We start from the raw sequence: 112386 nt of genomic DNA on the forward strand, positions 1-112386 counted from the left end.
ACTCCACAGTTTCTCCCTTCTCTCCCCTGCAGAGATTGGACTGCTCGCGACGCGGAAAGGTTCCATTCGGGCTGCCCTCGATACAATGACCGCATGAATTCCCGGTCCTTGTACGGCGCGGCGCTAGGCTTCGCGTTGCTCAGTTTCGCTGTCATCTTGCTGCGCTACGACGCGGTGCCCGCAGAGATCCCCGTCCACATCGGCCCGGACGGCGAGGTCGACGGCTGGGTACCCAAATCTCTTCCAGCCGCGACATTCGGCGCGTGGTACTCGCTGCTGCTCGTCGCGCTGATCTACTTCGCGATCCCGCGTCCGGGCATCGCTTATCGACGAATCCCCGTCTCCCCCACCTCCGACGTCCCTTTCTCCGACACCGCCGCCGACAAGGCCGCTGCCCTGTTGCGCGTGTCGGACCGTTCGCTGGCCTGGATCGCCGTGGCGCTCGTCGTGCCGATGTGCCTGCTCCAGTTCACGTTCACGTTCCCGGGGTTGGCGTCGTACCGGACGGCATCGGGCGTGCTGATCGGCGTCAGCCTCTTCGCAGCGGTGATCTACACCTTCGTGCTGCTTTCCCGCTGGCCGAAGCAGATGGAGGAAATGCCCACCGACGACGATGAACGCACCCGCCAGAAGCACTTCGGTGCGGGGGCCGGGATGGGCTTCTACAACGAGCCCGACGACCCGATGGTCACGTGGGTTTCGCCGTTCAACCAGGGCAAGGTGGATCTGAACTGGGCCCATGCACCAGTGAAGCAGTACGCCCTCGTAGTTCTTGTGCTGCTCGTCGCGGTGTGCGTGGTTCCGTTCCTCGCTCTCTAAGCGCGGCCATCTGGAGGAAGTGACGATGAAGAAGTGGATCGCAGGCATCGGAGCAGTTGCGCTCGTGGGAGCTGGGGCGGCGGCAGCCGTCGTCGTGGGGAGCGACACGACGGTCGAGCGCGTCGTCGACGGCGACACCGTCGACGTGTCCACCTGGTCGGGAACTAAGCGGGTGAGGCTGCTCAATATCGACACTCCTGAACTCGGCCATTTCGGCGAGCCAGAAGAATGCCTCGCTCAGGAGGCCAAGGACCGACTCGAAGAGCTCCTGCCGGCGGGTACAAAAGTGACGCTCGAGTACGACGTGGACCGGCACGACCGGTACGGCCGCGAGCTCGCCGGTGTTTTCGTGGGAGACGACTTCGTCAACGAGCAGATCGTCAGCGAAGGATTCGCGCACGCGGTGGTCTTTGAACCGAACCGGAAATTTTACGACCGGATTCTCGCTGCCGAGGCAAGCCCGCGGTCGAATCAAACCGGGGTGTTCGGCGTCGGCCCCGAATGCCTGACCTCGGACCGGCGGGAGCAGTCCGACCTAGAAAGCACCCAGCGCGACATCAACGAGCTCGACCGCATGGATCTGGCGGACCCGACGGTAACCGCTGACGCCCGCCGTCTGGTGGACCGGATCCACCGCACAAGCGACGACATCCGCAGGCACGCAGACAGTACGGAAGACTCTTTCTACACCGCACAGCTGCGTGATTTTCTGGATGCATCGCGGTCCCGAGCAGACGAAGCGGAGCGCGAACTCGACGCGACCGACAAGCGCGAGCGAGAGCGCATCGAGGATCTGAAGAAGCAGGAGCAGGAGGCGCAGCAGCGCGAAGCCCGGCAGCGGGAAGAAGCGCGCCGCGAAGCGGAACACCAGCGCGCCGCCGAGCAACCGCCGGCCCCGGCGCCCGCCCCAGCCCCTGCACCGAGTGCACCGTCTGGCGGAGCGGACACCTACACCGGCTGCCGCGCCTACGGCGGGAATTATTCGCTGAATAACGTCGACAAGAACGGCAGGCGGTACGCAAAAATCGACTGCAACACCAAAGAACAGATCGGTTAGCTGACACAGCAAGATGTTCACGGGCATTCCGTGAGCGGGCACACCTTGAACCGCACGGCAATTTATCGGTCTATCGGTCGAGTCGAATTTATCGGTTTATCGGTTACGCTGACATACCAGGATCTGGTTCGCGACGATTTGCCGGTCGCCGTCACAATGGCTGGGCTCACTCACGGCATCAACACCTTGCTCGATCTTCCCGGGGCGACGTTCCTGCGGCGCGCCCGCCATTACGAGCTAGGGCCTCTCACGCTGGAAGATGCCCGCACGGCTCTGTCTGACACAGCTCGCGACGGAAGACGCCGAACGCACGGCTCAGTTCAGCAAGGGCTACCCCTACCTCGTTCAGTTGCTGGGGTTCCTATCTTGGGAAGCTGCCGACGCTCTCGGCACGGACCGCATCAATGCCCACTCGGTGTCGGACGCAATTTCGCGCGCCCTCGAACGGCTGGGGGTTCACATGCACCAGCCAGCTTTGCGGGAGGTACCCGCCCGACAGTTTGCGGGAGGTACCCGCCCGACAGATGGAATACCTTCCGGCAATGGCGGCTATCGAGGCCGACACCGGCTCGAGCGACGTCTCAACGGCTGCGCTCTCGGAGCACCTCGGCCGTCCCTCGACGGCGCTCTCCGATATTCGGGCCCGCCTCATCGAGCGCGATCTGATCACTCCCGCCGGATGGGGCCTCGTCGAATTTTCCCAGCCGTATCTCGGGCAATACTTACTGGATCGTGGACGGCCACAGCGAATAAATTAACACCCCACAGCACAGCGTCCTTTTCAGGATGGCCGCATGCACCCAGCCTCGTGAATAGCCTGGGAAGATATGAGCATTACTCGCGCACAGGAGATCCTCGCGGGCGCCGCGCACATCGAGGTCTTCACCGGGGCCGGCATGAGCGCGGACAGCGGCATCGCCACGTACCGCGACGCGCAGACAGGCCTGTGGGAGAACGTGGACCCGCAGGATATGGCCTCCACGGACGCGTGGCACGACGACCCGGACACGATGTTCGCGTGGTACTTGTGGCGCGCGCATCTCGCGGAGCAAGCAGAGCCGAACGCAGGCCACATCGCCATTGCGCGCTCGCCGAAGACGACGGTGACCACGCAAAATATCGACAATTTGCACGAGAGGGCGGGAAGCGAGGAGGTCGTGCACCTGCACGGTTCGCTGTTTGATTTCCGTTGTTCGCTTTGCGACGAACCGTACACCCGCCCCATCCCCTTCCCCGAGCAGCCGGTCGCAGAGATTACCCCGCCGGCCTGCCCGGAGTGCGGCGGCCCAGTGCGGCCGGGCGTGGTGTGGTTCGGCGAGGCATTGCCCGAGGACGAGTGGAAAGAGGCGGAGCGCCGGATGCACACGGCTGACGCGGTGGTCATCGTCGGCACCTCAGGGGTGGTCTACCCCGCCGCCGGTCTGCCGTTGTTGGCGCACGCCCGCGAGATCCCGATCATCGAGGTCACCCCCATGCGCACCGACCTGTCGCAGCTGGCCGAGGTCGTTATTGAGGACACTGCAGCGAATGCGCTGCCCAAGCTTCTGGGCTAATTAGTAGCGCGCAGCACCGTGAATGTCTTGTCGCGCGCGACCTGCTCCACCGCGCGAAAGCGGCGCTCCACCTCGCCGCGGTAGCGCAAGTGCGAGTTATGCACCAGGTAAAGGGAACCGCCGGGTGCGAGCAGGCGCACGGAGGCGTCCAGGAGGTGCTGCACGAGTGTGGCATCGACAGCCGTTCCGTCGTGGAACGGCGGGTTGAGCGCGATGGTGTCGAAGGAGGCGTCGGGAAGCTGCGAGCCAGCGTCGTCCCAGGTCGCGTCGATGCCGATGGCGCGGGCAGACAGCACGGCATCGGCATCGGAGTCAGTCGCCTGCGCACCAAGGCCGCGGGTGACGGAGCCATTGCCGCAGCCGAGATCGAGCAGGCGACCCGGCGCGTCCGGCAAGCAGGAGCGCAAAAGCTCGCCACCACGGTCAGGTTTCGCGCCGGAGAAGACACCACCGATGGCGACCACGCCGTCGCCACGCACGGGTGTGTACGACACTGCGCGGGGCCCGGAGGCGACCAGGCAGCGGAATTTGCCGCGGCCGCGCGACGCGGTGACATCCGTGAACGATTCGGCGAGCACCCCGTTCATTCCGCGCGAGAGATGCTTGTTGTTCGCGCCGAACACCACGCGCACATCGTCGAAGCCCGCACCTGCGATCGAGCGCGCGAGGTAATCCAGGCGGGCCAGGGACTTCGGCATCTCCCCGATCGCCACCGCCGAACCTGAAGAACCAGCCAGGAACTCGTCCAGCCGCAGGTCGCCGGCAATCCCGGCGCCAAGGGAGGCTGCTTGTTGGCTGCGCGCATAATCCGAATCCAGGAAGACCACTTGCCCACCCGCGTCCAGAGCCGTCCGGGTGAGATCCAGGGACGGGTCGTGGCAGATGAGGGTGGTTGCGGAGGCGTCGATAAGCGCTTCGTCGATGATGAGTTTATCCAGCGTGCGCAAGGCCTGCGACCTCCCCGATCACGTACACAGCGGGATTGGTGATGTTCTCCCGCGCCATCGTCTCGGCGAGCGACCCCAGCGTGGTGCGGACCTCGCGCTGGCGGGCGGTCTCGCCGTCCTGGATGACCGCGGCCGGCGTCGTGCCGGGCAGCACGCGCTGCAACGTCTCCGCGATCGCCGGCGCCTGGCGCACGCCCATGATGACGACGATGGTGCCGCCCACGCGCGCGAGCGCCTCCCAGTCGACCAGCGACCTCGGGTCATCCGGCGCGAGGTGCCCGGACACGACAGTGAAGGAATGAGTCATACCGCGTTGCGTCACCGGAATCCCGGCTGCCGCTGGAACGGACACCGCGCTGGTCACGCCCGGCACGACCTCGCATGCGATCCCAGCCGCCGCGCACGCGTGGAGTTCTTCGAAACCGCGGCCGAACACGTACGGGTCCCCGCCCTTGAGCCGCACGACGCGCTTGCCGGCTTGGGCATGCTCGACCATCAGCGCGTTGATGCGCTCCTGCGCCACCTGCTTCGCGTACGGCAGCTTCGCCACATCGACGATCTCTTTGCCGTCCGTTTCCAGGAACTGGTCCAGTTGATCCGTCGGCCCTAAGTGATCAGTCAGAATCACATCCGCCGCTTCCAGCGCGCGCAGCCCGCGCACCGTGATCAGATCCCACGCGCCGGGACCGCCGCCGACAAGAGTCACACTTCCGTTCATGGGCTCCAAGTCTAGGGTCGGGCACATCAGTAGTGGTAGCGGGCCTGCAGGATGATCAGGTCATCGCCGTCCACTAAGTAAATGAGACGGTGCTCCTGCGTGATCCGCCGCGACCAGGCCCCTTCCGCGCCATATTTGAGCGGCTCCGGTTTCCCGATCCCCTCGAACGGGTCACGCATCGTGTCCCGGATCAACTGGTTGATGCGCTTCAGCGTCTTCCGGTCTTCACGCTGCCAGTACTGGTAGTCCTCCCATGCGTGGGCGACCCACACCAGACGCATTAGTCCTCGATCGCGTGCTCTACGAACTCACCTGCTCGTGCAGCATCGTAAGCATCGAGCACGCGACGCGCATTCACGGGGGAACGGAAGATATGGGCGGTCTCCTCCCACGCAGCGTAATCATCAGCGGACATGAGGACCGCGTTGCCGGAGCGGGACGTGATTTCCACGGCTGACCGATCATTGTTGACACGCTCAATGAGCGGGAACAACGTCCGCCGTGCTTCGCTTGCGCTCAGTGCCATGACCCCTCCTTAGTTGTACGGCTTTACCGTACCACACCGCCGTGTTGTCTACCCTGGCCATATGTTCGCATTGGATCATTCTTTCGCCGAGGCGCTGCCGTCCATGTCGGTCGAAGCAAGCGGCGCCGACTTTCCCGACCCTCAGCTCGTCGTGCTCAACGAGGAGCTCGCCACATCGCTCGGCTTCGATATCAGCTGGCTGCGCAGCGACGACGGTCTCCGTTGGCTCACGGGAGCGCACGGCGGACACGCGACAGCGTACGCAGGGCACCAATTCGGCCAGTTCGTGCCATTGCTTGGCGACGGCCGCGCCCTCCTCCTCGGCGACCTTCCCTCCCCGTCCGGCCGAGTGGAGATCCAGCTCAAAGGCTCCGGCCCCACCCCGTTTTCCAAGCCGGGATCGGACGGCCGCGGCGCTCTCGGGCCGATGCTGCGCGAGTACCTAGTCAGCGAATTCATGCACGCCACCGGTGTTCCCACGACGCGGTCGTTGGCAGTGCTGACCAGCGGCGAGCAGGTCCTGCGCCAGCAGGGACCGGTGCCGGGCGGTGTGGTGGTGCGCGTGGCGCGGAGCCACCTCCGCGTAGGTTCGGTGCAGTATGCGGCAACGCAGTCCGCGGACCTTGTCGCCGCTGTGGTGGAGGCCGCCGGGTTCGCGTCCGCGGAGGAGCTGCTGCGCACCGTCATGGAGCGCCAGTTGGACCTCGTGGCGCAGTGGCTGAACCTCGGCTTCGTCCACGGTGTAATGAACACCGACAACACCGCCCTGTCCGGCGAGACGATTGACTACGGCCCGTGCGCCTTCACCGAACGATTCCGCACCGATGCGTGCTTCTCGTCCATCGATGCGCATTCTCGCTACGCCTTCGGCAACCAACCCGACATCATGGCGTGGAATCTGTCGCGCCTGGCCGAAGCACTGTTGCCGGTGAGCAGCCTGGAAGCTGTGCAGGAGATTCTCGGCGACATGGAGGCGGTGTGGCACCGCGTCTGGGCAGATCGCGTGCCCGACCCGTCTGCGCTGGGCCGCGCCGACGACATCACGACCTATAACCGCGAGCACCACGGCGGGCCGGTCTTCGTGCCGCGCAACCAAATGCTGGAATCCGCCATCACCGCCGCGGAGCGGAAAGGAGATCTCGCACAGTACCGCGAGCTGCTCGCTGCGGTGACCGACCCCTACAACGCAGAAGCGGGCCCGGCCTGGATGGCCGAGCCCGAAGGGGACCTCCCCTACGTGACGTTCTGCGGAACTTAGCGGTCCAGCTTAAGCACGCGCTGGGTGTTATCCCACTGCTCGTCGTACAGGTCGCGGTGGCGCTTGAGGGACTTGCCGTATGTCGGGATCATGTCGTACAGCTTCGGGCCCCATTCGATCATGCGCTCACCGAAGCAGCGCTCGAGCAGCTCCAGCATCGCGGCCGGGGCAATGGATGCGCCCGGGGACGCTCCGAGAATGCCCGCGATGGAGCCGTCCTGGTCGTTGACCAAAGCGGTGCCGAACTCGAGGGAGCCGAAGTGCGGCGGGGCAGCCGGCTTAATGATCTGGACACGCTGTCCCGCGATCACCGACTCCCAGTCCTTTCCGTCGGCGGACGGCATGTAGTCGCGCAGGTCGTCCACACGGCTGTCGAAGGACTTGAAGACCTCCTCGACGAGGTATTTGACCAGATCGAAGTTCGTGGCGGCCACACCCAGGTAGGACGGGATATTGTCCGGGCGGATCGACTTGAACAGGTCGAGGTAGGAGCCTTCCTTCAGGAACTTCGGCGTCCAGCCGCCGAACGGGCCGAAGAGGAGGGACTGCTTGCCGTCGACGACGCGCAGGTCTAGGTGCGGGACCGACATCGGCGGAGCACCGACCTTGGCCTTGCCGTAGACCTTCGCCTGGTGCTTTTCCACCAGCTCCGGGTTGGTGGTGCGCAGCCATGCGCCGGAGATCGGGAAGCCGGCGTAGCCGCGGACCTCCGGAACACCGGCGGAGCGCAGCAGGTCGAGCGCATAGCCTCCCGCACCAACGAAGACGAAGCGTGCGCGGGTGACCTTGGTGTCGCCGGTGTGCAGGTTCTTGACGGTGACGTGCCAGAACTTGCCCTTCTTCTTCAGGCTCTTCACCTCGTGGCCGTAGCGGATCTCGGTGCCGGCCTTCTGCGCGTGGTCGAAGAACTGGTTGGACAGGGCGCCGTAGTTGACGTCGGTGCCCTCATCGGTCCAGGAGATTGCCACGTGCTCGCGGTCGAAGTCGCGGTTCGCGGCCATCAGCGGGAGCTTCTCGGCGAACTCGTCACGGTCGGCGGTGAACTTCATGTCCGGGAACATGTAGTTGTCGGCCAGAGCCTCGTAGCGGCGGCGCAGGTAGTCGATCTGGTCGTCGCCCTGGGCGAAGGAGACGTGCGGGACCGGGTTGATGAACTCGGTCGGGTCCGTCAGCACACCCTCTTCGATCTGCTGGGACCAGAACTGGCGGGAGACCTGGAATTTCTCGTTGATGGTCTGCGCCTTGGACACGTCGATGCGGCCGTTCTTCTCCGGCGTGTAGTTCAGCTCGCACAGCGCGGAGTGGCCGGTACCGGCGTTGTTCCACGGGTAGGAGGACTCAAGCGCAGCTCCGTCGAGACGCTCGTAGACCAGCTGCGTCCAGTCCGGCTCGAGCTGACGGATCATGGCACCCAGGGTGGCGCTCATGATTCCGGCGCCGATCAGGAGGACGTCAACCTCGTCTCCGTTCCCCTTGCCTGCTGCTTGCTGCGAATGCGGTGTTGACACTTTCAATGACCTCTTCGATCCGATAATCGGGTAATGCTGATGAAGCTTACTCTAATCATTCCACGCTATTTCTCGTGGACGGTAAACACCCAATCAGTTATCCACACCCCCGAAAACCACACAGTTATCCGAACCGCAGACTGAATCGCTGTCCGCGGCCCACCCCCTTGAGGCACAGACCTAAGATGAGGGCCATGAATCACAACGCCCCGAAAATCGACTCTTTAGATTGGTCGGCCGACGAACTCGGCGACGGCTACAAGCGCGCGACACTCGACCTCGGCGCGGACCCGGAAGGAGAGGGCAATAACGTCGCGGTGCTCGTGAAAGCGGAGACAGCGGAGACAGCGGACGCTGACAAGCCCGCGCTGCTCTGGGTGCACGGCATGTCGGATTATTTCTTCCAGACACACGTCGCGGAGCATTTCACCGAACAGGGCTACCCGTTCTACGCGATCGACCTGCACAAGTGCGGCCGCGCCCACCGCAAAGGGCAGCGCTGGCACCACACCAACGACATGGCCACCTACTTCGACGAGCTCACCGAAGCCACGAAGCTCATCGCGGACAAGCACGGCGGTGTGGTTCCGCTGGCACACTCGACGGGCGGTCTCATCGTCCCGCTGTGGCTGAACCACCTTCGTCGCACCGACCGTGACACGCACGGCAAAGTCAAGGGCATGATCCTCAACAGCCCGTGGGTGGACATGCAGGTGCCGGGGTGGCAGCTGAAGGTGCTGCGACCCGTCGTCAAGCTTGCCGCGAAAATCGCGCCGAACCTGAAGTTGCCCATCTCCGGGGAGTCCACGTACGGCGAGTCCATTTATAAGGGTCTCCACGGCAGCTGGGATTTCGACACGGAGAAGAAGCGGCTCGGCGGCCACGACAAGTACGTGGGCTGGCTCAACGCCGTGCTCGAAGGACAGAGCACGCTCCACGACGACGCCACCGACGCCGCCGTGCCCACCCTCACCCTGTGCTCGACCCACTCGTATCTGGGCAAACCGTACTCGCCCGCCGCGGACAACGCCGACACCGTGCTCGACGTACGGCAAATCCAGCACTGGGCGCCGACGTTGACCACCGCCACGCAAGAGACCCGGCCGATTCCGGGCGCGCTTCACGACGTCTTCCTCTCCCAGCCCCACCCCCGCGAGCTCGCCTTCACCGCCGCGGATGCGTGGCTCGCCAAGCTCGACAACCAGGAGGATTAACCATGCATTTCGACTACATCATCATCGGCTCCGGCTCCGGAAACTCCTTCCCCACCCCGGAATTCGACGACGCGTCAATCGCCATCGTGGACGAAGCACCCCGCTTCGGCGGCACCTGTCTCAACTCCGGGTGCATCCCGACGAAAATGTACGTCGTCGCCGCGGACACCGCGCACGCCGCCGCGGATTCCGAACGCCTGGGCATCCGCACCTCATTCGAGGGCGCCGACTGGCCCGCCATCGTCGACCGCGTCTTCGCGCACCGCATCGACCTCATCTCCCGCGGCGGCGAGGAATACCGCCGCGGCTCCGAGTCTCCTAACGTCACGCTTTTCCGTGACCACGCTTCTTTCACCGGGCCCAAGACTCTGCGCACGACCCTCGACGGCGAGGATGTGGAGATCACCGGCGACACCATCATCATCGCCGCCGGCTCCCGGCCGTTCATTCCGGCGGTCATCGCTGAATCCGGTGTCCCCTACCTCACCAATGAGGACGTCATGCGCCTACCCGCGCAGCCCGAGTCCATCACGATTCTCGGCGGCGGCTTCGTCGCGATGGAATTCGCCCACGTCTTCGAGTCGTTGGGCACCCACGTGCGCATCGTGAACCGCTCCCCGCTCATGCGCCACCTCGACGCCGACGTCCACGACCGCTTCAACGCCCTTGTCGCACCACGCTACGAAACGCACATCGGGCGCACAGTTTCCAGCGCCAGCCACGACAACAACAGCGTCACGCTCACGCTTGACGACGGCACCTCCGTCACCTCGTCTGCCCTCCTCGTCGCCACCGGGCGTGTCCCCAACGGCGACCGGATGAACCTGGCCGCCGCTGGCGTGGACATGCACGACAACGGCCGCATCGTCGTCGACGATTACGGCCGCACCACTGCCGACGGTGTCTGGGCGCTCGGAGACGTCTCGTCTCCCCACATGCTCAAGCATGTCGCCAACGCTGAGCTGCGCGCCGTGCGGCACAACATCCTCAACCCGTCGGACATGGTGCCGATGCCTCACGAACACGTCCCCTCCGCCGTGTTCACCTACCCGCAGCTCGCGACGGTCGGCATGACCGAAGCCCAAGCCCGCGATGCCGGATTTGATGTGACCACCAAGATCCAGAATTACGGCGACGTCGCCTACGGCTGGGCCCTTGAGGACGAGGGCAGCGTAGTGAAACTCGTCGCCGATAAAAAGACTGCCCGGCTGCTCGGGGCCCATTACATGGGCCCGCAAGCATCCTCCCTGATCCAGCAGCTCATCACCGTCATGGCATTCGACCTAGATCTGCGCGACGTCGCCCGTCGCCAGTACTGGATCCACCCCGCGCTCGCCGAAGTCACCGAGAACGCCATCCTCGGCCTCGACCTTGAATTCCCTGAGACGTAGCCCCTAAAGGGGGGGCACTAAAAATCAATCTCAGAAATTTGTCCTGCAGTTTCTTGGTACTTCACACCGAAACAAACTGATACTGCGCAAATTAACCTGTGCAAAAGCGCACAGCACTCTGAGGTCCGCTATAGTGCCATCTGGTAAACGGGCGATGTTTCGCTGCATCTGATTCTCTATGCCCGTTGCCTCAGTCCTCAGAACCAAGTGAAAAGGATTCGTGATATGCGTACCTTCCGCAACGCAGCTCTCGCCGGTGCCACCGCACTGGCGTTGACCTTCGGTGGCACTGCCGTCGCAGGTGCCGAAGAAAACCAGCCCGTCACCGGACAGGAGACTCAAGGGGAATCCGGTAGCGAGCAGAACCTGGGCGGTGACAAACCGCGCAGCTCCTCCACCCGCGCTTTCGCGCTCATCGGTGGCGATCACAGCGACCGCGACACCTACATGGTCAACGGCCGTGACCTGTTCGGCCTCACCAAGGAGTGGGATAATGTCGGCACCCCGGCAAAGGTGCTCTACGGACTCACCGTCGCCCTCGGCTCTGTTGCAGCTTTCGGCCTGATTCTCGCACCGCTCGACAACTTCATCAAGTACGGCCCGTTCGCCCAGTAATTGCGAAACTAAGCCGGTAACCTTCAAACAGCAAAGTAAGGAAACATCATGCGCAAGTTCCGCAACGCAGCTCTCGCTGCAGTCACCGCCTCCGCCGTTGCTTTCGGCGGCACCGCCGTCGCTACCGCTGATACGCAGCCGGACGAGTCCCGTGGATACTTCACCTCCGGCTCGAGCCAGGACGGCGATACCCCCATCAAGGACCTGATCGGAGCGATCGGCAAGGGGCCCGGCCTTGGGGGCGTTGGCGACAAAACCGACGCTGACACAGAAGCCGACCTTCGTGACGCTTTTGGCGATGAGACCTACGACGAAAACCTGCCTCAGTGGATGCGCCTCTGGCGCGATAGCATCGACTGGTTCGCCCTCGGTACCATCGTCGCGGGCGTCGTCGGTGCTGCCAACTGGGCTCTCTACAACGGTTACCTGCCGCAGATCGACTGGAAGACCATGACCCTCAAGTAAGGGCACGGTTTTCAGCCGTTCGAGCTGCTAACTGCTACAAAAAGGCCGCCTTCGGACGGTCTTTTTCTTGCACGTTTGCTGCTACCTCCTCTCCTACCCCTGCGTTGTTTACTTCAGTAGACATACCCTTTCGCAGCGCATACGGCAGTGTCTAGGTTGAAAACCATGAACCAATTCACCGCCGTGCTCGGGTCGCTGAAGGCCCCGCTCGACGGTGAAGAAGTGGGAGACCATCCACACCGTATACCTGGCCCCCACAAAGTGGACCCGCCAGCAGAGGCACGCTGCGCACGCCGCGCGGGCGGCGGGATTCACGGCGGATCAGCTGTGGGTCATCGAGTCGCGCATTAAGCACATTGCGGACGAGCGCGAGAAATGGCGACTGCGCTTGCAGCTGCTCGGCGTGACAGGACGGTGCGAGACGCTGAAGCGCAAGGCGAAAGAGATCGTCCCCGCCAAGGAGAAGCCGACACCGCGGAAGACAATGGGCTTCGGCAAAACACGCGACGGCATGCGCCCGCTCAACGCGATGGGCGCCGAGGAGGACATGGCGGCGCTCGAGTTCGCGCTGCGGAAGAACATCGCGTCGGACGCGCCCGCGGGCCCGCAGATGTTCGAAGCTCTCATGGGCATGCTGGGCTTGCGGCCCGATAGCGTGCCGGCGACCGCGACGCCGTCCGCCACGCCGGCTGTGCCGCGTCCGCTCGTCGTGATCCCGGTGCCGGATTACATCGAGATCATCAAGGGCGGCGGCGACGAGACTCTCCTCGGTCTCACCGACGGCACGACGATCACGGGAGCGGACTACCTGGCCAAACACTACGGCAAGGACCTCGAGGTGGCTCTGTTCCACCCGCAGGAAGGTGCCGTCAACCTGTACCGCACGAGCCGTTTCGCGAACCAGAAACAGCGCGACCTCGCCCGAGCATGCTTGACGACGTGCCCCGTCCCCGACTGCCGCCATGCCTCCGACAACTGCGAAGTCCACCACATCACCGCGTGGTCGAGGGGCGGCCAGACGAATATGGCGAATCTGGCGCCATTGTGCAGGTACCACAACCGCACGAACGACGACGACCCGAAGCGTCGCAATCGCGGGAGCATCGTGAATATCAGGGGCAGACCGATGTGGAAGTCCCCGCGGGGATACTCGGTGACCAATGAGGTTCACCCGTTCGGCGCGATGAGTCTCCTGTTCGGGGACTAGCGCTCGGAATCCGGGATCGTGAGGATCTCGTTGCCGTCGTTGGTGATGACGATGGTGTGCTCGAACTGCGCGGTGTATTCGCCATCGCGGTTCTGGACGGTCCAGCCGTCGTCCCAGATGTCGTATTCGAGCCCGCCGAGGTTGATCATGGGCTCGATGGTGAGCGTCATGCCGGGCTCGAGGACGTCGGTGTAGGCGTCGGAATCGTAATGCAGGACGACGAGCCCGTTGTGGAAGGTCGTGCCCACGCCGTGTCCGGTGAAGTCGGTGACGACGTTGTAGCCGAAACGCTTCGCGTACGACTCGATCACGCGACCGATCACGTTGATCTGGCGGCCGGGCTTGGCCGCGCGAATGCCGCGCATGGTGGCTTCCTTGGTGCGCTCGACAAGCAGTCGGTGCTCCTCGGAAACATCCCCGGCGAGGAAAGTGGCGTTGGTGTCGCCGTGGACGCCGTTCTTGTAGGCCGTGACGTCGATATTGCAGATGTCTCCGTCTTTGATGACGGTGGTGTCGGGGATTCCGTGGCAGACGATCTCGTTGAGCGAGGTGCAGCAGGACTTCTCGAAGCCTCGGTACCCGAGGGTCGACGGGTAGGCGCCGTGGTCGAGCATGTATTCGTGGGCGATGCGGTCGATCTCGTCGGTGGTCACGCCGGGAGCGACAGCGGCGCCGGCAGCCTCAAGGGCATTCGCGGCGATCCGGGATGCCTCGCGCATCTTCTCGATCGTCTCCGCCGTCTGGATCACCGGCTCCCCGACGTTTTCCTGGACCTCGTCCTTCCACGCGTATTCGGGGCGCTCGATGCTATCGGGCACGGTGCGAATCGGGGTGGGCTTTCCGGGGGTCAGTTTTCCGCGAGTGTTCATGCGGACCATGCTAGTCCCCGGCTGTTGGCCGCATGATTCGGCTCCGTCCTACTGCTGCGGCTGCGGTTACGGCTTCGGCGCGCCCGCCTCGTCGATATTGCGCAGCATCGCGTCGGTGACGGAGACTGCGGCCTCGGATCCGCCGCCCATGACGATGAGCGTGGCGAAGGCGATGTCGTCGTCGCGGTAGCCGGTGAACCAGGAGTGGGAGCCGCCGTTGATCTCGGCCTCGCCGGTCTTGCCGCGGATATCGCCGCCGGCGGTCATGCCGGCCGCGGTGCCACCGGGGCTAGTGACGGCTTTCATCATGCCACGCAGCTGGTCGATTGCGGCAGGGTCGGGCGCGGAGATCTCCTCGCTGGGTTTCGTGTCGCGTCCGGAGATCAGGTACGGCATCGGGGTGGAGCCGTGGGCGGCGGTGGCAGACACCAGCGCCATGCCGAACGGGCTCGCCAGGTCCAGGCCCTGTCCGTAGCCGGCTTCGGTACGGTCGAGCGGCTCCTCGCCGTCGGGAATCGATCCGGTCAAAGAATCCAGCCCGGCGATCTCGTAGTCGACGCCCAGGCCGAATTGCTTTCCGACGCTCTTCAGCTCCCCCGGCGCCAGCTTCGTCGAGATGTCGGCGAACGTCGTGTTGCACGAACGCGCGAACGCTGTCTCCAACGGGACGCTGCCCATCCCGAAGCCCGCGTAGTTCGTCACCGTGCGCCCGTAGATGTCCATGGTTCCCGGACACGGCACGATGGAGTCGGACACAAGGCCTTGCTTTTCGACGCCCGCCAGCGCCGTCACGATCTTGAACGTCGACCCCGGCGGGTACTGCCCCATCATGGCGGTGTTGCCGTCTTCGTCGGCGGCCTTGGTCTGCGCGACGGCGAGGATCTCCCCGGTGGACGGCCGGATCGCCACGATCATAGCTTTCTGCCCGTTGATGGGCTCAAGGGCTTTTTCTGCGGCGGTCTGCACCTTGTGCGACAGGCTGACACTGATCGACGGAGACGGCGAGGCGTCGTGGCGCTCGATGTCCTCGAGCTCGTTGCTGTTCTCGTTGACGATCGCGATCTTCCAGCCGGCGTCGCCTTCAAGGTCGGTGCGGACTTCCTCGCCGATGCGCGCCATCATGTCTGGTGCGAAATGCGGGTCGTCGGCGACCATCGAGGCTTCCTCATTCAACCGCACACCCTGCAGGCCGCCGAGCGCACCCTCGACCGATTCGCGGGCTCCCTGGGGAATCATAGCGACGGAGAAGACGCCGGTGGCGTCGTCAAGCTGCTTCTCGAGCTCGTCCGCATCGCGCGTGGGCACAGCCGGATCCTGCTCGTGCGCCGTACCCAACGCCTGCGAAATCGCGGCGGACGTGTTCGCTGTCTCCCCCACCGCATTCGTGTCCACGAGCAGACGGTAGGCAACGCCCGGGCTCAGCAGCGCCACACCGTCCGACGACACCACGCTCGCCTGGTCCGCCGGCACCGTCCGCAGCTCCAGGTGCTGGTTCGCGCCCAGTCGCGGATGCAGGATGGACGGCTGCCAGCGCACCGTCCAATCCTCGTTCTGCTGCGTCAGGGTCATCGACGCGTCGTAGCGCACGTGGCGGTCGCGCGGCAGCGCCCAGTCCAGTGTGTAGTGCGCGGTGGCCAGGTTCTCCTGCTGGTCCACCGCATTCAGTGTCGCGGTGACCCCCTCCGCCTGCAGACCGCCGACGGAGGACGACAGGGAATCGGTAGCTTTGGAAGGGTCGTCGATAAGCGTGCCGATGTGCTCGTAGTCGAAGCGCGTCAACGCCTCCAAGAAGTCTTGCGCGACGGGCTCCGCGGGATTCGGCTTCGGCGTGCACGCGACCGCGCCCAACGCGATAGAAAGGACCGCAAGCAGCGCCGAAAGCCGAGTTTTCATGGGCGTAAAAATAGCAGCGCCGACATGCTTATCGACGCTGCCACTCGCAGAACGCGCTCGTTCTACTTTGTAACCTTGACCTCCGCGCGGGCACCCTCGATCTCCTCGAGGCCCTCTTCTTCCGCGATGCGCTCCGCATGCGCGATGAGTGTCTCCACGATCTTCGACTCCGGAACAGTCTCCACGACCTCGCCCTTGACGAAGATCTGGCCCTTACCGTTGCCCGACGCCACGCCGAGGTCCGCGTCTCGCGCCTCGCCCGGGCCGTTGACGACGCAGCCCATGACCGCGACGCGCAGCGGGTACTCCATGCCCTCGAGGCCGGCGGTGACCTCCTCGGCGAGCTTGTACACGTCCACCTGCGCGCGGCCGCACGACGGGCAGGAGACGATCTCCAGCTTGCGCGGGCGCAGATTAAGCGACTGGAGGATCTGGTCGCCGACCTTGATCTCCTCCACCGGGTCCGCGGACAGGGACACGCGGATCGTGTCGCCGATGCCCTCGGACAGCAGCGCGCCGAACGCGACCGACGACTTGATCGTGCCCATGAACTTCGGGCCCGCCTCCGTCACGCCGAGGTGCAGCGGGTAATCCGTCTTCTCCGCGAGCTGGCGGTACGCCTCGACCATGAGGACCGGGTCGGAGTGCTTCACCGAGATCGCGATGTCGCCGAAGCCGTGCTCCTCGAACAGGCCGGCCTCCCAGATCGCGGATTCGACGAGCGCTTCCGGGGTGGCCTTGCCGTACTTCTCCAGCAGGCGCTTATCCAGCGAGCCGCCGTTGACGCCGATACGGATCGGAATGCCGGCGTCGCCGGCGGCCTTCGCGACTTCCTTGACGCGGCCGTCGAACTCCTTGATGTTGCCGGGGTTGACGCGCACGGCGGCGCAGCCGGCGTCGATCGCCGCGAAGATGTATTTCGGCTGGAAGTGGATGTCCGCGATGACCGGGATCGGCGACTTCTGCGCGATCGCCGGAAGGGCCTCCGCGTCCACCGTCTTCGGGCACGCGACACGCACAATATCGCAGCCCGACGCCGTCAGCTGCGCGATCTGCTGCAGCGTGGCGTTGATGTCGTGCGTCTTCGTCGTGGTCATCGACTGCACGGAGATCGGGTGATCGGACCCCACCCCCACGTCACCGACGAAAAGCTGGCGGGTTGTGCGGCGCGGCGCGAGCGTCGGCGGCGGCCCTTCGGGAATGCCCAAACCGATAGGTTGATTCATGCCCCCAAGATTAACACCGCACGCAAGCGCTTATCGACGGCCACCGCCGTCGCCCCTACCCGAACAGCCGCACCGGGTTGGTCACATCGGCGATCATCACGAGCACACCGACCCCGAGCAGGAGCGCCGCCATGGAGTAGGTCAGCGGCATGAGTTTCTCGTAATTGACCGGTTCGCCGGGCGGCAGCCCGCGCAGGCGGCGGATGCGGTCGCGGACGGCCTCGTAGAGGACGACGGCGATGTGGCCGCCGTCGAGAGGCGGAAGCGGCACGAGGTTGAACAGCGCCAAGAAGAAATTCAGCGACGCGAGCAGCGAGAAGAAGACCGCCCACTGGTTCTGTTCCACGAGCTCGCCGCCGGCACGCGACGCTCCGACTACGCTGATCGGCCCTTCCACGTCGCGCTCCCCACCGAAGATCGCCGAGACCACGCCCGGGATCTTGCCCGGGAACGCGATGAGGCCCTTCACGCTCGCCGTGATCATCTCTCCCGACAACCGGCCCGCCGCCGGGCCGGCCTCGAGGGGACCGAAGCGCTTCATTGCGTCAGCCACCGGCGCATTGCCCATGCCGACCGCGCCCGCCGTGAACGGCTGCCCCTCGGCGTCGAGGCGCACGACCTCGTCGAGCTGGACAGGAATGTCGAGGCGGGTGCTGTCCTCTGCGTCCGCATCTGCTGCTCCCGCGTCGCCCTCTGCGCCAACGCCAGCGCTGCCCGCGCCGCCGCTGCGGCGCTCGATGCCGAGCACGATCGTCTCTCCGGGGCGCTCCATCACGTAGTCGCGCAGCTCCACAAAGGACGCAAGCTCTTCACCATCGACGGTCAGGATGCGGTCGCCGGTGCGGACGCCGGCGGCAGCGGCGGGGCCGTCGCCGGTGCAGTCGGCAAGCGAGGTCTCATCCACCTGGTCGGAGGTGCACGTCAGCTCGCCCACGGTCGGCGTGCGGTCGGCGTACGGATTCGGGATCCCGGACGACACAGCGAGCAGGTAGATCACCATGAAGCCGAGCAGAAGGTTCATCACGATGCCGCCGCTCATCACCGCCACTCGCTGCCACCACGGCTTGCGGTACATCGCCCGCGGTTCCTCTTCCGGCGTCAGCGGATCCATTGCGGTCATGCCCGCGATGTCGCAGAACCCGCCAAACGGAAGCGCCGCAATGCCATATTCGGTCTCTCCTCGCTTCACCGACGCCACGGTCGGCCCGAAGCCCAGGAAGAACCGCCGCACCCGCATCCCGAAGGCCTTGGCAGTGAGCATGTGGCCCGCCTCGTGCAGTGCGATCGACAGTGCGATGCACAGCGCGAACAGCACAATGCCGAAGACGAATGCGGGCATGGGTGGGGGCTTTCTGGGTTAGGAGGTGGCGTCGATAAGCAAATTGGCGTGGCGGCGCGCCCGCGTTTCCACCTCGACGATTTCGTCGAACGTCGACGGTACCACCGCGTAACCCGACGCTGAATCGAGCACATCGGCGACGATGTCGACGATCTGCGGGAAGTGAATCCGGCCCGCCAGGAATGCCGCCGCAGCCTCCTCGTTCGCCGCGTTGTACACCGCCGGGAACGTCCCGCGCGCCGCCGCGACCTCGCGCGCGAGGCGCACCGCGGAAAAGACCGACTCGTCGAGCGGCTCGAAGCGCCAGTCAGAAGCGTTGCGGAAATCCAGCGCCGGCTGCGCGCCCGCCACGCGCCCGGGCCACGCGAGCGCATGCGCGATCGGCATCTTCATCGACGGCGGCGAGGCCTGCGCGATCGTGGCGCCGTCGGTGAACGTCACCATCGAGTGCACGATCGACTGCGGGTGCACCACTACATCAATAATGTCCGGGGAAATGCCAAACAGTAGGGTCGCCTCGATGAGCTCGAGGCCCTTGTTCACCATCGTCGCGGAGTTGAGCGTGTTCATCTGCCCCATCGACCACGTCGGGTGCGCAGCGGCCTGTTCGGGCGTGACGTCCCACATTTGCTCGCGCGTCCAGCCGCGGAACGGCCCGCCGGAAGCGGTGAGCACGTACCGGTCGACATCGTCGGCGCGACCCGCACGCAGGCATTGCGCCATTGCGGAGTGCTCGGAATCGACGGGCACGATCTCGCCGCCTTTCGCGGTGACGAGGTCGCCGCCCGCAACCAACGATTCCTTGTTCGCGAGGGCGAGAACGGCGCCGCGATCCAGTGTGGCCAGCGTCGACGCCAGGCCCAGAGAGCCCACGAGCGCGTTGAGCACCACGTCCGCATCAATGTCGCGCACGAGCTCCTCCGCCGCGTGCTCACCCGCGCGCACAGGCTCGCCGAGAGCTTCCGCGACGACATCAGCGGCACTTCGCTTAGCGACGCCCACCTGATCCCCCTTCAGCCCCCACCTCTCCGCTTGAGCGATGACGGCCTGCGGGTCCGACCCTCCGGCGGCGATACCGACGACCTCGAACTGCCCGGGCGCCGCGTCGATCACCTCCAGCGCCTGCGTGCCGATCGACCCGGTGGACCCCAAAATGAGAACTTTTCGCACCGCTCTATTCTCACACACCGCGTGTGGTCTTCGTCCCGGCGCCGCCAGCACCTGAGTGCGGTGGCTGTAGCCCCGGGGTCAAACGAACGTTTGCCGGCAGCCGACTTTCGGGGGGATGAATCGCGGCGCGCGGAACGGGTGTGCCAATATAATGGGCAAGAACTGATTTCACGCAAGGAGTGTGCTGTGAGCGCTAAGGACGATGCACCCCAGGTGTACAACGGTGTTTCCGAGGCCGATGTCCCGTCGGCGAAGCTCGGTTGGAGCGAGCTGACGCCGAAGACCATTCAGATTGCCGGCTGGATTTCTGTGCTGTTCCTGCTTGGCTACAACTTCGGTAACCACCGCGGCCACGTCGAGACGATCTGGCTGCTGTCTATCGCAGCTTTGATCGCCATCGGCCTGATCCTGTTCGCGCTGCGTCCGGAGCTGTCCCAGGTGCGCACCCTGACCGCGCACAACAAGCCGGAAGGCCACGTCGAGCCGAACTGGACTTATGAGCAGCACACGCTGACCGGCCGCTACGCAGAGCTGTCCGACAGCCAACTGCGCGCCCTCAACATCGACCCGGCCACAGTGCACACCGCACGCGGCGCACACGAGCTGCAGGGCGCCCACGCTGCCCCGGCACACGCTGCGCAGACCCACGCCGACCACCTCTCTCACGGCGAGGACATCGCCGCACCGGAAATCCCGAACGTGCGGGAGACCCTTCGGGTGGAAGAGGATCGGCGCTAAAAGGCAACGTCGATAAGCGGAAAGCTCCGGGGACCAACTGGTCGCCCGGAGCTTTTGCTATGCGCCCGCTTGTTTCTCGTCGGCCGCGAGCTGGCCGCACGCCGCCGCGATCTCCTGGCCCTTCGTGTCGCGCACCGTGCAGGTGACACCCTGGGCGATGACGCGGCGGACGAACTCGTCCTGGCGCTCGCGCGGCGAGGCGTCCCACTTCGAGCCCGGCGTCGGATTGAGCGGGATCAGGTTGACGTGGACGAGGGGGCCGAGTGCGTCGTGAAGCTTGCGGCCCAGCATGTCCGCGCGGAAATCGTGGTCGTTGATGTCGCGGATGAGCGCGTACTCGATCGACACGCGGCGGCCCGTTTGGTCCGCGTAATAGCGCGCGGACGTGAGGACGTCCTCCACGCTGAAGCGGTTGTTCATGGGCACGAGGCTGTCGCGCAACTCGTCGTCCGGCGTGTGGAGGGACACCGCGAGGGTGACGTTGAGCCCCTCATCCGCGAGCTTGCGGATCGCGGGGGCGAGCCCGACCGTGGAGACCGTGACGTTGCGCTGCGAAATGCCGAAACCTTGCGGCGCTGGCGAAACGATTTGGCGCACTGCGGACACGACGCGCTTGTAGTTCGCCAGCGGCTCGCCCATGCCCATGAAGACGACGTTGGTCAGGCGGCCGCCTTCAGCCTCCATCATCGCGGCGGCCTCGCGGACCTGGTCGACGATCTCCGCCGTGGACAAGTTACGGTCCAGACCGCCCTGACCCGTGGCACAGAACGGGCACGCCATGCCGCAGCCGGCCTGCGACGAGATGCACAGGGTCGCGCGGCCCGGATAGCGCATTAGGACCGACTCGAGCAGGATGCCGTCGTGCAGGCGCCACAGTGTCTTGGTGGTGTCGCCCTCGTCGGTCTCGACGGTGCGCACCGGGGTGAGCAGGCGCGGGAAGAGCGCGTCCTTGACGGCTTGGCGTTGCGCGGCCGGCAAATCCGTCATCGTCGACGGGTCGGCCTCGAAGCGCCCGTAATAGTGGCGGGCGATCTGGTCGGCGCGGAACTTGGGCAGGCCGAGGTCGGCGAGGGCGTCGATACGCTCCTGCGCATTCAGGTCGGCGAAGTGCTTCGGCGGCATCCCGCGCTTCGGCGAGATCAACTGGATTGTGGGAACATCACTCATGGCGTGCCCCATTCTGGCACGTCGAAGCGCCGTTTTCTAATTCCTGTGTCCGCCGCGGCTACAGGACCACGACGTTCATCAGCAGCCAGGTGGCTGCGGCGGCGGGAAGAATGCCGTCGATGCGGTCCATCAGGCCGCCGTGGCCCGGCAACAACCCCGACATGTCTTTGAGGCCGAGCTCGCGCTTGAACTGGCTTTCCACGAGGTCGCCAAGCGTTGCGCACACGACGATGCCGAGGCCGAAGACGAGACCCGCCCACCACTCGCTGTCGAGCAGGTAGATGCCGCTGAGCACGCCCGCGACCGCGCCGAATGCCACCGATCCCGCGAAGCCCTCCCACGATTTCTTCGGGCTGACCGCCGGCGCCATCGGGTGGGAGCCGAACAGAACGCCGATGACGTACCCTCCCACGTCGGAGGCGACGACGCACAAAATGAACGTGACGATGAAATAGCTGCCCGTCACGTGCCCCGTCTCGAGACGCGAAATCATCGCGGCGAACGAGCCGAACAGGCCGATCCACACGAGAATGAAGATGCTCACCGCTGTATCGCGCAGATAGTTGCGCGGCGGGGTGTGGCGGCCGTGGAAGAACAGGCGCGCGAACATTATCGTCAGCGAGCTGATCGTGAACGTGGCCAGCAGCCCGGGGTAGCTGAATTGCCACGTCGAGATGATCATGCATAGCCCGAGCACGATCACGACGAAGCGGTAGACGCCGTAACCGTTCTCGCGCAGGCGGGTGAGCACCTCCCACATGCCCAGCGCGGCGGCGGCGCACACGACCGGGTACCACATGACGGGCCCGACGTAGGTAGCCACCAGTACGAGGGCGGCGAGTGCGACTCCCACGGCAATCGCGGCGGACAGGTTGCGGCCGGCGGAGTTCTTCGGACGCGGCAGCTGCACACGCCGAGAGTGCACCGCATCGAGCGGTTCGCGGGAGTCGGCCACGGTTTAGACCTCGAGGAGTTCGGCTTCTTTGCGGGAAACCAGCTCGTCAACCTGCTCGACGTACTTGGAGGTGGTCTTGTCCAGTTCCTTTTCGGCTGCGGTGACTTCGTCCTCGCCGGCATCGCCGTCCTTCTGGATCTTCTTCAGCGCGTCCATGCCGGAGCGGCGGACGTTGCGGATGGCGATCTTGCCGTCTTCACCCTTGGCCTTGGCCTGCTTGACTAGGTCGCGGCGGCGCTCCTCGGTGAGCTGCGGGATGGTGACACGGATGACGTTGCCGTCGTCAGTGGGGTTGACGCCGAGGTCGGAGTTGCGGATCGCGTTCTCGATCTCGCCCAGGGTGGACGGATCGAACGGCTTGATCAGCAGCATGCGCGGCTCAGGCACGGACACGGTGGCCATCTGGTTGATGGGGGTGGGAGCACCGTAGAAGTCGGCCATGACGCCGTTGAACATGGCGGGGTTGGCGCGTCCGGTTCGAATCGTGACCAGTTCGTTGCGGGTGTGCTCTACGGAGCTGGTCATGCGCTCCTCGGCGTCGAGAAGTACGTCGTCGATCATCTTGTCATCCTTTCGCTTTGTCTCCATCCAATCTAGCAGCGCGCCGCTTATCGACGAACGCCCCATTCCCCTTTCCCCCTACACTATGAACCACCATGCATCCCGCCTTTAGTTTTCTCCCTACTGAACCGCTGCCGCGCAACAGAGGCGGCCGATTGGGCGGGTGGGTGATTCCCGCGAAAGACACCGCTGACGTTGCCGGGTGGCCGACCTCGTGGGGCAACCCGAGCAGGCGCACGATCGCCGCCGAGACCAGCCCCTTCGTGGAGTGGATGCTGCGTGAAGGTGTTCAAATCAACGGCAAGACTGTCACGTCCGAGCTCGGCGCGACGATTTACGCGGAGCGCCCAGGTGTGCCGGTGTTGTCGTCGCCGGCGTACCCGGGGTGCACGCCAGGCGGGTCGTCGACAGGCGCTGCTGTGGTTGTGGCGGAGGGGCTGCACCGCGCCGCGCACGGCAGCGACGCGGGCGGTTCGCTGCGTGTGCCCGCCGCCGCGTGCGAGGTCGTGGGCTTCAAGCCGGCGGGCCGTCCGGTGTCGGGGTCGGTGGACGGTTTCATCACGGCGTCTGTTGCCGACCAGATCGAGCTGTGGGGTACTCGGCCGCGCGGTCTCGAGGGGCTCACCGTCGGTGTGCTCACGCAGCCGCTGTTCACGCCGAATGCGCGGGTGGCAGCCGATCGCGCCGCTGTCGTCGAGCAGGCCGCGGCGGCCGTGTCGGACGTGTGCGAGGTCCTGGAGATCGCTCCCTACCCCGCTGCGACCGAGACGTACAGGCATTTCTCGGCGCGCATCAAGCAGGCATTCGCCAAGGCGGATCCGAAAGACAGCGCGTACATCGCATGGCTTCGCGACGAGGGCCGCTCCGTCACCCCCTCCCAGCTCTCCACCGCGCGCCACCACATCGATGCCCTGCCGGAGGTGTTGCGTGCGGAATGGGGCGTCGACGCCGTGATCACCCCGATGATCGCCACCGATCCTCCCCCGCTGGGGTTCTTCCCGTCGCTGCCCCCCGCCGACAGCTTCGAGGCGCAGACCGAGTGGTCGCCGTGGGGGTCGTTGTTCAACTTGACCGGCGCCCCCGCGATCGCTGTGGGGCCGGTGCAGATCGGCGGGGTCTCCGCCGCGGCCGATGACGCGGCAGTGCTCGAGCTCGCCCGCCTGGTCGAGCCCGTCGTTGCGGGGTGGCGGGAAACTAGAGCACCCGGACGATGACAGCGCCCGCGAACACGAGCAGCAGCCCCAGTAGGCGAACCGGCTGAAGCACCGACCGTGGCGAACCGAAGAGCCCGAATCGTTCAATCGCCTGGCCCGCGATGATGGTTCCGGCCAAGATGCCGATCACCGTGGCGCCGGTGCCGATCAACGGGGACAGTGTCGCCGCGCCGATCACGAAGATCGCGCCGAACACTCCGCCAAGCCACATCCACCACGGCCCGCGCTCGATGCCGGAAAGCAGAGCCTTGCGCGAATTAGTGAAGCCGATGCTGAGCAGGAACAGCAGGATCACGCCCACGCCGAGATTCACAGACCCAGCCTGGATGGAACTGCCCAGCACCTCGCCCAGGTAGCCGTTCGCGGCGGTCTGGGATGCCGAGCACATGCCCATGAACACGCCGAATGCCCGCCACGCCCACGCGGAGGCGGGGGCTTCACCAGCATGAGTGGAACGCGGGGCGCGTCCCACCACGTGCACGAGAACAATGCCTGCCACGACGACGAGGGCGCCCATGACCCGCAGCAGCCCGACATCGGTCTGCACCGCCCCGAAGAGACCGAAATTGTCGATCACCAGTGCCATGATCACCTGCCCCAGAATCGGCAGAACGACGGTCTCGACGGCACCGATCTTCGGGAACAGGATCACGTTACCGGTGATGAAGATGACGCCCATCAGGCCGCCGATCCACACCCACCACGGTTCGCCGAAGGCCCGGGTCAGGTCAATTCCGGGACCCGTCGTCGCAGCCAGCACGAGCGCGAGGAGAACTGCGCAGCAAAAAGCCACGAAAAAAGAAATGAACGCCGCGGGAATCGGTGCGCCAATGCTCCTGCGCAGGCGGCTGTTCACAGCAGTCTGCGCGGGGATGACGGCTCCCACGGCCATAGCGGCAGCAGTCAGCATGGGGGAGAATCTACCCTGCTACTCGACGAGCGTGCCGATCTGCTCCCCCGCCACCGCACGCGCGATATTGCCCTCCTTGAGGAGGTTGAACACGAGGATCGGCATCTTATTGTCCATGCACAAGCTGAACGCGGTGGCGTCGGCGACCTTGAGCCCCTTTTCGATCGCCTCGCGAGGGCTGATCTCACTGTAGAGCTCCGCATCCGGGTTGGTGCGGGGATCGTCGGAGTACACGCCGTCGACAGCCTTAGCCATGAGCAGTACCTCGCACCCGATCTCCAGGGCACGCTGTGCGGCCGTGGTGTCGGTGGAGAAATACGGCATGCCCATGCCGGCACCGAAGATGACCACACGCCCCTTCTCCAGGTGGCGGGCGGCGCGCAGCGGCAGGTACGGCTCCGCGATCTGCGCCATGTTGATGGCGGTCTGGACACGGCAATCGATGCCCAGCTGCTGCAGAAAGTCCTGGAGAGCGAGGCAGTTCATCACGGTGCCGAGCATGCCCATGTAGTCGGAGCGCGCGCGGTCCATGCCGCGCTGCGACAGCTGGGCGCCGCGGAAGAAATTGCCGCCGCCGATCACAACGGCAACCTCGGTGCCCTGGCTCGCGACCTCGGCGATCTGCTTCGCCACGTTCTCCACCACGTCCGGGTCGATGCCGACATTGCCACCGCCAAACATCTCGCCACCCAGCTTCAACATGATGCGCTTGTACCCGCGGCGGGCCGAAGAATCCGTGCCGCCGCCGGAACCCCCGACGCTGCCCGCTGCGTTGTCTGCTCCGTTATCAGCCGCTGTACCAGCACTGCTCTCAGTCACCGAAAACTCCTTCACGTGGGGGGGCGAAAATCCACCAACCGATAATAGCGTCATCAGGGCAAGGCAAATAAAAAGGATCTCGGCCCCGCCGTCGATAAGCGGCGAAACCGAGATCCCTTGGAAAGCTGACGCTTACTGCTGGCCGACCTCGAAACGGATGAAGTCAGTGACCTCGATGCCGTTTTCCTCGGCGTACTGGCGGACAGTCTTCTTGGAATCCGCAAGCGACGGCTGCTCGAGCAGAGCGACGTCCTTGAAGAAGCCGCCCAGACGGCCCTCGACGATCTTCTCGATCGCAGCCTCCGGCTTGCCCTCGCCGCGGGTGATCTCCTCCTGGACCGCGCGCTCCTTCTCCACGACATCAGCCGGGATGGAGTCCTTGGAGAGGTAACGAGCCTTCATAGCGGCGATCTGCAGCGCGATCTGGTGCGCAGCCTCGGCGCCCTCGCCCGTGTACGCGACGAGCACGCCAACTGCCGGCGGGAGATCCGCGGCCTTCTGGTGCAGGTAAACCTCGACCTGGTCGCCCTCGATGGTGGCGGCGCGGCGCAACTCGAGCTTCTCGCCGATCTTCGCGGACAGAGCCTGCAGAGCCTCAGAAGCGGTCTGGCCCTTGACGTCGGCGTTAGCCAGCTCCTCGGGGGAGTTCGCTTTCACTGCGGCGGCGCCGGCAGCGATGTCGTCGGCAAGCTGCTTGAATTCGTCGTTCTTCGCGACGAAGTCCGTCTCGGAGTTGATCTCCACGATCGTGTTGCCCGACACTGCGACCAGGCCCTCCAGAGCGTTGCGCTCAGCGCGCTTGCCCACGTCCTTCGCACCTTTGATACGCAGGATCTCGACAGCCTTCTCGAAATCGCCGGCCGATTCCTCCAGGGCCTTCTTGCAGTCGAGCATGCCGGAACCGGTGGTCTCACGCAGCTTCTTCACGTCTGCAGCGGTGTAGTTCGCCATAGTTGGGCGACCCTCCTCATTGTGGGACTAAAAGTATGTGTAAAGGTCATCTGACAGCGTAGTGGACTTGCCGCTAAGCGGCATGCCCAGCTGACGTGTCGCACGCGAAACCCCCGCGCCTGAAGCGTCCTTGATGAAGTTAGGACACCTCAGGCGCGGGGGTCGGTGCTAGAAGTCAACGCCGTGTATGGCCCGGGGTTTAGACCGGGTCGACGTCGTTCTTGGCGGAGTCGACGTTGTCGACTGCCTCGGCGGCAGCCTTGTCGGCCGGAGCCTCTGCCTTCTCTGCGGACTCAGCTGCCGGGGTCTCCGGTGCGGAAGCCTTCTCTGCCGGAGCCTCAGCGGCCGGAGCCTCAGCGGCTGCCTGGGTGGCCTCAGCCGGCGCGTCGCCAGCGGCCTCGCGGGCCTTGGCCAGCTGGCGCTCCTCGCGCTGCTGCTTACCAGCAACGACAGCCTCGCCCACAATGTGGGTGAGCAGCTTGACGGAGCGGATCGCGTCGTCGTTGCCCGGGATCGGGTAGTCAACGAGGTCCGGGTCGCAGTTGGTGTCCAGGATCGCAACGACCGGGATGCGCAGCTTCTGAGCCTCGGAGACGGCGATGTGCTCCTTGTTGGTGTCGACGATCCACAGAGCGGACGGGGTCTTCGTCATGTCGGAGATGCCGCCCAGCACACGCTCGAGCTTGGTGCGCTCGCGGGTGAGCATGAGGACTTCCTTCTTGCCGCGGCCTGCATAGCCGTCCTCGGCCGCGTCCATGGCCTGCAGTTCCTTCATGCGGGCGAGACGCTTAGACACGGTCTGGAAGTTGGTCAGCATGCCGCCGAGCCAACGGTGGTTGACGTACGGCATGCCCACGCGGTCGGCCTCTTCCTGGACCGGCTCCTGGGCCTGCTTCTTGGTGCCGACGAACAGGATGGTGCCGCCGTGTGCGACGGTCTCCTTGACGAATTCGTATGCCTCGTCGATGTAGGTCAGCGTCTGCTGCAGGTCGATGATGTAGATGCCGTTACGGTCGGTGAAGATGAAGCGGCGCATCTTCGGGTTCCAACGACGCGTCTGGTGGCCGAAGTGCACACCGGCGTCGAGGAGTTCACGCATGGTTACGACTGCCATGGGAATGTCTCCTTGGGAGTTAAAATTGTTCGGTTTCGTGCAGTTTGTGCGGGTTTTGCCCGCACCCTAGCGACGAGCCACGTCCACGCCTTCCGCGCTGTGCGGGAGGACCGTTGCGGATCGCAGCACCCTGCCACGTCAGTGACCAGGCATTTTCGCCGCGCGTAGTCAGCGCGCCCATGTGGACACACTGCTGGGCACCAAGCTTACATCGTCGCTGGGTGCGCGCCAATTCGTGGCGCGACGCATTGTGCACAACTCGCGGTTATCCACAGGGCATTTCGCTTATCGACGCCCCGTGGTCCCCTCCCACCCCACAATGACCCCATGAACACTTCCCATTCCCCGGTTCGTTTCCATCCATTGCACTCTTTGATCGCGGTCCTGTCCGCTGTCGTTGTTCTCATTCTCACCGCCGGCGCTGTCCCCGCTTTCGCCTACGTCGACCCGACGACCGGTTCGTCGACCGCAACGAATGTGACCCGTCGCGCCGATATCCCGGAGAAGAATTGGTTGCCCGGCCACCGCGGCGTCGACCTGGCGGCGCGGACGGGACAGGACATTTCGTCGTCGGAGGACGGCGTGGTCGCCTACGTCGGTGTCATCGCGGGTGTGCCGGTGGTGTCGGTGGACCACCCGGACGGCATCCGCACGACCTACCAGCCGGTGCACGCCACGGTCAGCGTCGGCGACGAGGTCGCCGAGGGCCAGCCCATCGGCCGGATGGCGCCGCCGAACGGCGACCACGACGGGCTGCACTGGGGCGCGCGGACCGGCAAGGACGCCTACATCAATCCGCTCTCGCTTCTCGACGCTCCGCAGATCCGCCTCAAGCCCCTCCCCTAGCCGCGGCCCGGCCAGTGAGTGTGCTGCCGTGACTAACGTAGCGCTGTAAGCGTGACGCGATTCGTCACGCGCGCGGGTGTGCTTGGTCGTACACGCTTTTGAGCCGCTGCGCGGACACGTGCGTGTAGATCTGCGTCGTCTGCAGCGACGAATGCCCGAGCAACTCTTGGACGACGCGCAGATCGGCTCCCCCTTCGAGCATGTGCGTTGCCGCGCTGTGCCGCAGATCGTGGGGGCTCAATTCGCTGTCGCCGGTGCGCTGCGCGGCGCGCTCGACGACGCGTCGGACCTGGCGCTGGTCGATGCGCCCGCCGCGCGAGCCGAGGAACAGCGCCCCCGAGTCAGCGGTGCTAGCGGAGGCCTCGGAGACCGCGGAGGAGGAGGCAGCGTCCGAGGATGAAGCCGTGGAAGAACGGGAGGCGAGGAGCTCGGGGCGGCGGGAGAGCCAGGCGTCGAGGGACGCCGCTGCGGATTCCCCGAACGGTACGACGCGCTGCTTGTTGCCTTTGCCGGTGACGAGGGCGAGGCGTCGAGAAGCGTCGATGTCGGCGACGTCGAGGCCGGTGAGTTCGGCGACGCGCATGCCCGTGGCGTAGAGGAGCTCGAGCATGGCGCGGTCGCGGGCAGCCTCCGGGGAGGCGGCGTCGGCGTTGATCTCGGCTTCGACGAGCTGCCCGGCGCGCGCTGGGGTGACCACGTCGGGCAGGTGCCTGTTCACCTGCGGCGTGGCCAGGCGGGCGGCGACGTCGGAGTCGAGGTAGCCGCGTTCGTAGGCCCAGGTGGAAAAGGCGCGGGCTGAGGCGGTGCGGCGGGCCATGGTGGAGCGGGCGAGGCCGGAGCGGAGGGAGTCGGCAAGCCAAGCCCGGAGTGTGGGGAGGGTGAAATCCGCGAAGGTCGCGCAGAACGGCACGAGCGTGCGTAAATCGCTGCGGTAGCTCTTCACAGTCGCGGGCGAGCGGCCTTTGACGAGCAGTGCGTGGTCGGCGAAGTCGTCGATCGCCGCTTCGAGCTGGGTGATCTGCTCTGCCACTGCCGCCTGCCTTGGTTGGGTGTCCGCGGGCGTGAAAAACTGCCGCGAAATGGTGTCTTCGCGGCAGTATAGTTCGGCCGGTTTGCGCGGCGTGTCTACACGCGGCGCCAGTGCTGGCCTTCGCGCGCGACGAGGCCTTTCCCGGAGAGGTCCATGAGCAGGTGAACGGTCAACCCGACGGTGAACCCGCAGGCGGCGGCGACGTCGGAAGCTTCGAGGCCGCCGGTGTCGGTGAGCGGCAAGGAGTCGTAGACGCGGAGCTCGTTGCGGGAGAGCTGCTGGACGGCGTCGGCGGCGAAGTCGATCTCGTACTGGCCGTCGACATCTGAGGCACCAACGGGGCTGAGCTGCTCGTGCGCGTCGTCGGCGCTGAGCACCATGTTGGCGCGTCCGTCGCGGATGGCCAGGTTCGTGCCCAGCGACCCGGGCCCGAGGATCGGCCCCGGCACCGCCATGCCGACACGGTTGAACACCTCGACCCATTTCAGCGTGTTCAGCGCACCGGAGCGGAACGCGGCTTCCACGACGACGGTCCCCTGCGTCAGCGCGGCGACGAGGCGGTTTCGCGTGAGAAAACGGTGCCGGTCGGGAGTGACACCGGGCGGATATTCGGTGACCACCGCCCCACCTTCAGCCGCGATGCGCTTGAACATAGCCTCGTTGCGCCGCGGGTAGACCTGCCCGGCGCCGCACGCGGCCACCACGACAGTCGCGCCCCCGGCGTCCAGAGCTGCGGTGTGTGCGACTGTGTCGATGCCGAGCGCCCCGCCGGAGACGATGGTGTGCTGGTGGCGCACGAGGCCGGAGCACAGGTCGGCGGTCGCGTGGTGCCCGTACGACGAGGCGGCGCGGGTGCCCACGATCCCGACGGCGCTGGCGAACAATTGCGCGAGATTCGCGTTGCCGCGCACCCACAGGGCATGCGGCGGGTGCGCGTCGGGAGGTAGATTTTCACTGTTTTTTGTCGCCCGCACCACCGCCGCCCCGAACGACCCCTCGATCGCCTCCCGCGGCCACTCCGGGGATTCGGGGGTGATCAGCCGGTAGCCTTCGCGCTCCGCGGCGGCGAGGTCTTCGGCAGGCTGGTCCCAACTGCGGCGGGATTCAGTGGCGGGTCCTAATTCGCCAAGCCAACTGGCGCGGGTGCGGATGCCGTGAGCGAGTTCGTCGGCGTCGCGCCCGGCGGCGAGCATCGCCTGGATGTGCCGGTTCGGCCCTTCGACGACGCGGTTCAGGTACGCCCATGATTCGAGCGAGCTCATGCCGCCACCCCCGCCTCAACCGTGGCGCGCAGGTCGAGGGCGTCCATGACCTCAGCGAGACGCGGCTTATCGACGCCCCCGACATCCGCCACCGTCCACGCCAACCTCAAGATCCTGTCGACACCGCGCTGGGTGATGATCCCGTCGCCCAGGGCCTTGCTGATCACGCCCATCCCTTCCTCGTCGGCGGGGAAATCCCGCCGCAGGACAGCACCGGGCACGCGCGCGTTCGTCGTGGCGGACACCCCGGCTTTGGCCCAGCGCCGCTTCGCGCGGTCGCGGGCGGCGAGCACACGCTGGGCGATTGCCGCGGAGGATTCAGCGGGCGCGGAGGGGGTGGAGGTGACAAGGGCGCCGGCGGAGGTCGTCGATAAGCTGATGTCGATGCGGTCGCGCAACGGCCCCGAGAGATTGCGCAGGTACCTGGCCCGCTCGCCCGAGGAGCACGTGCATTTCGCGGCGTTGTCGACCCCGCAACGGCAGGGGTTGGCGGCCATGACGAGCTGGAAATCCGCCGGATAGACCACCTCCCGGCGGGCACGGGTGAGCCGCACCTGACCTTTTTCGAGCGGGACGCGCAAAGAGTCGAGCGTGTGGGCGTCGATCTCGCTGACCTCGTCGAGGAAGAGCACCCCGTGATGGGCGTGGCTGACAGCGCCGGGCCGCGGGATGCCGGACCCGCCGCCGATGAGCGCCGCGCGGCCGAGCGACGGATGAGGCGCGACGAACGGTGCATGGACGATGACCTCCCCGAGCGAATTCCCGGAGATCGAGTGGATCGCCGTCGCCTCCACGACCTGCTGCGGTGTGAGCTCCGGCAGGATCGACGGGAGGCGCTCCGCCAGCATGGATTTGCCGGAGCCGGGCGCACCGATCATGAGCACGTGGTGCGCCCCGGCGGCCGCGATCTCCATGGCGCGGCGCTCCCGGTCCTGGCCGACGACGTCGCGGAAATCCGGCACGTGAACCGGCTGCACGGTGTGGCTGACGGTCTCCAGCCCCGGCAGGTCACGCTCCCCGACCGCCCACAACCACGCCTCGGTGAGGTCGCGGGCGATCTTCACCGCCGGGTGCCCGACCAGCGCGGCTTCGGCGGCGTTCTCGGCGGGAATGATCACATGGTCGACATCGTGGAGGGCTTCGAGAATGACCTGGAGGATCCCGTCGACGCGGCGCAGCTGCCCGCCGAGGCCAAGCTCGCCGACGATGAGGCTGCGCCCCAGCCGGCGCTCGGCGCGCGGATCCATGCTCGCCAGCACAGCCAGCGCGATCGGCAGGTCGAATTGAGATCCGGCCTTCGGCAGGTTCGCCGGCGACAGCGACACCATGATCTTGGTGCGCGGCCACGGCAGCGTCGAATTCGCCACGGCGGTGCGGATCCGGTCGCGGGACTCGCCGACGGCTTTGTCGCCCAAGCCCACGATGTGCATTCCCGGTAACCCGGGCCCGACATTCGCCTCGACGGTGACGCGGTGCGCGCCGATGCCTTCGACGGTCGCGGAGAACGTGCTAGCAAGCGCCATCGTCGACCCCCTGGTACATGCGGCAGGAGACGTTGACTCCGTCGAAGATGACCTCCACGACATCGAAACGCACGTCCGAGTAAGCCCCGTTATCCGCGCCGCCGTTTTTCTCCCGTTCGCACAACCATTGCACGGCTGCAGCGCGGATCCGGCGCAGCTTCGCCGGTGTGACGGCCTCAGCGGCGCCGAAGCTCGTGCTGCGCCGCGTTTTCACCTCGGCGAACACGATTGCGCCGCCCGGCGACCGGGCGATCACGTCTATTTCGCCGTCGCGGGCGCGGTAGCGCAGCTGCACTATCTCGTAGCCCATTTCCTCATACCAGGCGGCGGCGCTGGACTCGCCGCATACCCCCAACATGTACTGGTCACGGTTGTCTTGCTTTACAGGCATGAAAAATTCCCCTCTGTTCAACTAAGTGGTTGCACTTAGTTAGACGAGGGGAACGGGCGGAAGGATCCGTCGAAAAGCGAAAAATTACTCGGGGATGACCATGTCCGGCTTGTCCAACTCCTCGATGTTGACGTCCTTGTACGTGATCACCCGCACGTAGCGCACGAAACGCACGGCGCGGTACATGTCCCACACCCACGCGTCCGACATGCGGACCTCGTAGTAGACGTCCTTGCCCTCGGTGTGCGGGATGAGCTCGACGGCGTTGGCGAGGTAGAAGCGGCGGTCCGTCTCCACGACATACGAGAATTGGCTGACCACGTCGCGGTATTCGCGGTAGAGGGACAGCTCGACCTCGGCCTCGTAATTGTCCAGGTCTTCAGCGCTCATCGTGGGTGCTCCTCATGTACTTCTCGTGGGCGGCAGCGACGTTGGCATAAGTGTAGCGATGCTCGGCACTCGCGCCGTGACGGCGCACCGCGTCCAGGTGGGCGCGCGTCGAATAGCCTTTGTGCTTATCGACGCCGTACCCCGGGTACTCCTCCCCCATTTCCGTCACCAGCCGGTCGCGGCTCACTTTGGCCAGCACGCTGGCGGCGGCGATACAGCGGGCGGTGTAATCCCCACCAATCACCGGGAGCTGGGGTGCGGTGAGGCCTGGGATATAGAAGGCGTCGATAAGCACGTAGCCCGGCGCGATGTCGAGCGCGGCAACCGCGCGGCGCGCACCGTCGAGGTTGGCGTTCTGGATGCCGCGCCGGTCGATCTCCGCGGCAGGAATGTGGATCACCGAGTATGCGAGCGCCGTATCGACGACTACCGCGTAGAGCTCCTCCCGCCGTTTCGGGGTGAGCTTCTTGGAATCGGTGAGCCCCTCGAGCACCGCGATCGGCTGCGGCGGAAGGACGCACGCCGCGATCGTGATGGGGCCGAAGCACGCGCCGCGGCCCGCTTCGTCGATGCCCGCGACAGGCCCGAGACCTGCTTTATCCAGCGCGACCTCGTAGGTGCGCAGCTGTTTGAGCCTGCGCATAGGGTGCGTCTACTGCTGCTGCGGCTGGATCTCGCGGTCCTTCACCGGACCGATGCGGGTCAGCGGCAAGATGATGAAGGAGACCTTGCCGCGGATATTGTCCTCCGGGATGGTTCCCTGGAACTCGTCGCCGGAGTGGTAGCGCGAATCCGCGGAATTGGTGCGGTTGTCGCCCATGACGAAGACGTTGTCCTCGGGCACCGTGATCGGGCCGAAGAATTTGCCGCCGCACTCCGCGGAGCCGTCCTCGCCGACGACCGGGTTGGCCGGCGGGTCGAGAATGTAGGACTGGTCGATCGGTTCACCGTCCACCATCACTGCCGGGTCGCCGGCCTGACACGACACCGTCTGGCCGCCGGCGGCGACGACTCGCTTGACCAGGTCGTTCTCGTCCGGCGCCACCAGGCCCACGTACGAGCCGAGCTGCTGCAGGCCCGCCACAAACGCGTTGTCGGAGCGGTTGGACACGTAATCGGTGTTCCACGACGGCGTGCCCTCGAAGACCACCACGTCGCCCGGCTCCGGGTCGGAGAAGTAGTAGCTGACCTTCTGCACGAAAATGCGGTCGCCGTTGCAGCCCTCGCATCCGTGCAGCGTCGGCTCCATCGATGCCGACGGGATCAGGTACACGCGGCCCACGAACGTCTGCAGCACGAAGATCAGCGCCAGCGTGAGCAGGACGACCACCGGGATCTCGATGTACCACGGTGTGGTGCTCTCCTGGTCGTCGCGAGTGCGGCGCGCTTGGCGGGGTCGGGGTCGGGGCTGCCTGTATTCAGTCACGGCAAAACACTTTATCAGCGAGAAAACGAAACGCCCCCTCCCGTTCGCCGTAAGTGCGGCGGGAACGGGAGGGGGCGCGGGGCGTCGATTAGCGACGCTCCTTGATGCGGGCTGCCTTACCGCGCAGATCGCGCATGTAGTACAGCTTCGCGCGACGGACGCGGCCGCGGCGTAGGACCTCGATGTGGTCGATGTTCGGGGAGTGGACTGGGAAGGTGCGCTCCACGCCGATGCCAAAGGAGATCTTGCGGACGGTGAAGGTCTCGCGGATGCCGGAGCCCTGGCGGCGGACAACGAAGCCCTCGAAGAGCTGGGTACGGGTGACGTTGCCCTCGATGACCTTGACGTGGACGCCAAGGGTGTCGCCGGGGCGGAAGTCCGGGATGTCGTCGCGCAGCTGACCTGCGTCGACCTTGTCGATAATGCCGTTGGACATGGCAGAATTCCTTTTCAGATTTGGACAGAGGACCCTAGCGGCGCGAGGCGCTCGACTGGTTCGTGTCGGCTACATGACCCAAACATTCTTGCATAAGGGCCGGTAGCTTCCAAAATCCCGCTTATCGACGCTCCACCGTCGACCCGTACCAGTATTCGACCCCCGGAAGAGCGTTCACCACAGCCTGCGTTGCCTGCTGCGGTGTCAGTGTCGTCCGGCCCGAGACGACGACGCGGTAGACGGGGTCGAGCAGCGGCCCGTCCTCAGCCGCGAGGAACTGGTTGACCACCACGTTGTCAGGCTGGCAGCTGGTGTCCATGACCTCGACGTCGATGCGCTCGGCCGGGTAGCCCGCGCGGCGCAGCTTCTTGGCCACCTTGTTCTGGTTCTTCTCCCACGCGGTCGCGCTCATGATCGCGCCGATGTCTGTGGACACCTCGCGCGCGTCGAGAGTGAACAGGTCCTCTTTGTCGAGCGTGCCGTCCTGACGCGCCTTCTCGATCAGGTCGGGGCGCACGCGCTGGGTGCGCTCGAGCGACCGGTCGCGCCGCCAGCGCGCGATCTTGCCGTGGTCGCCCGAGTAAAGAACCTCGGGCGCATCGATACCGCGCCACTGCCGCGGCTTGGTGTAAGACGGCCCCTCGAGCAGACCGTCGGAGAAGCTGTCCTCCTCGTGACTCTCCGTGTTTCCCAGCACGCCGGGAATGAGACGCGTGACAGCCTCGGCGATGACGAGCACCGCCACCTCCCCGCCGATGAGCACATAATCGCCGATAGAGACCTCCCGCACCCGGTATTTCTTTTCCGCGTCCTTGAAGACCCGCTGGTCGATCCCCTCGTAGCGGCCGCACGCGAAGACGATGTGCTCCTCCCGCGACCACGCCTGCGCGTCGGCCTGGGTGAATGGTTTTCCGGCCGGCGTCGGGACGAGCAGCAGCGGCTTGTCCGCGTCTGTGTCTGCGTTGTCACCCGCGGCGTACGGGCGGGGCGCGACTTCCGCGACATCGTCGTGCCGCAGTTTGTCGTTCCGGTGGGCGGCGGCTGAGTCGAGCTCGGTCCCGGCGCGGCCGGAGGCGACATCGTCGAGCGCGTTGCCCCACACCTCGGGCAGCATGACCATGCCCGGTCCCCCGCCGAGCGGCGGCGCGTCGACCGACTTGTGGGTGCCCGTAGCCCAGTCGCGCAGGTCGTGCACGCCGACGGAGAGGATGCCCTGCTCGATCGCCTTGCCCAGCAGGGCGTGGCGCAGAGGATCGAGGTAGTCGGGGAAGATCGTGACGACGTCCAGCCTCATGGCACTCACAGCTCCAGCAGCCCCTCCGGCGGGGTGGCCACCAGATAGCCCTCGCCCAGGTCGATCTCCGGCACGATATCCATGACGAACGGGATGAGGACTTCCTTGCCGTTGTAATCCACCTCGAGCAGCTTCCGGTTGGGCATGGTGGTGACGCCCGTGACGTCGCCGATATGGGAGCCGCCGACAAGCACGCGCAAGCCGATGAGCTCGTGGTCGTAGTACTCGTCCGAATCCTCGTCGCGCTCGAGCGGCTCCGCGAAGAACTGCGTGCCGCGCAGCGAATCCGCGGCCGTGCGGTCCGCGACCTCCTCGAATGTGACCAGCAAGCGCTTCTGGTGCGGGCGCACCGACGCGACGGTCAGGTCCTGCTCCTTGCCCGCCTGGCGGCCGTGCAGCACCTCGCCTGCGGCGAAGAAAACATCTTCATCGTCCGCGAGCGGCTCCACGACGACCTCGCCGCGCACCCCATGGGACTTCACAACCCTGCCGATCCGGATTTCCATGCAGCTCAGGCTACCAGCGCCGACTGCCGCTACGCTCGAGGCCATGAGCATGAGGACACATCCGACCACGAGCGACGGCGTCCTGGCGCGGCACACCGCGACCTATGTCTCAAAAGAATATGCCAGCTGCGTCGTCGATAGTCGCCTACCGCATGCGCTGCTGTGGAAAGGCACCGCGTACGTGGACATCCACGCCTCGTACTCCGATCGGGCGTTCGTCGTCGTCCGCAGCGTCGACGGCGACACGACCACCGTGAAGCCGATCAGCGGCAGCACCGGATCGAGGGAAGAAATGCACGAGCTTCTCGACGCCGCCGTCGCCGGTGCCCAACGCGAAAACTACCCATTTCCGCCATGAGTTTTCCTGTTGGCATTGAAAAGCAAAATGCCCGCACACCGTGTGGTGTACGGGCACGAGTGCGGGGAGCTTAGTTCTCCTCGGACTCCTCAGCCTTCTCTTCCTCGGCCGGGGCATCTTCAGCCTCAGCAGCCTCGGCTTCTTCCTGAGTCTTGGCCTCGGCCTCTGCCTCTTCCTTGGCCTTCTTGCGCTTCTCGGTGATGGCCTCGGCGGTCGGGCCGTTGGAAGCCTCCTCGAGGGCCTGGTTGAACAGGTCGAGCTTGGACGGCTTCTCCTCGGCGACCTTGAGGGTGCCCTCGGCGCCTTCCTCGCCCTTGTGCTTCTGCCAGTCGCCGGTCACCTTGAGCAGAGCGGCGACGGGCTCGGTCGGCTGCGCGCCGACGCCGAGCCAGTACTGTGCGCGCTCGGAATCGATCTGGATGAGCGACGGCTCTTCCTTCGGGTGGTAGATGCCGATGTTCTCGATGACGCGGCCATCGCGGCGGGTGCGGGCATCAGCGACGACAACGCGGTACTGGGCGTTGCGGATCTTGCCCACGCGCTGCAGCTTGATCTTTACAGCCATGTTGAAAGTCCTTTACTTGGTCACTGGGCAGTTCGGACACCCGCCGCTTTCGACGGGCCGGTTCAACCCTTGAGTTTCACCTGCGTGTGACTACGGCCGGGCGGTGGGGCTTCCCGTTTTTAGGAAGTGTGCCGGATCCGGCGCTAACGCAGCTTTCGTTTCGGCACGCACTGAGCGCGCGTCAACCCGCAATACACTACCCCCGGGCGCACCGCCACACCAAAACGACGTGGGGGTTACCGGATTTCCGGGTTTCCGGCGGTAAGGTCTTCCCAGGAACACCCAGAAAGAAATTGAGACAACCAGCTTCGATGGCGAAACAATGTCTCCTCCTCTTCCACAACACCACGGATTTTTGACGCAATGACGACAACGGTTACCGCTCAGCAGCCCACGGATTCGAAACCGGCACCGAAAAAGCAGGCGTACCGGAAAGATCTCGACGGATTGCGCGGCATCGCGATCGGTTTGGTGGTGCTGTTCCACGTGTTCGTGGGGCGCGTCTCGGGCGGCGTCGACGTGTTCTTGCTGCTGTCGGGCTATTTCTTCATGGGCTCGCAGCTGCGGTACGCGATGCGTCCGAATCCTTCGCTGAATCCGTGGTGGCCGTTCTGGCGCACGGCGCGGCGACTGCTGCCGGCGCTGGCGGTGGTGCTCGCTGCGATCTACGCGGGGATTAGGTGGCTGACGCCGGAGATCATGAGCCAGGACCTGGCGAAACAGTTCACCGCGTCGGTGCTGTATTTCCAGAACTACGAGCTGGCCTCGCAGAACCTGGATTACGCGGCGGCGGGCGCGGAGACCTCTCCCCTGCAGCACCTGTGGTCGATGAGCGTCCAGGGGCAGTTCTATGTCTTCGCGATCACGACGGGCGTCATCGTGGCATTCCTCGCCTCCCGCGTCGGGGTGAGCAACACGAAGCTGCGCCGCGGCATCATCGCACTGTTGGCGGTGCTGGCGGTGGCATCCTTCGCGTACGCGTCGCGCCACGGTCTGGTGGGCACACCGAAGAATTACTACGAATTCCCCTCGCGCCTGTGGGAGCTGGCGTTCGGCGCGCTGCTGGCCATGCTGCCGGTGACGAACATAATCCCGGAAAAGCTCCGCGGCGCGGCTGCCGCGCTAGGTGTGGCGGCCATCGCGGTGACCGGCGCGATCATCACGACCTCGCTGGCATTCCCGGGCCCGGCGGCGCTCATTCCGCTCCTGGGCGCGGCTCTCGTCGTCATGGCAGGACCCGACCAGCCGGTCGCGCGTGTGCTGTCTTCCGGCCCGATTCTCTGGCTGGGCAAAGTCGCATACTCGCTATACCTGTGGCACTGGCCGCTGCTGATTCTCTTCACTGTGAAGTCGGGCCGCCCGACGCCTACGGTGGCGCTCGGTGTGCTGGTCATCGCCCTGTCGCTCTGCCTGGCGCACCTGACCTACACGCTTGTGGAGGATCCTCTGCGCCAGCACGGCAAGCGTCCTAAGGCGGGCGACACCCCGGTGCGTACCGCACGAGCAAGCTTGGCGACGACCGAGGGCCGCGGCCGCGCCGTCGGCGGCGCCCTGATCGGCGCGATCCTGCTCGGGGTCTTGTCGATTCAGCCGCTGCACGCGCGCCAGGTGGACAACGCCGATTTCAACCTCACGTCCGAAAAATACCCGGGCGCAATGGCCAATTTCGGCGAGAAGGTGCCGGAGGCGCAACCGCAGCCGGACCCGAATCTGATCGCGGATATCTTCCCTCCGACAGCCGACGACAACTGCATCATCTTCATGGACCAGCCAGCCGACATGCTTCCGGGCCCGCACTGCGTGTGGGGCGATCCCGAAGCGGAGACCACCGTCGTGCTGTTCGGCGGCTCCCACTCCGAGCCGTGGCTGATCCCACTCGACGAACTGGGCAAGGAGCACGGTTTCAAAGTGATGCCGATGGTGCGCCAGTCGTGCCCGCTGATCCTCGACGACCTCGACACCGTCAGCCCCGAATGCGCGGAATGGTCGCGCCTGGCGTTCAACACGATCATCGAGATGAAGCCGGACCTTACCATTTCCACTGCCACGCGCCCTGAGGGCCGCGCCGGCGAAGGCAGCCCCGGCCCAGACATCGTGCCCAGCTCATACGCCACAGTATGGGAAGAGCTGCAGGCCAACGACATTCCGTTCCTCGGCATGCGCGACAACCCGTGGGTGTTCAGCCGCGAAGGCGCGCACATGGACCCGAACGAATGCCTGATCGCCGGCAACGACTTTGAGGCCTGCTCGACGCTGCGCGACACCGTCTACGGCGGCGCCGACCCGTCTGCCGAGTACCTCTTCCCGGAGAACAAGCAGTGGGGCCTGGACACCTCCGACTGGTTCTGCGACGACGAGCTGTGCCCGCCGATCATCGGCAACGTATACGTCTACCGCGACCAGAACCACGTCTCCAACGCCTACGCCGCCACCACTGCCCCACTGCTGTGGGCGAAGCTCCAGGAGGTCTTCGCCGCGCTCGGCACCCCGGTCAAAGGACTCGAGCAGGCGTCTGCACTCGACCCGGAGCAAGGCTCCCTGACGGGGCAGCAGGAAGAAGGGGTGGACACGGGAGACGTCGGCAAACCGAGCGTTGAGGCGAACCCCGACCTGCTGCCGGAGCTCGGCGACCAATAAAAAATCCTCCCGCATTTTGAACTGCTCCCCATTAGTCGGTAATTGATTTCTCAGTCCAACTAATGGGGAGCAGTTCATTTCGCGGAAGGATGTGGCTGAAGCCTATTTGCCCTTGCCCATGCGCTTCATGGCCTCGCCGAAGTCGAGGTTGTTCAGATCGATGCCGTCCATGCCCGGCGGAAGCTGCTCCTGCATCTTCTTCAACTGGGCTGGATCGAGATGATCCATCCCCGGCATTCCGGGCATTCCGCCCATTCCCGGCATGCCCGGCATCTTCGGGCCTCCGCCACCCCGCTTCTTCGCGGGCTTGCGCTTGCCGTTCTTGCCCTTGCGACCCTTCGGTTTCTTCTTCGTCGCGGAACGGCCGCCCATTCCCGGCATGCCCGGCATTCCGCCCATGCCGAACTGGCTGGCCATCTTGCCCATCATCTTCTTCGCCTCGAAGAATCGCTCGACAAGCTGGTTGACCTCGGCGACCGTGACGCCCGAACCGTTCGCGATGCGTTTGCGGCGCGACGCGTTGAGGATCTTCGGGTCTTCGCGCTCGGCCGGCGTCATACCGCGGATGATGGCCTGGATGCGGTCGAGCTGCTTCTCGTCGACCATGTCAGCCATCTCGTTCATCTGTTTGCCGCCCGGCATCATCTTCAGCAGGTTGCCGATCGGGCCCATACGGCGGATCATCAGCAGCTGGTCGAGGAAGTCCTCGAGCGTGAGCTCGCCAGAGCCCAGCTTCATGGCGGCTTGCTCCGCCTTCTGCTGGTCCATCGTCGCTTCGGCCTGCTCGATGAGGGAGAGCAGATCGCCCATGCCGAGGATTCGGCTGGACATGCGGTCCGGGTGGAAGATGTCGAAGTCCTCGAGCTTCTCGCCCGTGGACGCGTACAGGATCGGCTTGCCGGTGACCTCGCGGATCGACAAGGCGGCACCGCCGCGGGCGTCACCGTCGAGCTTGGTCAGAACAACACCGGTGAAGTCGACGCCGTCGGCGAAGGCCTGCGCGGTCGCGACAGCGTCCTGGCCGATCATGGCGTCGATGACAAAGAGAACCTCGTCCGGGTTGACGGCGTCGCGGATATTGCGCGCCTGCGTCATCAGGGTCTCGTCGATGCCGAGACGGCCGGCGGTATCGATGATGACCACGTCCGCGTGCGTGCGGCGGGCTTCCTCGATCGACGCCGTGGCCACTTCAACCGGGTCACCGTGGGACGTGCCCATCTCATGTTCGCTCGAGTCCAGGGAGGTGCCCGGATCCGGCGCGAAGGTAGGTACGCCAGCCCGCTTACCGACGATCTCCAGCTGCTGAACCGCCCCCGGTCGCTGCAAATCGCAGGCCACCAGCATCGGGGCGTGCCCCTGCTTGGTCAGGTGCATGGCGAGCTTGCCCGCCAGTGTGGTCTTACCTGCACCCTGCAGACCGGCGAGCATGACCACGGTCGGCGGGTTCTTCGCCAGGTTGAGGCGGCGGGTCTCGCCGCCGAGGATATTGGTCAGCTCCTCATCGACGATTTTGATGACCTGCTGCGCCGGGTTCAGCGCCTCAGAAACATCTGCCCCTAGCGCGCGCTCTTTGACGCGCTTGATGAATGCGCGGACAACAGGCAGGGAGACATCGGCCTCGAGCAGGGCGATGCGGATCTCACGGGCGGTGGCGTTGATGTCCTCTTCCGTGAGTTTGCCCTTGCCGCGCAGACCTTTGAGCGCTGTTTGCAAGCGGTCGGACAATGACTCGAACACGAGTGGCACGCTCCTTGGAGAACGGTAGAGGGTTTAAGACAGAAACTTCCCTATACCCTAGCGCGCCGGGCTGCGGCGTCGATAAGCGAAGGCCACTTAAAGCGCGCTAATCGACGATCGCTGCCTCATCCGTCTCGCCCGTGCGGACGCGAATCACGCGCTCAACGGGAGCAACCCAGATTTTCCCGTCGCCGACCTCTCCGGTGCACGCGGCTCCCAGAATCGCCTCTACAGCCGCGTCAACTTGCTCGTCTGTGACGACAATTTCGAGCTTGATCTTGGCCACGTACGGGGAAGAGTACTGCGCACCGCGGTAGAACTCGACCCCAGCGCGCTGGCGTCCGCGGCCTTGCGCTTCGGTGACTGTGATTCCTTGAACGCCGGTCGCCTCGAGTGCGACGACGATATCTTCAAGGGTGAACGGCTTGATGACTGCCGTAATGAGCTTCATCGTTCAATCTCCTTCTCGTGAGTGGCTACCTCTTTCTTTTGAGTTGTACCCGCTTTACGGGAATGCGGTTCGTGGTGCTCCCGGGACTCGTTCAAACCGAGATCCGCAGCCGGTTTGTTGCTCGCGGGGAGGCCTCCCGGGCGCATGCCGGGGCCGCCGAAGTCGTAGCCCGTTTCGCGGTGCATCGAGTAGTCGATTCCCTCGAATTCCTGCTGGCGGGTAATGCGCCACCCGATAGTGTGCTTAATCGCGAGCGCGATCAGTAACGTGATGACGCCGCTAAGCAGCATGGCCACCAAAGCAATCAGGGTCTGCACGACGAGAAGCTTCCACCCGTCGGCTCCACCGCCGGTGAAAATTCCGCTCTGGTCGGCGAAGAACGCCACACCCACCGTGCCCCAAATACCTGCCACCAGGTGGACGCCCACTACGTCGAGGGAGTCGTCGTAATTGAAGGTGTATTTCAATCCCACACCGAAGCACGCGAAGATGCCGCCGATGAAGCCGAGCACGAGAGAAGAAACAGGGCTGATGTCGCCCGCCGCGGGTGTGATGGCCACCAAACCGGCCACAAGACCTGAGGAAGCACCGAGCGAGGTCGCATAACCGTCACGGAGGCGCTCAACCGCCAACCAGCCGAGCATCGCCGCGGCTGCCGCGGCAACTGTGTTCAGCCACGCCAGCCCTGCAAGACCGTCAGCGGCGAAGGCCGACCCGCCGTTGAAGCCGGCCCATCCGAACCACAGCAGGGCGGCGCCGATCATGACCAGCGGTAAATTGTGCGGACGGGAGTTGGATTGCGGGAATCCCTGACGACGCCCGATAACCAGTGCCAGCACGAACGCTGCTGTACCCGCAGAAATGTGCACCACGGTGCCTCCCGCGAAATCAATGGGCACAATCGCTGCTTCACCGTTCTCGTGCCCAAAAAGCAGAGCGGAAAGCGATTTCTCGCCCTCGCCGAGGATTCCTCCGCCCCACACCATGTGGGCAAGCGGGAAGTACACTAGCGTCACCCACGCGACGACGAATGCGATCCAGGCACCGATCTTCACGCGGCTCGCAATCGCTCCCGAAATGATCGCCGCCGAAATCACGGCAAATGTCAGCTGGAAAACGATGTCGACAACATTCGCGTAGCCGTTAGCGCCTTCGATATACGCTCCATTCGCATCGACGATCGAATTGCGCAGACCGAAGAACTCGAACGGGTTGGCAAAGAGTCCGGCAACGGACTGGCTGCCGTAGGACTCCGACCACCCCCAGAGCACGTACACCACCGGCACGACTCCGAGCGCGGTGAAGGACATCATCATCATGTTGAGAACACTTCGGCGTGAAGACATTCCCCCGTAGAAAAGCGAAAGCGCCGGTGTCATGAGCAACACCAGCGCCGCTGACACAAGCATCCAGCTTGTGCTACCTGCCATAGTGGCTGTCTGTTCGGGCATCACCTTCATCACCTCACAGGGTCTCTTGTGGTTTTCCGTTTTGGTCGTAGCGACCGAAATAACCGTAAACCTGCAGACTCTGCGTAAATCCCCCAAAAAGCAAAAATGCGACATAGGTCACGCCTAAGCCGCATTTTACATTCATTTGGTTGGACCTATGAACTAGTCATAGAACCGCAACCGCATTTAGCCGAGCAACGCGTCGACAAAGCCCTCCACCTCGAACGGCGCGAGATCGTCCGCGCCCTCGCCGAGGCCGACGAGTTTGACCGGCACGCCGAGTTCTTCCTGGACCTGGAAGACAATGCCGCCCTTGGCGGTGCCGTCCAGCTTGGTGAGAACGACACCGGTGATCTCGACGACGTCCTTGAACACGCGCGCCTGGGTCAGGCCGTTCTGGCCGACGGTTGCGTCGAGCACCAGCAGCACCTCGTCGACCTGGGACTTCTTCTCGACGACGCGCTTGACCTTGCCCAGCTGGTCCATCAGGCCGGTGGAGGTGTGCAGGCGACCGGCGGTGTCCACGAGCACGACATCGGCCTGCTGCTCCACACCTGTCTTGACGGCGTCGAAGGCGACGGACGCCGGGTCCGCGCCCTCCTTGCCGCGGACGGTGGACGCGCCGACGCGGCGACCCCACGTCTCCAACTGGTCAGCCGCGGCCGCACGGAAGGTGTCCGCCGCGCCGAGCACCACGCTGTGCCCCATGGAGATGAGCACGCGCGCCAGCTTGCCGGTCGTGGTGGTCTTGCCGGTGCCGTTGACACCAACGACGAGGATGACCGCCGGCTTGCCGTTATTCGGCATCGCCTTGATGGAGCGGTCCAACTCCGGCTTGCCCGCCTCGATGAGGGTCTCGCGCAGCATCGCACGCGCTTCTTCCTCGGTGGACACGCCGCGCTCGGCGATCTTCTCGCGCAGGGATTCGGTGACCTTCATAGTCAGCTCCGCGCCGAGGTCCGCCATGATCAGCGTGTCCTCGATCTCCTCCCAGGCGTCCTCGTCGAGGTCGCCCGCGGAGAGAATGCCAAGCAGTCCCTGACCGATCGCGTTCTGCGAGCGCGACAAACGCCCGCGCAGCTTGCCGATGCGGCCCGTCGCCGGCTCGATGTCGTCCAGCTGCTCGTCCGGCACCGGCTCGGTCTCGATGACGCTGGCCTCGGTCTCTTCCGCTGCCGGCTGCTCGGCTGCGGCGGCAGCGCCCGCTGCGCCTGCAGCTGCTCCTTCGCTCCTCTCGGGCGCCGGCGTTTGCTCGCGTGCTTCCTCGGCGGCCTCGGCAGTCGACCGCGCGGCTTCAGCCGCTTCTTGTGCTTCTGCCTCTGCCTCAGCAGGGGTGGCATCGGAGGGCTCTTCAAGCTCGACCGGGTGATCGGCACCGGCAATGTCGCCCGGCTTGTCTTCAGGTTCAGCCGGGGTTTCCGGCTCAACCGCCGCTGCAGGCTTCTTCTGATCAACCTGTGCTTCCGGGGCGGGGTCCTTCGCCGGCTCGACCTCAGCCGGATCGGGCTCGATCACTTTGGTCTCGGTCTCGCCGAGCTCGACGGGATCGACCTCGTCTTCGACGGTCGGTGCCGGAGCGACCTGCTCAGTCTCGGCGGCATCAGCGGTCTCGGTGTTCTTAGCAGAAGCAGGCTTTGCGGACGAAGCGGCTGCGGCTCCGGCAGCACCGGCCGCGGCACCAGCGTCCGCGACCTTAGGGGAGGTGGAGGGGGTGTCGCGCTTCAACGGCTCGTCGACACGCACCGGCTCTTTCTCGGCCGTCGGTGCGCCGGCGGGCGCGAAGTTGAAGCCGCCCTTTGCCTGGTAGTTGCCGGATTTCTCCTGCTGGGTGAGTTCTTTTTGCTGCTCCGGCTCCTTCTTTTCAAAGGAGACGGTCTTGGACTTCTTCCGGTTGTTGCCGACGACAATGACGATGCCCAGGATGATGAGCAGCACCACGACGACGGCGATAACGACCCACAGAACAGTTGAATTCATCATGTCCCCCATAGTGCCACCAGATGGCGCGTCGGGGTGCGGCTAGTCGGCAGTCTCGCGCGGGGCAGGGTTCATGCGCTGGGAAATGACGCGGGTGACCCCGTCGCCGCGCATGGTCACGCCGTAGAGCACATTCGCTACATCCATCGTTGGTTTTTGGTGGGTGATCACGATGAGCTGCGAGTCTTCGCGGAGTTCTTCAAGGAGGGCGATGAGGCGGCGGAGGTTGACGTCGTCAAGCGCAGCTTCGACCTCGTCGAGGACGTAGAACGGGCTGGGGCGCGCGCGGAAGATGGCCACGAGCATGGCCAGCGCGGTGAGCGATTTCTCGCCGCCGGAGAGCAGCGACAGCCGCTTGACTTTCTTGCCCGGCGGGCGCGCCTCGATCTCGATGCCAGTCGTGAGCATGTCCGACGGGTCGGTGAGCAAAAGGCGCGCTTCGCCGCCCGGGAACAAGGTGTCGAACACGCGGGGGAATTCGCGTTCGACGTCGTGCCACGCGTCGGTGAAAAGCTGCAAGATTTGCTTATCGACGTCATCGATCACCCCCGCCAGGTCCTTCCTCGCCTGGACCACGTCGGCGAGTTGGGTGGACAGGAAGCTGTATCGCTCCTCGAGCGCCTTGTACTCCTCGAGCGCGAGCGGGTTGACCTTGCCGAGCGCGGCGAGATCTTTCTCCGCTTTCTTCAGGCGCTTCTTTTCTTCTGCCTCGTCGAAGTCCTCGGCGGGCGAGTAGTCGGCGAGCAGGTCGTCGATGGCGATGCCGAGCTGTTCGACGATCTTTGTTTCCGCTTCGTCGATGCGCACCTGCGCCTGCTCGCGGGCGATGTCCGCGGCGTGCGAGGTGTCGCCGAGCCGGGCGAGCTGCTTCCGCAGCGCGCTGACCGTCTCGCGGGCGTGCGATTGCCGCGCGGCGAGCTGCTTCACGTCGGCGGAAAGCGTGTCGCGGCGCTGCGTGGCGTGCTCGAGCGAGCCTGCGATTTTCGCGGCGAGGTCGCGCGCGTGCTCCGCAACGGCCTGTGCGAGCTCGGCCTGCGCTCGCTTGCGCGCCATCGCCACATCGTGCCGCGCTTTCGCCTGCCTCTCGTGCTCCGCTTGTCTGCGGAGCGCCGCTCCCCTCCCCGCCACGTTGTCCACCGCCTGCTGGGTGGAACGGGCGGCGAGAGTCGCTTCCATTTCCTCCGACCGGGCTGTCGTGAGCGCCGCGTTCGCTTCGTCGCGCGCAGTCGCATCGGCTTCCTCGTCGGAGTCGGGGCGTTCGACGCGGGAAAGGCGGTCGCGGGTCTCGGCGAGTGATTTCTCGCGCCCGCTGAGCCGAATGTCCGCCTCGTTGGCCTGCTTCGCGGAGCTGGCATGCTGCTTCTGGGCCTGCTCCGCCTGTTTGACTAGGCGCTGGTGGTCGCGCTTCCACGATTCGGCCTGCGCGTCGTGCTCTTTGAGCGCAGCCTTCGCCGACGCGGCGGCCACGCGCGCTTCCTCCGCGGCGATCTTGGCACCTTCGAAGGTGCCGGACAGCTCGTCGAGTTCCGCCTGGGCCTCGTCGAGTTCTGCCGTGGCGGCCTCGATCTGGGCGGCTACCTCCACGCTGGAGGCGCCGCCGGAACCGGCGGCGAGCCAGCCTTCGCCGACGGCAACACCGTCGGGGGTCACTGCACGCAGTCGAGGGTCGTCGGCGATTGCCCGGCGCGCGGCGGCCACATCGTCGGCGAGAACCACATCGACGAGAATGCGGGTGATGGGACCGACGACATCGTCGTCGAGGCTGACGTGGTCGAGCAGCCAGGTAGTTCCAGCGGGTGGTGTGCCATCGAGGCGCCAAGACTGGCCGCCTGCGCCGGTGTCGACGACGACGGCGCGGGAGGCGTTGCCGAGCTCGTCGGCGATCGCGCTGTCGTCGACGTCGCCGGCGAGTGCTTCCGCGTGGGCCCCGAGTGCCGCTGCGAGGGCTTTTTCCACGCCTTTATCCGGCTTCATACGGTCGGCGACAGGCGCGAATTTCTCGCCCAAGACATCTGCGGCCTCCGCGACAGGGGCGGTCTCGCTGAGCGTCGCGATACGGGCCGAGAGCGAATACACCGCCTTCTCCCTCGCCTTTTGCTCCGCACGGAGCTGCTCCAAGCGCTGCTCGGCGGCGTCGGTTTCTGCGGCGGCGCGGACATGGGCATTCTCGAGGGGCTCGCGGCCCCTGGCGATCTCGGCGACTTTCTCGGCGGCTGCTTGCGCTTCCGCCTCGGCTTCCTGCGCGCGTGCCCGGGTCTCGTCTGCGGCGGCGGCAAGACGCGCGATCTCCTGCTTCGCGGACTCCACTGCGGCGACTTGGCTCTCTTCCTGGGCGAGCAAGCGCACGACGCCTTCGCGGCGGTCGGCGATCGCGCGGACCTGGGCCATGTGCTCGGCCTCGGCTGCGCGAGCTTTTTCTGCGAGCTCACCGACCCGCTCCGCGATCTGTTTGCGGCGGGCTTCCGCCTTTTCGTATTCGGCCAACGCGTCGGCGTGCTGCTGTTCGGCGCGCTCCGCCCGCGCGATCAGATCGTCGGGGTCCTGCCCGCGGTATTCGGTCGTGTCACCGACATGCGAGGCACGCTCGGTGGCGATGCGCAGCGTCGCCGAGGTCCGCTCCGCCAACGACGACAACCCGAACCAGAGCTGCTGCGCCCGCTCCGAATTCGCGGCCGCCGCCGAGTGCATCTCCTCGACCTCGGACAGGTGCGATTCCGCCTCGGTCAGCTGCTCGGTGACAGTCTCGACCTGCTGGGCGTGGAGGTGGGCGGCACGGGAGGCGTCGTCAAGCGATGCTCTGAGCGCGACCACCTTGTGGCCCGCAAGGCGCAGACGCGCGTCGCGGACATCCGCTTGGACGGTCGCGGCGCGCTGCGCGGCCTCGGCCTGACGTGCGAGCGGCTTGAGCTGCTTGCCCAGCTCGTCGGTGAGGTCCGTGAGGCGGTCCAGGTTCGCCTGCATGCCCGTGAGCTTGCGCTGCGCTTTCTCGCGGCGGCGACGGTGCTTGAGCACACCCGCGGCCTCTTCGATGAACGCGCGGCGATCCTCTGGACGCGACTCGAGGATCTCGTTGAGCTTGCCCTGGCCGACGATGATGTGCATCTCGCGACCGATGCCCGAGTCGCTGAGCAGCTCCTGGATGTCCATGAGGCGCGCCTTGGAGCCGTTGATCTCGTATTCGCTGGCGCCGTCGCGGAACATACGGCGCGTAATGGCCACGGACGAGTACTCGATCGGCAGCCTGCCGTCCGTGTTGTCGAAGGTCAGCGTCACTTCCGCGCGGCCCAACTGCTTGCGATCGCCTGCGCCAGCGAAGATGACGTCCTCCATCTTCCCGCCGCGCAAATTCTTCGCGCCCTGCTCCCCCATCACCCAAGCGAGCGCGTCGACCACATTCGACTTGCCCGAGCCATTCGGCCCGACGACCGCGCAAATGCCCTGCTCGAATTTCATCGTCGTCGCAGACGCAAAGGACTTGAATCCTTTGAGCGTCAGCGATGTCAGGTGCATTGTGCTGATCTTACCGAACGGTGTGCGGGCGTTTTCTCCTTCAAGCCCACGGAGCGTGTCCGGGTCGTTTTGTAGGCTCACGTCACAATGGCAGGGAAGAGCTGAAGGGTGGGGATGCGCACGTGCCGAGAAATCAGATTCGTTGGTACGCGCCCGGGGGCGAGACCGAGCCGGTGAGCAAGAAGGAATTCCGCTCGCTCACCAAAGAAGGCCAAGGTGCGTTAGCCGCCAGGATCAAGCAGCTGGCGCAGGCGAGAATCGGGCTTTCCGATCTGCGTCATCTACGGGGAGAGCTCTACGAAATCCGGGCCCAGGTGGGAAACAACCACTTCAGGGTGATCGTCATCCAGGACTCCCCTGTCCACTTCATCATTTTGTCCTGCTTTTACAAGAACCAGCAGAAGACGCCGAAGCAGGAGCTGGCCAAAGCAGAGCAGCGCTTGAAACGGTGGCGCTCCGGGAATTGATCTATCGGTTCAAGCCGATTACTGTGGCGGACATCGGTTCTAGCCGATATTAAAGGAGGCGCTATGCGTATCGACGACTACCGTGAGTCCAATTCCCAAGAATTCGACTTCGACGAACTTGTTGACGACCCCGAAATTCGTGCTGCCATGGACGACGCCGAGGAACGGCTCGCCATCACCGAAGCGCTTCGTGCGAGCCGCACGCAGTCGGGCCTTTCCCAGAAGTATGTCGCGGCTGAAATGCGGACGACCCAGTCGGCCGTGTCCGATTTCGAGCGCGGCGAGACCGACCCCCAGCTTTCGACCATTCAGCGCTACGCACGCGCGACCGGCGCGAAAGTCCGCATCCTCATCGACCGCCCGGGCAATGTGACCAGCATGGTCCCCCCGTATGCTTCAGTGTCCAAGAAAGTCTCTGCGCCGGACGCCAGCGGGCAGCGACCGCAATTGAAACTTCTGCCTTCCTACCGGAATATCCGGGTGAGCTAAACCATGGCCAAAGAAATCGATCACGCAGCCCTCCGCGTTCGAGCGGGAGCGATCGCGGGCACTAGCAATCTCTTTGATGTCCGCCTGGCTCAGTCGAATGTGGGCCTCAACCGGGTGCCGGCGCCTACAGCTCAGCTCAATGTGGACGTCGAGATGTCGCCGTCCGCGAGCATATCGCTCGACGATGACGAAGCCGGCCTGTTGCTCGTGAACGTGGAATTCCACGTCCGCATAGCTGACACCGGCGAGAACGCGGAGCCGGTCGCGGAGGTGGAGTGCGCGTTCGTGGCGGCATTCGAGTCCCATCCCGACAGCGAGCCGAGCGGAGACGAGCTCGAGGCATTCGCTGAGACGACAGGTCTTTTCGCGGTGTACCCCTACGCGCGCGAGTACATCTCAGATGTCACGCGACGCATGGGTTTGCCTGCTCTCGTGCTCGACCTGCTCAAGCGGTAGGCGTTAGCGCTCTTCGAATCCGGCAGCACCCCTCGGCTCGCTGTACTGCGGCACGACCGCGCGCACCTCACCCGGGCGCTTGGCGGTCGACGGCTGCTCTTCAAGAAGGGCGAGGAGCTTATCGACGTCCACTTGCTCCCCTTCCGCCACCACTTCCACGCGTCCGTCGCTCAGGTTCTTTGCGTAGCCGGCCAAACCGAGTTCGAGGGCGCGACTGCGCGTCCACCAGCGGAAGCCGACCCCTTGAACGTGGCCGGTGACGAAAGCTGTCATGCGTGTGGTGCTCATGCGCACCACACTAGCTTCCCTTCTGTTGTGCGTGCGCGCGTTAGATCCGCGTCAAGCCACCCTCGTCGGTGTCCTCGGCGGCGCCGTCGCGGCGCGCTTCGTCCACGGTGACGCGGTCCTCGGCGCTGCGCCGGGTGACCGGGTCGGAGCCGTCCCAGAACTCGACGTTCTTCAGCTCAGGCAGCATGTCGCGGTGGAAGACAGGGTCGATGCCCTGGGCGCGTTGCTCGCTGTAGTTCTTGAGCAGCTTGAAGGCGATGCCGCCGAGCGGCACGATCGCGATCAGGTTAATGATGACCATGGTGGCGGCCATCGTGTCGCCGAGCGCCCACACCAACGGCAGAGAGCCGAACGCGCCGAAGATGACGAAGCCGATCACGCCGAGCCGGAAGACGGTGAGAACGGACTTCTTGTCGGTCAGGTACTCGATATTAGCCTGCGCGAGGTAGTAGTTGCCGATCACGGAGGAGAACGCCAGGAAGAACAGGACGAATGTGATGAAGTGAGCACCCCACGCGCCGACCGAGTCAGACAGGGAGGACTGCGTTAATGCGGCACTCTGAACCTCTTCACCGTAGATCGGTGCCGGCCCGAGCAGGACGATGAAGGCCGTGATAGAGCAAACGAAGAGGGTGTCGAAGTAGACGCCCAGGGTCTGCACCAGGCCCTGCTTGACCGGGTGGGATACCGTCGCGGTGGCGGCGGCGTTCGGGGCGGAACCTTGGCCGGCCTCGTTGGAGAACAGGCCGCGACGCATACCGTTCATGAATGCGGCGCCAACAGCCGCACCGGCGATTTCCTTCAAGCCTAGCGCGTGCTCGACGATGAGGGAGAACATTCCGGGGATCTCGCGGTAGTTCACAACGAGCACGATGAGCCCGACAATGATGTACGCCAGTGCCATGAACGGGACGACCACCTGGGTCACATTGGCGATACGGGTGACGCCGCCGAAGATGATCAAGGCAGCGACGACGGCGACGACGCCGGCGACGACTGCCTTCATGGTGTTCGAGTCGGTGCCCAGAGAGCCGCCGACGGCTTCGACGATGGAGTTGGTCTGGATGGCGTTGTAGATGAAGCCGTAGGTGATCGAGATGGCCACGGCGAAGATGACTGCCAGCGGCTTCCACTTCTCGCCGAGACCGCGCGTGATGTAGTACGCCGGGCCGCCGTGGTAGTTGCCTTCGGTGTCCTTGGTCTTCCAGAGCTGCGCGAGTGTGGACTCAACGAATGCGGTCGCGCCGCCGACCAGGGCGATGATCCACATCCAGAAGACGGCTCCCGGGCCGCCCAAGGTGATGGCCAGCGCTACGCCCGCAATATTGCCGGTGCCCACGCGCGAGGCAGCAGAGATCGTGAATGCTTTGAAGGCGGAGATGCCGCCGTATTCTCCGTCGAGGTCGCGTCCGTCGCGGTCTTTGCCTTTCGGGCTTTCCGCGACAGCTTTGAACATCTCGGGCACCATGCGGATTTGAACGAAAATGGTGCGCAGACCGAAGTACACTCCCGCTCCCAACAGCAGGAACGGGATGACTTTCCACAGGTTGTCGTTGACGGAGTCCGTCACGAGCGACTCGAGTTTTTCCATGCCGGAAATTCTATATGCCAGTGGGGCTGGCCACCGGTTTTTAGTGGTGCTTTTAAGGGTGTGTCAGCGCGTCTGGCACACCGGGCAGTAATAGCTCGACCGGCCGTTGACCACCGTACGCACGATCGGACTGCCACACCGTGCGCACGGCTTTCCCGCTTGCCCGTAGGCGTTCAACGAGCGGGAGAAGTAGCCGCTTGCGCCGTTGACGTTGACGTAGAGGGAGTCGAAGCTTGTGCCGCCTGCCTCGAGCGCGCGTGCCATGACGGCGCGGGATTCCTCGAGCAGTGCCACGGCATCGCGCTGCCGTAGAGCTTTGCCCTTGCGGGTGGGTTTCACACGCGCGGCCCACATCGCCTCGTCGGCATAGATAGAGCCGATGCCGCTGACCACGGATTGGTCAAGCAGGACAGTCTTGGCCGCGACCTTCTTCGTGCGGATCTTTCTCGCAGTGGCCACCGGATCGAACTCGGGCTCGAACGGATCCGGCGCGATGTGCGGGATGGTGGCGGGCACGGACCGGAACCCGCTCGCCGCCGCTTCGCTGTCCGGACCGGTGAGCGGAACATACTGCCAGGAGCCGAAGGTGCGCTGGTCGATAAAGGAGAGTTCCTGAATGCCAGCAGGCCCGTGCAATTCCGCCCGGATGCGCAGATGAGGGCTGTCGACCAGCCCAGGTGCGCCGACGAGCATCTGGCCGGACATGCGGAGGTGGACAAGAAGCGCGGCACCGTCGGAAAGCGTGAGCCAGAGAAATTTGCCGCGTCGGTCTGTGCCAGTAATGGTCAATCCGGGCAGAACCGCGGCGAGGTCGACATCGTTGCCGCGAACGGCGCGCGGGTGCAGCGCCTCGACGACGCCGAATGTCGACCCGACCACGTGCGCGTCGAGTCCGCGGCGCACCACTTCCACTTCAGGGAGCTCAGGCACGTCAGACCACCCTATCCTTTACGCAACGCGATGGTTTCCGGGTGGTCTTTGAGATAGAAGAAGGCTTCGCGGGCGGCGTTCTGCTCCGCGGTCTTCTTGTTGTGGCCGCGGCCGGTGCCGCGGGAGGTGCCGTCGATAAGCGCCTGCGCGGTGAAGACTTGCTCGTGCTCCGGGCCCGCGGCGGTGGCGGTGTAGACGGGCGGGTTGCCGCCGAGTTCCGCGACGCGCTCCTGGAGCTCGGTCTTCCAGTCCTGGATCCAATGGGCGTTGTCGATCTTGTCGCCGAAAAGGCGCAGGATGACATCCCGCGTGGGGTTGAAGCCGTGCTGGCGGTAGATAGCGCCGAGCACCGCCTCGGTGGTGTCCGCGAGAATCGAGTCCTTGTCGCGGCCGCCTGTGGTCTCCTCGCCTTTGCCGAGCAGGATGTGCGCGCCGAGGCCGATCTCGCGCGCGACCTCGGCGAGCCCGTAGCGCGACACGATGCGGGCTCGCATCGGGGACAAGTCCGACTCGGGCCGGGACGGGAATTTCTCGAACAGCGCGTTCGCGATGGTCAGCCCCAGCACGGCATCACCCACGAACTCGAGTCGCTCGTTATTCGGCAGAGTGCCGTGCTCGTTCGCGAACGAGCGGTGCGTGAGCGCGAGACGCAGCTCATCCGCGTCGATCTCGACGCCGAGCTCGTCCAGCAGCGGCGTGTGGTCGACGGCCGCGAAGGCTTCAGCCAAGGCCTGGTCGCCAGGAATCTTGTTCTTTTTCGCGCGTGGCACGTGACCCCCAGCTACTTCTTAGAGCCGCTGTCCTCGTCGGACAGGAATTTCTCCAGGCCCGCCCAGCGCGGGTCGACGAGATCGTTCTTCTCGCCGGACACCCCGTCGGGGGTGGGCACGTCGGAGTCCTCCGGGCACGCCGGCTCGCAGACCGGGTTGAACGGGAGATTCAGGCCGGCTTCGTCGATGAACGCCTGCTCGAGGTTCACTGTGTCGTCGATAATGCGCGGCACGTCGTCGCCCGAACCGTCGTCCTCTTCGCCGGCGTCATCGCCGGTGATGAAGTCGTCGGAGCCCGAAAAGACCTGGGAGACGGAGATCTCCTCCGTCGGGGTGAGCTCACGGAGGCAGCGGACGCACTGGCCTTTGAGCTGGGCGGTCGCCGTGGCGTCGACAAGCACGCCTCCACCGAGCGGCGTGACGGTCGCTTCGACGGTGACCTCTTGGCCTTCGGGGATGGCGATCATTTCCGGGCCGATGCGCGAGGGCGACGGGCCGGTCAAGGTGGTGGTCACCGGAAGTCCGTCGCCACGCAGAGCTTCCGACACATCCACAACAAACGGATTAGTAGCCATAACGCACACCACAATACATTGCGGCGACTCCGCTAGGCGCAGGGAGAGTTAGCGGGCGTAGCCGCCTCGTTCGGCACGGTCACCGCGCACCTCGCGCTCGTAGCGGCCGGACGCGCCGGCCCCCTGGCGCAGGGCCGAACGGTCGGAGGTGACGGTGCGCAGCACGCCGCTCAGCGTCTCCTCGAATTCGGCGAGCTTGCCGTCGACATAGTCGTCGCATTCGCCGCGCAGACGGCTGGACTCCGCGTGGGCGGATTCGACGATGCGGTGCGCCTCTTCGTCGGCGCGGCGGGTGACCTCGGCTTCGGAGACAAGACGTTGCTGCTCTTCCAGACCTTCAGCGACGGAACGGTCGTAGGATTCGTTACCGTCCGCGACAAGACGCTCCGCTTCTCGGCGAGCGCGCTCCACCGTCTGCTCCGCCTCATCGCGAGCGCGGGTGACGGTGTTGTTGGCGTCTTCCTCAGCGTTGGCGACCATGAGGGTCGAACGCTGCTGAGCATCGCTCAGCATAGCCTCGGATTCATTGTGCGCGTCGGAGACAAGGCGTTGGGCCTCCCCTTCCGCGTCGCCGATAATCGCGTCCGCGCGGTCCTCGGCACCGCGCAGGATCTCGTCCTGCTTATCCAGAACATCCTGCGCATCGTCGATCTCGACGGGGAAGGCGTTGCGGATGTCGTCGAGAAGCGCGAGCACTTCGTTGCGGGGAACCATGCAATTCGACGTCATCGGAACGCCGTAGGCCTGTTCAACGGTATTGACCAGTTCATCGAGAGCTTCAAATACGCGGTACATGGGCCCAAGCGTACTGGCGAAACGACGAACGCCCCGGCAAGCCGGGGCGCGTGTCCTGCAATAGGTCGGCTGAAAGCCTGCCTGGGTGAACCGGCCTAGATGACGCCCTGGGCGAGCATCGCGTCGGCGACCTTCTTGAAGCCGGCGATATTGGCGCCGATCACGTAGTCGCCTTCGTGGCCGTACTCGGCGGCAGTGGCCGAGGTGTTGCGGAAGATATTCTCCATAATCTGCTTCAAGCGCGTGTCGGTGTACTCGAAATTCCACGAGTCGCGTGACGCGTTCTGCTGCATCTCCAGCGCGGAGGTGGCCACGCCGCCGGCGTTGGCAGCCTTGCCCGGCAGGAAGTGGATCTTGTTGGCGCGGAAGATCTCGATGGCCTCGGCGGTCGACGGCATATTCGCGCCCTCAGCGACGTACCTGACGCCGTTGTCCACCAGCGTCTTGGCGTGCTCGCCGTCCAGTTCGTTCTGGGTCGCGCATGGGAGGGCGACATCAGCTTCAAGGTCCCAGATGGAGCCATCGGCATGGAACGTCGCGTCCTCGATCTGATCGGCGTACTCGCTGACACGTCCGCGGCGAACCTCCTTGATCTCCTTGAGTAGTTCCACGTCGACGCCGTTCGGGGTTTCCACCCAACCGGAAGAATCGGAAAAACCGACGACGGTGGCGCCGAGCTCTTGGGCCTTGGAGATCGCGTAAATTGCCACGTTGCCGGAACCCGAGACGATCACCTTGGCGCCGCTCATGGATTCGCCGTTGTGCTCCATCATCTGGTTGGCGATGTAAACGGTGCCGAAGCCGGTGGCCTCGGTGCGCACCAGTGAGCCGCCCCACGTGAGGCCCTTACCGGTGAGGACACCCGATTCGTGCTCGTTGGTCAGGCGGCGGTACTGACCGAACAGGTATCCGATCTCGCGGCCGCCAACACCGATGTCGCCGGCTGGGACGTCGCGGTACTCGCCGATGTGGCGGTGCAGCTCAGTCATGAACGACTGACAGAAACGCATGACCTCGGCATCTGACTTCCCCTTCGGGTCGAAGTCCGAGCCGCCCTTGCCGCCGCCGATGGGCAGGCCGGTCAGCGAATTCTTGAAGATCTGCTCGAAACCGAGGAACTTGATGATGCCCAGGTTCACGCTCGGGTGGAAGCGCAGGCCGCCCTTGTACGGGCCGAGCGCGGAGTTGAACTGGACGCGGAAGCCGCGGTTGACGCGAACTTCGCCGTTGTCCGCGACCCAGGGGACGCGGAAAATGATCTGGCGCTCCGGCTCGCAGAGACGCTCGATCAGTCCGTAGTCGTTGTAATAGGGATCCTTCTGCAGGACGATCTTGAGCGAGTCAAGAACCTCCGCCACTGCCTGATGGAATTCCGGCTCCCCCGCGTTGCGCTTCAGGAGCTTATTGTAATAACCCGAGATCTGGTCTTCGTTCGACGTCACCATCGATCCTTTCTTCCGACTGCTCGATAATTAAAAAACTATAGTCCGGGTCACAGTGATTGATCTTGGCTCTTGGCCGAATTGATAACGTCTGGGATGTCGAACGCAATGCACAAACACCTCATGCCCCGCCGCGCCCGGGCTGGAATCTAAAGGAGCACTTTCAAAATGACGAATCCGTATCCTCAGCCCGAGAGTTCCTCCGTCGACGACGAGAGGGCGGGCTTACCAGCGAATTTTGTGGCCGACGCAAAAACAGCCCGCGTCGTCGTCGCGCCGGACTCGTTCAAAGGATCGGCGAGCGCGCAGGATGCGGCGGCGTGGATCGCGGAGGGCATTCAGTCCGTAATTATCGACTGTGACATTGCACACATCCCCATGGCAGATGGGGGCGAGGGAACAGCCGAGCTCTTCAGTGGCGAGACCGTCACTCTCCCCACGACCGACGCCGCCGGGCGCCTGACGGAGGCGAGCTACGTCTACAACGCGTCCGAAGAAACGGCCTATATAGATGTCGCCGCGGCGGCCGGTCTACCCGCGGTGAAGGACAACCCGGTGCCGCTCACCGGCGACACGTACGGCACCGGCGTTCTCATCGCCGACGCACAGACCCGGGGCGCCCGCCGCATCGTGCTGTGCCTGGGAGGCTCCGCAACAATCGACGGCGGCACCGGCATACTCGTCGCGCTCGGCGCTAACCCGCTCAACGCCGACGGCCACCCGCTCCGCCACGGCGGCGGCGCCTTGGGCGAGCTCGACCATTTCGACACCGCGAAGGTGAATATCCCGGCCGCGTCGGTGGAGTGGGTCCTACTCGCGGACTCGGAATTCCCCGCCACCGGCCCGCAGGGCGCGGCACATATCTTCGGCCCGCAGAAGGGAGCGAGCCCCGAGGAGGTCGAGAAGGTCGACGCGGCGCTGGCACACCTGTGCGAGGTCACCGGAGTGGATCCTGACCAGGCGGGCTACGGTGCCGCCGGCGGCCTGCCCATCGGCATCACGTGGTTGTCCGAACTCATGCACGGCACGACCGAGCACGTTCACGTCGTCTCCGGCGCCCGCACCGTCGCGGCAGCCCAGGGCCTGAAGGAGAGAATCGCCGAGGCGAATTTCGTCGTCACCGGCGAAGGGAAATACGACGAGCAGTCCGCCGCCGGAAAGGTCGCCTCCGTGGTGACGGAGCTGGCCCAGGAAAGCGGCGCCACCGTAGCGATCCTCGCCGGGGCATTCGAGGCGGACGTTCCAGAAGGCGCGCTCGCGGTCAATATCGGTGAGCAGGCCGACCACGACGACGTCCGCGCACAGCTCGTGCGAGCCGGGGCGGAGGCGGCAGTGGCCTACCTCAACACTTCGACGGCCCAGGGATAAACGGCTGGCAGCTCGAAGTCCAGCTGCCGCTCCAGCGCCACCGGGTCCTTCGGCAGGTCCGCTTTCGGGGTGAGCACGCGCGAAAGCCCCATCGCGAGCTGGTTCACCGAGCTCGCCCCCTCCGCAGTGATGAGGTAGCGCTGGACGGCAGCGTCGCCCGGTTCTTCGCCGCGTTCTTCCTCGTAGGCGCGGCGCAGCTGCGCCAGCAAGTCCTCGTGCACATCCGGCTCCGTCTCGCGCGTGACGGAACCGGATGTGAGGCGATCGTGGCGCACAAGGATCTCCACGGCGCTCGCGAACGCGTCTTCCACCTGCTTTCCTGCTGCCTCGTCGGGAACAAGCACGTCAAACTGAATCGTCGGCATGCAGACAGACTAGCGAATAGCCTTGAAAGGCATGACGCACCCGACATTTCCCATGTCATCCCCTGCATCGGCTCCCCTCGCGGCGGCACGCCAGCCACTGAGCACGATGGCGGACGGCACCATCAAGCAGCTCAACCCGTTCTCCGGCACGCAGGTGTGGACAGTTCCGGGGCGCGGAAACAGGCCGTTGCAAATACCGAAGAAAGAGGCACACGCACTCGCAGAGCACGAGTTCACGGACAGCTGCAATTTCTGCGTCGACAAGCAATTGCACACCCCGCCCGAGAAATCGCGGATGGTCTCCCGCGACGGCGGGTGGGTAATCCACCGCGACCTGCTCCCCGGCGAGCTGAGCGGCACTCAGCCCGAGTTCCGGCGCGTACCCAACCTTTTTGAAATCGTCTCCTACGATTATTGGGCGCAGAATTACGGCTTCAGCATGGATGAATCGCGCCACAACCACATGGAGCGTTACCTCTCCGACGACGAAGGGCGCCGGCACGTTCTCGACATCGTGCGCACGCGCCTCAAAGCGTCCGGGCACGACGGCAATGTCAGTGAAGACGAGCTGCTCGCGCACGTGCCCGCGTATCTCGGCGGCGGCCACGACGTGATCATCGCGCGCCGCCACTACGTCGACGGCGCGGCGGACTCCACGCAGCTCGCGTCCTCCGGCACCTTGACGCTCGACGAGCACTACGGCTTCATCGCGTTCACCATCGATTCTTTGCACGACCTGTACGTGCGCAACCGCTACGCGCCGTACGTCTCCGTGTTCCAGAACTGGCTGGCGCCCGCGGGCGCGTCGTTCGAGCACCTGCACAAACAGCTCGTTGCTATCGACGAACGCGGTGTGCAGGCCGACCTCGAGATCGCCAAGCTCCGGCAAAACCCGAACATGTACAACGAGTGGGGCGTCAATTACGCCAGCTACCACAACCTCATCATCGCGGAGAACGAGCACGCGATCATGTGCGCCGGCATCGGCCACCGCTACCCCACCATCAGCGTGTACTCGAAGTCCCCGACGCCCGAGCCGTGGCGGCAGACGGAAGAAGAGATCCGCGGGATGTCGGACCTGCTCCACGCCGCGCACGCGGGCACCGGCCCCGAGGTGCCGTGCAACGAAGAATGGCACCACAAGCCCATCGACCTGGACGTTCCTATGCCGTGGCACATCAACATCAAATGGCGCGTGTCCACGTTGGCCGGGTTCGAGGGCGGCACGAAGGTCTACGTCAACACTGTTTCGCCCTATGGTATCCGCGACCGCATGGTCTCCAGCCTGTACAAGCTGCGCGACGCGGGGAAGATCGCCGGCGACATCCGCATCGCCGCCGAATGCGCCCCGGCGCGCAACACCCTGCTCTACAACCCCGCACTGCACCAGCAGCGATAAACGAGCCGGTGAGCGACGAAAAACAGTCCGGCCTACACTAGACATTTGCACGGCCAAACAGACTGGCCGCGAACAACGCCGAACAAACTGAACAAGGAGGCCCCGAGCTACATGCCCGCCCATGCCGATCCGGCCACGATCAAAGAGATTCTGCAGAACTACACCGTGGATCCCGCATGGCAGCGCACGCTGTACCAGTACCTGCACGCGCACCCCGAGTTGTCCATGCAGGAGAAGAACACGCACGCACGCATCCTCAAAGAGCTCGAGCGTTTCGACTGCCAGGTCATCGCGCCGATCGGCGGTTACGGCATCGTCGCGGTCTTCCACAACGGGGAGGCGACGCACGGTTCGGCGGGTCCGACCGTGCTCTTCCGCGCGGACTTCGACGGCCTCCCGGTCACGGAGACCACCGGCGCGCCGTACGCGTCGACGGACACAGCAACCCGTGACGACGGCACCATGACCGGCCTCATGCACGCCTGCGGCCACGACATGCACGTGACTGCCCTGCTCGGTTTGTGCGACATCATGGACAACAACAGGGAGCACTGGGCGGGCACCTTCGTTGCCCTGTTCCAGCCCGGCGAGGAGATCGGCCGCGGCGCGACCGCGATGATCACTGACCGGCTCACCGACCGCATTCCCCGGCCGGATATCTGCTTGGGCCAGCACGTCATGCCGGGCCGCGCGGGCCAGGTGCAGACGAAGCCGGGCCCACAATTCGCCGCCTGCGATTCGATCCGCATCCGCATCCCGGGCCGCGGCGCCCACGGCTCGATGCCGCACGCCGCGGTCGACCCGACCTACACCGCGGCTCACATCATCCTGCGCCTGCAGGGCATCGTCGGCCGCGAGGTCGCGCCGAAGGATTTCGCGGTGGTCTCCGTCGGCCAGGTCAACGCCGGCACGACGAACAACATCATCCCGGACCACGCTGAGCTGGTGGTCAACTGCCGCTTCTACGACGACGCGGTGAAGCACAAGGTATACGAGGCGATCCAGCGCGTGGTCATCGCCGAGTGCGAAGCCTCCGGAATCAAGGAAGAACCCTACTTCGAGTATTTCGCCCACGGCGAGCTGTTAGACAACGACCGCGGCGCATTCATGACGGTCCGCTCCACCTTCGACGAAGTCTTCGGCCCCGACTCGGTGGATTCGGAGCCGTCGACTGTTTCGGAGGACTTCCCCAATATTCCGCTCACGTTCGGTGTGCCATATATTTTCTGGCTCATCGGCTCCACCCCGCGCACCGTGTGGGACAAGGCCGTGGCGGAAAACCGCGTGATCACCGACGTCCCGGTAAACCACATGCCGACTTTCCTGCCCGAGTACGAGCCCACGGTATACGCAGCCACCAACGCCGCCGCGGCGGCTGTGCTGACGTACCTCGCGCACCCGCTCGAGCGCCAGCCCTGACCCGCGGAATCCCGGCACACGCACCGCGTGCGCTCGCCGTCCAGTCCTCCCCCGGTACAGTGGCGGTCGTTAGCGATCCGCTGCACGACACTGCACGGATCTGAATGATCTGACGACCTGAGGTATTCAACGAATGAATTTGCCAGCTCATCCTCCTGCATTCATCGACACAGTCGGCGGCCACGTCCGGTCGGTCTCCGGCACCACTCCCGGCGCCTCGACCCGCAAGAAGTTCTGGACCGGCCTGTCCCTGGCCACAATGGAGCAGCTCGCCGACAACTGGGACGCCACCCTCAAGGCGTACAAGGCGACCCGCCAGCAGGCGTATTTCTCCGCCGAGTTTCTCATGGGCCGCGCGTTGCTGAATAACCTGACCAACCTGGGTCTTGTCGACGACGCAGTTAAAGCAGCCGAAGAAAACGGCCACGATCTACTCGATGCGCTCGAGGCCGAGCACGACGCTGCCCTCGGCAACGGCGGCCTCGGCCGCCTGGCAGCGTGCTTCCTCGATTCAGCTGTCACGCAGGATTACCCGGTGACGGGCTACGGCATCCTCTACCGCTACGGCCTGTTCCGCCAGGAAATCGCTGACGGGTTCCAGAAGGAGCACCCGGATGCGTGGAAGGAGAGCTTCTACCCGTTCATCGTCCGCCGCGGCACGCAGCAGCGCATCGTGAAATTCGACGACATGAACGTCCGGGCGATCCCCTACGACATGCCGATCACGGGCTACGGGACCGACAACGTGGGTACGCTGCGCCTGTGGAATGCGTCCCCGATGCAGGAATTCGACTACGACGCGTTCAATTCCCAGCGTTTCTCCGACGCGATCCTGGAGCGCGAGGCCGTCCACGACCTCACGCGCGTGCTGTACCCGAACGACACCACCTACGAGGGCAAAGTGCTGCGTGTCCGCCAGCAGTACTTCTTCGTGTCGGCGTCGCTGCAGGAGATGGTGGACAACTACATCGCGCACCACGGCGAAGACCTGCGCGGCTTCGCCGAGTACAACTCGGTTCAGCTCAACGACACCCACCCGGTGCTGGGCATTCCGGAGCTCATGCGCCTGCTTCTCGACGATCACGGAATGACCTGGGAAGATGCCTGGGACGTCACCACAACGACCTTCGCCTACACCAATCACACGGTGCTGGAAGAAGCACTGGAGACCTGGGACGTGTCCATCTTCCAGAAACTCTTCGGCCGCATCTGGGAGATCGTCGTGGAGATCGACCGCCGCTACCGCGAAGACATGGCGTCCCGCGGCATCGGGCCGGAGGACGCGCACCACTACTCGCCGGTGCACGACGGCAAGGTCCACATGGCGTGGATCGCCTGCTACGCCTCGTACTCGATCAACGGTGTCGCCGCGATCCACACCGACATCCTCAAGCGCGACACGCTGAACTACTGGCACGAGCTGTACCCGGAGCGCTTCAACAACAAGACCAATGGTGTCACCCCGCGCCGCTGGCTGCGCATGTGCAATCCGCGCCTGTCCGAGCTGCTCGACCGACTCGTCGGCTCCGATGAGTGGGTCACCGACATGGACAAGCTCAAGGAGCTGCGCCGCTACGCCGAGGACGACTCGGTGATGAAGGAGCTCCGCGAGATCAAGGTGGCGAATAAGAAGGACTTCGCCGACTGGGTACGTGTCCATGAGGGTGTCGAACTCGATCCGGAGTCGGTCTACGACACGCAGATCAAACGCCTCCACGAGTACAAGCGTCAGCTGCTCAACGCGCTCTACATTCTCGACCTTTACTTCCGGATCAAGGACGGCGAGCAGGACATCCCGAAGCGCACGTTCATCTTCGGCGCGAAGGCGGCTCCGGGCTACGACCGCGCCAAGGCGATCATCAAACTGATCAACGCCATCGGCGACCTGGTCAACAACGACCCCGAGACATCCAAGCTCCTGCGCGTAGTGTTCATCGAGAACTACAACGTCTCGCCCGCCGAGCAAATCATTCCCGCGACGGACATCTCCGAGCAGATCTCCATGGCGGGCAAGGAAGCCTCGGGCACGTCGAATATGAAGTTCATGATGAACGGCGCGCTCACCCTGGGCACGATGGACGGCGCCAACGTGGAGATCGTCGATTCCGTCGGCGAAGAGAACGCGTACATCTTCGGCGCACGGGAGGAAGAGCTTCCGGAGCTGAAGAAGAGCTACGACCCGAACGAGGTCTACGAGAATAGCCCGGCGATCAAGCGGGTGCTCGACGCGCTTATCGACGGCACGCTCGACGACAACCACACCGGCATCTTCTCCGACCTGCGCGATTCCCTGCTTATCGACGGCGGCTGGAATACCCCGGACCCCTACTACGTCTTGGGCGATTTCGACTCCTACAAGGAGGCCCGCGACCGCATGGCGGCCGAGTACTTTGCTGATCCGCTGCACTGGGCGCGAATGTGCTGGATCAATATCTGCGAGTCCGGGCGTTTCTCCTCCGACCGCACGATCCGCGACTACGCGAACGAGGTCTGGAAGATCGAGCCGACGCCGATTCACCCTGAGCGCTCCAACACCGAGGTGAACTAGCCAATGCACTCGTCGCCCGACCAGCACCTTGAGCGGGCCATCGAGCTGGCCACAGAGTCGGCCTCGACCGACGGCGGCCCGTTTGGGGCGGTCGTGGTGACGGAGAACGGCACCGTGTACGAGGGGCACAACACGGTGGTGGCCTCGCATGATCCGAGCGCGCACGCGGAGGTCAACGCGATCCGCGCAGCGTGCGCAGGTGAAGCAACGCATGATCTCGCCGGCGCGGTGCTCTACGCGTCCACCCAGCCGTGTCCGATGTGCGCTGCCGCGATCTATTGGGCGGGCATCGCGCGCGTGGAATACGCCGCCACTGCGCAGCAGGCCGCCGCGGCCGGGTTCTCTGATGTGGATATCGCCGAGTATTTGAAGGGCACGCTCGACAGTCCTGTACCCTTCACGCACCAGGGGCATTCGCTAAGCGACACGCCGTTTACCGCATTTGAGAACAACCCCAACGCCGTTGAGTATTAACCGCCCCAAGATCCTCCTCGTTGACAACAACGATTCCTACACGTTCAACCTCGCCCACCTGATTGCGAAGGTATCGGGCACGGAGCCGCTTGTTATTCCCGCGAGCGAGGTTGAATCGTGCAACCTCCCGGCGCGCGCATTTACTCCGGTGAGTTCACCCACGTCGTGATCTCCCCCGGCTCGGGCACCCCGGAGAACGATTCCGATTTCGCCGGTTCCCGCCGCGTCGTCGAAGCCGCCACCAACATCCCTCTGCTCGGCGTGTGCCTGGGGCACCAAGGCCTCGCCGCGCTCGCTGGCAGCCGCGTCACCCGCGCGCCCGAGCCGCGCCACGGCTTTGTCAGCCAAATCACGCGCTCTGGCGAAGGTATCTTCACGGGCCTGCCCCAAGGTTTCAACGCGGTACTGTGTTCGCCGCAAGCCAGATGGCGTTGCCGGTGTTGCCGGGAATGATCGGGTTATCAAAGATGATGTGAAGAGGGCGCACAAGGCCTAAGTCTAGTGTTGGGTGCGTGACTGCAATCAAACTGGACGGCAAGCGCTACCGCGAGGAGATTTTCGCAGACCTCAAAGCCCGGGTGAAAGCCTTGGGTGAAAACTACGGTGTCACACCTGGGTTAGCAACGGTCCTGGTGGGCGATGACCCGGCTAGCCAGAACTACGTGCGCATGAAGCACAAAGACTGCGAAGAGCTTGGGGTGGCATCAATCCAAAAACAGCTGTCGGCTGATGCGTCACAAGATGAGCTGGAGTCACTAATCGAAGAGCTCAACGCCGACCCGGCTGTGACCGGCTACATTGTCCAACTTCCGCTGCCGAAGCACTTAAACGAAAACCGCGTGCTGGAGTTAGTCAACCCGGGAAAGACGCCGATGGGTTACACGCCGTCAACCTGGGAAAACTAGTGCTGGGTGCGCCCGCGCCGCTGCCGTGCACCCCCAACGGCACGATCCACTTACTTGAGCGCTTCGGCGTCGATCTGGACGGTGCGATCGTGTGCGTCGTGGGCCGTGGGGTCACCGTAGGTCGACCGATTTCACTCATGTTGACCTCACGTGATGTCAATGCGGCAACGGTGCTGTGCCCCACCGGCACCCGCGATCTGGCCGCGGAGACCTGCCGGGCAGACGTCGTCATCGCAGTTGCTGGCAAACCCCGCATGATCACCGCCGACACGATCAAAGAAGGCGCGGCACTCGTTGACGTCGGAGTCTCGCGCGTTGCCGGAAAACGGTCGGTGACCTGCATCCCGACGTGTGGGACAAAGCAGGCTGGGTTTCTCCCAACCCGGGCGGAGTGGGGCCGATGACGCGAACGTTTTTAATCCGCAACATTGTGGAAACAGCTGAGCGCGGGGCCGGCAAGATTGACTAAACACCCACCCGGCGACATTTTCGGCTCGGCCACGCTGGATAACCCCCACGACATCGGTAATTGCCCATCGCCCCCGCCTCGGGGCGTGCAGTTGGCGATGGTGGCGGTGTTCGGCGTCGGGTTTGTCGCTTCTGCGCTGCTCGCCGCCTCTGAGCATTGGCGGCGAGCGACCTTCACGCTCGGCGCCGCGATGGTATGGCTGGGTGTTGTCCGCCTGAGCTGCGATTCAAAGCAGATCGGCGTGTTGGCGGTTCGCTCGCGTCGCTTCGACACCATGTTCTGTGCTGGGCTTGGGGCGGCGATGATGTGGCTGGCTTACTCGGTTGACGCACTCGGCTCATAGAGCCCGTGTGAGCATCCCAGCCACCAGCATTGTCTTTCTCCTCGTTGTCCAACTTCAGATCCTTGCACCCCGCATATCGCTTAGGTGCGCGAAAACAATACACGCCCCGTCGCAGTTTCTTGCTTCGCCAGTTCAGCGGGGGTTCCGTCGGCGATGATTGTTCCGCCCTCAGCGCCCGCACCCGGCCCCATCTCGATGACGCGGTCAGCCTGCGCGATGACCGACAGGTCGTGCTCGACCACGATAACGGTCTGCCCGGCGTCGACGAGCCCGTTCAGCTCTGTCACCAATAGCTCGATGTCCGCTGGGTGCAGGCCAGTGGTCGGCTCGTCGAGAATGTAGACAGTGTGGCCGCGGCGCGAATTGCGGGAACGCTGCAGCTCGGTGGCTAACTTGATGCGCTGAGCCTCGCCGCCGGAGAGCTCTGGGGCGCCCTGTCCGAGCGTCAGGTAGCCCAAGCCGACCGCCTGGAGTGTCTCCACTGCGCGAAGGATCTTCGGCTCGCCGGCGAACACGTCCGCGGCCTCATCGACGGTGAGGCCGAGCACGTCGGCGATCGTGCGGCCCTCCCAGGTGATCTCGAGGGTCTCGTCGTTGTAACGTGCGCCGTGGCAATCCGGGCACGTCGTGTACGAGCCGGGCAGGAACACCAGCTCGACTTCGATCTTGCCGGCGCCACCGCATGTCGGACATTGCCCCTGCTTCACGTTGTAGGAGAAACGCGAGACCGTCCATTTCCGTTTCTTCGCCTCGGGTGTGGAAGCAAAGAGCTTGCGCACGCCGTCGAAAAGCCCGGTGTAGGTAGCCAGCGTCGAGCGCTGCGTGCGGCCGATCGGCTTCTGCGTGATCTGCACGAGGCGGCTCACGGACTCGACGCCGGCGCGCTTATCGACGCTCCACTCCCCCGCCTCCTGCTCCTGTTCCTCGTCGTCATCGGCCACACTCGACGCCCCCTCGTGCAGAACACCTGCGAGCACTGTGCTGACGAGCGTGGACTTGCCGGAACCGGAGGCTCCCGCCACCGCGGTGAACTGGCCCAAGCCGAAGTCCACATCTAGCCCATCGATAGACCGGGCATGGACTCCCTTAAGGGACAATGTTCCGACGGCATGACGCGGGTCGTCGTTAAGCGAAAGAGTGCGGTTGTTGAGTGTCCTCGCTGTGGGCGTGTCCGCGTCGTAGCCCGCGGTAGGACCGGAGTAGACCACCTCGCCGCCCTGCTCGCCCGCGTGCGGGCCGACGTCGACGAGCCAGTCAGTCTGGGCGACGAGCTCCATGTCGTGCTCGACGAGCAGCACAGAATTGCCGGCGTCGATGAAGCGGCGGCAAATTTCGAGGACGGCGCCCCGCTCGGACGGGTGGAGTCCCGCGGACGGCTCATCGAGCACGTACGCCACCCCGAAGAGACCGGAGCGCAGCTGGGCCGCAAGGCGGATGCGCTGCAGCTCGCCCGCGGACAGCGTCGGCGCTGGCCGGTCCAGGCTCAGGTGCGCGAGACCGAGATCGAGCGCGGATTGCAACGCGGGCAGGATCTGCTTGAGCAGCAGGTCCTCGGCGGAATTCTCCTCCGGCGTCTGCTCGGCGAGCACCGCATGAACCCGGTCAAGGGGCAGGGTGCCGAGCTCGTCGATAGGCATGCCCGCATACGTGACCTTGAGTGCCTCCGGGTTGAGGCGGCGGCCGTGGCACGTCTCGCACGTGCGCGACTCCATGTATGACAAGACGCGCTTGCGCAGCGTGTCCGACTGGGTCTCCGCAAGCGTGTTGGTCAGGTAGTTCGCCACCGAGCGCCACGTGCCCTTGTAGTTGCGCTGGATCTGGTCCTCGCCGCGCAGCGGCTTGACCGTGACCACCGGGCGCTCGTCGGTGAACAGGATCCAGTCACGGTCTTTCTGGGGAAGTTCCTGCCAGGGGCTGTCCAGATCAAAGCCCAGCGTGGCCAAAATGTCGTGGAAATTCTTGCCCGCCCACGCACCGGGCCACGCCTTGATCGCGCCGTTCTCGATGGACAACGTCGGGTCGGGCACCATCGATTCTTCCGTCGGCTCGTGCACCGTCCCGGTGCCCTGGCACGTCGGGCACATGCCCTCGGGCGTGTTCGGGGAGAAGGAATCGGAGTACAGGCCCTTCGGGTTGTCGCCGGAACGCGAGTACAGCAGGCGGATGCTGTTCGACAGCGCGGAGACGGTGCCCACGGTCGAGCGTGCGCCGCCGCCGGAGGTGGACTGTTGCAACGCCACTGTCGGGGGAAGGCCGTTGATCTCGCTGACCTGCGGGTCCACGGCTGAGCCGATGAGGCGGCGCGCGAACGGCGCCACCGATTCAAGGTAGCGCCGTTGGCCCTCGCCGTGGATCGTGCCGAAGGCGAGGGAAGATTTGCCGGAACCGGACACTCCCGTCACAGCAACGAGAGTGCCGCGGGGAATGTCCACGTCGACATTCCTCAGGTTGTGCAGATGGGCATCCCTGACGTTGATTCCGTGTGCGGCAATATCAGCAGTTTCAGGCATGCCCACCAGCCTAACGAGGGCTGGCAGTTAACGCGGCCGGCGTGTGTCTTCGCCCAGCTGGTGGACGTGAATCATGTTGGTCGTGCCTGCGACTCCCGGCGGTGTGCCAGCGACGACGACCATCATGTCGCCTTCTTTGTACTTGTCGATCGACAGAAGCGCCTGGTCCACCACCCGCATCATCTCGTCGGTGTCGTCGACCTTCTGGCAGAGGAAGGTCTCCGCGCCCCACGTCAGGGCCAGCTGCGAGCGAACCTCCTGGTTCGGTGTGAACACCAGCAGCGGCAGGTGCGAGTGCAGGCGGGCGAGACGGCGCGCAGTCTCACCGGAGCTGGTGAATGCGACCAGTGCGCGGGAGTTGAGGCGCTCGGCGATGTCGCGCGCAGAGTACGAGATCACGCCGCGCTTCGTGCGCGGAATGTGGTTGAGCGGCGGGACGGAGCCCATCGACTCAGCGACACGCACGACGCGGTCCATGGTGCGCACGACATTGTGCGGGTCAACACCGACCGAGGTCTCGCCGGAGAGCATGACGGCATCGGTGCCGTCGAGCACGGCGTTGGCCACGTCGGACGCCTCCGCACGCGTCGGCCGGGAATTATCGATCATCGAATCGAGCATCTGCGTTGCGACGATCACCGGCTTGGCGTTCTCGCGCGCAATCTGGATCACGCGCTTTTGCACCAGCGGGACCTGCTCGAGCGCGATCTCCACGCCCAGGTCGCCGCGGGCTACCATCACGGCGTCGAAAGCGAGCACGATGGACTCGAGGGCGTCAACCGCCTCCGGCTTCTCCAGCTTCGCAATGACGGGAACGCGGCGGCCCTCCTCGTCCATGATCTCGTGGACCAGGTCCACATCGGACGGGGAACGCACGAAGGACAGCGCGATGAAGTCCACACCGAGGTTCAGCGCGAAACGGAGGTCTGCTTTGTCTTTCTCGCTCAGAGCCGGAACGGAGATGTCCATGCCCGGCAGGGAGACGCCCTTGTTGTTGGAGACGGGGCCACCCTCGGTGACCTCGCACACCACATCGTTGCCGTCGACTTCCTTGCAGACGAGGGCCACTTTGCCGTCGTCCACGAGCAGGCGGTCGCCCGGCTTCGCGTCTTCCGCGAGATTCTTGTACGTGGTGGACACGCGGTCGTGCGTGCCCTCCACATCGTCGACCGTGATGCGGACCGTCTCGCCGGTCTCCCAGTAGGTCTTGCCATCGCCCTCGAAGCGGCCCAGGCGGATCTTCGGGCCCTGGAGGTCAGCGAGTATGCCGACCGCGTGACCGGTCTCGTCGGTAGCTTCGCGCACCCACTTGTAGTTCTGCTCGTGGTCCGGGTAGTCGCCGTGCGAGAAATTCAGGCGGGCGACATCCATGCCGTCTCGCACAAGCCCGACGATCGCGTCCTTGCTCGCTACTGCAGGTCCGAGAGTGCAAACAATCTTGGTGCGTCTATCCACAGCTTCCTTCTTCTGATCTGTGCGGCCAGCTCAAGTTTTCAACTGGCCGGATAAGGATTGGATACGCGTCCCACGCTACCGAAACGCTACTGCTTTCGCTGTGGCGCTTCCTTGCTCTTGACCGTTGCAGTCTCGGTTTGTTCACTGTGATGGACTGGTTCATCCACTCCCTCACTAGATGCGGCCGATTCTTCGGTCTCCGGCTCGCGCGGATCGACTTCCGCCGGAGTCTCGCGTCCGCGGCGCATGAGGAAGAACACGATCGTGGAGACGATGAAGATGACGGACGAGACGACGAAGTTCACACGGAGACCGAAGATCGTGTTGGCGGCGTCGTCACGCATCGTCTCCATGAAAATGCGGCCCAGGGTGTATGCGGCGATGTAGAGCACGAAGACGCGGCCGTGGCCGAGGCGGAAGCGGCGTTCCGCCCAGAGCAAGAAGGCGAAGGCCGCGACATTCCAGATCATCTCGTACAGGAATGTCGGGTGAACGCTGGTCACGATTTCGCCGGTGGAGCGGCCCGTCAACGGTGCGAAATTGCCGTTCTCGTCGACACGGTAGAAGATGTCCAGCGCCCACGGCACGTCCGTCGGCCGGCCGTAGAGCTCCTGGTTGAAATAGTTGCCGAGGCGCCCGATCGCCTGGGCGAGAATGATCGTCGGGCCGACCGCATCGGCGAACGGCGGAAGTGGCACTTTCCGGTACCGGAACAGCGCCCACACCGCGAGCGTGCCCAGGGCGACCGCGCCCATGATGCCCAGCCCCCCGGCAGAGAAATTGAAGACCTGCCACGGATCCTTACCAGGGCCGAAATAGCTGTCGTAGTCCGTGATCACGTGGTACAAGCGGCCGCCGATGATGCCGGCGGGAATAGCCACGATCGCCGCGTCCCACACCATGTCGGTGTCTCCGCCGCGCGCTTTGTAACGGCGCAGCGTGAGTGTTAACGCGACGATGATGCCGGTGATGATGCACAGCGCGTAGGCGCGAATCGGGATCGGACCGAGGTGCCACACGCCCTGCGGGGGCGACGGGAAATTAGCTAGAGTCTCTGTAACCACGCAAACCAGTTTGCCTGATTACGGCCGCGATGGCGACAGCCCGCGCGGGCTTAGCGCGACGGACAAGCCGGGTGCTGGCCGGCGGCGACGAGACGGCGGGTGGCGGCGGTGACATTGGCGCTGGTCATCACTGCCTCACCCGCGAGCACCGCATCGGCGCCGGTGGATGCCGCGGAGATGAGGTCCCGGGCGTTGCGCACGCCGCCGAGGCTGATCCGCAGGACGCTTTCCGGAAGGCCGGGCTCGATCTCGCCGAAGGCTTCGCGGTTCAAATCGTTTGTGTCAAAGGTCCAGGAATTCACACCGATGACCGATGCCCCGGCGCGCAGTGCGCGGTCGGCTTCTTCCACGGTGCGGACTTCCGCCATGGCCACCATGCCGAGCGACTCGACGCGGTCCAGCAGACTCTCCAGCCGGGCCTGCTCCAAAAGGCCCACCTGCAGAGGCACCATGTCGGCGCCGTAGCAGCGGGCTTCGTGGATCTGGTACGGGTCGACGATCACGTCGCGGCACACCATGGGAAGACTGGTGGCGTTGCGGGCCTCGTCCATGTCGTTGAGGGAGCCGTCGAAACGCAGGCGCTCCGTTTGGCACGCAATGAGTGCGGCACCCCCGGCCTCGATCTCGGCGGCCAGGTGCGCCATCGAGTCGATCACACCGGTCGGGCCAAAGACGGGCGAGGTGCGTTTGATCTCCACGATCACGCCGCAACCCGGCCCCAAAAGCGCGGCACGAACATCGCGTGTCTCGGGCATGCTGCGCGAACGGGCCTTGATCTCCTTGAACGGGATCTGTGCTTCGCGCTCGCCAACATCAGCCAGCACCCCGGCGACAACTGGGTTGAGAGTCGCGTCGGTGACCAGCTGCTGCTTGCCCTGCACCGCGGTCATGCCTATGAGGGTATCCGCTTCTGCGGAGTCCACGAAATCAACGAGCGGCAGGGACGGAGATTGAGCGCAGAGTCACTCTCGGTTCGTGGGGGTGGTGCCCGAAGATGTGTCGGTGGGGTCCATGTCTGCGTCGATCGCGTCCCACAGAACACGGCCCGAATCAGGCTCGGCTTCAAGGTCGTGCTCGATCTTCTCGCGGCGTTGGGAGGCTTTCTCGTATTTGTTCACCGTCACCGCGTCGCGCCCTGGGCGCGCGGCGAGCATGAGACCTCCGGCGGCCGCGACGAGTGCGGCGAGCACAGCGGCGGCGGGGCCGAGCGCGGCGACGTCGATATTCGAGATAGCAGCCCATTCCGGAATGGCGGTCTCGCCTACGGTGCTGCCGATCGTGGTCTCTTCCCCACCCAGAGTCAGCAAGGCTTTCGCCCGTTCGGGATCCGGCGAGCCGGTCAGCAGGCCGAGCGGCGGGACCGTCACGGCGAGTGCCGCGGCCGCCCCGACACCGCCAACCAAGCGGCGGCCCCAACGGCGCAAAGCTAAACCTGCCACAGCCGCGGCGAGCAGCAACAATACCACGGCGGTGACCTCTGTCGACCACGTTGCGCCGTTGACCTCGACGGCGCCGTTGCCGGTGCGGTCGTCGTCGTAGTGCACCGTCATCCACGTCACGCGCGAGGCCAACCACAGCGTCAACGCACCCAGGCCCATGAGCAATGCGCCTATCCGCGCGAAGCGCTTCTCCTTGGCCGCATCGCCCGTCGCGACGGTGTTCTTCACGTGCGTGCCTTTCGTGTCCGTGTTTCTCGCGTCCGTTTCGCTCACCGCTCCCCCTCCTCCGGTGCGAGCAACACGTCGCTGTCGAAGCACGTGCGGTCGCCGGTGTGGCAGGCGCCGCCGCGCTGTTCGACGATCATGAGCACGGTGTCGCCGTCACAGTCGAGCCGCACCTCGGTTACGTGCTGCGTGTTTCCGCTGGTCAGCCCTTTAACCCAGTACTCCTGCCGGGAGCGGGAGTAATAGGTGCCCTGTCGGGTCGCCAGGGTGTAGGCGAGCGCACGGTCATCCATCCACGCCATCATGAGGACTTCACCTGTTCCCGCAGCCTGGACGATGGCGGGCACGAGCCCGGCGTCGGTGAAGCGCACTCGGTCACGGATGCCTGTGGGCAGTTCCGCCTCTTCCGGGCGCAGTTGATTCTGGGGACTTTCCACCACTAGAGACGCACCTCGCAGCCGGCATCGTCAAGCGCCTTCTTGACCTCGCCGATGCTCACCTCGCGGAAGTGGAAAATGGACGCAGCCAGCACGGCATCTGCGCCAGCCTTGACCGCGGGCGGGAAGTGCTCGGCTTTTCCCGCTCCGCCGGAAGCGATGACGGGAATGGAGACGGCACCGCGCACGCGCTCGATCAGTTCGATGTCGAAACCTTCCTTGGTGCCGTCGCCGTCCATGGAATTGAGCAGGATCTCCCCCACTCCGAGTTTTTCACCGGTTTTCGCCCATTCAACCGCGTCGATCTCAGCCGAGCGGGTGCCGCCGTGGGTGGTCACTTCAAAGCCTGACGGCTGCGGGGTACCGCCTTCCGGAACGCGGCGCGCATCGACGGACAGCACGATGCACTGCGCGCCGAAGACTTGGGACAGCTCGCCCAGAAGCTCCGGGCGGGTGATCGCCGCGGTGTTGACCGAGACCTTGTCGGCGCCCGCGCGCAACAGTTCGCGCACGTCGTCCTCGGTGCGGACTCCTCCGCCCACGGTGAGCGGAATGAAGACCTGATCGGCGGTGCGGCGGACCACCTCAAGCATCGTTCCGCGCCCCTGCTTGGAAGCGGTCACGTCGAGAAAGGTCAGCTCATCTGCGCCTTGCTCACCGTAGAGCTTCGCTAGCTCCACCGGGTCGCCGGCATCGCGCAGGTTCTCGAAGTTCACGCCTTTGACAACCCTGCCGTTGTCCACGTCCAGGCACGGGATGACCCTTGTTGCCACTGACATGCGCACCATCACTTTCTTCCGGCATCGCGCTGAATGGACTTCATGGTACGCAGCACCTCTTCGTGCACGTCCGGGGCCCCGGCGATCACGCCGAGGGAGCCGAGCTTCCATGGCTCGCCGTCGATGTCGGTGACCACGGCACCCGCGCACCGCGCGAGCAAGACTCCCGACGCGTTGTCCCACGGGAACGGCGAGAAGCTCACGGCCGCCTCGTAGATGCCTTGCGCGACAAAGGCCAAGTCCAACCCGACCGAGCCACTGATACGCGGGCGCATATTGGAGTATTCGAGCGCCTTGATCAACTTCAGGCGGCTATCCGGCGGCACTCGGCTCGTGTCGTCGGTGCCCACTGTGCCGACTCCGACTTGGTTGCTGGCCGGAGCGGTGTCGTCGATACGCGGAAGTGCAGAACCGTTGAGCGTCACGCTTGATCCCTCCACTGCCGTAAGACGCATGTTCAGTAAGGGAAGGTCCGTCACGGACACAACTGGTTGATCGTCGACCACCAGAGAAATGAGTACAGCGCAGTTGGGATTTCCGGAGGAGAAATTGGCGGTGCCGTCGATGGGGTCGACGACCCACAAGGCGTCATCATGTGTGTGTCCGCCCTTTTCTTCGCCGAGGACCGGAATGCCCGTGGATTCGGTGAGGTGCTTCCGTAAGGTGGTCTCGATCTGCAGGTCCACTTCGGTGGCGAAGTCGTTGCACCCCTTGTACAGCGCGGGAGCTGCTCCGAGTCCTTCAACGAACTGCCAGCGCGCGACATCTGCGGCTTCCTCGGCAACACCGAGGAACCTGTTCAACTCGTCTGCCTGCATGGCTGAGCTACTCATTTCCTGGAGCGGCCGCAATTTCCAGCGCCTCGCGCAGCGTGAAACGCTTCTCGTAGAGCGCCTTGCCGACGATCACGCTGTCGATCCCCTCGTCGGTGTAACGGGCGATCTCTGCGATATCTTTCAGCGTGGACACGCCGCCCGACGCAGTGACCGCGGCGTCTGTGGCCGCGGAGACCTCGCGCAAAAGGTCCAAGTTCGGACCGGCGAGCGTGCCGTCTTTGCTCACGTCGGTGACCACGAAGCGCGCGCACCCCGCGGAATCGAAGAATTCGAGCACCTCCCACAGGTCGCCGCCGTCGGACGTCCAGCCGCGGCCCTTCGTGCGCCACTCACCGTTTTCCTCGCGCACGGCGATGTCGACGGCGATTTTCTCACCGTGCTTCGCGATCGCTTCAGCCGCCCAGTCCGGGTTCTCCAGCGCCGCGGTGCCGATATTGATGCGCTTTGCGCCTGTGGCCAGCGCACGCTCAAGCGTCACGTCGTCGCGGATCCCGCCGGTCAGCTCCACGTTGATGGACAGCTTGCTCGTGATCTCGGCCATCAGCTCGTGGTTCGAGCCACGCCCGAACGCCGCATCCAGGTCGACGAAGTGCAACCAGTCCGCGCCTTCTTCTTGCCACTGCAGCGCCGCGTCCAGCGGGGCGCCGTAATTCTTCTCCGTACCGGCTTCCCCCTGGTCAAGGCGGACAGCCTGGCCGTCGACGACGTCTACTGCGGGCAGAACGGTGAAACTCATATCCGCAGTCTAATGGAGATGGCCGACCCAATTCCGCAACAACGTCAAACCAGCCTCCCCGGACTTCTCCGGGTGGAATTGTGTGGCCCACAGCGGCCCGTTTTCCACCGCCGCGACGAACCGCGAATTGCCGTGCTCCGACCAGGAGACCTTTGGCGCGGCAATGAAGTCGTCCTCAGCCATCTCCCAGTTCTGCACGCCGTAAGAGTGCACGAAGTAGAACCGCGTGCCCACGTCGAGGCCCGCGAACATCTCAGAGCCGCCGGCCACGTCGACGGTATTCCAGCCCATATGCGGCAAGACGGGGGCATCGAGCTTATCGACGACGCCCGGCCACTCCCCGCACCCTTCTGCCTCGATGCCGTGCTCGAGTCCTCGCTCGAACATGACCTGCAGCCCCACGCAGATGCCCAGCACCGGCCGGCCGCCGGCAAGACGCTGGCCGATCAGACGCGGCCCCGCGACATCCTTCAAACCCCGCATGCACGCGTCGAATGCGCCGACACCCGGCACCACCAGTCCGTCAGCTTCTACCGCGATCATGGGGTCGCGCGTGACCACCACGTCCGCCCCGACGTGCTCCAGCGCGCGCTGCGCCGAGCGGAGATTGCCTGCACCGTAATCCAGAAGCGCCACCACGTTGCTCATGAGTGGGAAGTTTAGCTGTCTACCTCACCCTTCCGGTACACCGCTTCCAGCCGTCGAGCAATCTCCTCAGTGTCGAACTCACCGGTGGAACCTGCTATCACCAGATCAAACCAATCGTCATCAGAGATACGGCGGTCATCGCGACCATGAACCCTGAGCATGATCGAGCCCAGCAGGACTCCCACTCTCTTGTTTCCGTCGAGGAACGGATGATTCGATTCAATACTGTGCACAAGCGCCGCAGCCTTCGACCATTCATCCGGGTAGAGCTCTTCACCGCAGAAGGTCGCCCACGGCCGCTCTAATGCCGATGCGAGCAGGCCCATATCTCCGACGGCAAACCCGTGTTCTTCGAGAGCGGGAAGAACCGTCTCGAGCGTGAATCTGCGCCGTTGCTGAGACTTCGCCTCTACTAAGCGTCCTTCAATCGCTGCATCAGACCTGCCCGCTCGCTGAGCAACTCACTTATATCCCGGGAGTTGGCGAGACGCGCCTGCTCTGTCTCCCACTCTCTGCGAATCAGCATTGAAATGACCCGTTGCTTAGACAGCCCCGAAGAAGCGGCGAGGTCGCTCAATTGATGATCTTCCTCGGGGGTCAAGCGGAGATTCAAAGCCATGACAGAACGGTACCATTTAGGTACCGCTAGGACCTACCGGTCGAGACGGCGTTTGCCGATGATCCAGTCCGCTGTGGTCATGACGATCCCAGCGACGACGACGGCACCGGAGGCGGCGAATGCGCCGGCAGCGCCGAGCCCGGCGATCATGCCGCCGAACATGAACGATCCGATGCCCTGGCCGCCGTCGAAGCCGACATTCCACACGGCCGACGCGTGGCTGACCTTGGACTGCGGCAGGCGGTAGAACATGCTCAGCAGGGACTCGTTCTGAACAGCGCCGAAGCCCGCGCCAAAGAAAATGGCGGAGACGAACAGCCACACCGGGTGGGCACTGGAGGCAAGGCTGGCCGCGAAGCCGAACATGCCCACAGCGGCGGCGATCTGGAACGGGATCATGAGCGTGCCGGGCTCTCCCCGGCGGTCGGCGACGACACCGGTGAAGATGCGCGCGGACATCACAGCGAGGTTGATCACCGCGAGGATCGCGCCGCCGAGCGTCGTGCCGGAGGTGATGCCGGTGTCGCGGGCGGCATCGGGCAGGAAGTTGGCGATGAGGCTGTACGCCATCGCTGCGATCGCCAGGGCCAGGGTGGGCACGAGCACGAGCTTCCACGTCGGGGCGGACATCGCCCCGCTCGCGACCGGGTCCGGCTGTGCGCCCTTGAGCGGCGGAATGCCGGCGCAGGCCAGGCCACCGACGGCCGCGATCGCCAGCGCGATGATCCACACCGGCGAGTAGCCGAAGTGCTCGCTGACGAACAGACCCAGCGGCAGGGCGATCATCTGCGCCGAGCCGCTCGATGCGCCGAACACGCCGGAGGCTTTACCCAAGAACTTGCGGGGCACGAGCTCCGCAATGATGGCCGCTTCCGCCACGGTCATCGCCCCGAAGCCGACGCCGCGCACAACACTCACCGCGAGCACCACCGCAGGATCCATGCTCCAGATGAACGCCAGCGCCGGCACGCCCAGCAGCACCGCGGATACCGCGATCGCCGAGCGGTAGGTGAATGTGCGCAGCAACCGCGGCATGAAGACCTGGGTGAGCACGGTCGCCGCCATGAACACGCCTGTCGACGCGCCCGCCAGAGCATGGGAGCCGCCCGCGTCCAACACGGCCACCGGAACGACCGGCAGCAACAGCGCCCATGAACCGAACGCCGCGGCGACAGCCACCAACGTCGGAATGAAGCCTTGCGCCTCCCAGACTGAATTCATGTTCGCATCAGTCTGCGCGGCAGCTGTCCCCGCGTCCTGCGTGGAACCCACGGTGAAAACCTCCCACAACTCACATCGACTACAGGCAAATAAAAATCAGGCCCTTGCCCGGCCGCGCAGGAAAACGCGGCTGGGAACAGCCCGAAAGATCAGTGTTGAACTGGGAACAACCAGCTCAACTACGGCGACGACGCGTCGTCGATAAGCGTGCTTTTAAAGCGCGCCCTTGGTAGAGGGTACGCCCTCAACGCGCGGATCGCGCTCGTAGGCCTGGCGCAGAGCGCGCGCGACAGCCTTGTATTCGGCTTCCGTGATGTGGTGCGGGTCGCGCCCGTACTGGACATTGACGTGCAGCGTGATGCGCGCGTTGTACGCAAGCGTCTCGAAGAAGTGGCGGTTGATCACCGTGGCATAGTGCCCGCCGATGATCTGCCAATCCATGCTTTCCGGCTCGCCGTTCATGACGAAGTACGGGCGGTTGGAGATGTCCACGGTGGCATCCACGAGGGTCTCGTCCATCGGCAGCGACATGGAGCCGAAGCGGCGGATGCCCTTCTTGTCCCCCACCGCATCGATGAGCGCCCAGCCGAGCGTGATCGCCGTGTCCTCGACCGTGTGGTGCGCGTCGATGTGGGTGTCGCCTGTCGCCGCGATCTTCAGGTCGAAGCTGCCGTGCGTGCCGAATGCGGTGAGCATGTGGTCGAAGAAAGGCAGGCCCGTGTCCACGTCGACTGTGCCTGTGCCGTCGAGGTTGATCTCCACCGAGATATCCGACTCGCTGGTCGTGCGCGTTGCTGTCCCAATCCGGTCAGTCATTTTTCTTAATCTCCTTCGCTGCAGCCAAAAACGCGTCGTTTTCTTCATCCAACCCGATTGTCACACGCAAATGACCAGGAACGCCGACATCGCGGATGAGCACCCCACGGTCGAGAAATTCCTGCCACGCGGCGTGGGCATCGTCGAAATCGCCGAAGAAGAGGAAATTCGATTCGCTTTCCACGACGGTGTACCCCAGCTGAAGCAGCGCAGCCTGGACACGCTCACGCTCGGAGGCGAGCTTATCGACGTTCGCCAGCGTCTCCCCCGCATGCCGCAGCGCCACCCGCGCCGCAGCCTGGGACAGAACAGAGAGGTGGTACGGCAGGCGGACGAGCATGACTGCCTCGATGAACGCTCTAGCCGCCACGAAATAACCGAGCCGGCCGCCGGCGAAGTCGAATGCCTTCGACATGGTGCGGGAAACCACCAGCTTCGCCGGGTACTTCTCCAGCAGCGTGACCGCCGACGGCGACGGGGAGAATTCCGCGTACGCCTCGTCCACGACCACAATGCCGGGCGCGGCCTGGATGATCCGCTCGATGTCGGCGAGCTCCGTCACATCGCCCGTGGGGTTATTGGGCGTGGTGACGAAGACGACATCAGGCTTCTTCTCCTCAATCTCGTGGACGGCCACGTCCACGTCGATCCGGAAGTCCTCCCCGCGCGGGATGCCGATGAACTCCGTCTGCGTGCCTGACGACAGAATCGGGTGCATGGAATAGCTGGGCACAAATCCCATCGCCGTGCGGCCTGGACCGCCGAAAGCTTGGAGGAGCTGTTGGAGAACCTCGTTGGATCCGTTCGCCGCCCACACCTGGTCGCGCGTGACGTCGACTCCGGTCTGCTTCGACACGTACGCAGCGAGGTCGTCGCGCAGCTCGACGGCATCGCGCTCCGGGTAGCGGTTCAGCCCGGACGAGACCCGCCGGACCTCGTCGACGAGGTCCGCGATGAGGTCGTCCGACGGCGGGTACGGGTTCTCATTCGTGTTCAGCGCCACAGGCACGGACAACTGCGGCGCGCCGTAGGGCGACTTTCCGCGCAGCTCGTCGCGCAGCGGCAGGTCGGACAGGGACGGCTGGTTCTGCTGGTTCTGCTCAGTCATGAAGTCTCTCGGTTTTCCCCTCTAGTTCTCCGTGCGCGCCTTGATCGCTTCGCCGTGGGCGGGCAGCTGCTCGTCGGTGGCCAGGGTGATGATGTGCGGACCGACCTCGGTAAGCGCGTCCTCGTTGTACTCGATGATGTTCACCGGACGCAGGAATGTGTGGGTGGACAGTCCCGGCGTGAAACGTGCCGTGCCGGAGGTAGGCAGCACGTGGTTGGAGCCGGCAATGTAGTCGCCCAGCGGCACCGGGGAGAACGGGCCGACGAAGATCGCACCAGCGTGTGTGATTTTCCGCGCAACCTCTGCGGCGTTGCGGGTGTGGATCTCCAGGTGCTCCGCCGCGTACGCGTCGGCGACAGCAATGCCCGCGGCCAAGTCGTCGACCAGGATGATGCCCGACTGCTGGCCGCCCAGCGCGGTCGCGGCGCGGTCGGCGTTGAGCGTCGCCGCTGCACGGGTGTCAATTTCCTCGTCCACCGCCTGCGCCAGCTGCTCCGAATCGGTGATGAGGACCGAAGCCGCGTTCTCGTCGTGCTCCGCCTGGGAGATCAAATCCACTGCCACAAGCGCCGGATCCGCGGAGTCGTCGGCGAGAACGGCGATCTCGCTGGGGCCGGCCTCCGCGTCGATGCCGACGACGCCGTTGACCACGCGCTTCGCCGCCGCCACGAACACATTGCCCGGGCCTGTGACCATGTCCACCGGCTCAAGGCCCTCCCCGTCGTCGCCGTAAGCCATGAGCGCCACGGCCTGCGCACCGCCCACAGCCCAGACCTCATCGACACCGAGCATCGAGCACGCGGCCAGAATCGTCGGGTGCGGCCATCCGCCGTGCTCCGCCTGCGGCGGACTGCACACCACGAGGGATTCCGCACCGGCTTCCTGCGCCGGGATGGCGTTCATGAGCACCGACGACGGGTAGACCGCCTTGCCGCCGGGCACGTACAGGCCGACGCGTTCCACCGGCAGGAAAACCTCGGTGACCGTGGCACCGTCAGCTACTTCGGTGGTGTGCTCGCCCGGCTTCTGGGCTGCGTGAACTGCGCGGATGCGGGCAATCGCTTCTTCGAGCGCCGCGCGGAGCTCCGAGTCGAGGTCCGCGGCGCAGCGCGCAATGACGTCGTCCGGCACACGCACGGCAACGGGGCGGACCGAGTCGAATTCCTCGCCGTAATCGAGGGCTGAACCTGCCCCGCCGTGCTTCACATCCTCGATGATCGGGGCGACGGTGGGAACCACCGACGCGACATCCGTGCCACCCCGGGGAAGAATCCGGCGCAGTTCGGATGTCGAAGGGGTGCGGCCGCGAAGATCAGTCACTGTGAGCATGGCGCTCATCATATTCGGCACTCTCCGGCTCCGGGCCACTTCCCGCCGAAGCAACCATGCCGACCCAGTACGACAATGCCGCCACGAACGGTCCCGCCAGCCAGGCGGGCCCCGGATGCAGGACCGGCACGAACGTCACTGTTTGGCCGTCTGTCAGCTCATGGGGATCGGGCACACCGTGGTACAGCTCCGCCGACCAAGTGCCGAGAATATATAAGGTCCACGCGGAAAATGCCGCCACGACGACCGCGACGACCATTCGCCCCACACCCGCGCGCTTGCCGCCGGTAGCGAAGGCCGTCAGCCCGATCAGCAAGCCGAGCAGACCGGTGAGGGCGGTGAAACCGACAAAAGAAACGAACTCGATGTTGTCGGCGTTGAGCGCCGGATCGATCCGCGCGCCACCGTCTTCAACTGTGGCTGTGTACCCCGGTCGAGTCAGGCCCCACAAACCGCCGGCGACAGCGGCGGTACCGACTCCGAGCGCAACAATCCCCGCGCCCCAGCCCACCGGCCGGGAAATACGCGGGGAACGGCTTAGTTGCACACCTTCCACTGGTTGCCTTCACGCTGGAAGCGCTGGACACCAGACTCGGTCTGGCCGTCGGAGTTGACTGTCACTGTGGCGGAGGCAGATTCGCCGTTCACACGGGCGTCACTAAGCTGCGCAGTAGTCTTCGGGACCGGTGGCAACGGACGCCCCGCAGCCTTCGCTGCGTCGACCGCCTGCTGCATCTCGCGCTCAGTCTGCTCGAGGGAGGTGCCGCGGCTCGCAAGCTCCTGGTTGGTCTGGTCGACGACCTTCTTGCAGGAGTTGTCCATGATGACGCGGGACCAGGAAACGAGATCCTTCGGGTTGTAGATCTTGTTCATGGTGTCGGTCATGCCCTTGATGTCAGCCTCGCTGGCCGCCTGGCCACCCTCGACCGGTTGCACCTCGACGGTCGGCAGCGTGCCATCCTCAAACGGGTTGACCACCTCGGCCGCGCCCTCATTCGGCACGCCCTGCGCCTGCGGGTCGTCCTCCGGGTTCGGCTTGTCCTCCGGCTTAGACTCCGCGTCCTTCTTTTCCTTGTCCTTGTCGTCCTTGTTTTCCTGATCTTCCGCCTGCTTGTCGGCTTGCGGATCGACGGTGACGACATTGGTTTCGGTGGCCATTCCCCCGGCGACATTTTCGTCCTCGTTGGACCCGCAGGCAGCCAGAGCCAAAGGTGCGATCAGGATAGCTGCCGCGACCGTCTTCTTCGGAGCGATGGTCAACGTCATAAAAGAAGTCTCCTCAAACTGTTCCGTTACCCGAAGCCCGCTTCGAAGAACCACAGTGGGGGCTTACCGATGTCCACGGCATTTAGCCACCGCGTCAAGTGACGCGGGAACATCTTCGATAACGCCTTTTGCTTAATGTTGCTTTCAGTGCACAACAGATCATAGCAACGGCCGTGTCGACGCTCTTAACCGCGGGACGTTGAAGATGCCATGAACTAGCTGTGAGAATGGCCAGGGAGCTGCGTGTACGCTGCATGTCATGCAGTTGTCCCGCCCGGTGATCGCGCGAGCGGCCCTGGATATTTTGAATTCCTACGGTCTCGCAGACGTGTCCATGCGCCGCGTCGCCGGTTCCCTGGGGGTTGCTCCGGGTGCGCTGTACTGGCACATCGACAGCAAGCAGGCGCTGATTGCGGCGATGGCTGACGAGATCATCGCCCCCGTGCTCGCCTCCACCCACCCCGGACCGAAGGAGTTCTGCTCGGCGCTGCGCGACGCCCTTCTATCGCACACCGACGGCGCCGACGTGGTCTCCACCGCTGCGTCCCAAGCGGACTCCCCCGTTTTTCCCGCATTGCTGAACGGAATCAGAGCTGCCTTCCCGCATGACCCACCTGAATCCGCGGCGGCCGGCCTGCTCTACCTCACTCTCGGCGCGGCGAACCTGCACCAGGCCGGCACACGCCTGCGGGAAATCACAGCTGGTGACGGCCCAGTTCCTTACGGTTCAGCGGAGCACGTCGACGCCGCTGTGGACCTGCTTCTCGCTGGCCTCGACGCCGACCAGAGCTAGGCGGCTCGTGGTTCGGGTTATCTATTACCATCGGGTCTCATGACAAATCCGAGTGCGAACGAGCAGACTATCCAGGTGTGGCCTGGATCCGCATACCCTTTGGGATCCACATACGACGGTGCCGGCACCAACTTCGCCATCTTCTCTAATGTCGCGGAGAAGGTGGAGCTCTGCCTGATCGACCGCGAAGAGAACGAGGTGCGTGTCAACCTCGAAGAGGTGGACAACCATGTCTGGCACGCCTACTTGCCGGGAATTCTTCCGGGGCAGCGCTACGGATACCGCGTTCACGGCCCGTGGGATCCGGAGAACGGCAAGCGCTGCGATCCGTCCAAACTCTTGGTCGACCCCTACGCGCGCGCATTCGACGGCGAATTCGACGGCCACTCGTCCCTGTTCTCCTACGACATTTATGCCGAGGATCCGGGCACCGGCCGCAACGAGGAGGATTCGCTCGGCCACACGATGAAGTCCGTGGTGATCAACCCGTTCTTCGACTGGGGCGACGACCGGGCCCCGCGCATCCCGGAGAACGACACGATCATCTACGAGATGCATGTCAAAGGCATGACGCAGCTGCACCCGGATGTGCCGGAGGAGCTCCGCGGCACCTACGCCGGACTCGCGCACCCGAGGGTCATTTCCTACCTGCAGGACCTGGGCGTCACCTCGGTCGAGCTGCTGCCAGTCCACCAGTTCCTCCAGGACGACCGCCTGCGTGATCTGGGCCTGCGCAATTACTGGGGATACAACACCTTCGGCTTCTTCGCCCCGCACCAGGACTATGCGGCGAGCAAGAAGCCGGGCGATGCCGTCGCCGAGTTCAAGGGCATGGTCCGCACCTACCACGAGGCGGGCATGGAAGTCATCCTCGATGTCGTCTACAACCATACCGCCGAGGGCAACCATATGGGCCCCACGATCGCGTTCCGCGGCATCGACAACGAGGCGTACTACCGGCTGGTGGACGACAACAAATTCCACTACATGGATTACACTGGCACCGGTAACTCGCTTAATGTGCGCGACCCGCACTCCCTGCAGCTGATCATGGACTCGCTTCGCTACTGGGTCTCCGAGATGCGCGTGGACGGCTTCCGCTTCGACCTCGCCTCCACCCTCGCACGCGAATTCTCCGACGTGGACCGGCTGGCCACCTTCTTCGACTTGGTGCAGCAGGATCCGGTGGTCTCGCAGGTCAAGCTCATCGCCGAGCCGTGGGATGTCGGCGAGAACGGCTACCAGGTGGGCAATTTCCCGCCGCTGTGGAGCGAGTGGAACGGCAAGTACCGCGACACAGTGCGCGATTTCTGGCGCGGCGAGCCCGCCACGCTCGGCGAATTCGCGTCCCGCTTGACTGGTTCCTCCGACCTGTATAACCACAACGGCCGCCGCCCCACCGCCTCGATCAACTTCATCACCGCGCACGACGGCTTCACGCTCAACGACCTGGTCAGTTACAACGAGAAGCACAACGAAGCGAACCAGGAGGACGGCCGTGACGGTGAGAGCCACAACCGCTCCTGGAACTGCGGTGTCGAAGGCCCGACCGACGACCCGGAGGTTCTCAGTCTGCGCGCGCAGCAGCGCCGCAATTTCCTGACCACTCTCCTGCTCTCGCTGGGCACCCCGATGATCGCTCACGGCGACGAATTCGCGCGCACCCAGGGCGGCAACAACAACGTCTACTGCCAGGACAACGAGACATCCTGGATGAACTGGGACCGCCTTGAAGAGGGCGATGACCTGCACGACTTCACCAAGCGCCTCATCGCCATCCGCAAGAACCACCCGGTCTTCCGCCGCCGCCGCTTCCTGGCCGGTGGGCCGCTGGGAACCGATGCGCAGGACCGCGACATCGCCTGGCTCGTGCCGGACGGCAAAATGATGACGCAGGACGACTGGGACTTTGCTTTCGGCAAGGCGCTGCAGGCCTACATCAACGGCACGCAGATCACCGAGCCGGACGCCCGGGGCCAGCACGTCACCGACGATTCTTTCCTGCTGATGTTCAACGCCTACCACGAGGACATCGAGTTCACGCTGCCGTCGAAGAACCTCGGCGCGAAGTGGGAGGTGCTCATCGACACCACCGAGCCTCTCGGCCACCCCGCTGAGACCGAAGAGATCGAGGCTGGCGGCACCAAGAACGTCCCCGCCCGCTCCACTGTCGTGCTCCGCCAGATCGAACCGCCAGTCTTCGATGACGTCAACGGCGATGAAGAAATTACCGAAGCCACAGACCACGAGGAGGAACAGGGCGCAGATGATTAACGCTCACGGCGCCCGGATTCTGGTCACCGACACCGCGCTGGAGATTCACCCGGATCCGCTGGAGGCCGCGCTGCGTGGTTCAGCGGAAGCGGTGGTGCTCCCGCTGGCGGAGGTGTCGTCGATAAGCGTGCTCCCCGGCGATGACTGGGACGCCGCATGTGCCGTCGTCGCTCACGGCAACAACGAGACCGTCATCCGTTTCGCCCCGGGCGACGACAAGGGCCCGGAGAAACTGCGCACCATCGTCGAGGCTGCGCGTTCGGGCAAGAAAATCAGCACCGACAGCATTCCGGGCTTCAACTTCGTGGCCTTCGATGTGGAGACCGCGAACCAGAATTGGGGCTCGATCTGCCAGATGGGTCTGGTGCGGGTCGTCGACGGCGAGATCGTCGAGCGCGCGTCGTGGCTGTGCCGTCCGCCGGAAGGCATCGACGAATTCGACGAGTTCAACGTCGATTGCCACGGCATCACGGCGGACGCGGTGGCGGATGAGCCTGCCGTCGGCGAGCTGTTCGAGCGCTTCGCGGGTTTCGTCGGAGACCTCCCTGTCGTCGCGCACAACGCGTATTTTGATGCCTCCGCCCTGCGGTACGCCGCGCTCGCCTCGGGCCAGAAGGTCCCGCACATCGCATTCGCGTGCACGCTGGCTGCTGCCCGCGCCGCGGACCTGGGTGTGGCCAACCACCGCCTGCCCACCCTCGCGGATCATTTCGGTATCGCCCTGGACAACCACCACGACGCCGCGGCGGACGCGGAAGCCTGCGCGGGCGTCATGCTCGGTTTGGCCCGGCGCGAGGAGCACTCCGGCACGGTGGCCGAATATGTCCACTCCACCGGTTTTGCCCTTGGTTCTGTCGGTGATGCTCGTGTGACCCCGGTGCTCAAGGATCTCTCCGGGGCGCAGACTGCGTTGCAAGCGGAATCCGGCACACAGGGCACCTCTGACGCGGAAGAATCCGGGAAATCGAACCGTGGACCGGCGCCCTGGCAGTCGGTCGCCACCCCGGACACGATCCCGGAGCCCGCCGTCGACGCGGACCCGGACTCGCCGCTGTACGAGCAGAATGTCACGCTCACAGGCGAATTCGAGCCTTTCGACAAGGGCCAACTGTGGGACGGCATCGCCGCCCGCGGCGGCCAGGTGGGCAAGAACGTGACCAAGAAGACGACGATTCTTGTCGTCGGCGAATGGGCGTCGGTGACTTCGAAGGAGAAGCGCGCCCGCGAGCTGGAGGAAAAGGGCCAGGACATCGAGATCTGGCCGGCGGAGAAGCTGCTGGACGTCCTCGGGTTGAACGAGCAGCCGCCTTTCTAGAAAACTTTCCGGCTCCGAGGGAACCGGAGACGGGGTCAGCGCAGTCTAAGTAGGCATGAAGACCGCGCTGAATCCCGCTCCTGCTCCCACCGTCATCTCCGGCACCGTCTCCCCTGCCGCGCCCGCCCATGTTCCGGCGTCCACGGCAGTCTCCTTTTCTCACCTGCCCGTACCGGCAGTTCCCCTGCATGCCCTGCCCGCGCCGCGGATGCACGCGGTCAAGTCGAAGGGCTGGGCGTGCCCGGGCTCGTCGTCCAAGCCTGCGTATATCTCTCTGTCCCGGGACCACGTGGCTTTGTTGAAAGCGCCGGACGGGCGGTTACTCACCCCCATCGACCTTGGCCGGATGGAGCTGAGCACCAGGCAGGCATGGGACGCGGCCGCCGACACTTTGCTGCGTACCCAGTCCGACAAGATTGAATTCACAGTCCGCAACGCGTCCTTCGCTCTCGGCGATGACGCGCCGCGGGGGCTTGAAGTGCACGGCGGCGAGCATCCCCCGGCGGCGTGGTTGGCGCACCCACGCACCTTCCAGGTGCTCCACTCACACTTCACGGAGGTGCTCTCACCGGCGGCACCGCTCCTTTTTGCCACCCGCGACCACAAAGAGCTGTTTGTGTTCGACGCGGAGCCCGCCGAAATAAAGGCATGCGCGCCCGCAGCGACCGTCTTCGCATATTCCTTCGGGTTCCCGGTCTGCCACCGCAATCGCAGAGCCAGTGAGAGAGCACCGGTTTCTCACTAGTGTGTTGGGGTGTACCGCAGTGTCGCGACGATAAGGAGATTCCGCAGATGTTCCGCCCCATCACTTCGACGTACCGGCTGCAGCTGCGCGGCAAGGATGCGGACCCGGCGGGGCGGAGTTTCACCTTCGCCGACGCCGCCGCACTCGTGCCGTACTTGAAGGAATTGGGGGTCTCGCACCTCTATCTCTCGCCCATCTTCACGTCCTACCCGGAGTCGAACCACAACTACGACGTGACAGACCCGACCGAGGTCAACCCGGAGCTCGGAGGGATGGAGGGGCTGCGCCATCTGGCTGCTAAAGCGCACGAGGCCGGACTTGGCCTGATTGTGGACATCGTGCCCAACCACCTCGGTGTGGAGGCACCGCAGCTGAACGCGTGGTGGTGGGACGTGCTCAAAAACGGGCAGGATTCTGAATTCGAGGCCTATTTCGACATCGACTGGCACGAAGACAACGGCGCGGGCGGCAAGCTCGGGTTGCCGGTGCTGGGCCAGCCGGGCGACGAGGACAAGTTCGAGCTGGTGTACCTCGATGAGATCGACGAGCCGGTGCTCGCGTACTTCGACAACTACTTCCCGCTCGCCCCGGGCTCATTCGGCAGCCTCGACGACGATCCGCGCGAGGTCTACGACAAGCAGAGCTACCGCCTGATGTTCTGGCGCGACGGGGTCATCTCCTACCGCCGCTTCTTCTCCGTCAACGGCCTCGCGGGCATCCGCCAGGAAGACCCGCTCATTTTCGAGCACACTCACCGCACACTCCGCCAGATCATCGCCGAGGAGCTTATCGACGGTGTCCGCGTCGACCACCCCGACGGCCTCGCCGACCCGTTCACCTACCTGAACCGGCTGCGGGACCTGATCGGCGAGGACCGGTGGCTGGTCGCCGAGAAGATCCTCGGGGTCACCGAGCCGCTCGACCCGCGCTTGGCTGTCGACGGCACCACCGGCTACGACGCGCTCCGCGAACTCGACGGTGTCTTCGTCGCCCGCGACGCCGAGGACTCGTTGAGCATGCTGTCCCTCCAACATTCCGGCTCCACGTGGGACGAAGCGGCCATTGCCGCGGCCGAGCAGCAGCTCAAGCGCGAAGTCGCCGAATCGGAGCTCGCCGCTGAGGTCCGCCGTCTGACCCGCGCCATCCGCCGGGACAATTTTTCCACCGCGGGCGCCGATGTCACCGATGAGGATTTGGAGCGCACCGTCATCGACCTTGTCGCAGCGATGCCGGTCTACCGCGCGGACTATATTTCGTTGTCCCGCCAGACCTCGACGATCGTGGCAGACATGGTGCGCCGCTTCCCCTCGCGCCGCGCCGCGCTCGACCTGATCTCCGCGGCATTTCTCGCCAACGGCGAAGCCAAGACCCGATTCGCCCAGGTCTGCGGCGCAGTCATGGCCAAAGGCGTAGAAGACACGCTGTTCTACCGCGCCTGCCGTCTCGTCGCGCTCCAGGAAGTCGGCGGCGCACCGGGCCGCTTCGGCGTCTCGGCCGCTGAATTCCACCTGCTCCAGCAGGAGCGGGCCATGCTGTGGCCCCACGCGATGACGACGCTGAGCACCCACGACACGAAGCGCAGCGAGGACACCCGCGCCCGCATCATCGAGATCACCGAACGGCATAAAGATTTCGCGGAACTGGCCCACCAGATAAGTGCGCTGGTCCCCGCCCCCGACGACGCGACCGCGCATTTCCTGCTCCAGAACATCATTGGCGTCTGGCCGACGGACGGCAGCACTGACCCCGTCCGCGATCGTCTCCAGGATTACGCCCTCAAGGCCGTGCGCGAAGCGGGCGTGCACACGACGTGGTTCGACAACGACGCGCACTTCGAACGGTCCATCGCGGATTGGGTCGACGCGCTTATCGACGGCCCCGCCGCGCCCATGATCGACGCCTTCGTCTCTGAGATTCACCGCGGCGCCGTGCAGGTCTCGCTCGGCCGGAAGATGCTGCAGCTCATCGGCCCCGGTATCCCGGACACCTACCAGGGTCAAGAATTCTGGGACCTGTCTCTGGTGGACCCGGATAACCGCCGCTTCATTGACTACGTCAACCGGGAACAGACATTGCAGCAGTTCAAGGAGTCCGCGCTGTCCGGCCGCCTCCACGACGAGCTGCTCCAGGCCCGCGATGATGCCCGCGAAAACGGCGAGCCCGGTCTCTACCCGCACCTGGCGGCAATGGTCGACCGCGCGAAACAGGCCGTCGTCCACGAGGGTGCGTACCTGCGCCGGCAGCACCCGGATATTTTCCTCGCTAGCGACTACCAGGCCGTGTTCGGAGTCGGCGAATCCGCCAGCCACCTGGTCGGCATGGCGCGGGGCTCCTCCGGGCTCGACGTCGTCGCGTTGGCCACCCGCCGCCCGCTCCAGCTGGAGGACCGCGGCGGCTGGGGCGGCACCACCGTCACCCTGCCCGACGGCGAGTGGACCGACCTCATCACCGGAAACACCTTCACCGGCACGGTCCTGGTCCGCGATGTTCTCGACGTCCTGCCGACCGCGCTGCTCGTCGCCGCCCACGCCAACGTGTAAGGGGCGTCAGCGCCTGCCCATCAGCCGGTCGAGCTCGCGGCGCTCCTTCTTCGTCGGGCGGCCGGCACCGCGGTCGCGCTTGGGCATGGAGTAGAAGTACTCCTTCGGCGGTGGCGGCGGGGAATGGTCGATATAGCACTGACGGGCCACTGGGGCGCCAACGCGTTTGCGCAGGGTCTGCACGACTTCGTACTCGATGTCGCGGTAGTCCTTCCACGCTTTGACGCGATCGCCGGGAACCACCTGGGTGGACGGCTTCACTGCGTTGCCGTTGAGTTTCACGTGCCCGGCGCGCACGGCGTTGGCTGCCTCAGAACGCGTCTTGTACATGCGGACGGCCCACACCCACACGTCGATGCGAACGGGTGTGCCGTCCGGTTCAGCGCCCGCCATCAGTACGTGTCTTGGTGGTTGATGATCTTCTGCACCTTGCTGTAGTTGTACAGCCCGCCGCCCACGGCGACGACCATGCCGAGGGCGAACCAGAACCAGAAGGAGGAGAAGATCAGGCCGAGCGCCACGCCGCCGAGCACGCCGCCGCCGACGCAGGCCACTCCATTGCGGGAGTAGCGGCGCACGGCCTGTTTGCGGGCTTCGATCGGGTTGTTCGGGCGCGGCTGAAGAGTCATGGGCACAAGTTTAGCGGTCGCATTCCACCCACATTGTTCCCGCCTCGCGGGCGGTGGCGGTTCCCTGCGTCACGGCGGCGAGCAGATCGTCGAATTCGCCGCGGCTGCCGGGGGCGATAGCGAAGGTGTACTGGGCCTGCGCGGCGTAGGCGACGTCGACGACGTCGACGCCGTGGGTGCGCAGTTCGGCTTCGATCCGTCCGGCGTCGGTGTGCGGGAGGTTCACACTGATGAGTTCGCGCAGGGATTTCTCGGCGCGCGGCACGGCTTCCAAGGCCTGGGAGACGGATTCGGAATAGGCGTGCACGAGCCCGCCCGCACCGAGCTTCACGCCGCCGAAATAGCGGATCACCACGGCCACGGCAGATTCGAGGCCGGAGCCGCGTAGCGCGTCGAGCATCGGTTTGCCGGCCGTTCCGGCGGGCTCGCCGTCGTCGCTGGAGCGCTCGATCGGCACCGCCCCGTCGACGTGCACGATGAATGCGGAGCAGTGGTGCCGGGCGTCGGGATATTCGTGCCGCGCCCTCGCGATGACCTCGCGCGCTTCGTCCTCGGTCTCGGCACGCGCGATCCAGGTGATGAAGCGGGAACGCTTGATTTCGATCTCGCTCACCGTCGGCTCGCCCGAAACAGGCAGTGAATATGTTGTCTCCATTGCGGGACCATTTTACTTAGGGTGGAACACATGAAGTTCGATGTGTGGGCCCCGTACGCGCACGACGTGAAACTCGTCGTCGACGATGAAGAGCACCAGATGCGCAGGGACGACAAGCGCCGAGGATGGTGGCTGAGCGACATCGAGAAGACTCCGGGTCAGCGTTACGGCTTTTCGCTTTACGACGGCGAATCCTGGACTGCTCCCCTCCCCGATCCCCGCTCCGCCCGCCAACCCGACGGAGTTCACGGCCTGTCGCAGGTGACCGACCCCGAATTCGAGTGGTCGGACCAGGACTGGACCCGTTACGAGCTCAAAGGACAGGTCATCTACGAGCTCCACGTGGGCACGTTCAGTGAGGAGGGGACGTTTGACGGAGTCGTCGATAAGCTCGATTACCTTGCGGACCTGGGCGTGACCACGATCGAGCTGATGCCCGTCCAGCCGTTCGCCGGCGAGCGCAACTGGGGCTACGACGGCGTGGACTGGTTCGCCGTGCAGGAAAGCTACGGCGGCCCCGAAGGCCTGAAGCGCCTGGTCGACGCCGCGCACAACAAGGGCATCGGCGTGTTTTTGGATGTGGTGTACAACCACTTCGGCCCCGACGGCAATTACAACGGGCAGTTCGGTCCGTACACCACTGCTGGCGCGACGGGCTGGGGCGATGTGGTGAACCTCTCCGGCGCCGATTCGGACGAGGTCCGCGCCTACGTGCTCGATGCCGTGCGGCGCTGGCTCACCGAATTCCACATCGACGGCCTGCGCCTCGACGCGGTGCAGACCTACGACGACCGCGGCGCGTACTCGATCATGGAGCAGATCAACAGGGTCGCCGACGAAGTCGAGGCGGAACAGGGCCCGAATCCGATCATCATCGCCGAGAGCGACATGAACGATCCGCGCATCATCTCCGACTATTCGGTCGGCGGGTACGGGCTCGACGCGCAATGGCTTGACGACGTCCACCATGCCCTCCACACCGTTATCACCGCCGAGAACAACGCGTACTACGAAGACTTCGGCACGGTGGAGATCCTCGCGGACACGCTGCGCCACGGCTACCGGTTCCGCAACGACTATTCCCGTTACCGCGGCCGCACCCACGGCCGCGCGCTGGATCTCGCGGCGATCCCCCCGTGGAAGCTGATCACCTACACCACCACCCACGACCAGGTGGGCAACCGTGCGGAGGGCGACCGCCCGTCGCAGAACCTCACGCCGACCCAGCACGTGCTCAAGGCCGCGGTGATCTTCTTCAGCCCGTTCACACCGATGATCTTCCAGGGCGAGGAATCCTTCGCGCAGACGCCGTTCCCGTTCTTCGTCTCCCACACCGACGAAGAGCTCATGCGCCTCACCCGCGAAGGCCGCGCCCACGAATTCGCCCGCTACGGCTGGAACTTCGACGAGGTCCCCGACCCAGCCGACCCGGCCACCTTCGAATCGGCGAAACTGGACTGGAACCACGGCGAGGATGCCACGGCGGTGCACGAGGCCTACAAGACGCTACTGAAACTACGCAGCGACCTGAACCTCGCTCGCGAAGATCTCCGCGATCTGCAGGTCGAGCACTCCGATAATTGGATGACCATGGGCTACGACGATGTCGTGCTCGCGGCGAACCTCTCCGATGAACCGGCCACCGTCCCCGTGGGCGGGGAGCTCGTTTATTCCTTCAGCTCCCCCACCGTCACGGCAACGGAGACCCAGCTGGAGCCGTGGGGCTTCGCGGTGATCAAGCGGTAGGCACCAGGACGCTACCGGACGTCAGCCGGTAGCTAGCTGTCCTAGCCCGTGACGATGAAATCGTATTCCGGCGTGCCCGGCATCAGGCGGCGGCAGTCGAAGGACGCCTCCTCCATGCGCTCGAGCAACGGGTCGAGGTCGGATGCCCGAGCGAGCTCGATGCCGACGAGCGCGGCGCCGGTCTCGCGGTTGTTCTTTTTCAGGTACTCGAACAACGCGATATCGTCGTCCGGACCCAGCACGTCGTTGAGAAAGCGGCGCAGCTGCCCCGGCTCCTGGGCGAAGTTGACGAGGAAGTAGTGCTTCAAGCCGCGGTGCACCAGCGATCGCTCCATGATCTCGGCGTAGCGCAGCACATCGTTGTTGCCGCCGGAGATCACGCACACGACTGTGCTGCCGGGAGCCAGGCTGACATCAGCGAGTGCCGCAACCGACAACGCGCCGGCGGGCTCCGCGATGATGCCCTCGTTCTGATACAGCGCGAGCATGCTGGTGCACACTGCTCCTTCGTCGACGGACACGACGTGGAGACGCCCGAGGTTCTCCTCGATGATGTGGTAGTTCACGTCACCGATCCGCTTTACAGCGGCGCCATCGACGAACGGGTCGACGGTCTCGAGTGTCACCGGTTCGCCGGCGTCGAGGGCTGCCTGCAGCGAACGTCCACCTGCCGGTTCCGCCCCGACCACCGCGGTGCGCGGGGACATGTCCGCCAGATACGAGGTGATGCCGGCGAGCAGTCCGCCGCCGCCTACCGGGACGACGATGGAGTCCAGCGACTTGCCCAACCCGGACAGCTGGGAGACCACCTCGGCGCCCACTGTGCCCTGGCCAATCACGGTGTTGCGCGCGTTGAAGGGCTCGACGATGGTGGCGCCGCGGGCCTCAGCGTCGTTACGCGCTGCTTCTGCGGCCTCGTCGAATGTGTCACCGACAAGCACGAGCTCCACATTGTCCCCGCCGTGGACCTTGATGCGGTCGCGCTTCTGCTTCGGCGTGCGCTTCGGCACGAAGATCTTGCCGTCGATGCCCATGGAACGGCAGGCGTACGCGACGCCCTGCGCGTGGTTGCCTGCCGACGCCGCGACGACTCCGGCCGCTTTTTCTTCCTCGGTCAGGTTGCTGATGTTGTAGTACGCGCCGCGAATTTTGTACGAGCGCACGTCCTGCAAGTCCTCGCGCTTGAGGTACACCTCCACCCCGTAGTCCTGCGACAGGCGCGGGCAGTACTGCAACGGTGTCGGCGCGATTATGCTCGAAATACTCGCCTGTGCCCCTTGAATGTCTGCTGCGTGCACGGGTGAAAAATCAGGCGAATGTGTCATACCGAGCAATCATAGACCCACCGCGGACACCGCAAGCGCATGCGAACCGAAAAATTCCGAGCGCTGCACGCGCGCTCCACCACCGCAAGCCACAGCATTTCGAACAGGTCTCCCACCCAAGAACTTGCAAACAAAAACTACAATTCCGCTAAAAACATAAAACGTGATTCCGGAAATGTAAGAAAGAGGAATTTGCAGAACATAAATTAGGACCATCTTACCTGCGCTTTTATCTACGCAGGATGGCCTCATAGAGCTCCCCCCGCGAAAACCCTTGCATTAGTTGATGTGAAGCGTATGATTTTTTGAGGTTCCTGCCAGAATCACCCAACCTTACATTCAAGAAGGAGTCCTTCGTGAAGAAGCGCAACACATTCCTCGCCGCAATGCTTTCCGCCGCAATGGCATTCAGCGCCGCCCCGGCCGCCGTCGCCGAGACCGCCAAAGACGAGTCCGCGACCATCGCTGACGCCGACAACACGAACAACGAGCCCGACACCGGCACAGACGCCACCGATACTGAGGACGGCGAGGAGGAAGACTCGGAGGGCCTCGAACCGACCAAAGACATTTGGGATAAGGGCGGCGCTTCTTCCGATCCTGCTCCTAACGGCCCGTTCAAGAGCGACGGACTGAACCGACTTTCCGCTTACTTGAACAGCAACCACTTCGAGACGGTCTCCGCGATCGTTGAGGTCATCGCTGGCGTGATCACCGTGGGCTCCCAGCTGGCCGCAATTATCATCACTGTTTCCCCGACTGCCAAGGCTCAGTTCGAAGCATTCATGAAGCAGTTCTCCTAAAGTTTCCTGTTTCGACGGAATCCATATATACGATTCGGCTCCTGTCTCTCCGCGCTCCTTTTATTTGAGAGTTGCGTAGAGAGGCAGGAGCCGTCGTGTTTGAGGAGCCTATTCTGAGTTTCTAGCCCAGCACGCCTGCGCCCATCGCGGCTTTCAAATCGCCCATCAGGCTGCCGGAACGCTCCACCCGCAAGTGGTCGCCGAGCACCATCAACTGAGAGTGCTCCCCGTTGACGAGGTTCAGGTACACATCGGAATCACCCGGGTTATTCGTCAGCACCTGCTTGAGCTTGCGGATATTGTCCATCGTGCACTGGTCGGTGCGCATCGTCAGGCGTAGCGGCAGCCCCGCACCGTTGCCGGGACCGAGTTCCGGGACCTTAACGTCGTCGCCAAACAGGCTCATACGTTCGTCACGGATGGACACATGAGCCTTGACCAGGATGATGTTGTCCTCCACGATCTGCGGTGCGACGAGCGCGTAGACCTTGTTGAACAGCAGCACCTCGACCTGGGCGCCGTGGTGGTCCTCCAGCGTGACAATCGCCCAGGGCGAGCCGTCCTTCTTGGAGTAGCGGCGGTCGACGCTGGAGATGATTCCGCCGATGGTGACCTGGTCGCCGTGGCGCATCTCCCCGCCGAGAATCGTCGGCAGCGACGTGTCCGTCTGCGCCTCGAGGGCTTCTTCGAAACCATCGAGCGGGTGGCCCGAGACGTAGAGGCCGAGCATCTCCCGCTCGAGAGCGAGCTTGTGCTTTTTCTCCCACTCCTCGTCCGGGATCTCAATGGTGAAGGCGTTAGCGGCGCTGTCGTCGCCGTCATCGCTGCCGCCGAATGAGGAGAACAGGTCGAACTGCCCCTTATCGGCCGCCTTCTTCGTGGTCAGAACAGAATCCACCGCGCCGTCAGACACCAGGAGCAGTCCCTTGCGCGGGTGGCCGAGCGAGTCGAAGGCGCCGCCCTTGATCAGGGACTCCGTGATGCGCTTATTGCACGGCAGAAGGTCGATCTTGTCCAGGTAGTCGGAGAAGCTCGTGAATGCACCCTTCGTGCGGCGAGTCTCCATGATGGACTCCACGACTTCCACACCCACATTGCGGATCGCGGCCAGACCGTAGCGGATGTCCTTGTCAACAGCGAGGAAGTTCTCCTCGGACTCGTTGATGTCCGGCGGCAAAACCGAGATGCCCAAGTGGCGGCAGTCGGCCAGGTAGATCGCGGACTTGTCCTTCTTGTCGCCGACAGAAGTCAGCAGCGCAGCCATGTACTCCGAGGCGTAGTTCGCCTTCAAATACGCGGTCCAGTACGAGACCAGCGCATAACCGGCAGCGTGCGACTTGTTGAACGCGTAGGACGCAAACGGCTCGATCGTGCCCCACAGCGCGTCGACTGCGGACTTGGTGTAGCCGTTGTCGAACATGCCTTGCGAGAACTTCTCGTACTGCTGCGCAAGCACCTCCGGCTTCTTCTTGCCCATCGCCTTACGGAAGCCGTCTGCCTCGCCAGCCGTGTAGTTCGCCACCTTCTGAGAGATCCTCATGATCTGCTCCTGGTAGACGATGAGGCCGTAGGTCTCGTCGAGAATCTCCCGCAGCGGCTCTTCCAGCTCCGGGTGGATCGGGGTGATCGGCTTGCGGCCGTTCTTGCGGTCCGCGTAATCCCAGTGGGCATTCACGCCCATCGGGCCCGGTCGGTAGAGCGCGAGAGAGGCGACAATATCGTTGAAGCCCGTCGGCTTCATGCGCTTGAGCAGCTCCTGCATGCCGCCGGAGTCGAGCTGGAACACTCCCAGGGTGTCGCCGCGGGACAACAGCTCGTAAACGTTCGGGTCGTCGGTGTCCAAACTCTCGAGGTCGAGGGTCTCGCCGCGGTTCTTCTGGATATTCTCAATCGCGTCACCGATAACGGTGAGGTTGCGCAGACCGAGGAAGTCCATCTTCAACAGGCCAATGGCCTCGCAGGCCGGGTAGTCCCAGCCTGTAATGAGCGCACCATCGGCGGGACGCTTCCACATCGGGATGTGGTCCATGAGCGGCACCGATGCCATGATCACCGCGCAGGCGTGGACACCGGCCTGGCGGACAACGCCCTCCAGGCCGCGGGCAGTCTCGTAGATCTTGGCCACGTCGGGGTCGGTCTCGATCATGGAGCGGACCTCGGCGGCCTCCGAGTAGCGCTCGTGCTCCGAGTCAGTGATGCCGGACAGTGGGATGTCCTTCGCCATGATCGCGGGCGGCAGCGCGGCATTGATGCGGTCGGCCATCTGGAAGCCCGGCTGGCCGAAATTCACCTTCGCGGCGTCCTTGATGGCCTGTTTCGTCTTCACCGTGCCGAACGTGATCACCTGGGCGATCTTGTCCTCGCCCCAGTTCTCCGCGGCGTAGGTGAGCATCTCGCCGCGGCGGCGGTCGTCAAAGTCGATATCGATATCGGGTGCGGACGGACGCTCCGGGTTCAAGAACCTCTCGAAGAGAAGGCCGTGCTCGATCGGGTCGATATTCGTGATCGTCAACGCGTAGGCGACCAAGGCACCTGCGGCGGAACCACGGCCCGGACCGACGCGGATACCCACCGAACGGGCGTGCTTGATCAGCTCGGCGACGATGAGGAAGTAGGACGGGTAGCCCTTCATGTCGATGACGCTGATCTCGTAATCGGCGCGCTTCAAGTACTCCTCCGGGACTTCCTTGCCCTCGAAGCGCTCCTCCAGGCCGCGGTGGACCTCCTTACGCAGCCACGTCGTCGGGGTCTCCCCCTCCGGCACGGTCGCGACCGGCATGCGGTCGTGCGGGTGCTCTTCCCACAACTCGCCGTAGTCACCGACTCGCTCCGCGATCCACAAGGTGTTATCGCAACCGTCGGGAACCATGTCGTCCCACGTTGCGCGCATTTTCTCGGCGGATTTGATGTAAAAGTCCGTGCCGTCGAATTTGAAGCGGTCCGGGTCCAGCAGCGTCTTGCCAGTCTGGACGCAGAGCATTGCCTCGTGCGCGGGTGCCTGGGACTCGAGGACGTAGTGGCAGTCGTTGGTGACCAGCGGCGGCAGATCCAGAGCCTGGCCGATGCGCAGCAGGTCTTCACGGACCCGGCGCTCGATGTGCAGACCGTGGTCCATCAGCTCCAGGAAGTAATTGTCCTTGCCGTAGATGTCCTGCCACATCGCGGCGGCCTCGAGCGCCTCGTCGTACTGGCCGAGGCGCAGGCGGGTCTGCACGTCTCCGGACGGGCAGCCGGTGGTGGCAATGATGCCGTCGGCGTGCTCGGCGACGAGCTCCGCGTCCATGCGCGGCCATTTGCCAAGCTGCCCCTCGTAAGACGCCAGGGACGACAGCTTGAACAGGTTGTGCAGACCCGTGGCATTCTCCGCCAGCATCGTCTGGTGCAGGTAGGCACCGGAGGCGGAGACGTCATCGCTTTTCTGGTCGGGCGTGCCCCACAGAACACGCTTCTTGTTGAAGCGGGACTCGGGCGCCATGTATGCCTCGATGCCGATGATCGGCTTCACGCCGGCATCGACCATGCGGCGATAGAAGGCGTTCGAGCCGAACATGTTGCCGTGGTCGGTCATGCCCACTGCAGGCATGCCCTGACGCACGACTTCTTCCGCCAAGAGGTCCACCTTGGCCATGCCGTCGAGCATGGAGAACTCGGTGTGGTTGTGCAGGTGGACGAACGAGGAGTTTTTGGCCATGCGGACAGTTTACTCGTAGCGCAAAGCGTCGATCGGCTGCATCTTAGCGGCCCTGTTTGCCGGGTATGCGCCGAAGAAAACACCGATCGCCATGGAGAAGAGCAGCGACGCAAGCACAGCGCTGACCGGCGGCCACGCCATCGGCCCGTACTCGCCGCCGCCGGCCATGCCGATGAATCCACTGGCGACCGAACCTATGATGCCGCCCAAGATCACGCCGATGATGCCGCCGAGCAGACAGACCATCACTGCCTCGACGATGAACTGGGTGCGGATATCGCGGCGGGTCGCACCGAGCGCCTTTCGCACACCGATCTCGCGGGTGCGCTCGGTGACTGTGATGAGCATGACGTTCATGACGCCGATGCCGCCCACCAAGAGGGAGATGCCGGCGATCGAGGCGATCACGGCACTGATGGCGCTGAAGATCTGGGTGAAGGACGCGAGCTCCGCCTGCATGTCGATGACTTCGGCCTGGGCCGTCTCGCTCTTGGAGTACCACCGGTCGACGTACTTCTGCAGTTCGTCACGGAATTCCGCCGGATCTTCATCACCTTTGGCCTGTACGTTGAACAAATCGGTGTTCGTGATCGGCTCCGCGATACGGTCAATGGAGCTCAGCGGCACGAAGGCTTGGCCAGCAGCGGACTCCTGGCCGAAGTTGCTGGCGTCTTGCTCCTCCGCCTCGGCGACACCAACAATGGTGTACACACTGGTCGATTCCGCGCTCAGATCGATACGCTGCCCGAGGGCAGCGGCACCGTCGCCGCCGAAGAAAGCGTCGACAAGCTCCTGCGAGACGACCGCGACCGGGCGCTGGCTGTCGATGTCCCGCTGCTCGATCGCGCGACCGTAAGCGATCTGCACGTTGCGCACTTCCATTGACTCGCCAAGAACTGGGTTCACCTGGACCGAGGCATCCTGATCCTCGAATTTGGCATCGCCGCCGAAGCTGTTCTGGATGTCCACGCCAACGATGCGGTCGCCGAAGTGTTCACTGAGTTCGTCCAGCTGCTCGAGCGTGACTTTGTCCGCTTCGTCGGTGACAGGCGGGTTGAAGCCTCCCGGTTCTTCTTCCCCGTCCCCGGATTTCTCGGGTTTCTCGGTGATGAACACCGCTTGTTGCGATGCGCCAATGTCCTCGAGGCCACTAGTCACGCTGTTTTGGAGGCCGCGTCCGAGGGTCATGATGATCACCACGGCCATGATGCCGATGATGATGCCCAGCAGGGTGAGGATCGAACGCATCTTGTTCGTCCGCAGACTGCCGAGCGCAAGGTTGACTGATTCCCGGAATTCCATGGTTTAGACCGCACCTCCCGAACGCACATCGACGACACGGCCATCCTTCATTTCCACGATCCGGCCGGTTTCTTGCGCCAGATCCGGGTTGTGGGTGATGAAGACGATCGCCTTACCGTATTCCTGGTTGAGCTGGTGGAACAGGTCCATGACCATGCGTCCGGTCTCGGAGTCGAGAGCGCCTGTCGGTTCGTCGGCAAGCAGCAAATCCGGGTCGTTGGCGAGGCTGCGCGCGATAGCCACGCGCTGCTTCTGGCCGCCGGAAAGCTCGTTCGGCGCGTGTGTGAGACGGTCGCCCATGCCGACGAGCTCGAGCAATTCCGCGGCGCGCTCTTCGCGCTCGCGCTTGCCGACGCCCGCGTACATCATCGGCATCGCGACATTTTGCAGCGCATTGATGCGGCCGACGAGATTGAAATTCTGGAAAATGAAGCCGATATTCTCCGAGCGGTACGAGGCGAGCTCGTTGTCGACTTTCTGGAAGACGTCCTCGCCGTTGAAGGCGTACCCACCGTGCGTCGGCTTATCCAGCATGCCGATCAAATTCATCAGGGTGGACTTGCCGCAACCGGACGGGCCGACGATGGAGACGAACTCGCCGTGGCTGGTTTCGAAGTCGATGCCATGCAGGACGGTCAGCTCGGTGTCTTTGCCTTGGTTATAGGTCTTGACGATCCCGCGCATGAAGATCAGCTTGTCGGGGTCGATTTTGACCATGGCCGGCTGTTCGCCGCCATTGATGGCAGTGCTCACAGGGCTACTCTCCCCCTACTTGTCCGACTTGTCGGATTTCTCAGCGCCGTCGGACTTGTCGGACTCGCTGTCCTTGTCGCCCTTGCCGGACGGATCGAAGTTCTCGTCGGTGATGCTGACGGTCTCGCCCACGCGGTCGCGGAAGTCCTCCGGCCACGCAATGACGACATCGCCTTCCTTGAGGTCGCCGCTGGTGACCGCGATGTCGGTGTCGTTCTTCACCCCCGTCTTCACGGTGCGCTCTTCGATCGTGCCCTCGGCGGCGTCCTGGTTGGCGCGGTTGAGGACGAGGACCTTGTTCTCGTCGTAAACGGCGTCGCGCGGGATGGACAGGTGGTCGCGGTCTTCCTCGGTGACGATCTCCACGCGTGCGGAGCCGCCGAGGCGCAGGCCCTTAGTGTCACCGGTGACCTCGATCTCCACCGGGAAACTGATGCCGGTGTCCTTTTTGCTGTCCTGGCTTCCACCATCGCCGCCGGATCCCTGCATGGCGCGGGCCGCTGCGGCTGCTCCGCCGTCCTCGCCGCCGTCCGCCATCGGCGCGACGCGACGGACCTTGCCTTCGAACTCGCGGTCGCCGGTGACCGGGGTGGTGAACGTGACGCGGTTGCCTTCCTTCACGTCCGCGATATCGGACTCGCGCACGGAGGTCTTGATCAGGTAGCGGGAGTTATCGGCGACGGTCATGAGCGCGCCGCCGGACGGGGAGCCTTCCTCCGCCTCAATCTTGGCCACGACACCATTGATCGGCGAGGTGACCTCGCGGTCCTGCACCTGGTGCTCGAGCATGCTGGTGTCAGCGCCCGTGCCGCCGGGCATTCCCCCACCCTGCGCCATCGCTTCCTGCTCGGCGAGCGCCTGCTGCTGGGCCATGGCTTCCTCTTCGGACATGCCGCCCGGCATTCCGGCGCCGCCTCCGCCGCCCATCTGAGCCTGCTGCTGGAACGCAGCCTGCGCTTCCTGCGCGCCCTGGGCACGTCCCTGCTCGTGGGCGTCAGTCAGGGCCCTATCGATCTGTTCGCGGGACGGGCCCTTCTGCTCCGGGGCCGGCGCTGGCTTGGGTGCCGGCGCCTGTCCGGGCAGGACCTGCTTAATGCAGTCGTCGATGGTCTTGCGTGCGTCGTCGACCATCCGCTTCACGTTGGCCGATGCCGCAGTCATCTGGACTGGCTCTTCGCCACCCTGGCCCTGGCTCATCAGCTGCTCGTTCGCCTGACGCTGAGCGTCGAGCTCCTGCTCTATCGAGGAGGTGTCCATGGTGACGAGGAGCTGGCCCTGCTTCACCTTGTCGCCGACACCGACGTGGATCTTCTCCACCGGCACCTGCAAGGTGGTGGAGATTCCGGCCTGGCGGATCGGGCTGATGGATCCGTCGACGATGATGCTGTTGACCACTTCTTCCTTGGCCACGACATCGTATTCGCCCGCACCGATGGAGCTGCTGTCTTCGTTGCCGCCACCGTTGCCGCCCAGGCCGCACGCCGCTGCGAAGAACAGGGACGATGCGATTGCGAGCGATGCCCCGGTTTTACGGAAAGCTGACACGTTTCATCTCCTCGTTGAAGGACCGTAAATTGACCTTCAATGACCCTACACGTTCGGAAGGGGTCGCCGGAAGACGATTAAGGAGTCTGAGGATTCACTGGGCGCACTCCGAATGCGCCCCACACGGCATCGGGCGGAAGCGCCTCCACCGCTGCGATCCGTTCGTTAGCCGACAGCGCACGCAGCGCGTCTCCGGTATCCCGCACGACAGCGCCGGCGACATCGCCGTCCACCGCGATCCGGAAGATTTCGGTTCGGTCCCGTCCCTTTTTGGGCTCTCCAATTGGTTGAAGCGGAGCATCGGGCGGGATCACGGCGTCGACTCTGCCCACGGGCTCGAGCACCGCGGACGCCTCCTCCGGCGTGGTCTCGCCGGCGAAGGTGACGAGGGCGAAAGCCGGGGCATCGCCCGGCGCGTCGTCCAGCGACGCCTCGACGCGTTCGACGTACTCGGCGAAGGTCTCGCCGTTGTCTTGTCCCAGCTGGTCGCCGACAGGCACGGGTTCGAAGCGCGTCCGGGCGCCGAGCAAGGAGATCAACGCGACGAGCAGGCCGACAGCCACTGCCCCGACAACGAGACTGGCGCCCGCCGCGATTTCACGGCGATTCATGAGCGCAGCTTATCGACGGCCCGCTGAAGGTCCTCCGGGTAGGGCGAGGTGACCTCCATCCACTTGCCGGTGCCCGGGTGGGTGAAGCCTAAACCCGTGGCGTGCAGCCACTGGCGTGTCAGTCCCAGGCGCTTGGTCAGGTTCGGGTCGGAGCCGTACATGGGGTCGCCGACGCACGGGTGGCCGACAGAAGACATGTGCACGCGAATCTGGTGGGTGCGGCCGGTTTCCAGGTGGACTTCAAGCAGGCTCGCCTCACGGAAGGCCTCGACAACCTCGTAGTGTGTCACCGACGGGCGGCCGTCTGAGGTCACGGCGAATTTCCACCCCGAGGACGGGTGCCGGCCGATCGGCGCGTCGATAGTGCCCACGATCGGGTCCGGCAGGCCCTGCACCACCGCGTTATACGTCTTTTCCACGGTGCGTTCCTTGAAGGCACGCTTGAGCACCGAATACCCGGGGATCGAATTAGCCACGACCATGACACCGGACGTGCCAACGTCGAGACGCTGCACAATGCCCTTGCGCTCGGGCGGCCCGGCGTCGGGAAGCTGGTAGCCCATGGCCACCAGTCCCCCGACAACGGTCGGGCCTTCCCAACCCAGCGTCGGGTGGGCGGCCACCCCGACCGGCTTGTCCACGACGATGACGTCTTCGTCGTCGTAGAGAATCTCCAGGCCCTCCACCGGCTCGTCTTTCGGCATGGGCACTTCCTTCGGTTCGGGCAGGGTCACCTCGAGAGTCTGCCCGGGGGTGAGGCGGGTGGATTTGGGGGTCACGGTGCCGTCGATAAGCACTTCGAGCTCCGCCGCTACCGAGCGGGGCACACCGAAGACCTTGGCCACGGCGGCGTCGACGCGCATGCCGTCGAGCCCCTCCGGAACCGTGATTGACCTGTATCCGGTGGTCATGATGCGTCCTTCTCGGACGGAGCTGCGCTTTCCGCACTATCCGCGGCGTCGGAGTCCGCTTCCCCAGCGTCCGTCTCGTCCTTAGCGAACAAGAGCGAGACGATGAACACCGCCACCCCGATGTTGATGAACGTGTCGGCGAGGTTGAACACGGCGAAATTGCCGATGGCGATGTAGTCGACGACGTGGCCGAACCAGAACCCCGGCGGGCGGAACAGGCGGTCGATGAGGTTGCCTAGCGCGCCGCCCGCGATGAGCGCGATGCCGAGCACCTCCCAGCGGTTGTGGAGGCGGGGGCCGAACACGAGCGCGCCCACAACGAAGGCGAGCTGAATGGTGGTGATCAGCCAGGTGAGGTCCTGCCCCATGGAGAAAGCCGCGCCGGAATTGAACAGGAGCAGCCAGTTGAACCAGTCGCCGATGACCGCCACGGGCTCGCCGGGGGTGAGTGTGGTCACCATGATCTGTTTGACCACTTGGTCCACGAGTCCCACTGCGACCATGATTGCCGCGATCAGCGTCAGGCGCCGGCGGCGGACGGTGCCGTTAGAGCCGGTGGGATTGTGCGAAGTCGTGGTGCTCATCGTCGCCTTACTGTAGTCGGTTCCGCGTGCGGTAGGTTCAATGTGTGAGCTTTAGGTATCTGCAAGCAATCGTCGTCGCGGGTGCGCTCGCCGCCACCGCGGCGCTTTCCGCGTGCTCGTCGCAGGACGCCGACCCGTTCGAAGAGATCCCCGCTTTCGATGTCGACCCAGCCCGCGTCACGCTCATCGACGCCGGCGAAGGCGAAAAGCAGGTGCTCTCCTACGCCGCCGAGGGCGCGGAGCAGACCACGGGCATCGAAGTAGCCAGCGGTATCTACCAGGGCCGCGTCGCCACCGACAAGGTCGACCCCGACGCACCGGAGCCGAGCTACACGGACGCGCAAGCTCTGCAGCTCGAGGTCACCAGTAACGGGGAGACCACGGACGTGACAGCCGAGGGCTTCCGCATGCGCTGGTCCGCCGACCCCACGGGGCTCATCACCGATGTGAAACTGCTGCCCGCAGACGACAGCAGCGACGAGGACCGCGAGCGGCTCGAGCGGGCAATGCTCCAGCTCCTATCCACCATGCCGGTCTTTCCCCGCGAGGAGGTCGGCGAAGGCGCATCGTGGACCGCGCAGGCGCGCACGACCGGGCAGACGTCCATGCAGCGCACGACCACCTACACGGTCACGAAGATCGATGGTTCGACGGTCACGCTCGACCTCGACATCGACGAGGAGCCCGGCCGCAATGAGCCGAGCGGCGGACCGGCAGAAGACGAACAAGCGGACGGCGCCGACATGCAGGAGCTCAACGAGGAAAGCACGACCACCACGTCCCAGGCGGAGATCACGGTCGACCTGACCGCACCGATCCCCGTCGCCGGACAGAACGCCGCAACGACGCGCGTGGTCTACTCCGGCCCGAACCCCGAGTTCAAGGTGGTCCAGGACATCACCACCGCGACACGTTACGGAAAATAGACGACTATGCCTGCCCCGCTTCATATCGGACTCGACGGAATCTCATTTTCGTACTCGGACGGCCACCGCGTGCTCACGGACATCTCCTTCGCAGTCCCGTCGGGCTCGGTCACGGGACTCATTGGCGAGAACGGCGCGGGCAAATCGACACTGCTCGGTGTCATTTCCGGCGACCTTATCCCCACAGCCGGCACGCTGGTCACCCCGCCAGTCACGGGGTTCATCGCCCAGGAGACCTCGCTGCCCTTCACCGAGCCAGCGAGCACGCTTATCGACGCCGCCGTGGATGAGCTCCGCGGCGTGGAGCGCGCCATTGCGGATCTCTCCGGTCGAATGGCGGAAAACCCCGAGAACACGCGCTTGGCAGATGACTTCGATCTCGCGCTGGCGCGCGCTGAGAATTCCGGTGTCTGGGAGCTCGACGCCCGCATTGCGACAGTCCTCGCCGGCCTGGGCCTTGCCAATGTCGATCTGGCTACCCCGTTGGGTGAGATGTCCGGCGGCCAGCGCCGCCGCTTCGCGCTAGCGACTCTCCTACTGCGCCCGGTGGACGCGATGGTGCTGGACGAGCCGACAAACCACCTCGACGACGAGGCCGTGGACTTTCTCGTGGGCGAACTCGAGTCTTTCAACGGCCCGGTGCTGGCCGCGTCCCACGACCGCTATTTCCTCGACGCTGTCTGCGATGCCCTCGTCGACCTCGATCCGGGACTTGGTGCGGAAGGCGGGATGGGTGAAGAGACCCGCCAGGGCGCGCGCTTCAGCGGATCCTTCAGCGATTATTTGAAGGCCCGCGAGCAGCGCCGCCAGCGCTGGGCCACCGACTACGCCGCCCAGGAGCACGAGCGCGAACGGCTGGAAAAGGCCGCGGAGCAGTCCGCCGACGACATTTTCCACTCGCAGGAGAACAAGACGGAGACTCGAGCCGCGGCGAAGTTTTACGCGGACCGCGCAGCGAAGACCGTGGGCAACCGCCGCCGCGCCGCAGAGAACCGGCTCGAGGAACTGGAGCGCTACCAAATACCCGCTCCCCCGAAGCCGCTGCGCTTCACCGGCATCCCGGAACACACGGCAACCTCCCTCGGCGTACCGGCGGTCGTGGCTAAAGAGCTCGCGGTCCCCGACCGCCTCGCGCCTCTCGACCTCAAAGTCCAGCCCGGCGAGCAACTGCTGGTGGAGGGCCCAAACGGTTCCGGCAAGTCGACTCTGCTGAAGATTCTCGACGGTGCGCTCACCGATTTCACCGGCGAGCTGGTCATGCCGGAGGAAATGACCGTCGCCCGCCTTGAGCAAGACGATTCGTGGACGGATCTCTCCGTCACCGGCGCCGATATCGTCCCGGAAATCGTGGAGATGGGACTGATGACCCCGGAGCAGGCGGAAATGCCGCTCGAGGATCTCTCGCTGGGACAGCGCCGCCGCGTCTCCCTGGGCAAAATCCTATCCTCGCCGCCGGATCTGTTGCTTCTCGACGAGCCCACCAACCACCTCTCCCTCGCACTCGCCGAGGAGCTCGAGGCCGCCCTGGTGGACTTTCCCGGCACCGTGATCATCACCAGCCACGACCGGTGGATCCGCCGCCGCTGGCGCCAGCGCAAGGCCCAGAAAGACGGACGCGCCACACTGCTCACCCTGTCCACGCTGTGGACCGAGGAGGTATGGCGCGAAGAAGACTGAGCAATGCTCAGTAACTTCGTGTTCTCTACAGTGCCGGAGCCGGCGCGCCGCCCTGTGCGGGAGCCTGCGCGTCACCTGCGCCCTGGTCTGCGCCCTCGGGGCCGGGGCCGCCCATGGCCGGAGCCTGTGCGCCGTCAGCGTCCTGCTGCGGGCCCTCCGGTGCGGGGCCGCCCTGTGCCGGGGCCTGGCCGTCCTGGCCTACCTGCGCGTTGCACATTTCCGGAACCTGGTCCGGGGTCACCGTGTTGGTGATCAAGGTGCACGCCCAGGACTGGGACAGCTTCCAGGTGCCCTCCTCGAAGATAAAGGAGACGTTCTCAGCCACGGACGGGCCCTGGTCCGGCTGAGTGAAGTTCACAGCGGCCAGAACCTCGTTCGGGGTGTAGCCCGGCAGGATCGGCTCAACGACCTGGAAGTCGGCGCCGGACTCCTGCTTGGCCTGGGTCATCACGTCGAAGAGCTCGCGGGCGTTCTCGCCGCCCTGGACCGTCTTCACGCGTTCTTCCATCGGCAGATCCGCGTTGGTGGCGCGGGCCAGGACCTCGTTGAGCTGCTCAGCCGTCGGCTTCTCGGCGGCCGGAGCGGCCTGCCCGGAGGCGGTGTTGGTCTCAGTGGAGGTGTTGGTCTCAGTGGAGGTGTCCGTCTCAGAGCCGCTGTCGTCGTTCGAGCACGCCGCGAGCGTGACTGCGGCGCCGAACGCAGCCGCAATGGCGGCGAGTTTCCGTGCGTTGGTCGGTGCGTGCATATATCTCTCCTTGATTTCCGCTAACTGGCTTTACGTTACCGCCGGTGTCTGGTCCACGACTAATCGGCGCGCCTAGTCTGAAGGTCATGAATACGTCAGAAATAGCTGTGGTCGCCACGGGAGGAACCATCGCGTGCGAGGCGGATTCAGCCGGTGCGCTGGTACCCCGCCGCACCGCGGGTGAACTGATCGACGCTGCCGGAATCGCCGCTCCGTGCCGCCCGGTGGACGTGCGCGCCCTCGATTCCTCGTCGATGACGCTGGCCGATGTCGACGCTTTGGTGTCCACCGTGCACGAGCAATTAGCTGATCCGGCCGTCGGCGGTGTCGTAGTCACCCACGGCACTGACTCGCTTGCCGAGACAGCCTTCGCGCTGGATCTGTTCCATACCGACCCGGCGAAGCCCGTCGTGGTCACTGGCGCGCAGCGGGCCGCAGATGCCGCCGATCCCGACGGGCCGCTCAACCTCCGCGCGGCGGTGGATTTCATCGCCGGCAGAACTCAGTCCACCAATGACCGCCTCCCTGCTGACGGACCCGGCGCTGGAATCGGTGGCGATGGCGTCGTCATCGCCTTCGGCGGCGCAGTCATCCCGGCGCGGGGTGCGGTCAAGACGGACACGCATGCCCTGGACGCGTTCCGCCCCACAGCCAGTGGCTCTGATAAGACCCCGGCGCGGCCTGCGGCCATTAGCCCGGTGCGGCTGGGAGACATGAATATCCCGATCGTGGCCGGATGGGCCGGCGCGGGCGGGGACATCGTCGACGCCGTGATCGCGATGGCCCCCGACGGCATCGTGGTTGAAGGCATGGGCTCCGGGAATGTCTCGGAGCAGATGGGCCGGGCGCTGCACCGGGCGCTCGATGCTGAGATTCCGGTCGTGGTCACAACCGTGGTGCCGCACGGCAAGGTCGAATTCGCCTACGGCGGTGCCGGCGGTGGTGCCACACTGGGCGACCGCGGGGCCGTCCCTGCCGGGTGGCTCCGCGCCGGTCAAGCCCGTACCGCCCTTGCCGCGGCATTATCGGCGGGCATTGACCCGGCGGCACTTATCGGCGGCTGAGGCGCCACACCGCAACGGCAGCGCGGTCGAACCGCCGGTGCCCTCCGACGATCAGCCGCAGACGGTCACCTCACCATTCTGCAGCTCGTCGTGGGAGACCTCCGCGAAGTGCTCGAGCTGCATCGGCTCCTCGGTGTGCACGAGGCAAAGATCACCGCGAGGCGCCTTCTCCCGGTGGTCGACTCGTTTCATGATTTTTCTTTGACGATTGAGCGAAATTATTGTCGTCACGGCAGGTGCTGGCGAGTGTTAGACCGCAGTCGTCGAGACCAGAGCTGCGGCGCGATTCTGCTGCGCAACGCGCAGGCTCACGGCACACCCGGTTCTACTGAGCTGAGATTTTCCAGCGAGCCGGGGCTCGCCGTCATCGAGGTGTCCAATGCCGGGCCGGAGTTCACTGCGGAAGAGTTGAACCAGCTAAAAGAACCCTTCACCCGCGGCAACAACCGCGTGTCCGGGTCCGGCCACGGTCTGGGTCTCGCGCTTGTCGACGCGATCGCCGCCTCCCACCACGGCCAGCTCGACCTTGCACCCCGCCCCGGCGGCGGTGTGATCGCCCGCCTGAGCATTCCGCGCGGACTGTCCGTCAGTCCCCGGCGGACTCCTCGTCAGGCAGCGGATTAGCGTGCAGCAGATCGTCCTCGTTGGCAGTAGCCAGCCAGTCCTCCCACGCCAGCGATGCGACGGAGTCGGCGGGGACGAGTTCGGGGTCGTCCGCGCGGAGATTCTTCACCGGTCCCGGACCGGTTGCGCGGGTCTCGAACCGCACGGTGACAAACCCGTGGCCCGCGCCCTGGATCCAGCCGTGGCCGAATTCGGAATGGTGCACATCCTGCGTCGCTGCCCACGCGCGCGTGCCGGTGGGCATGACCGGCAGGATCTCCCCTGTGTGCGGCTCGGGCAAATTCGCGCGGTCGAGCTCCGGGAAGAGGACCTCCTGCATGACGGTCTCCAGGCCGGAGAACCCCACGCCGACAAGACGGATCGGGCCGAGCTCGTCCGGGTAGCGCGCGATGCGGAATGCCGCGGCCGTGAGCGTGTCCAGGTCGTCGGTGGCATACGTCAAGGTGCTGGAGCGGGATTCAATGTGGAAGTCGGCCATCTTGAGTTTGACGGTGACGGTGCGGGCGCCGCGTCCGTCGACAAGCAAGCGCTTATGCGCTCCTTCCGCCGCACGCCTGATAGCGGCTTCGACCTCGCCCCTCGTGGTCAGGTCGCGCGGGTAGGTGTGCTCAGCGGAGATCTGCTTCGATTCCGCGCGCGGCGCGACTTCGCGGTCGTCGATGCCGCGCGCGAGTGTCCACAGCTGCTTTGCGACGATCCCGCCCAGCGCCACCTCCACCTCGCGCTCGCTCATGGCGGCGAAATCGCCGATGGTCTCCACCCCGATGCCGGTGAGCTTATTCGCCGTGACGGGGCCGACGCCCCACAGCTCGCCGACGGGCAGCGGGTGGAGGATCTCCGTCTGCTTCTCCCGCGGAATGATGAACGTGCCGTCCGGCTTGGCCAGGCCGGAGCCGATCTTGGCGTACTGCTTTCCGGTGCCCGCCCCGATGGAGCTGGGCAGTCCTGTCTCCCGGCGAATCTCCTCGCGCAGGTCATCCGCCCATTTCTTCACCTCGTCGGGGGACGCCCCCGCGAGTTCGCGCGGCTCGAGGAACGCTTCGTCGATGGAGAGCTGCTCCACTACGTCGACCCTGTTCGCGATTATGCCGAACACCCGGCGCGATGCTGTTGTGTACACCGGCCGGCGCGGTGTGACCAGCACAGCTCTCGGACCGACGAGCTGCACCGCGCGGTACGTCGGCATCGCCGAGTGTGCACCGTATCTGCGCGCCTCGTAGCTCGCACCAGCGACCACTCCCCGACCCGTCACCCCGGCGACGAGCACCGGCCGGCCTCGCAACGTCGGACGGGTCAACTGCTCGCAGGACGCGTAGAACGCGTCCATGTCGATGTGCAGCACCCAGCGAGTCATAGCCACTCCAGCGTAGGCCGAATTGCCCGGTGACCGCAGGTTCGGGTTGTTTAGCCGTTCTTGGTCACATTCGCGGTGACGCCGTCGAGGACCTTGTGGCCGGCATCGTCGGCGTCAGTCGTGACGGTGAACGAGGTGGCCAGGGTCTCCGCCGCGATGTGGTCGGCGTGGCGGCTCGCCCACTTCTCCTTGTCCGCCG

General features: G+C 64.8%; 111 protein-coding genes and 1 pseudogene (2 of these 112 only partly in view). 37 read left to right on the forward strand and 75 right to left on the reverse strand.

The window, feature by feature from the left end; translation table 11 throughout:
• Window positions 1-7 carry the beginning of an endonuclease domain-containing protein gene (locus CAPP_RS07235; RefSeq protein WP_076598810.1) on the reverse strand. It extends 911 nt beyond the left edge of the window, so the window shows 7 of its 918 coding nt (coding positions 1-7); it begins with the start codon at window positions 5-7; the stop codon falls past the left edge of the window.
• Window positions 8-93: 86 nt separating this feature from the next.
• On the opposite strand from CAPP_RS07235, the gene CAPP_RS07240 reads away from it, so the two are divergent.
• The 4 genes from CAPP_RS07240 (at window position 94) to CAPP_RS07255 (ending at window position 3429) form a co-directional block, all read left to right on the forward strand.
• On the forward strand, window positions 94-819 hold the full coding sequence (locus tag CAPP_RS07240) for a DUF1648 domain-containing protein (protein WP_076598809.1): 726 nt from the start codon (window positions 94-96) through the stop codon (window positions 817-819).
• 25 nt (window positions 820-844) lie between these two features.
• Window positions 845-1876: a thermonuclease family protein gene (locus tag CAPP_RS07245; RefSeq protein WP_076598808.1), complete on the forward strand. Its 1032-nt coding sequence runs from the start codon at window positions 845-847 to the stop codon at window positions 1874-1876.
• Window positions 1877-2400: 524 nt separating this feature from the next.
• Entirely contained in the window at window positions 2401-2634 is a 234-nt protein-coding gene (locus CAPP_RS07250; RefSeq protein WP_076598807.1) for a DUF8462 domain-containing protein, read from the forward strand.
• A gap of 69 nt (window positions 2635-2703) precedes the next feature.
• Entirely contained in the window at window positions 2704-3429 is a 726-nt protein-coding gene (locus CAPP_RS07255; RefSeq protein ID WP_076598806.1) for an NAD-dependent deacylase, read from the forward strand.
• Here CAPP_RS07255 and CAPP_RS07260 read toward each other — a convergent pair.
• Genes CAPP_RS07260 through CAPP_RS07275 form a run of 4 tightly spaced genes read right to left on the reverse strand, consistent with a single transcriptional unit; the run spans window position 3426 to window position 5620 of the window.
• Window positions 3426-4376, reverse strand: a complete 951-nt coding sequence (locus tag CAPP_RS07260) for a class I SAM-dependent methyltransferase (protein WP_076598805.1) — start codon at window positions 4374-4376, stop codon at window positions 3426-3428. The two genes, CAPP_RS07255 and CAPP_RS07260, sit on opposite strands and share 4 nt — an antisense overlap.
• Entirely contained in the window at window positions 4360-5094 is a 735-nt protein-coding gene (cobA, locus tag CAPP_RS07265) for a uroporphyrinogen-III C-methyltransferase (RefSeq protein WP_076598804.1), read from the reverse strand. Before cobA ends, CAPP_RS07260 begins: the two co-directional genes overlap by 17 nt.
• A gap of 26 nt (window positions 5095-5120) precedes the next feature.
• Window positions 5121-5375 carry a Txe/YoeB family addiction module toxin gene (locus CAPP_RS07270; RefSeq protein ID WP_076598803.1) on the reverse strand — a complete coding sequence of 85 codons (255 nt, stop codon included), beginning with the start codon at window positions 5373-5375 and terminating at the stop codon, window positions 5121-5123.
• On the reverse strand, window positions 5375-5620 hold the full coding sequence (locus CAPP_RS07275; RefSeq protein ID WP_076598802.1) for a type II toxin-antitoxin system Phd/YefM family antitoxin: 246 nt from the start codon (window positions 5618-5620) through the stop codon (window positions 5375-5377). The genes CAPP_RS07270 and CAPP_RS07275 overlap by 1 nt, the downstream gene beginning before the upstream one ends.
• 61 nt (window positions 5621-5681) lie before the next feature.
• Here CAPP_RS07275 and CAPP_RS07280 point away from each other — a divergent pair, with 61 nt between their 5' ends.
• On the forward strand, window positions 5682-6878 hold the full coding sequence (locus CAPP_RS07280) for a protein adenylyltransferase SelO family protein (protein ID WP_076598801.1): 1197 nt from the start codon (window positions 5682-5684) through the stop codon (window positions 6876-6878).
• Here CAPP_RS07280 and mqo read toward each other — a convergent pair.
• A complete protein-coding gene (gene mqo, locus CAPP_RS07285) occupies window positions 6875-8386 on the reverse strand; it encodes a malate dehydrogenase (quinone) (RefSeq protein WP_076598800.1) in 1512 nt (503 codons plus the stop codon). The genes CAPP_RS07280 and mqo overlap by 4 nt on opposite strands.
• A 194-nt stretch (window positions 8387-8580) precedes the next feature.
• Between mqo and CAPP_RS07290 the strand changes: the two genes are divergently transcribed.
• From CAPP_RS07290 to CAPP_RS07310, 5 genes are all read left to right on the forward strand, one after another.
• Window positions 8581-9600 carry an alpha/beta fold hydrolase gene (locus CAPP_RS07290; RefSeq protein WP_076598799.1) on the forward strand — a complete coding sequence of 340 codons (1020 nt, stop codon included), beginning with the start codon at window positions 8581-8583 and terminating at the stop codon, window positions 9598-9600.
• Window positions 9601-9602: 2 nt separating this feature from the next.
• The gene (gene mtr / locus CAPP_RS07295) at window positions 9603-10991 is read left to right on the forward strand and encodes a mycothione reductase (RefSeq protein WP_076598798.1); all 1389 of its coding nucleotides are present in this window, start codon (window positions 9603-9605) and stop codon (window positions 10989-10991) included.
• Window positions 10992-11216: 225 nt separating this feature from the next.
• On the forward strand, window positions 11217-11606 hold the full coding sequence (locus tag CAPP_RS07300; RefSeq protein WP_076598797.1) for a hypothetical protein: 390 nt from the start codon (window positions 11217-11219) through the stop codon (window positions 11604-11606).
• A 48-nt stretch (window positions 11607-11654) separates the two neighbouring features.
• Window positions 11655-12071: a hypothetical protein gene (locus tag CAPP_RS07305; protein ID WP_076598796.1), complete on the forward strand. Its 417-nt coding sequence runs from the start codon at window positions 11655-11657 to the stop codon at window positions 12069-12071.
• 214 nt (window positions 12072-12285) lie between these two features.
• On the forward strand, window positions 12286-13278 hold the full coding sequence (locus tag CAPP_RS07310; RefSeq protein WP_076598795.1) for an HNH endonuclease signature motif containing protein: 993 nt from the start codon (window positions 12286-12288) through the stop codon (window positions 13276-13278).
• Here CAPP_RS07310 and map read toward each other — a convergent pair.
• The 5 genes from map to dxr form a co-directional block, all read right to left on the reverse strand.
• Window positions 13275-14147, reverse strand: a complete 873-nt coding sequence (gene map, locus CAPP_RS07315; RefSeq protein WP_076598913.1) for a type I methionyl aminopeptidase — start codon at window positions 14145-14147, stop codon at window positions 13275-13277. The two genes, CAPP_RS07310 and map, sit on opposite strands and share 4 nt — an antisense overlap.
• 66 nt (window positions 14148-14213) lie before the next feature.
• On the reverse strand, window positions 14214-16040 hold the full coding sequence (locus tag CAPP_RS07320) for a penicillin-binding transpeptidase domain-containing protein (protein WP_076598794.1): 1827 nt from the start codon (window positions 16038-16040) through the stop codon (window positions 14214-14216).
• Window positions 16041-16102: 62 nt separating this feature from the next.
• A complete protein-coding gene (gene ispG / locus CAPP_RS07325) occupies window positions 16103-17266 on the reverse strand; it encodes a flavodoxin-dependent (E)-4-hydroxy-3-methylbut-2-enyl-diphosphate synthase (RefSeq protein ID WP_076598793.1) in 1164 nt (387 codons plus the stop codon).
• A 55-nt stretch (window positions 17267-17321) separates the two neighbouring features.
• Window positions 17322-18605 (reverse strand): M50 family metallopeptidase, encoded by a 1284-nt coding sequence (locus CAPP_RS07330; RefSeq protein WP_076598792.1) that lies wholly within the window; start codon window positions 18603-18605, stop codon window positions 17322-17324.
• An 18-nt stretch (window positions 18606-18623) separates the two neighbouring features.
• Window positions 18624-19775 (reverse strand): 1-deoxy-D-xylulose-5-phosphate reductoisomerase, encoded by a 1152-nt coding sequence (dxr, locus tag CAPP_RS07335; protein ID WP_084560521.1) that lies wholly within the window; start codon window positions 19773-19775, stop codon window positions 18624-18626.
• Between the two features lie 186 nt (window positions 19776-19961).
• On the opposite strand from dxr, the gene CAPP_RS07340 reads away from it, so the two are divergent.
• A complete protein-coding gene (locus tag CAPP_RS07340) occupies window positions 19962-20513 on the forward strand; it encodes a DUF2631 domain-containing protein (protein ID WP_084560520.1) in 552 nt (183 codons plus the stop codon).
• 57 nt (window positions 20514-20570) lie between these two features.
• On the opposite strand, the gene rlmN is transcribed toward CAPP_RS07340, so the two are convergent.
• The 3 genes from rlmN to frr are packed head-to-tail and all read right to left on the reverse strand — an operon-like array spanning window position 20571 to window position 23196.
• Window positions 20571-21680: a dual-specificity RNA methyltransferase RlmN gene (gene rlmN / locus CAPP_RS07345; RefSeq protein ID WP_143313844.1), complete on the reverse strand. Its 1110-nt coding sequence runs from the start codon at window positions 21678-21680 to the stop codon at window positions 20571-20573.
• 58 nt (window positions 21681-21738) lie between these two features.
• A complete protein-coding gene (locus CAPP_RS07350) occupies window positions 21739-22635 on the reverse strand; it encodes a phosphatidate cytidylyltransferase (RefSeq protein ID WP_084560519.1) in 897 nt (298 codons plus the stop codon).
• Between the two features lie 3 nt (window positions 22636-22638).
• Window positions 22639-23196 (reverse strand): ribosome recycling factor, encoded by a 558-nt coding sequence (gene frr / locus CAPP_RS07355; protein ID WP_076598789.1) that lies wholly within the window; start codon window positions 23194-23196, stop codon window positions 22639-22641.
• Window positions 23197-23291: 95 nt separating this feature from the next.
• On the opposite strand from frr, the gene CAPP_RS07360 reads away from it, so the two are divergent.
• The gene (locus CAPP_RS07360) at window positions 23292-24410 is read left to right on the forward strand and encodes an amidase family protein (protein ID WP_076598788.1); all 1119 of its coding nucleotides are present in this window, start codon (window positions 23292-23294) and stop codon (window positions 24408-24410) included.
• Here CAPP_RS07360 and CAPP_RS07365 read toward each other — a convergent pair.
• From CAPP_RS07365 to rpsB, 4 genes are all read right to left on the reverse strand, one after another.
• Window positions 24391-25320 carry a DMT family transporter gene (locus CAPP_RS07365; protein ID WP_076598787.1) on the reverse strand — a complete coding sequence of 310 codons (930 nt, stop codon included), beginning with the start codon at window positions 25318-25320 and terminating at the stop codon, window positions 24391-24393. The genes CAPP_RS07360 and CAPP_RS07365 overlap by 20 nt on opposite strands.
• A gap of 18 nt (window positions 25321-25338) precedes the next feature.
• Window positions 25339-26022 (reverse strand): UMP kinase, encoded by a 684-nt coding sequence (pyrH, locus tag CAPP_RS07370; RefSeq protein WP_076598911.1) that lies wholly within the window; start codon window positions 26020-26022, stop codon window positions 25339-25341.
• Between the two features lie 249 nt (window positions 26023-26271).
• Window positions 26272-27090: a translation elongation factor Ts gene (tsf, locus tag CAPP_RS07375; protein ID WP_076598786.1), complete on the reverse strand. Its 819-nt coding sequence runs from the start codon at window positions 27088-27090 to the stop codon at window positions 26272-26274.
• Window positions 27091-27289: 199 nt separating this feature from the next.
• Window positions 27290-28204: a 30S ribosomal protein S2 gene (rpsB, locus tag CAPP_RS07380; protein ID WP_076598785.1), complete on the reverse strand. Its 915-nt coding sequence runs from the start codon at window positions 28202-28204 to the stop codon at window positions 27290-27292.
• A gap of 327 nt (window positions 28205-28531) precedes the next feature.
• On the opposite strand from rpsB, the gene CAPP_RS07385 reads away from it, so the two are divergent.
• Complete coding sequence (locus CAPP_RS07385; RefSeq protein WP_076598784.1) at window positions 28532-29050, forward strand: M23 family metallopeptidase; 519 nt, start codon at window positions 28532-28534, stop codon at window positions 29048-29050.
• Window positions 29051-29114: 64 nt separating this feature from the next.
• Here the strand turns inward: CAPP_RS07385 and CAPP_RS07390 are convergent, their stop codons facing one another.
• From CAPP_RS07390 to rimM, 10 genes are all read right to left on the reverse strand, one after another.
• A complete protein-coding gene (locus CAPP_RS07390; RefSeq protein WP_234958757.1) occupies window positions 29115-30080 on the reverse strand; it encodes a tyrosine recombinase XerC in 966 nt (321 codons plus the stop codon).
• A gap of 95 nt (window positions 30081-30175) precedes the next feature.
• Window positions 30176-31342, reverse strand: a complete 1167-nt coding sequence (gene dprA, locus CAPP_RS07395) for a DNA-processing protein DprA (protein ID WP_076598783.1) — start codon at window positions 31340-31342, stop codon at window positions 30176-30178.
• On the reverse strand, window positions 31339-32865 hold the full coding sequence (locus CAPP_RS07400) for a YifB family Mg chelatase-like AAA ATPase (protein WP_076598782.1): 1527 nt from the start codon (window positions 32863-32865) through the stop codon (window positions 31339-31341). Before CAPP_RS07400 ends, dprA begins: the two co-directional genes overlap by 4 nt.
• Window positions 32852-33256 carry a YraN family protein gene (locus CAPP_RS07405; RefSeq protein ID WP_076598781.1) on the reverse strand — a complete coding sequence of 135 codons (405 nt, stop codon included), beginning with the start codon at window positions 33254-33256 and terminating at the stop codon, window positions 32852-32854. The genes CAPP_RS07400 and CAPP_RS07405 overlap by 14 nt, the downstream gene beginning before the upstream one ends.
• Window positions 33257-33340: 84 nt before the next feature.
• Window positions 33341-33646, reverse strand: a complete 306-nt coding sequence (locus tag CAPP_RS07410; RefSeq protein WP_076598780.1) for a DUF2469 domain-containing protein — start codon at window positions 33644-33646, stop codon at window positions 33341-33343.
• Window positions 33636-34289, reverse strand: coding sequence for a ribonuclease HII (locus tag CAPP_RS07415; RefSeq protein ID WP_076598779.1), 654 nt, complete (start codon window positions 34287-34289; stop codon window positions 33636-33638). Before CAPP_RS07415 ends, CAPP_RS07410 begins: the two co-directional genes overlap by 11 nt.
• A 9-nt stretch (window positions 34290-34298) precedes the next feature.
• Window positions 34299-34988 (reverse strand): signal peptidase I, encoded by a 690-nt coding sequence (lepB, locus tag CAPP_RS07420; protein ID WP_234958784.1) that lies wholly within the window; start codon window positions 34986-34988, stop codon window positions 34299-34301.
• Between the two features lie 172 nt (window positions 34989-35160).
• Window positions 35161-35508, reverse strand: a complete 348-nt coding sequence (gene rplS, locus CAPP_RS07425) for a 50S ribosomal protein L19 (protein ID WP_076598777.1) — start codon at window positions 35506-35508, stop codon at window positions 35161-35163.
• A gap of 121 nt (window positions 35509-35629) precedes the next feature.
• The gene (trmD, locus tag CAPP_RS07430) at window positions 35630-36802 is read right to left on the reverse strand and encodes a tRNA (guanosine(37)-N1)-methyltransferase TrmD (RefSeq protein ID WP_076598776.1); all 1173 of its coding nucleotides are present in this window, start codon (window positions 36800-36802) and stop codon (window positions 35630-35632) included.
• A gap of 5 nt (window positions 36803-36807) precedes the next feature.
• Window positions 36808-37308 (reverse strand): ribosome maturation factor RimM, encoded by a 501-nt coding sequence (gene rimM, locus CAPP_RS07435; protein ID WP_076598775.1) that lies wholly within the window; start codon window positions 37306-37308, stop codon window positions 36808-36810.
• Window positions 37309-37351: 43 nt separating this feature from the next.
• On the opposite strand from rimM, the gene CAPP_RS07440 reads away from it, so the two are divergent.
• Window positions 37352-37666, forward strand: coding sequence for a hypothetical protein (locus tag CAPP_RS07440; RefSeq protein ID WP_143313843.1), 315 nt, complete (start codon window positions 37352-37354; stop codon window positions 37664-37666).
• 70 nt (window positions 37667-37736) lie between these two features.
• Here CAPP_RS07440 and rpsP read toward each other — a convergent pair whose 3' ends face one another.
• A complete protein-coding gene (rpsP, locus tag CAPP_RS07445) occupies window positions 37737-38231 on the reverse strand; it encodes a 30S ribosomal protein S16 (RefSeq protein ID WP_076598773.1) in 495 nt (164 codons plus the stop codon).
• Between the two features lie 363 nt (window positions 38232-38594).
• Between rpsP and CAPP_RS07450 the strand changes: the two genes are divergently transcribed.
• Window positions 38595-40868, forward strand: a complete 2274-nt coding sequence (locus CAPP_RS07450) for an acyltransferase family protein (RefSeq protein WP_084560518.1) — start codon at window positions 38595-38597, stop codon at window positions 40866-40868.
• Window positions 40869-40970: 102 nt separating this feature from the next.
• Here CAPP_RS07450 and ffh read toward each other — a convergent pair whose 3' ends face one another.
• The 5 genes from ffh to smc all read right to left on the reverse strand — a co-directional run bounded on the left by ffh (window position 40971) and on the right by smc (window position 49994).
• Entirely contained in the window at window positions 40971-42605 is a 1635-nt protein-coding gene (gene ffh / locus CAPP_RS07455) for a signal recognition particle protein (RefSeq protein ID WP_076598772.1), read from the reverse strand.
• 106 nt (window positions 42606-42711) lie between these two features.
• A complete protein-coding gene (locus tag CAPP_RS07460; RefSeq protein ID WP_076598771.1) occupies window positions 42712-43056 on the reverse strand; it encodes a P-II family nitrogen regulator in 345 nt (114 codons plus the stop codon).
• Window positions 43053-44516, reverse strand: coding sequence for an ammonium transporter (locus CAPP_RS07465; RefSeq protein ID WP_143313842.1), 1464 nt, complete (start codon window positions 44514-44516; stop codon window positions 43053-43055). The genes CAPP_RS07460 and CAPP_RS07465 overlap by 4 nt, the downstream gene beginning before the upstream one ends.
• Before the next feature lie 177 nt (window positions 44517-44693).
• A complete protein-coding gene (gene ftsY / locus CAPP_RS07470; protein WP_412459489.1) occupies window positions 44694-46496 on the reverse strand; it encodes a signal recognition particle-docking protein FtsY in 1803 nt (600 codons plus the stop codon).
• 30 nt (window positions 46497-46526) lie between these two features.
• Window positions 46527-49994, reverse strand: a complete 3468-nt coding sequence (smc, locus tag CAPP_RS07475; RefSeq protein WP_076598770.1) for a chromosome segregation protein SMC — start codon at window positions 49992-49994, stop codon at window positions 46527-46529.
• Between the two features lie 173 nt (window positions 49995-50167).
• On the opposite strand from smc, the gene CAPP_RS07480 reads away from it, so the two are divergent.
• From CAPP_RS07480 to CAPP_RS07490, 3 genes are all read left to right on the forward strand, one after another.
• Window positions 50168-50461 carry a type II toxin-antitoxin system RelE/ParE family toxin gene (locus CAPP_RS07480; protein WP_159437728.1) on the forward strand — a complete coding sequence of 98 codons (294 nt, stop codon included), beginning with the start codon at window positions 50168-50170 and terminating at the stop codon, window positions 50459-50461.
• A gap of 63 nt (window positions 50462-50524) precedes the next feature.
• Window positions 50525-50950, forward strand: coding sequence for a helix-turn-helix domain-containing protein (locus CAPP_RS07485; RefSeq protein WP_076598768.1), 426 nt, complete (start codon window positions 50525-50527; stop codon window positions 50948-50950).
• 3 nt (window positions 50951-50953) lie between these two features.
• On the forward strand, window positions 50954-51406 hold the full coding sequence (locus tag CAPP_RS07490) for a protein-export chaperone SecB (RefSeq protein ID WP_076598767.1): 453 nt from the start codon (window positions 50954-50956) through the stop codon (window positions 51404-51406).
• 3 nt (window positions 51407-51409) lie between these two features.
• Here CAPP_RS07490 and CAPP_RS07495 read toward each other — a convergent pair whose 3' ends face one another.
• From CAPP_RS07495 to gdhA, 7 genes are all read right to left on the reverse strand, one after another.
• A complete protein-coding gene (locus tag CAPP_RS07495; protein WP_076598907.1) occupies window positions 51410-51694 on the reverse strand; it encodes an acylphosphatase in 285 nt (94 codons plus the stop codon).
• 40 nt (window positions 51695-51734) lie between these two features.
• Complete coding sequence (locus CAPP_RS07500; RefSeq protein ID WP_076598766.1) at window positions 51735-53285, reverse strand: alanine/glycine:cation symporter family protein; 1551 nt, start codon at window positions 53283-53285, stop codon at window positions 51735-51737.
• A gap of 63 nt (window positions 53286-53348) precedes the next feature.
• Window positions 53349-54215, reverse strand: a complete 867-nt coding sequence (gene mutM, locus CAPP_RS07505; protein WP_076598765.1) for a bifunctional DNA-formamidopyrimidine glycosylase/DNA-(apurinic or apyrimidinic site) lyase — start codon at window positions 54213-54215, stop codon at window positions 53349-53351.
• An 11-nt stretch (window positions 54216-54226) separates the two neighbouring features.
• Window positions 54227-54985: a ribonuclease III gene (rnc, locus tag CAPP_RS07510; RefSeq protein WP_076598764.1), complete on the reverse strand. Its 759-nt coding sequence runs from the start codon at window positions 54983-54985 to the stop codon at window positions 54227-54229.
• Window positions 54986-54996: 11 nt separating this feature from the next.
• Window positions 54997-55560 (reverse strand): YceD family protein, encoded by a 564-nt coding sequence (locus CAPP_RS07515; RefSeq protein ID WP_076598763.1) that lies wholly within the window; start codon window positions 55558-55560, stop codon window positions 54997-54999.
• 48 nt (window positions 55561-55608) lie between these two features.
• Entirely contained in the window at window positions 55609-56355 is a 747-nt protein-coding gene (locus tag CAPP_RS07520; protein WP_076598762.1) for a DivIVA domain-containing protein, read from the reverse strand.
• A 95-nt stretch (window positions 56356-56450) separates the two neighbouring features.
• Window positions 56451-57797 (reverse strand): NADP-specific glutamate dehydrogenase, encoded by a 1347-nt coding sequence (gene gdhA, locus CAPP_RS07525; RefSeq protein WP_200803262.1) that lies wholly within the window; start codon window positions 57795-57797, stop codon window positions 56451-56453.
• Between the two features lie 168 nt (window positions 57798-57965).
• On the opposite strand from gdhA, the gene CAPP_RS07530 reads away from it, so the two are divergent.
• Window positions 57966-59165 (forward strand): glycerate kinase, encoded by a 1200-nt coding sequence (locus CAPP_RS07530; protein WP_084560516.1) that lies wholly within the window; start codon window positions 57966-57968, stop codon window positions 59163-59165.
• Here the strand turns inward: CAPP_RS07530 and CAPP_RS07535 are convergent.
• A complete protein-coding gene (locus tag CAPP_RS07535) occupies window positions 59135-59530 on the reverse strand; it encodes a hypothetical protein (protein WP_076598760.1) in 396 nt (131 codons plus the stop codon). The genes CAPP_RS07530 and CAPP_RS07535 overlap by 31 nt on opposite strands.
• Window positions 59531-59636: 106 nt before the next feature.
• Between CAPP_RS07535 and CAPP_RS07540 the strand changes: the two genes are divergently transcribed.
• The 7 genes and pseudogenes from CAPP_RS07540 (at window position 59637) to CAPP_RS07575 (ending at window position 67087) form a co-directional block, all read left to right on the forward strand.
• On the forward strand, window positions 59637-60929 hold the full coding sequence (locus CAPP_RS07540; RefSeq protein ID WP_076598759.1) for a DUF4921 family protein: 1293 nt from the start codon (window positions 59637-59639) through the stop codon (window positions 60927-60929).
• 111 nt (window positions 60930-61040) lie between these two features.
• A complete protein-coding gene (locus CAPP_RS07545) occupies window positions 61041-62348 on the forward strand; it encodes an amidohydrolase (protein WP_076598758.1) in 1308 nt (435 codons plus the stop codon).
• Window positions 62349-62481: 133 nt separating this feature from the next.
• Window positions 62482-64896, forward strand: coding sequence for a glycogen/starch/alpha-glucan phosphorylase (locus CAPP_RS07550; RefSeq protein ID WP_076598757.1), 2415 nt, complete (start codon window positions 62482-62484; stop codon window positions 64894-64896).
• A gap of 3 nt (window positions 64897-64899) precedes the next feature.
• On the forward strand, window positions 64900-65370 hold the full coding sequence (locus CAPP_RS07555; protein WP_076598756.1) for a nucleoside deaminase: 471 nt from the start codon (window positions 64900-64902) through the stop codon (window positions 65368-65370).
• A 117-nt stretch (window positions 65371-65487) separates the two neighbouring features.
• Window positions 65488-65823, forward strand: coding sequence for an aminodeoxychorismate/anthranilate synthase component II (locus tag CAPP_RS07560; RefSeq protein WP_327077543.1), 336 nt, complete (start codon window positions 65488-65490; stop codon window positions 65821-65823).
• 59 nt (window positions 65824-65882) lie between these two features.
• Window positions 65883-66744, forward strand: a pseudogene (locus CAPP_RS07570) (bifunctional methylenetetrahydrofolate dehydrogenase/methenyltetrahydrofolate cyclohydrolase).
• 16 nt (window positions 66745-66760) lie between these two features.
• Window positions 66761-67087, forward strand: coding sequence for a DUF3017 domain-containing protein (locus tag CAPP_RS07575; protein WP_076598905.1), 327 nt, complete (start codon window positions 66761-66763; stop codon window positions 67085-67087).
• Window positions 67088-67167: 80 nt separating this feature from the next.
• On the opposite strand, the gene CAPP_RS07580 is transcribed toward CAPP_RS07575, so the two are convergent.
• The 18 genes from CAPP_RS07580 to CAPP_RS07665 all read right to left on the reverse strand — a co-directional run bounded on the left by CAPP_RS07580 (window position 67168) and on the right by CAPP_RS07665 (window position 83575).
• The gene (locus tag CAPP_RS07580) at window positions 67168-69597 is read right to left on the reverse strand and encodes an excinuclease ABC subunit UvrA (RefSeq protein ID WP_076598755.1); all 2430 of its coding nucleotides are present in this window, start codon (window positions 69595-69597) and stop codon (window positions 67168-67170) included.
• A gap of 27 nt (window positions 69598-69624) precedes the next feature.
• On the reverse strand, window positions 69625-71052 hold the full coding sequence (gene pyk, locus CAPP_RS07585) for a pyruvate kinase (RefSeq protein ID WP_076598754.1): 1428 nt from the start codon (window positions 71050-71052) through the stop codon (window positions 69625-69627).
• A gap of 86 nt (window positions 71053-71138) precedes the next feature.
• The gene (lgt, locus tag CAPP_RS07590) at window positions 71139-72116 is read right to left on the reverse strand and encodes a prolipoprotein diacylglyceryl transferase (RefSeq protein ID WP_084560515.1); all 978 of its coding nucleotides are present in this window, start codon (window positions 72114-72116) and stop codon (window positions 71139-71141) included.
• 50 nt (window positions 72117-72166) lie between these two features.
• A complete protein-coding gene (locus CAPP_RS07595; protein WP_076598753.1) occupies window positions 72167-73006 on the reverse strand; it encodes an indole-3-glycerol phosphate synthase TrpC in 840 nt (279 codons plus the stop codon).
• Between the two features lie 72 nt (window positions 73007-73078).
• The gene (locus CAPP_RS07600; protein ID WP_234958756.1) at window positions 73079-73828 is read right to left on the reverse strand and encodes a TIGR02234 family membrane protein; all 750 of its coding nucleotides are present in this window, start codon (window positions 73826-73828) and stop codon (window positions 73079-73081) included.
• Window positions 73825-74196 (reverse strand): phosphoribosyl-AMP cyclohydrolase, encoded by a 372-nt coding sequence (gene hisI / locus CAPP_RS07605; RefSeq protein ID WP_076598903.1) that lies wholly within the window; start codon window positions 74194-74196, stop codon window positions 73825-73827. Before hisI ends, CAPP_RS07600 begins: the two co-directional genes overlap by 4 nt.
• A gap of 23 nt (window positions 74197-74219) precedes the next feature.
• Window positions 74220-74996 (reverse strand): imidazole glycerol phosphate synthase subunit HisF, encoded by a 777-nt coding sequence (gene hisF, locus CAPP_RS07610; protein ID WP_076598902.1) that lies wholly within the window; start codon window positions 74994-74996, stop codon window positions 74220-74222.
• A gap of 8 nt (window positions 74997-75004) precedes the next feature.
• Complete coding sequence (locus CAPP_RS07615) at window positions 75005-75829, reverse strand: inositol monophosphatase family protein (protein WP_076598752.1); 825 nt, start codon at window positions 75827-75829, stop codon at window positions 75005-75007.
• Complete coding sequence (priA, locus tag CAPP_RS07620) at window positions 75822-76568, reverse strand: bifunctional 1-(5-phosphoribosyl)-5-((5-phosphoribosylamino)methylideneamino)imidazole-4-carboxamide isomerase/phosphoribosylanthranilate isomerase PriA (RefSeq protein ID WP_076598751.1); 747 nt, start codon at window positions 76566-76568, stop codon at window positions 75822-75824. The genes CAPP_RS07615 and priA overlap by 8 nt, the downstream gene beginning before the upstream one ends.
• Before the next feature lie 9 nt (window positions 76569-76577).
• On the reverse strand, window positions 76578-77216 hold the full coding sequence (hisH, locus tag CAPP_RS07625) for an imidazole glycerol phosphate synthase subunit HisH (protein ID WP_076598750.1): 639 nt from the start codon (window positions 77214-77216) through the stop codon (window positions 76578-76580).
• A gap of 11 nt (window positions 77217-77227) precedes the next feature.
• On the reverse strand, window positions 77228-77542 hold the full coding sequence (locus CAPP_RS07630) for a type II toxin-antitoxin system death-on-curing family toxin (RefSeq protein WP_084560513.1): 315 nt from the start codon (window positions 77540-77542) through the stop codon (window positions 77228-77230).
• An 86-nt stretch (window positions 77543-77628) separates the two neighbouring features.
• Complete coding sequence (locus CAPP_RS07635) at window positions 77629-77835, reverse strand: hypothetical protein (RefSeq protein ID WP_076598748.1); 207 nt, start codon at window positions 77833-77835, stop codon at window positions 77629-77631.
• A 33-nt stretch (window positions 77836-77868) separates the two neighbouring features.
• A complete protein-coding gene (locus tag CAPP_RS07640; protein ID WP_290172800.1) occupies window positions 77869-79107 on the reverse strand; it encodes an MFS transporter in 1239 nt (412 codons plus the stop codon).
• A gap of 162 nt (window positions 79108-79269) precedes the next feature.
• Entirely contained in the window at window positions 79270-79872 is a 603-nt protein-coding gene (gene hisB, locus CAPP_RS07645; protein ID WP_076598747.1) for an imidazoleglycerol-phosphate dehydratase HisB, read from the reverse strand.
• Window positions 79865-80980 (reverse strand): histidinol-phosphate transaminase, encoded by a 1116-nt coding sequence (locus CAPP_RS07650; protein WP_076598746.1) that lies wholly within the window; start codon window positions 80978-80980, stop codon window positions 79865-79867. The genes hisB and CAPP_RS07650 overlap by 8 nt, the downstream gene beginning before the upstream one ends.
• Window positions 80981-81001: 21 nt before the next feature.
• Window positions 81002-82309, reverse strand: coding sequence for a histidinol dehydrogenase (gene hisD / locus CAPP_RS07655; RefSeq protein ID WP_076598745.1), 1308 nt, complete (start codon window positions 82307-82309; stop codon window positions 81002-81004).
• Window positions 82293-82856 (reverse strand): hypothetical protein, encoded by a 564-nt coding sequence (locus CAPP_RS07660; protein ID WP_076598744.1) that lies wholly within the window; start codon window positions 82854-82856, stop codon window positions 82293-82295. The genes hisD and CAPP_RS07660 overlap by 17 nt, the downstream gene beginning before the upstream one ends.
• Window positions 82847-83575, reverse strand: a complete 729-nt coding sequence (locus CAPP_RS07665; RefSeq protein ID WP_076598743.1) for a hypothetical protein — start codon at window positions 83573-83575, stop codon at window positions 82847-82849. The genes CAPP_RS07660 and CAPP_RS07665 overlap by 10 nt, the downstream gene beginning before the upstream one ends.
• 259 nt (window positions 83576-83834) lie before the next feature.
• Here CAPP_RS07665 and CAPP_RS07670 point away from each other — a divergent pair, with 259 nt between their 5' ends.
• From CAPP_RS07670 to treY, 5 genes are read left to right on the forward strand one after another with little or no spacing between them, the layout of a single operon-like run.
• On the forward strand, window positions 83835-84368 hold the full coding sequence (locus CAPP_RS07670) for a TetR family transcriptional regulator (protein ID WP_076598742.1): 534 nt from the start codon (window positions 83835-83837) through the stop codon (window positions 84366-84368).
• Between the two features lie 39 nt (window positions 84369-84407).
• Window positions 84408-86642, forward strand: coding sequence for a glycogen debranching protein GlgX (glgX, locus tag CAPP_RS07675; RefSeq protein WP_076598741.1), 2235 nt, complete (start codon window positions 84408-84410; stop codon window positions 86640-86642).
• Entirely contained in the window at window positions 86635-87957 is a 1323-nt protein-coding gene (locus CAPP_RS07680; RefSeq protein ID WP_076598740.1) for an exonuclease domain-containing protein, read from the forward strand. Before glgX ends, CAPP_RS07680 begins: the two co-directional genes overlap by 8 nt.
• 55 nt (window positions 87958-88012) lie before the next feature.
• Window positions 88013-88702 (forward strand): hypothetical protein, encoded by a 690-nt coding sequence (locus CAPP_RS07685; protein WP_076598739.1) that lies wholly within the window; start codon window positions 88013-88015, stop codon window positions 88700-88702.
• A gap of 47 nt (window positions 88703-88749) precedes the next feature.
• On the forward strand, window positions 88750-91242 hold the full coding sequence (gene treY / locus CAPP_RS07690; protein WP_076598738.1) for a malto-oligosyltrehalose synthase: 2493 nt from the start codon (window positions 88750-88752) through the stop codon (window positions 91240-91242).
• A 6-nt stretch (window positions 91243-91248) separates the two neighbouring features.
• On the opposite strand, the gene CAPP_RS07695 is transcribed toward treY, so the two are convergent.
• The 3 genes from CAPP_RS07695 to CAPP_RS07705 are packed head-to-tail and all read right to left on the reverse strand — an operon-like array spanning window position 91249 to window position 92526.
• Window positions 91249-91635, reverse strand: coding sequence for an RNA-binding S4 domain-containing protein (locus CAPP_RS07695; protein WP_076598737.1), 387 nt, complete (start codon window positions 91633-91635; stop codon window positions 91249-91251).
• Entirely contained in the window at window positions 91635-91871 is a 237-nt protein-coding gene (locus tag CAPP_RS07700; RefSeq protein ID WP_076598736.1) for a hypothetical protein, read from the reverse strand. Before CAPP_RS07700 ends, CAPP_RS07695 begins: the two co-directional genes overlap by 1 nt.
• A 10-nt stretch (window positions 91872-91881) precedes the next feature.
• Window positions 91882-92526: a YigZ family protein gene (locus CAPP_RS07705; RefSeq protein ID WP_076598735.1), complete on the reverse strand. Its 645-nt coding sequence runs from the start codon at window positions 92524-92526 to the stop codon at window positions 91882-91884.
• Between the two features lie 30 nt (window positions 92527-92556).
• Between CAPP_RS07705 and treZ the strand changes: the two genes are divergently transcribed.
• Complete coding sequence (gene treZ / locus CAPP_RS07710; protein WP_084560512.1) at window positions 92557-94272, forward strand: malto-oligosyltrehalose trehalohydrolase; 1716 nt, start codon at window positions 92557-92559, stop codon at window positions 94270-94272.
• Window positions 94273-94313: 41 nt separating this feature from the next.
• On the opposite strand, the gene ilvA is transcribed toward treZ, so the two are convergent.
• Window positions 94314-95597, reverse strand: a complete 1284-nt coding sequence (gene ilvA / locus CAPP_RS07715; RefSeq protein ID WP_076598733.1) for a threonine ammonia-lyase IlvA — start codon at window positions 95595-95597, stop codon at window positions 94314-94316.
• Window positions 95598-95953: 356 nt separating this feature from the next.
• Here ilvA and CAPP_RS07720 point away from each other — a divergent pair, with 356 nt between their 5' ends.
• Window positions 95954-96400 carry a hypothetical protein gene (locus CAPP_RS07720; RefSeq protein ID WP_076598732.1) on the forward strand — a complete coding sequence of 149 codons (447 nt, stop codon included), beginning with the start codon at window positions 95954-95956 and terminating at the stop codon, window positions 96398-96400.
• A gap of 121 nt (window positions 96401-96521) precedes the next feature.
• Here the strand turns inward: CAPP_RS07720 and dnaE are convergent, their stop codons facing one another.
• From dnaE to lspA, 7 genes are all read right to left on the reverse strand, one after another.
• Window positions 96522-100091, reverse strand: a complete 3570-nt coding sequence (gene dnaE, locus CAPP_RS07725; protein WP_076598731.1) for a DNA polymerase III subunit alpha — start codon at window positions 100089-100091, stop codon at window positions 96522-96524.
• Between the two features lie 9 nt (window positions 100092-100100).
• Window positions 100101-101393, reverse strand: a complete 1293-nt coding sequence (locus CAPP_RS07730) for an ABC transporter permease (protein ID WP_076598730.1) — start codon at window positions 101391-101393, stop codon at window positions 100101-100103.
• Window positions 101394-101396: 3 nt separating this feature from the next.
• The gene (locus CAPP_RS07735) at window positions 101397-102110 is read right to left on the reverse strand and encodes an ABC transporter ATP-binding protein (RefSeq protein WP_076598900.1); all 714 of its coding nucleotides are present in this window, start codon (window positions 102108-102110) and stop codon (window positions 101397-101399) included.
• Window positions 102111-102161: 51 nt separating this feature from the next.
• Complete coding sequence (locus tag CAPP_RS07740) at window positions 102162-103691, reverse strand: efflux RND transporter periplasmic adaptor subunit (protein ID WP_076598729.1); 1530 nt, start codon at window positions 103689-103691, stop codon at window positions 102162-102164.
• A gap of 77 nt (window positions 103692-103768) precedes the next feature.
• A complete protein-coding gene (locus tag CAPP_RS07745; RefSeq protein ID WP_076598728.1) occupies window positions 103769-104302 on the reverse strand; it encodes a hypothetical protein in 534 nt (177 codons plus the stop codon).
• Window positions 104299-105213, reverse strand: a complete 915-nt coding sequence (locus CAPP_RS07750) for an RluA family pseudouridine synthase (protein WP_076598727.1) — start codon at window positions 105211-105213, stop codon at window positions 104299-104301. Before CAPP_RS07750 ends, CAPP_RS07745 begins: the two co-directional genes overlap by 4 nt.
• Window positions 105210-105797, reverse strand: coding sequence for a signal peptidase II (gene lspA / locus CAPP_RS07755; RefSeq protein WP_084560511.1), 588 nt, complete (start codon window positions 105795-105797; stop codon window positions 105210-105212). The genes CAPP_RS07750 and lspA overlap by 4 nt, the downstream gene beginning before the upstream one ends.
• A 44-nt stretch (window positions 105798-105841) precedes the next feature.
• Here lspA and CAPP_RS07760 point away from each other — a divergent pair, with 44 nt between their 5' ends.
• Both CAPP_RS07760 and CAPP_RS07765 read left to right on the forward strand, forming a co-directional pair.
• On the forward strand, window positions 105842-106723 hold the full coding sequence (locus CAPP_RS07760) for a hypothetical protein (protein ID WP_076598726.1): 882 nt from the start codon (window positions 105842-105844) through the stop codon (window positions 106721-106723).
• 6 nt (window positions 106724-106729) lie between these two features.
• The gene (locus CAPP_RS07765; protein WP_076598725.1) at window positions 106730-108400 is read left to right on the forward strand and encodes an ABC-F family ATP-binding cassette domain-containing protein; all 1671 of its coding nucleotides are present in this window, start codon (window positions 106730-106732) and stop codon (window positions 108398-108400) included.
• Between the two features lie 25 nt (window positions 108401-108425).
• On the opposite strand, the gene CAPP_RS07770 is transcribed toward CAPP_RS07765, so the two are convergent.
• A complete protein-coding gene (locus CAPP_RS07770; protein ID WP_076598724.1) occupies window positions 108426-109145 on the reverse strand; it encodes a WKL family lipoprotein in 720 nt (239 codons plus the stop codon).
• A gap of 86 nt (window positions 109146-109231) precedes the next feature.
• Between CAPP_RS07770 and CAPP_RS07775 the strand changes: the two genes are divergently transcribed.
• Entirely contained in the window at window positions 109232-110209 is a 978-nt protein-coding gene (locus CAPP_RS07775; RefSeq protein ID WP_290172806.1) for an asparaginase, read from the forward strand.
• Between the two features lie 51 nt (window positions 110210-110260).
• Here CAPP_RS07775 and CAPP_RS07780 read toward each other — a convergent pair whose 3' ends face one another.
• Window positions 110261-110401, reverse strand: coding sequence for a hypothetical protein (locus tag CAPP_RS07780; RefSeq protein WP_159437727.1), 141 nt, complete (start codon window positions 110399-110401; stop codon window positions 110261-110263).
• A gap of 54 nt (window positions 110402-110455) precedes the next feature.
• On the opposite strand from CAPP_RS07780, the gene CAPP_RS07785 reads away from it, so the two are divergent.
• Window positions 110456-110833 (forward strand): sensor histidine kinase, encoded by a 378-nt coding sequence (locus CAPP_RS07785; protein ID WP_076598722.1) that lies wholly within the window; start codon window positions 110456-110458, stop codon window positions 110831-110833.
• Here the strand turns inward: CAPP_RS07785 and CAPP_RS07790 are convergent.
• Together CAPP_RS07790 and ileS are read right to left on the reverse strand one after the other, a co-directional pair.
• On the reverse strand, window positions 110796-112187 hold the full coding sequence (locus CAPP_RS07790) for a DNA polymerase IV (protein WP_076598721.1): 1392 nt from the start codon (window positions 112185-112187) through the stop codon (window positions 110796-110798). The two genes, CAPP_RS07785 and CAPP_RS07790, sit on opposite strands and share 38 nt — an antisense overlap.
• Window positions 112188-112237: 50 nt before the next feature.
• Window positions 112238-112386, reverse strand: partial view of an isoleucine--tRNA ligase gene (ileS, locus tag CAPP_RS07795; RefSeq protein WP_076598720.1) — the final stretch only. Its footprint extends 3016 nt past the window's final position; only the last 149 of its 3165 coding nucleotides appear in the window; its start codon lies off the right edge, out of view; the stop codon is at window positions 112238-112240.

The sequence above is a fragment of the Corynebacterium appendicis CIP 107643 genome (assembly GCF_030408415.1).
Lineage (GTDB): Bacteria > Actinomycetota > Actinomycetes > Mycobacteriales > Mycobacteriaceae > Corynebacterium > Corynebacterium appendicis.

What these genes read in the sequence shown, in the direction of transcription:
- CAPP_RS07240 (WP_076598809.1), top strand. Translation starts at nt 94, where the DNA reads ATGAATTCCCGGTCCTTGTACGGCGCGGCGCTAGGCTTCGCGTTGCTC.
- CAPP_RS07245 (WP_076598808.1), top strand. Translation starts at nt 845, where the DNA reads ATGAAGAAGTGGATCGCAGGCATCGGAGCAGTTGCGCTCGTGGGAGCT.
- CAPP_RS07250 (WP_076598807.1), top strand. Translation starts at nt 2,401, where the DNA reads ATGGAATACCTTCCGGCAATGGCGGCTATCGAGGCCGACACCGGCTCG.
- CAPP_RS07255 (WP_076598806.1), top strand. Translation starts at nt 2,704, where the DNA reads ATGAGCATTACTCGCGCACAGGAGATCCTCGCGGGCGCCGCGCACATC.
- cobA (WP_076598804.1), bottom strand. Translation starts at nt 5,094, where the DNA reads ATGAACGGAAGTGTGACTCTTGTCGGCGGCGGTCCCGGCGCGTGGGAT.
- CAPP_RS07270 (WP_076598803.1), bottom strand. Translation starts at nt 5,375, where the DNA reads ATGCGTCTGGTGTGGGTCGCCCACGCATGGGAGGACTACCAGTACTGG.
- CAPP_RS07275 (WP_076598802.1), bottom strand. Translation starts at nt 5,620, where the DNA reads ATGGCACTGAGCGCAAGCGAAGCACGGCGGACGTTGTTCCCGCTCATT.
- CAPP_RS07280 (WP_076598801.1), top strand. Translation starts at nt 5,682, where the DNA reads ATGTTCGCATTGGATCATTCTTTCGCCGAGGCGCTGCCGTCCATGTCG.
- CAPP_RS07290 (WP_076598799.1), top strand. Translation starts at nt 8,581, where the DNA reads ATGAATCACAACGCCCCGAAAATCGACTCTTTAGATTGGTCGGCCGAC.
- mtr (WP_076598798.1), top strand. Translation starts at nt 9,603, where the DNA reads ATGCATTTCGACTACATCATCATCGGCTCCGGCTCCGGAAACTCCTTC.
- CAPP_RS07300 (WP_076598797.1), top strand. Translation starts at nt 11,217, where the DNA reads ATGCGTACCTTCCGCAACGCAGCTCTCGCCGGTGCCACCGCACTGGCG.
- CAPP_RS07305 (WP_076598796.1), top strand. Translation starts at nt 11,655, where the DNA reads ATGCGCAAGTTCCGCAACGCAGCTCTCGCTGCAGTCACCGCCTCCGCC.
- map (WP_076598913.1), bottom strand. Translation starts at nt 14,147, where the DNA reads ATGAACACTCGCGGAAAACTGACCCCCGGAAAGCCCACCCCGATTCGC.
- CAPP_RS07320 (WP_076598794.1), bottom strand. Translation starts at nt 16,040, where the DNA reads ATGAAAACTCGGCTTTCGGCGCTGCTTGCGGTCCTTTCTATCGCGTTG.
- ispG (WP_076598793.1), bottom strand. Translation starts at nt 17,266, where the DNA reads ATGAATCAACCTATCGGTTTGGGCATTCCCGAAGGGCCGCCGCCGACG.
- CAPP_RS07330 (WP_076598792.1), bottom strand. Translation starts at nt 18,605, where the DNA reads ATGCCCGCATTCGTCTTCGGCATTGTGCTGTTCGCGCTGTGCATCGCA.
- rlmN (WP_143313844.1), bottom strand. Translation starts at nt 21,680, where the DNA reads ATGAGTGATGTTCCCACAATCCAGTTGATCTCGCCGAAGCGCGGGATG.
- frr (WP_076598789.1), bottom strand. Translation starts at nt 23,196, where the DNA reads ATGATCGACGACGTACTTCTCGACGCCGAGGAGCGCATGACCAGCTCC.
- CAPP_RS07360 (WP_076598788.1), top strand. Translation starts at nt 23,292, where the DNA reads ATGCATCCCGCCTTTAGTTTTCTCCCTACTGAACCGCTGCCGCGCAAC.
- CAPP_RS07365 (WP_076598787.1), bottom strand. Translation starts at nt 25,320, where the DNA reads ATGCTGACTGCTGCCGCTATGGCCGTGGGAGCCGTCATCCCCGCGCAG.
- pyrH (WP_076598911.1), bottom strand. Translation starts at nt 26,022, where the DNA reads ATGTTGAAGCTGGGTGGCGAGATGTTTGGCGGTGGCAATGTCGGCATC.
- tsf (WP_076598786.1), bottom strand. Translation starts at nt 27,090, where the DNA reads ATGGCGAACTACACCGCTGCAGACGTGAAGAAGCTGCGTGAGACCACC.
- rpsB (WP_076598785.1), bottom strand. Translation starts at nt 28,204, where the DNA reads ATGGCAGTCGTAACCATGCGTGAACTCCTCGACGCCGGTGTGCACTTC.
- CAPP_RS07385 (WP_076598784.1), top strand. Translation starts at nt 28,532, where the DNA reads ATGAACACTTCCCATTCCCCGGTTCGTTTCCATCCATTGCACTCTTTG.
- dprA (WP_076598783.1), bottom strand. Translation starts at nt 31,342, where the DNA reads ATGAGCTCGCTCGAATCATGGGCGTACCTGAACCGCGTCGTCGAAGGG.
- CAPP_RS07400 (WP_076598782.1), bottom strand. Translation starts at nt 32,865, where the DNA reads ATGGCGCTTGCTAGCACGTTCTCCGCGACCGTCGAAGGCATCGGCGCG.
- CAPP_RS07405 (WP_076598781.1), bottom strand. Translation starts at nt 33,256, where the DNA reads ATGCCTGTAAAGCAAGACAACCGTGACCAGTACATGTTGGGGGTATGC.
- CAPP_RS07410 (WP_076598780.1), bottom strand. Translation starts at nt 33,646, where the DNA reads ATGAGCGCTGAAGACCTGGACAATTACGAGGCCGAGGTCGAGCTGTCC.
- CAPP_RS07415 (WP_076598779.1), bottom strand. Translation starts at nt 34,289, where the DNA reads ATGCGCAGGCTCAAACAGCTGCGCACCTACGAGGTCGCGCTGGATAAA.
- rplS (WP_076598777.1), bottom strand. Translation starts at nt 35,508, where the DNA reads ATGTCCAACGGCATTATCGACAAGGTCGACGCAGGTCAGCTGCGCGAC.
- trmD (WP_076598776.1), bottom strand. Translation starts at nt 36,802, where the DNA reads ATGAGGCTGGACGTCGTCACGATCTTCCCCGACTACCTCGATCCTCTG.
- rimM (WP_076598775.1), bottom strand. Translation starts at nt 37,308, where the DNA reads ATGGAAATCCGGATCGGCAGGGTTGTGAAGTCCCATGGGGTGCGCGGC.
- CAPP_RS07440 (WP_143313843.1), top strand. Translation starts at nt 37,352, where the DNA reads ATGAGCATGAGGACACATCCGACCACGAGCGACGGCGTCCTGGCGCGG.
- rpsP (WP_076598773.1), bottom strand. Translation starts at nt 38,231, where the DNA reads ATGGCTGTAAAGATCAAGCTGCAGCGCGTGGGCAAGATCCGCAACGCC.
- CAPP_RS07450 (WP_084560518.1), top strand. Translation starts at nt 38,595, where the DNA reads ATGACGACAACGGTTACCGCTCAGCAGCCCACGGATTCGAAACCGGCA.
- CAPP_RS07460 (WP_076598771.1), bottom strand. Translation starts at nt 43,056, where the DNA reads ATGAAGCTCATTACGGCAGTCATCAAGCCGTTCACCCTTGAAGATATC.
- CAPP_RS07465 (WP_143313842.1), bottom strand. Translation starts at nt 44,516, where the DNA reads ATGAAGGTGATGCCCGAACAGACAGCCACTATGGCAGGTAGCACAAGC.
- ftsY (WP_412459489.1), bottom strand. Translation starts at nt 46,496, where the DNA reads ATGGGGGACATGATGAATTCAACTGTTCTGTGGGTCGTTATCGCCGTC.
- smc (WP_076598770.1), bottom strand. Translation starts at nt 49,994, where the DNA reads ATGCACCTGACATCGCTGACGCTCAAAGGATTCAAGTCCTTTGCGTCT.
- CAPP_RS07485 (WP_076598768.1), top strand. Translation starts at nt 50,525, where the DNA reads ATGCGTATCGACGACTACCGTGAGTCCAATTCCCAAGAATTCGACTTC.
- CAPP_RS07490 (WP_076598767.1), top strand. Translation starts at nt 50,954, where the DNA reads ATGGCCAAAGAAATCGATCACGCAGCCCTCCGCGTTCGAGCGGGAGCG.
- CAPP_RS07495 (WP_076598907.1), bottom strand. Translation starts at nt 51,694, where the DNA reads ATGAGCACCACACGCATGACAGCTTTCGTCACCGGCCACGTTCAAGGG.
- CAPP_RS07500 (WP_076598766.1), bottom strand. Translation starts at nt 53,285, where the DNA reads ATGGAAAAACTCGAGTCGCTCGTGACGGACTCCGTCAACGACAACCTG.
- CAPP_RS07515 (WP_076598763.1), bottom strand. Translation starts at nt 55,560, where the DNA reads ATGGCTACTAATCCGTTTGTTGTGGATGTGTCGGAAGCTCTGCGTGGC.
- CAPP_RS07520 (WP_076598762.1), bottom strand. Translation starts at nt 56,355, where the DNA reads ATGTACCGCGTATTTGAAGCTCTCGATGAACTGGTCAATACCGTTGAA.
- CAPP_RS07530 (WP_084560516.1), top strand. Translation starts at nt 57,966, where the DNA reads ATGACGAATCCGTATCCTCAGCCCGAGAGTTCCTCCGTCGACGACGAG.
- CAPP_RS07535 (WP_076598760.1), bottom strand. Translation starts at nt 59,530, where the DNA reads ATGCCGACGATTCAGTTTGACGTGCTTGTTCCCGACGAGGCAGCAGGA.
- CAPP_RS07540 (WP_076598759.1), top strand. Translation starts at nt 59,637, where the DNA reads ATGGCGGACGGCACCATCAAGCAGCTCAACCCGTTCTCCGGCACGCAG.
- CAPP_RS07545 (WP_076598758.1), top strand. Translation starts at nt 61,041, where the DNA reads ATGCCCGCCCATGCCGATCCGGCCACGATCAAAGAGATTCTGCAGAAC.
- CAPP_RS07550 (WP_076598757.1), top strand. Translation starts at nt 62,482, where the DNA reads ATGAATTTGCCAGCTCATCCTCCTGCATTCATCGACACAGTCGGCGGC.
- CAPP_RS07555 (WP_076598756.1), top strand. Translation starts at nt 64,900, where the DNA reads ATGCACTCGTCGCCCGACCAGCACCTTGAGCGGGCCATCGAGCTGGCC.
- CAPP_RS07580 (WP_076598755.1), bottom strand. Translation starts at nt 69,597, where the DNA reads ATGCCTGAAACTGCTGATATTGCCGCACACGGAATCAACGTCAGGGAT.
- CAPP_RS07595 (WP_076598753.1), bottom strand. Translation starts at nt 73,006, where the DNA reads ATGACCGCGGTGCAGGGCAAGCAGCAGCTGGTCACCGACGCGACTCTC.
- hisF (WP_076598902.1), bottom strand. Translation starts at nt 74,996, where the DNA reads ATGTCAGTGGCAACAAGGGTCATCCCGTGCCTGGACGTGGACAACGGC.
- CAPP_RS07615 (WP_076598752.1), bottom strand. Translation starts at nt 75,829, where the DNA reads ATGAGTAGCTCAGCCATGCAGGCAGACGAGTTGAACAGGTTCCTCGGT.
- priA (WP_076598751.1), bottom strand. Translation starts at nt 76,568, where the DNA reads ATGAGTTTCACCGTTCTGCCCGCAGTAGACGTCGTCGACGGCCAGGCT.
- hisH (WP_076598750.1), bottom strand. Translation starts at nt 77,216, where the DNA reads ATGAGCAACGTGGTGGCGCTTCTGGATTACGGTGCAGGCAATCTCCGC.
- CAPP_RS07630 (WP_084560513.1), bottom strand. Translation starts at nt 77,542, where the DNA reads ATGGGCCTGCTCGCATCGGCATTAGAGCGGCCGTGGGCGACCTTCTGC.
- CAPP_RS07635 (WP_076598748.1), bottom strand. Translation starts at nt 77,835, where the DNA reads ATGGCTTTGAATCTCCGCTTGACCCCCGAGGAAGATCATCAATTGAGC.
- hisB (WP_076598747.1), bottom strand. Translation starts at nt 79,872, where the DNA reads ATGACTGACCGGATTGGGACAGCAACGCGCACGACCAGCGAGTCGGAT.
- CAPP_RS07650 (WP_076598746.1), bottom strand. Translation starts at nt 80,980, where the DNA reads ATGACTGAGCAGAACCAGCAGAACCAGCCGTCCCTGTCCGACCTGCCG.
- hisD (WP_076598745.1), bottom strand. Translation starts at nt 82,309, where the DNA reads ATGCTCACAGTGACTGATCTTCGCGGCCGCACCCCTTCGACATCCGAA.
- CAPP_RS07665 (WP_076598743.1), bottom strand. Translation starts at nt 83,575, where the DNA reads ATGACGTTGACCATCGCTCCGAAGAAGACGGTCGCGGCAGCTATCCTG.
- CAPP_RS07670 (WP_076598742.1), top strand. Translation starts at nt 83,835, where the DNA reads ATGCAGTTGTCCCGCCCGGTGATCGCGCGAGCGGCCCTGGATATTTTG.
- glgX (WP_076598741.1), top strand. Translation starts at nt 84,408, where the DNA reads ATGACAAATCCGAGTGCGAACGAGCAGACTATCCAGGTGTGGCCTGGA.
- CAPP_RS07680 (WP_076598740.1), top strand. Translation starts at nt 86,635, where the DNA reads ATGATTAACGCTCACGGCGCCCGGATTCTGGTCACCGACACCGCGCTG.
- CAPP_RS07685 (WP_076598739.1), top strand. Translation starts at nt 88,013, where the DNA reads ATGAAGACCGCGCTGAATCCCGCTCCTGCTCCCACCGTCATCTCCGGC.
- treY (WP_076598738.1), top strand. Translation starts at nt 88,750, where the DNA reads ATGTTCCGCCCCATCACTTCGACGTACCGGCTGCAGCTGCGCGGCAAG.
- CAPP_RS07695 (WP_076598737.1), bottom strand. Translation starts at nt 91,635, where the DNA reads ATGGCGGGCGCTGAACCGGACGGCACACCCGTTCGCATCGACGTGTGG.
- CAPP_RS07700 (WP_076598736.1), bottom strand. Translation starts at nt 91,871, where the DNA reads ATGACTCTTCAGCCGCGCCCGAACAACCCGATCGAAGCCCGCAAACAG.
- CAPP_RS07705 (WP_076598735.1), bottom strand. Translation starts at nt 92,526, where the DNA reads ATGGAGACAACATATTCACTGCCTGTTTCGGGCGAGCCGACGGTGAGC.
- treZ (WP_084560512.1), top strand. Translation starts at nt 92,557, where the DNA reads ATGAAGTTCGATGTGTGGGCCCCGTACGCGCACGACGTGAAACTCGTC.
- ilvA (WP_076598733.1), bottom strand. Translation starts at nt 95,597, where the DNA reads ATGACACATTCGCCTGATTTTTCACCCGTGCACGCAGCAGACATTCAA.
- dnaE (WP_076598731.1), bottom strand. Translation starts at nt 100,091, where the DNA reads ATGGCCAAAAACTCCTCGTTCGTCCACCTGCACAACCACACCGAGTTC.
- CAPP_RS07730 (WP_076598730.1), bottom strand. Translation starts at nt 101,393, where the DNA reads ATGGAATTCCGGGAATCAGTCAACCTTGCGCTCGGCAGTCTGCGGACG.
- CAPP_RS07735 (WP_076598900.1), bottom strand. Translation starts at nt 102,110, where the DNA reads ATGGTCAAAATCGACCCCGACAAGCTGATCTTCATGCGCGGGATCGTC.
- CAPP_RS07745 (WP_076598728.1), bottom strand. Translation starts at nt 104,302, where the DNA reads ATGAATCGCCGTGAAATCGCGGCGGGCGCCAGTCTCGTTGTCGGGGCA.
- CAPP_RS07750 (WP_076598727.1), bottom strand. Translation starts at nt 105,213, where the DNA reads ATGACCACCGGATACAGGTCAATCACGGTTCCGGAGGGGCTCGACGGC.
- lspA (WP_084560511.1), bottom strand. Translation starts at nt 105,797, where the DNA reads ATGAGCACCACGACTTCGCACAATCCCACCGGCTCTAACGGCACCGTC.
- CAPP_RS07765 (WP_076598725.1), top strand. Translation starts at nt 106,730, where the DNA reads ATGCCTGCCCCGCTTCATATCGGACTCGACGGAATCTCATTTTCGTAC.
- CAPP_RS07770 (WP_076598724.1), bottom strand. Translation starts at nt 109,145, where the DNA reads ATGCACGCACCGACCAACGCACGGAAACTCGCCGCCATTGCGGCTGCG.
- CAPP_RS07775 (WP_290172806.1), top strand. Translation starts at nt 109,232, where the DNA reads ATGAATACGTCAGAAATAGCTGTGGTCGCCACGGGAGGAACCATCGCG.
- CAPP_RS07780 (WP_159437727.1), bottom strand. Translation starts at nt 110,401, where the DNA reads ATGAAACGAGTCGACCACCGGGAGAAGGCGCCTCGCGGTGATCTTTGC.
- CAPP_RS07790 (WP_076598721.1), bottom strand. Translation starts at nt 112,187, where the DNA reads ATGACTCGCTGGGTGCTGCACATCGACATGGACGCGTTCTACGCGTCC.